We start from the raw sequence: 115343 nt of genomic DNA, 5'->3' as shown, positions 1-115343 counted from the left end.
TCTTTTGCATCTTGAGCAGACATGTAGTTATCACGGTCTGTGTCGCGTTCGATAACTTCGATCGGTTGTCCAGTTCTATCAGACAAGATTTTGTTTAAGCGTTCACGTGTTTTCAAAATGTGACGAGCAGCGATCTCGATTTCAGTTGCTTGCCCTTGTGCTCCACCTAATGGTTGGTGAATCATAATTTCTGCGTTTGGCAAAGCAAAACGTTTGCCTTTTGCTCCTGCAGCTAATAAGAAACTACCCATTGAAGCAGCCATTCCCATTGCGATTGTTTGAACATCAGCTTTAATAAAGTTCATGGTATCGTAAATAGCAAAACCTGCTGTTACGCTACCACCTGGAGAGTTGATGTAAATGTAGATATCTTTTTCTGGATCTTGAGCATCTAAAAAGAGCAACTGAGCAATAACTGAATTTGCTACGTTGTCATCTATCGGGCCGCTCAACATGATAATACGGTCTTTTAATAAACGTGAATAAATATCATAAGCACGTTCTCCTCTTGATGATTGTTCAATAACTGTAGGTACTAAGTTCATGAAGTATTCCTCCTCTAATGTGTTTCCATAAGATTGTATCACACTCATTCTCAAGAATCATTTGAATGAGTTTTCTATAGGTTTATTCTACTCCAATGGTCAATAAAGGTCAAACTTTTTTTATTATTCTTTTTCACCTAAAAGCAAAAAAGCCAGCCACAACGGACCAGCTTCTCTCATAAAACTTTTTTTGACCTTCTGTTTTTTGCAATGCCCCCTGAGGGAATCGAACCCCCATCTCAAGAACCGGAATCTTACGTGATATCCATTACACTAAGGGGACGTAGGATGACAACTATTTTAGTTTATCTAATAATACCTAAAAAAACAAGCTAAAGATTATCTTTTAAAGAATAAAACCAATCTGTATTCTACGATTGGATAAGGCAGCTTTCAAATAATCGTCACATTCCTTACGGGATTTTCTTAAAACTCGTTAATGCTCTTAGCAGAATGTGGTATGATATCGAAGGATATGAAACCGTTTCAAGGAGGATGGACATGAATTTTGAGCAACATTATACCCAACAACAGAAACAAGTTCAAAAGCTGGCTATGACTCAACAATTGCAGCAGTCTATCCAGATGCTGAATATGAACCAAGAAGACTTGGTCCTTTTCCTAAAACAAAAAGCTTTAGGCAACCCTTTGATTGAAATCAAAGTCAAACGACCTACTGCAGACAACTCTTTTAAAAACTCTTACTCGTCATCAAGTGCTTATGCGAGTTACAATCCCATCGATCATCTAGCTGGAGGCCAAATGTCTTTGTTTTCTTATGTAATTGAACAAATTCATTTAACCATGAGAGATACTTACTTGAGAGAATTAGTGCTGTGGCTGGCTAATCATTTAGACAAAAACGGGTACATGACGATTTCCCTAGAAGAAGCTAAACAACAAACAGAAGCTGAAGAAATTCAGTTGATTGATGCGTTAACACTCCTTCAACAACTTGAACCTGCTGGTGTGGGTGCAAGAAACCTGCAAGAATGTTTGATGCTTCAAACAGAACGAGATGATGAAGCACCAAACTTGGCCTATCTTATTTTAGAAGAATCATTTGATTTGTTCAGCTCTCGCAAATGGGAACCTTTAGCTAAAAAATATGGTATCCCGGTATCTGCAGTGCAAGAAGTAGCCGACTATGTACAAAGCTTGACGGCTCACCCTGGAGCTGTTTATTCAACTGAAGATGAACACTTCGTTCGTCCTGACCTGATCGTAACATTAGTAAATGATGAGCTTATGGTGAAATCAGCAAAAACTGGGTTGCCAGTAATCAAATTTCAAACTGATTATTACCAAGACATGCTTTCGGTTGAAGATAAAGATGTCAAAAAGTTTATTCAAGAAAAATATGCAGAATACGATTGGATTCAGCAGAGCTTGCAACAAAGAGAAGAAACAATTATCCGTGTCGGAACAGCTATAGTTGAGCAGCAAAAGGAATTCTTTTTACAAGATTCCCGCCCTTTGACTCCAATGACATTAAAGGAAATTGCACAGCTCTTAGACATACATGAATCTACTGTCAGCAGATCTGTAAATGATAAATTCATTCAAACCGATTTCGGCACATACGAATTGAAGTCCTTCTTTACGACAGGATTGAAACGTTTGTCCGACAATGATTCCATTCAAGCAAATTCTCAAGATGTTTCATCTGACGGAGTGAAACATCGAATAAAAGACCTTATTGCAGAAGAAAACAAATTAAAACCCTTATCTGATCAGAAAATAGCCACTTTGTTGGAAGATGAAGGGATACAGATTTCTAGAAGAACAGTCACCAAATACAGGGAAGCTTTGTCCATTCCTTCATCCACCAATCGAAAACGATATGCCTAAACAAAAAGATTCCTCAGCAGAAGACTGCTGGGAATCTTTTTGTTGTTTATCCACTTAATTGACTAGAACTTCACTTACTTGGCTACTGCCGGTGTTGCTGCGGTGGCTTTCTGCCATTTCATTCAACTTTCGCAATCGGTGATTAATGCCTGATTTGCTGATTTTTCCGCTTGGGACTAAGTCTCCTAGTTCTTTAAGAGTTACATCAGGATTCGCTACTCGTACAAGTGCAATTTCTTTTAACTTATCTGGAAGATTATCCAATCCGATCACTTCATCTAAGTAAAGAATATTTTCGATTTGTTTACTTGCAGCATCAATGGTTTTATTCATATTTGCATTCTCACAATTCACAAGTCGATTCACTGAATTTCGCATATCTCTTACAATTCGAATGTCTTCAAATTTCAACATCGCATTTGTAGCTCCAATAATCGCTAAAAAATCCGCAATTTTTTCAGCTTCTTTCAAATAAGTGATATAGCCATTTCTACGGCTGATTTTCCGAGCGTTTAGTCCAAATTCATTCATCATATCGCACACGTCATCATTGTGTTCTTCATAATTGGAATAAATCTCTAAATGGTATCGGCTCGTTTCCGGGTTATTGACTGAACCGCCTGCTAAGAAAGCCCCTCTTAGATAGGATTTGATTTTTTGATTGTTTTGGGTAATTTCTTTACTTACGTGACCTTGGTACAGCATTCCATCCATGATGGATAAATCTGCTAATACCTTTTTAGTTCCTTGTTTCAAACGAACAATGTACACATTGTTTTTCTTCAGCTTCATTTTTCGTCTGACCAACAATTCACTTTCCACTTCAAAGTGGTCTTTCAATAAAATATAGATTCGTCTTGCAATTGCAGCATTTTCTGATTGTACATTTAGAATAAATTTCTTTTCTACTAAACTAATGCTTCCATTCATTCTAATCAATGCTGCTAGTTCAGCTTTGGCATGTTCACGATGAACTTCCAGCTGAGTCAATTCTTTTTTCGCAGTTGAGGCAAAAGACAATGTTATCTCCTCCTTTCATTTTTTTATATAGTATCGATATTGGTTTCGAACTTTCTACCATAGTATTGAACGTCAAATGAAATTTTGAACAGTTCTTCTACTACCTTTTCTTTATCATGGAATACACCATTGTCTCTTAATTCTAAGAAATCGTTTGAAATGACCATTGGTGCTTCTTTTTTCAATCCATTGAAATCATGTTCAACTTGCACTAAATACTCATCGTATTTTTCAGTGTCAATATAGTTTTCCGGCACTTGTCCGATATTTACCAAAACGGTATCGACGAACTTTTGATTCATATGACGATGCAAAACTTCTAAATGATTGGCATCTGAAAAGTTTTCCGTCTCACCCAACTGAGTCATGATGTTGCAGATGTAAACCACATTGGCTTGTGTTTTTTTAATCGCATCGCTAATTTCTGGAATCATCAGGTTAGGTAAAATACTGGTATATAAACTTCCAGGTCCTAGTACCACCATGTCAGCATTCAAAATCGCAGATACGACTTTTCGAGCCGCTTTTACATCTTTTGATCCGTCAAGTTTTGTGACGAATACATGGTCGATCATTTTCCGATGTTTTGCGATAGAGGATTCCCCGCTCACTTGAGTTCCATCTTTAAACACTGCATGTAGTTCCAATGGTTCTTCAGCAGCTGGATACACATGACCATCGATCATCATCATTTTCCCTAATACTTGGATAGCTTCATAAATATTGCCTTTCATTTCAGCCATAGCTGAGATGATCAAATTCCCAATAGAATGTCCTGCTAAAGATTGATCTTCAACCGCAAAACGATATTGAAAAATCTCTTTCTGCATTTCTGGAATGTCTGATAAAGAGACCAATACATTACGAATGTCTCCAGGCGGTACAGCATTAACTTGTCTTCTCAAGTCGCCGCTGCTTCCTCCATCATCTGCTACTGTTACAATAGCTGTCACATCAGCATTTTTGGCTCTCAATCCCGCCAAAATTACCGGCAGCCCAGTTCCGCCGCCGATAACAACGATTTTCGGTTTTCTGTTTTTCTTTCTCGTTAATTTTTCATTCATCATGAGCGATTTACTGACTCCTTAAGCTTTCTGTAATCGCGATGGGTAATATGAACTGGATAACCATCGGATTGTATTTTTGCAGCAATACGTTCTGTTAATGCTACAGAACGGTGTTTCCCTCCTGTACAACCAATAGCGATCGTTACAGAGGTTTTTCCTTCTTTTTTATATCCTGGTAAAACATATTCAAGCAAATCTGTAAATTTGCGGTAAAAAACTTCTGTTTCAGGTTGCTTCATCACGTAATCATATACAGGTTTATCTTGCCCTGTTAATGGTCGAAGTTCATCAATGTAATGAGGGTTCGGCAAGAATCGGACATCCATAACTACATCTGAATCAATTGGTACGCCGTATTTAAACCCAAAAGATACTAATTCTACTCTAAAGGTAGTGGTTTCTTCTGTGTGGAATTCATCGATTATTTTCTTTCTTAATTGACGAGGTGTCAAATCAGCTGTATTGATGATCAGCTGGGCTCTTCCTTTTATAGCTTCAAGCTGCTTTCTTTCTTTTTCGATTCCGTCCATCACTCGTCCACCTTGAGCCAGCGGATGAGTTCTGCGTGTTTCTTTATAACGTGAGACTAATTCCGTATCATCAGCGTCTAAGAATAAGACTCTTGTAGTAACAAGAGAGGTATTATCTAAACTTTCCAATGCAGGCACAAGTTCATCGAAAAACGCACTAGAACGTAAATCAATCACAAGTGCAATCTTGTTCAACTTCCCTGATTCTTTTACTAGTTCAAAAAACTTTGGTAATAAACTTGGCGGCATATTGTCTACACAAAAATAACCCATATCTTCAAAACTTTGCATGGCTACTGTCTTACCCGCACCGCTCATCCCAGTAATAATGACAATATTCAGACTCTCAACCATATTCTTCGCCTCTTTCTATATACGATCCTTCACACACTTATCTCTAGAAGTATAACACCCCGGGCGTGTCATGTATAGCTCCCCTCATATAATTTTAAGAAACAAGAAGTTTTCTTTGTTTTTTGTTCATATTTAGAGTAAATTACTATTGGGAGTATAGTTGTGTGAAATATAAAACAATAAGGGAAGAGTGATTTTTTATGAGCAAAAAAGAAACAGTCATTATTGGATCAGGTCCTGGTGGTTATGTATCAGCAATACGTGCAGCTCAGTTGGGACAAAAGGTTACTATTATTGAAAAAACATACATCGGCGGTACTTGCTTGAATGTTGGTTGTATCCCTTCTAAAGCTATTATTACTGCTGCTCACGCATTCCACAATGCTAAAAATTCCGAAATTTTTGGTGTACAAACTGGCTCAGCTCAAATCGATCTTGAGAAAACTCAAGATTGGAAAGAAAACCAAGTTGTCAAACGCTTAACCGGCGGGGTTGAAAGCTTATTAAAGAAAAATAAAGTCGAAATCATTCGCGGAACAGCTAGTTTCAAAGACAACAAACACTTGATGGTTACAAAAGAAGATGGAAGCACAGAAGAACTGGAATTCCAACAAGCAGTTATCTCAACCGGAACTGCTCCTATTGAATTAGCTGAAGTTCCATTTGGTGAAAAAGTTATCGATACTACTGGAGGTCTAGGCTTAAGAAAAGCTCCCGAATCACTTGTTATTGTTGGTGGAGGATATGTTGGTTCTCAATTAGCTGGTGCATTCAGCAACTTAGGCGTTAAAGTAACGATTTTAGAAAAAGAATCTCACATTTTACATTTCTTCGATGAAGACATGTCTAAAATGGTAGAAAAAAATTATGCCAAAAAAGGTATCGAAGTGATCACTAGCGTAAACATCAAGAGTACTAAAGAAACTGCAGATGATGTTGCGATCACCTATGAAAAAGATGGTAAAGAAGAAACCATTACTTCAAGTGCTGTTCTTGTTTCTGCAGGAAGAAAACCTTACACAAAAGGATTAAACTTAGAAGAAATTGGCGTAGAAATGCTTGAAAATGGCCGCATTAAAGTCAGCGACTCTCTGCAAACATCTGTTGAAGGAATATACGCTATCGGAGACGTTGCTCCTGGTCCTGCATTTGCTCACAAAGCAAGCTATGAAGGCAAAATCGTAGCCGAAGTGATCGCTGGACAAAATCCTGCATTAGAAGAAGAAATTCTTCCGATCGCTGTCTATACTGAACCTGAATTAGCTACTGTAGGTATATCTGCAGCAGCAGCGAAAAAATCTGACCGTAATTTAAAAATCAGCAAATTCCCTCTTGCAGGAAATGGCCGTGCATTATCGTTGAACCAAACGGAAGGTTTTGTTCGTTTGATTACAGATCAAGATAATGACAACGCTCTTGTAGGTGCACAAATTGCTGGTGTCGGTGCTCCAGATATCATCAGTGAAGTTGGCTTCGCAATCAAGAACGGTATGAACGCAGAAGACATTTCATTAACCGTTCACGCTCACCCAACAGTCGCAGAATCTATCATGGACGCATCTGAACTAGCCCTAGGCATGCCAATCCACATGTAAAGAGCGTGGAGCATGACGGTTAGCTTACCGTACATCTCACCTTCCAGACAGTTTGGGCTTTTTCCAAACAGTCTGGAAGGTGAAATGGTAGTGTAAGCTGTCATGCGCAACGCGTCTAGTAAAGAGCGGGGAGCAAACCGGTTAGGCTTTCGTAGAGTTCACTTTATCCTTTGAGGTGGGTGCATTTCCCGACACAAAGGATAAATGAAATCATAGAAAGACTGGTTTGCGCAACGCGTCTAAAGAGCGGGGAGCAAACCGTTCAAGCTTTCTCAAACGTGAAGTGACACACTTGTTAAATATCGGTTTTTTATTAAAAAAAGTGAATAAAATACATTATGCCGGCATTTAAACTAAGCAAAACTCTGAACAAGATTCCTTTTACAATGTATTTTTATTTAACTATTTTTTGGCATCAAAAAGGTTCTCCAGTAATGAGCTCTACTGCTCGTTACTGGAGAACCTTTTTTAAAACCCGTACTCTTCTTCTTTTGCTTCACGCAATTTTTTATAGGTATCTGTTAAAACAACAGTGTCTTCTACTAATCGTTGGATACGAAAAATAATATCCTCATTCACAATTTCTTTTCGGTAAAAGTCCTTTTCCTCAATAAACACATACGTTTGCACAATTTGAGCTTTCATATAAGCCAAGATTGGTTTTAATTGTTGTTCTGCGATCAAATAATGTCTCGGTGAACCTGAAGTTACAATCATACTCACCACTTTATCTCTAAAGGCATTTTGAGGCAACAAATCAAAGATATTTTTTAAAGTAGCTGGTATAGACGCTTGAAAAATGGGTGTACCAATTATAATGGCATCAGCTTCCATCAACTGTTTGGTTACATAACCTGTATCACCATCATATTCCAAATAATTTCGTCCATCACTGAACTGAAGAGCATAATCTGCCAGATCAATAAGTTTAAAGTCGACTTCTGGACTACTTTCTGTTAGCTCTTTTTGTACATAATCCATAGCTGTTCTAGTCTTAGTTCCCACGTTAGAACCAGATATACCTACTATTTTCATTTTTTTACCTCCTTTCACTTCACTGCAGTATATTTCCTGATAGCCGGCAAAATTTCATTACCGATATATTCTATATTCTTAGCCAATTTGTCAAATGGCATTCCACCAAAATCCATTTGAGCAAGATAACGTTGATGCCCAAACATTTCGTGTTGATACAGAATTTTCTCAATCACTTCTTGAGGAGAACCAACATTGATTATGCTACGCTTATCTACTGCTTGAACAAAAGCTTGCTTTGGAAATCCTTGTCCATTCGTTAACTTCATACCTTCATTGATATATGGATATACTTCTTTTAATGCCTGTTGCGTTGTTTCAGCCACGTGGAAAAAACCTGTCGTTCCAACTGGAAGAGTGGCTGGATCGAAATGATTTCTTACAGCTGCTTCTCTGTACGCATCAATAGTATACTTAAAGTGAGTAACCGCTCCTCCTAAAGTGGCCAGCATCATTGGTACACCCGCGTAACCAGCTTTTATTGCACTAGCAGGTGTACCTCCCACTGCGCGCCAAATAGGCAGGGAGCCGTTTTTTGGACGAGGCAAGATACGAGCGTTTTTTAAAGATGCTCTAAATTCCCCCTCCCAATTAACAGTTTCTTCTTTATTGATTTGCAGTAATAAGTCGAATTTTTCTTCAAATAGAGCTTCGTAATCTTGAACGTCATACCCAAGCAAATCAAACAATCCAATTCTAGAAGCGCGACCCGCAATAATTTCTGTTCTACCATCTGAAATCAAATCTATAGTGGAAAAGTTTTCATATACACGAACAGGGTCTGAAGTACTTAGGATGGTAGACGAACTTCCGATCTTTATTTTTTTTTGTAGCTTGAGCAATGGCCCCTAGGACTACAGCATGTGCTTGAGTGGCAAAGTAATCTTGATGACTTTCTCCAACACTAAAAAAATCTAGCCCAGCCTGATCAGCTAGTTTAGCTAAATCTATGATTTCAGAAATTCTCTGTTGGGCAGAAATTCGTTTGTTTGTAAATGGATCTGGCAGATGATCTCCTAGAGTATAAAGCCCAAACTCAAGTCCTTTACTTTGATCAATACGGTATTCTTTCAATTATATCGTCCTTTCTTCTTTGACTGCCTTTCTACTAAAGCTTATGATACTATTATTACTGATATCTTTACTTTTTGTAAGTACGTACTTCAAAGTAACATAGTATACAAAAGGATACTAAGGAGACATCTTCGTATGGAATTAGAACCAGATTTATGTAATGTCGAAGAGGCATTAGACATTTTAGTTGGAAAGTGGAAACCCATCATATTATTGCATTTGTTAAAAGAAAGCCCTTTGCGGTTTAGTGAATTAACCAAGAAAATTCCTGGAATTACTCAAAAGATGTTGACTAAGCAATTACGCGAATTAGAAAAAGAAGACATTGTTCATAGGACTGTTTATCCAGTAGTTCCTCCTAAAGTAGAATATTCTATCACTCAGTATGGAGAAAGCTTATCTCCTATTTTGAATGCAATGCATGAATGGGGCACGCACCATACTTCTCGTCAAAACAATCAATCACTGTAATTATTTTCATTCAAAAAGGAGTTAGGGTTCCCCCCCTAACTCCTTTTTGAATAGTTCATTTAGCCTTCTACCAATGCATTGATCACTTTTTCAAAACCTGCTACTTTTGCAGCTGCTTCTTCATTGGTTTCAGCTTTGGCGCCAATGTAGAATTTGATTTTTGGTTCAGTACCCGATGGACGGATAGCAATCCAGCTGCCGTCTTCCATCGTATATTTCAATACATCTGCAGCAGGCATTTCAATAGCTTCAATTGTGCCATCTGCTGAAGTTTTCGTACTTGTTTTGAAGTCTTCTACTTCAGTAACTTTGATGTCGTTAAATTCAGTCGGTGCTTGGTCTCTGAAACGTTTCATCAACGCTTTGATCTTTTCAGAACCTTCAATACCGGCCATTTTCACGGAAATCGTTTTTTCATTGAAGTAGCCGTATGTTGCATACAACTCTTGCAAGCCATCATATAGAGTCAGTTCTTTTTCTTTGTAGTAAGCTGCAACTTCTGCGATCAATACCAATGCTTGAATCGCATCTTTATCTCTAACAAATGATTTAACCAAGTAGCCGTAGCTTTCTTCAAAACCGAATAAGAAAGTCTGGCTGTTGTCTGTTTCATACTGCTCGATTTTTTCTGCAATAAATTTGAATCCTGTCAAAACATCTACCATTTTTACGCCAAAACTTTCTGCGATAACGGTTGGCAACTCACTTGAAACAATAGATTTTAAGACTGCTCCGTTTTCAGGCAATGTTCCGTTATTTTTTTGAGCCGTTAGTAAATAGTGCAGCATCAAGCTGGCAATTTGGTTCCCAGTTAATACTTCATAATCTCCAGCGGCTGTTTTGACAGCAATCCCTAATCGGTCAGCGTCAGGGTCTGTCGCAACCAGTACATCTGCATCAATTTCTTTCCCTAATTTGATTGCATATTCAAAGGCACCTGGTTCTTCTGGGTTTGGAGATTTCACAGTTGGGAATTCAGGATCAGCGATTGATTGTTCAGGAACTAAAGTGATGCCTGTAAATCCGGCATTCGCTAAAGCACGCTCTCCCAGCATTTTCCCAGTACCGTGTAGTGGAGTGTAAACCAGTTTCATGTCGCTTCCGATTCTTTCAATCATTTCTGAATCAACCGTTACTTCTTTTACATGGTCTAAATACACTTTATCGACATCTTCGCCAATAATCGTCAACAGACCTTTTTCTTCCAATTCTTCTTTAGACAGTACTTCAATCGATAAGCTGTTTTCAATACTGCGCACAAATGAAGTCAACGCATCAGCATCTTTAGGCGGCATTTGACCTCCATCTTCACCATAAACTTTGTATCCATTGTATTCTGGAGGATTGTGGCTAGCTGTGATCATAATACCTGTAAAAGTGTTCAGATGACGGACCGCAAAAGACAACTCTGGTGTTGGACGCAAGCTTTCAAATACATAACTTGGGATACCATGAACACCTAGTGTTTTAGCGGCTTCTAAAGCGAATTCAGGCGATTGGTGTCTAGAATCATAAGCGATTGCTACCCCACGTTTCATTGCTTCTTCACCGTTTTGTTCCATAAATAAAGCTAACCCTTTTGTAGCTTGACGAATGGTATATTGATTCATTCGGTTGATTCCTACGCCGATAACCCCGCGCATTCCTGCAGTACCAAATTCCAAAGGCGCATAAAATGCATCTTCTAAAGTTGATTCATCTTCTTTTAAAGCCGTTAATTCTTCTTTTAACGTTGGGTCTAAATCTGAGAAATCATTCCATATTTTATAAGTTTCTTTCCAACTCATAATTATACCTTCTTTCATTTAGTCGATATGTAAACTCTCTTAAAATTATACCATTTATTAAATAAGAAAACGAGAAATGAGCGCGGTCAGATATGATTTTATATCCGTTTTTTTTAATAAACATAAATTAATCCACTAGTAAAAACAATTTAGTCTTTCAAGAACGAAAAAACACCGTTCAATGTGGATAATCCACATTGAACGGTGCTCTAAAAACAAAGTATTTATTTTTAACCGTTTATTTTTTCTGCTTCCAAAGAGTCTTTCAATTCTTCAACAAAATTAAATGCTCCTTGTCCAGCTAAACTACCGTCTCCAACTGCTGTAGCAACTTGACGAAGCGGAGTTTTGCGTACATCTCCAACTGCAAATATACCTGGAACGTTCGTTTCCATTTTTTCGTTCGTTAAGATCCATCCTTCTTCATCAGTGATGTCTAATGAACGGAATTTTTCTGAATTTGGAACTAACCCAACATAGATAAATGCTCCGTCAGCTGAAAATTCAGAGACTTCTCCAGTCTCTTTGTTTTTCAATGTTACGCTGGAAACTTTCATATCGTCACCATTGATTTCTTCAACAGTCGTATCCCAGATAAAATCGATTTTGTCATTTTTAAAGGCACGGTCTTGTAAAATCTTTTGAGCGCGCAATTCACTACGCCGGTGAATGATCGTTACTTTTTCAGCAAACTGAGTCAAGTAAGTTCCTTCTTCAACTGCTGAATCTCCTCCACCTACAACAACTAAGTTTTTGTTGCGGAAGAAAGCTCCATCACATACGGCACAATAAGAAACTCCACGCCCATTGTATTCTGTTTCGCCGTCTACACCTAACTTGCGGTGTTCAGCTCCTGTTGCAATGATGATCGAACGTGTTTTAAATTCTTTTTTCCCAGCAATGATTGTTTTGTATTCTTTTCCATCTATGACTTCTTTCACGTCACCATAAGCGTACTCAGCACCAAAATTCTTCGCATTATCAAACATTTTAGTAGATAGATCCGGACCAGTAATGCTTCCGAATCCTGGGTAGTTTTCTATTTCTGCTGTATTATTCATTTGTCCGCCAGGAAGCCCGCGTTCTAAAATCAATGTATCTAAATTGGAACGAGATGCATATAACGCTGCAGTCAAACCGCCTGGTCCTGCTCCTATAATGATCACATCATAAATTTTATTCATTTGTTCTAATTCCATATCGTATTCTCCTCATTCACTAAGTCTATTGTTCCACTCTAACTAAAATACAGTAAATATTCCAGAAAAACAACTTGCTTTAAGAAAGTAGAATAAATTACGTTGTACCATTTTTTGTGAAAATAACTAGCATAGAAATAAGCCATAGGCTTCATTATTTGTAAAATAGCGAAAAGTAGTCAGTTCATTCCATGGTTTGTGTAAAAAAAGCGTCTGTTTTTTAACTCTGCTTTTATTTTTGCGCACGCCAAATAAGCTATCCCTTCTAATTTTTTAAAAAATTAAGCTACCCAAGCAGTTAGATGAGCTAGATGGTTTTTACTGATCTTATCTTTCGCAAAGGCTAACATAATGAGAAAAGTCATTGTCACAAAAAGATTCAGTTTCTTTTTTCCTCGTATCGTATGATTCTCAAATAGGTAATCTCGATCGATTCGTCCATTTACTCGCTCAATAGAGGTTCGCTTTTTGTAGATTCGTTTGAACTTAAAACTATCCCTAGCGACTTTGTTAAATATACGTCTGTCTTCTTCACATTTTATTCTGAAAAGCCGGTTATCCTGATATTGAGGTTTAAATCCATAACGTAAAGAATCTGTTTTCTTATCATATCCCTTATACGCTAGCTTTATCTCATTTCCTTTTCCATCGACATAGGAAACCGCTCCGTTATACGTATAAATCAAATCTGTATCTCGATATTGTTTGGTTAGCGTATCTTTATCCCACTGGTTTTTAATATCAATAATAGGGATTATTTCTTTAGATTCAATGAGACTTAATAATGGAGCTCCATCATATCCTCTGTCAGCTAGAAGATAGTCACACTGTTTCGCTTGTGAGGTAGAAAAATGTTTGATCAGTCTTTTTGCGACCGTCGGTTCGCCTTCAGATGCTTTAGTCACTTCGTAGGCTACAGGCAATTCATAATTTGCATCAACGATTAAATGAAGTCGATAACCAAACCATGTTTTCTTCTTTGTTATCTTCTCGCCATTGGCTGTCGTAGTGGTATATTGTTTTAGTGTGAAATCTGCTTCAGTATCTCTTCTGCCATCATATTCTACTTTTTTATTTGGTTTTGTAGCATAAGAAGGGATAATTTTTCCATCTAAAGCTAAAGTTTGCCCAAATCCATCCAGTGTTTCATATAAATTAGTGACCAATTCAGTAAACATCTCATCTAATAGGTGTTGATGGAGCAGTAACTTTTTTAAAAATCGAGAAAAAGCAGCTTCTGTGGGAGCTAGTTGAACCCTATACTTTCCTTTTTGTGAGCGCGAAAAATGAGGTTGAAATCCGCATAGTTCTCTGAGTTGGCTATTCCGCTTCAACTCTCGAATCAAAGAAGCGACAGAGCGATGTTGAAAGACAAAGCTAGCTACGAAAGCACGCCACATGGTATGAACTGGATAATCATTTCTGCCCTTTCCGCGTTCTTCTTCTAATGCAGTTAACAGGTTTTCATCCGGTAATGCAGTTAATACATCATTCAACTTTTCTAAATCGCCTAATTCATGGTTTTCAAATAATGATAATTGTGTTATTCTATTCATGGAAAAAGTGACCTCCTTATATGAGTCTGATAACCATATTTTACTACTGTTTCAGTAGTTTGAGGCACTTTTTCTCTTATCTTTTTTAGTTAGTCGCAAAATATCAAAAATGATAAATCGCCAATAAGAAAATGCTGATACAGCAGTCTTTCTTATTGACGATTTTTATTTTAACCACATTTACAGCCCTAGAGCCCCATGGGCTCGCCAACAACGTGATTTATTCAAGTAAGTTGTTAGTTTGTCAAAAAATGTTCAATTCTTCTTCTAAGTCTTTTTGAAACTCTTCTGCTTCTTCTCTGTATTCACCATTGGGAACTAGATATAAATACATTTGAGTGCACTTCAATGCTTTTGTGTATTCTCCTAAAAACGCATAATTATTGGCTTGGAAATAATGAACTTCAGGATAATTTTCACTGCCTTTTTCTATCAGTTCATTGATCAAATCACATGATTTTTGAAAGTTTCCTAGATGTTGGTAAATCAAAGCAGTTTGACATTGCCCAAATTCCCTATCGCCATCATTATCTGAAAGAGAAGTAGCTCGTTTAAAGTATTTTAACGCTTGTTCCAGCTTATTTTTATCAAACGCCTCCCAGGCCCTGTTAAAATAAAAATCAGCATTGGGATTGATTCTAATGATATTTGATTGAACTGGTTTATTAGACATCATTCCACTCTCCTTCATCACTTTGAAAATCAGTTCCATAAGAATAAAAAAAAGCCCTTATCAAAGGTTTTCTATCCTTCATATTGACTCATATTATACCACATTCCCCCTTGCTTTAATAGGCTTGCTTCCTTATATTCCTTCCTATTATGGATAGTTGGTCCCCTTTGTGAACGAAACCCATCACACTAAAAATTGACAAAACTTACGTATTTCAAGATGCGTTTGAATCGGTGTTTAACTAATTTTCCAAGACTTTAAACGCGTGAATTTTTTTGCTAAAATTATAGCGATGACCTATTTTTCTACTCCCTTATGAAAGGAACTGCGATAATATGAAAAAACAATTGCATCTTACATATTTTTTAGTTATTTCCTTTATCCTTTTTGGCTGTTCAAACCCTTCTACTAAGGAAAAAGCAACTGCCCCCTCATCAGAATCCTCTTTGAATGCAACCATTATTTCTGAAAAAGAGGAGTCTAGCGAAGCAGTTGAAGTGGAGTCTGTTTCTTCCTCCCAGAGTACTGATGAAGTTGAAAGCAGTTCCCCATCTGAAACAAATACAACTCTCAATGACTATTCAAATGAAGAAATCGAGTATGCACGAATTTGGCTGCAGCTAGGAGCAAACCAAGAATTGGATCAATTGTATGCCAAAAAAATTCCAGCAGGGACACTATTGAACCCAGATGATGAATCAAGCGCTGTATACCCTGAAGAAGTCATCCAATTGACTGGAACAAGGCTAGTCGATGGTTCAATCACTTACAGCAGCAATGGCGACGGAACCATCAACTTATACACTGTACCTTTACGATGGGATGGTGTTTATCCAGCTGGAGAAGAATTTTATCGTGATCTATTAGACCAAACGAAACAAGTCTCTATTGAACCAAATGTTGAAGAAGACATTATTGAATTTATTCAATTACTGACTATTGAATAACAACCTGAACAGATAAAAAGTGCTCCGAAAATTAAATCGGAGCACTTTTTATTCAGCAATTTTTTTTACGATTTTTTATTTTTTTCTTCTTCTACTTTTTCTTTTAACACTTCTTCGATTTCTTCAATAGCTTTCTCATTGTCCTCAGCTTCTAAGTCTTTAGCTAGGTCTTTGATGTATTGGCGCAATTCATCTTTAACTTGAGTATGTTTCAGACCATATTGAATGCTGGTCTTCATAAATCCAAACTTGTCTCCTACATCATAGCGTTGCCCTTTGAACTCATGAGCAAAAACTCGTTGGATTTTATTCAAATTGTCGATAGCATCTGTCAACTGGACTTCGTTACCAGCACCTGGTTCTTGATTTTCCAATATCTCGAAAATTTCAGGAGTCAATAAGTAACGGCCAATAATCGCTAAATCACTAGGGGCATCTTTAGGATCAGGTTTTTCAACAAACTGTTTAACATTGAATAAACCATCGTCAATCTGGGCTTCTGGGTCAATGATCCCGTATTTTGATGTATCTTCATGAGGAACTCGCATAACAGCTATATTAGAAGCATGCGTTTTTTCATACCGATCCATCAATTGCTTAGTCAACGGAACTTCATCGTCCATGATATCGTCCCCTAACATGACCACAAAAGGTTCATTCCCAACAAACGCTTTGGCATGAAGAACAGCATCACCCAAACCTTTTGGATAAGACTGGCGCACAAAAAACAAATTCAATCCAATAGTCTCTTCGACAAGTTCCAATAACTCAAATTTTTCTTTTTCGCGTAAATTCTGTTCTAATTCAATATTGGAATCGAAATGATCTTCAATCGGCCGTTTGCTTTTACCCGTAATGATTAGGATATCTTCAATTCCTGAATTGATCGCTTCTTCAACGATAAACTGAATTGTCGGTTTGTCTACAATAGGCAACATTTCTTTCGCCATTGCCTTCGTTGCCGGTAAGAATCTTGTACCTAATCCTGCTGCTGGGATAATTGCTTTTCTGACTTTTGTCATCTTTCTTCCTCCTCTATTTCATTATTCTGTCTCATTTTTACCAACGCGATTCATCAACTCTGTAATGACTTCTTTCACGTCAGCATTATTATACAATACCTCATAGATAGCTGTCGTGATTGGAAGCTCTACATTTTTTTGAACAGCTAATTCATAAGCCGCTTTTGTTGTAGAAAGTCCTTCAATGATCATTCCCATATTTTCTACAATCTCATCTAAGCTCTTTCCTTCACCAAGCATTTTTCCTGCTCGCCAATTTCTCGAATGAATACTCGTACACGTTACAATCAAATCGCCCACTCCGCTTAATCCTAAAAACGTTAAAGGATCCGCGCCAAATGAAACTCCTAAACGAGTGATTTCTGCCAAACCTCTAGTCATCAAAGCCGCTTTCGCGTTGTCTCCATAACCCAGTCCTACTAATGCACCTGCACCTACTGCGATGATGTTTTTTAATGCTCCTCCGAGCTCCACTCCAACAATGTCTTGATTAGTATAGACTCTAAAATAGTCATTCATAAAAATACTTTGGACGTATTCTGCACTCTCAGTTTGGTGACAAGCTGAAGTAATCGTTGTTAAATCTTTCACCGCTACTTCTTCGGCATGGCTTGGTCCAGATAAAGCCACTACGCCATTTCTTTTTTCTTCCGGTATCTCTTCTATTAAAATCTCCGAGATGCGCTTATGTGTTCCTTGTTCCAGCCCTTTACTAGCATGGATGATCACTGGTTTCCCATGAATAAATGGAACGATATCAGCGGATACTTGTCTGATAGCTTTGGTGGGAATGACAAATAAAATGGCATCCGTATTTTCTAAAGCAGCTTTTAGGTCGCTAAAAGCTGTCAATTCTTTTGGCAGCTGTTTTCCAGGCAAATAGCGGCTGTTCACATGCAGATCGTTGATCTCATCTACTTGCGCTTGTTTATGGCTCCATATACGTACTTCATGGTCATTATCAGCCAATACCATTGACAATGCTGTCCCCCACGAGCCGGCTCCTAAGACTGTAATGATTTGTTTATTATCCATTCTTACCCTCTTCTTTCTTCAACAACTAAAGTCTCTTTGTCTAAAATAAAGTCTGTTAAGGCAGCCATAGTTGGTACCGTAACACCTGGTTCAAATGGAGCAATTTCTTCAGGAGTCTTTTCAGACCATCCAACAAATACGGAAAGTATCCCGGCATTTTTAGCTGCAAGGATATCGTGTCCATTGTCTCCTACCATTATAGTCGTGCTGTGTTGGCAATTTAATCGCGCCATGGCTGTGTAGATCGGTTCTGGATTTGGTTTAAAATGAGTGTAATCCTCTGCCCCTATCACGACTTCAAAGAGTCCCTCTAAGTTTAAATGACGAATCCCTTTTTCCAGAACGTCGTTGCGCTTGGTAGAAACAACCGCTAACCGGATGCCTTTTTCTTTTAATAAACGCAGGTTTTCTTCTACACCTTCAAAAAGACGAATCATTTGGTCATGATATACCGCATTATAGTCTCTATATTTCGCAATCATTTCTTCACTTTTTTCAGGATCCAACAATTGATAGGTCGTTTGAAGAGAAGGTCCATTAAACTTTCGCACGCTTTCCAAAGTATATTCTCCAGGGAAATATTCTTCCAACACACTCAAATGCGACTGGTTGATCAAAGCGTTAGAATCCGCTAATGTTCCATCAAAATCAAATAATACTGTTTCAATACTCATTTTATTCAGTCCAATTCTGTTATTTCTTTTTTTGTACCTTGATTCCATCGGTATAGTAAGGTTTCTTAGGGTAATCTCTTCGACGGTAAATCCAAATGATCAGTGCCCCAATGAAAATGATCGCACTCAATAATTGAGAAACTCGGATCGGTGTTCCAGGAATGTACAAGCTATCTGTACGCAAACCTTCTATGAAGAAACGTCCAAATGAATACCACATAGCATAACTTAAAGCTACTTCGCCTTGCAGCAGCAAGTGTTCGCGATGGCGTAATAGGATGATGACAACAAACCCTATCAGACTCCACAATGATTCATATAAAAATGTTGGGTGATAGTATAGCCCGTTGATTTCCATTTGATTAATAATAAATTCTGGCAACATCAAGTTTTCTAAGAATCCTCTAGTCACTTCGCTCCCGTGAGCTTCTTGATTGATAAAGTTCCCCCAGCGTCCAATCGCTTGCGCCAGCAATACATGCGGAGCTAGGATATCCAGCATCAGCCAAAGAGAGATGTTCCTTTTTTTGGTAAACCAATAAACGGTCAGACCTCCAGCTATCAACCCGCCATAAATAGCTATTCCACCATTCCAAATAGCAATGATCTGAGAAGGATTCTCTAAATAATACCCTAGTTCAAAGATTACATAGTATAATCTGGCCCCTACAAAAGCTATTGGAATCGTCCAAAGCGCCATATCGATAATGGTATCTTCATCGATTCCTCTTTTTTCAGCTTCTTTCATGCTGAGAAAGATAGCAACAAAGATTCCCAAGGCAATAATTACTCCATACCAGTGAATCTCTAAAGGTCCTAATTTAAGAGCTATAGGATCCAACGGCTTATACACATCGGTCATAATCAATTCTCCATTTCTATTCTAAATATGTAGACTCGCAAAAATCAGGCCATTATTCTCTGATAGCCTCTCAGAGAATAATGCCTGTGCGTCTTCATTTGTTATGCATTTTATTCGTCTTCATTCTCAGCAGTAGAATTCTTTTTGATCAATTGCTCAAGGTTCTTATTCAACGTTTCAATGGCGTCATAACCCATTTGTTTTGCTCTAAAGTTCTTAGCTGCTACTTCAATGATAATGGCTAAATTTCGCCCTGTACGGACAGGAATAGAAATTTTAGGGATATCGACATTAAAGTAGCGATTGCTTTCAGCAGCGCTTCCTAAACGATCGAATTGAACTTCTTTATCCCACATCTTAAGGTCTACTACTAGATTGACTGTTTTGCTTGTACGGATTGAACCGACACCAAATAAATTGATGACATCTATGATTCCGACTCCTCGAATTTCGATTAAGTGAGCCAAAACTTCAGGCGGTTCCCCAACGATACGATGTTCATCCAACATATACAAGTCTACACGATCATCAGCTACCAAACGGTGTCCTCTTTGAATCAGTTCTAAAGCTGTCTCGCTCTTTCCAATTCCACTGTCTCCTGTAATCAAAACTCCCATCCCGTAAATATCAACCAATACGCCGTGAACGGACAAACGAGTCGCCAAGCGTCCTTCTAAGTAGTTGGTCACATTACTGGTCAATCTGGTTGTTGGATTCTCAGATTTTAATATCGGTATACGCGCTTCAGCAGCTGCCTGAAGAAATTCTTTAGGCGGTTGCAGGCCTCTGGAAATCAATAAAGCTGGTGTTTCTTCGTGACAGATGCGTCGCATAACGATCATTCTTTCATCATCGGTCATTTTTTCCATGAAGGAGATTTCTGTTCGTCCAAATAATTGAATACGATCATATGGGTAATAACTAAAATACCCTGTCAATTCCAAAGCTGGACGTGATAAGTCGCTCGTTTTTATTTCTCTGTCTAAGTAGTCATGCCCTGAAAGCACTTCTAAAGGTACTGCTTTTATCATTTCACTAACTGTCACAGTTCTTGTCATTTTCTACAACACCAACTTTCAATTTTTCTATCATTTTATAAGACTATTTTTTTATTAAGATACTGCTATTCTAACATTTTCCAGTGCACCATGAAAGGTATTCACTAAAAAACCCTTACAATACTTAAAAAGAAATATTGATTTGTCCGTATTTTCTAGGAATAGTTCTTTTTCTTCTTAGAAAAGCCTTTAATTGTTTTTCAGCTAAAAAAATCCCGGACTTAGACTATTCCAGTCTAAGTCCGGGATAAAGTTCTGTTGTTTGAAAACTGTCATCAAACTAATCTCTATAAATCTTGACCGTTGTTCGGTTATTGAAAAAAGTATTTATCATAGACAGAATCAATGCGACTAGCATTGTCATCCAAAATGATGAAAAGTAAAATCCACTGCCGACAATAGCAGAAGTCAAACTCAACATCGCAGCATTTATCACAATACTAAAGAACCCCAAGCTTAAAATAGTAATCGGTAAGGACAGCAGGAACAAGATCGGCTTTACAGTCATATTCAATAAAGCTAATACCAAGCTGGCTCCTAATGCGATCCATACACTTTCTACATAAAAGCTGGTGCGAAAAAAGCCTGACAAAGCTAGAAAAGCTAACGCATTAACAATGATTCTTTGCCAAAACTTCACTAGAAGTCACTCCAGTCATCATCTTCGACTTTCTCAGCTTCTTTACGCGGTTTCTTTTTTGGTGCTTTCGGTTTGTAGTATCCGTTATAATCTGCATGTGTTCTTTCAGGACCGTTGTTCTTTGGTTCTGGAATCAACACAGACAAAATGATATATAAAAATACAGGTGATCCTATTCCGATAAATAATGCTACTACGTAGATCAATCGTAATAATGTAGAGTCAATACCGAAATATTCAGCAATACCACCAATAACTCCAGATACCATGCGATCGTCTTTTGATTTATACAACTTTTTCACATTTTTCACTCCTTTAAAACTGACTTATTTATTCTGATAACTCTTTATTGTTCTCCATCTTTGAGCATTACATTACCAGTAGTCGTTCCTACTTTCAAGTAAACAGGCGCTTGGGCGGTCACTCTTCTAAAACTCATCATACGATTGGTGTGATCTTTCTTTTCTCTCAAGATTTCCACATCGCTCATACGGTTTTGGATGGAACCAAAGTTTGTTTTTGCTTCGCCTTCAATGCTGCTTGTTTTTGGTAAAGATAATTTAACTGTGCCGTTGACTGAAGTAGCTTCCATACGGACGATATCGCTTCCTGTCAAAGTAGCTTTCACAGTTCCGTTAACGGTTGATAAATTGCTGCTCTTGTAGTTTCCGCGTACCACGATGTTTCCATTTACACTGCGGACTAACAAATCTCGTATTTGGCTGTCTAGAACATTAACAGATCCATTGACTCCTTCAGCCTCTAACATAGTTGCTGTTAGTTTTTCAAACGTTAATGACCCGTTTGTAGACTTAACATACACATCTTTACCTTCAAATGTTTCAAATTTCACGTTGCCGTTTAATAATTTAAGTGCTGTGTGATCGTAGGCTCTATTTGGAAGATAAACCACGATATCCGTACGAACACTCTTATTCGGTACATGGAACGTCAATGACTCATCCGTCAAATTGATCGTGCTGCGTTTGTTGAATGCTTCTAACGGCTCAACTTCCGCTTCTTGTTTTCCGTATAACTTGATGTCTGCTTCAATTTTGATGTCTTGGCTGTCCCAAGTTTTAAAGTGAACATCTCCATTAGCAATTTTTACATTTAAGATAGTTGCTGTCGTTTCAGGGTAGTAGAATTCATGTTTTAATTTTGTAGAAACTAATCCTGGAATGCGGACATTCACATCTTTCCACTCCATATTGTCTACAACTTGCGATAAACTTTCTTTGAGGAACTTCCCAAATTGACTTCCTACCTCAGTGACTTTTTCATTTACATCTACAAATGTTTTTTGAGCAGTGTCTTTCCATTCATCCGGAATTTCAAACTTTTCAGAAACTTGTTTTGTTTGAGTCTTCCATTGTTTTTTCTTCACATTTTTCATGCGCTCTTCTAAATCTGAACGTTCTTCTGTCAACTCATCCAGTTCAGCTTCCAATTCATCAATGTTGGCTTCAAGAGCATCCATTTCGGCTTCTTTTTCAGGAGCCAACTCTTCTAGATCTTCCATTGTTTGAAGAACCATCAGTTTTTCTTCCAGCACATCTTTACGGCGTTTGACCTCATTGATACTGCTGTTTAGTTGATCTAATTGTACAGAATAAGCAGAAGCTTTATTCGCTAATTCTTCCAAAATCGTTTCAAGTCGTTCACGATCTTTTTCTTTTTCTTCTTCTAATCTGTCCTCACCAGTTTTGTACGCTTCTTCTGTATCAACAGAATCAGGTTCAATAGCTGGCTCAGGCTCTGTAAAAGTCTCTGTTTCAGTTACTGTCTCAGTTGCGGAAGTCTCGTCTTTTTTAATAGCCGCTTTTTCTTCTTTTTTAGCCATGTTTTCCAAAAGCATCAGCGCTTCTTCAGTTGAGATAATGTCATTTTTAACGAGTTCAAGAATTCTTTCTCTTTCTTTCATGTTCATTTTCCTCCTTATGCTTTACCAGACTACCTGAATGTGTTGTTTCTATTTGTTAAATGATTCAAGTTCTTTGCTATACACTTATTATGCAATAGTAAGGGAAAAATGTCATAGGACTTAAGAACGATTTTAAAGACTTTCTATAGTCTTATCAAAGAATTTATCTTTCCTCATCATTTTACCATAAAGAGACGACAATCGAGTAGGAGATAAATAATTAATTTATTTATCGTCCTCTCACACCACCGTACGTACCGTTCGGTATACGGCGGTTCAATTTCATATAACATGCTTTTGTCTTAAATAGTAACTATCTGGAGATACTAGACCTTTGAAGGCTAGTATCTTATTGGTTACTGTGGTTGTCATAACCCAGGACAGGGCTATTCGGGCAGTTCCTTTGGAACTGTGGCTATTCATGTAGGCGTTGTAGTCGCTCATCCCTAGTTTAGTGAGGGCTCTTCTTCGATTTTTGGCTGTTTTCCATTGGTGCCAGATACACATCCTCAGTCGATAACGAAGATGACTCGCTATTTTCTTGAGTTTTGTGTGCATATTTCCTATTTTGAAATAGTTCACCCATCCTCTGATGACTTGATTCAATTTAACGATGCGGTAAGCCATATCAATGCCCCAGCTTTTCTTGCTTAGCTGATGAAGCTTATATTTAAACGTCTCGATTGATATGGCATGAGGCTTTGCTTGATAGCCTTTATCTGCTTTCGACCAATAGAATCCAAATCCCAAGAATTTAAAGGTTGGGTCATTAGGTTTAATGATTTTCGATTTACTCGTGTTCACAGTTAAACCCAGAGTTTCCTCAATATATCGTGTAACCGAACGCATTACGCGCCTTGCTGCGAATTCGCTCTTAACGAGGATAATGCAGTCATCTGCGTATCGCACGAAGTGTAGACCTCTTCTCTCTAGTTCTTGGTCGAGTTCATTTAAGAGGATATTACTCAATAATGGCGAGAGGTTTCCCCCTTGGGGAGTGCCAACTGGACTTTCCTCATATTCTCCGTTTACCATAATGCCACTCACGAGATATTTCCGAATCAATGATATCACATCACCATCGGTTATTTTCCGAGAAACTAGATTCATCAGTCGATCATGGTTAACAGTGTCAAAGAACTTCTCTAAATCAATGTCGACAATCCAGTGATAACCTTCGTTCATATCTCTTAGCCCTTGCGCTATAGCCATATGGGCGTTGCGGTTTGGACGGAATCCATAACTACTGTTGTGGAAGTGTTCGTCAAAAATGGGTGTGAGAACTTGTGCAATCGCTTGTTGAATAACTCGGTCAACCACTGTCGGTATACCCAGTAGTCTGACCCCACCCGATGGTTTAGGTATTTCTACTCTTCTGACAGGTTTAGGTTGATAGTGACGTTGACGAATAGTCTGAATAAGCTCTTCTTTGTGCTGACGAAGATATTCTTTAGCCTCTTCGATAGACATACCGTCAATGCCTGCGGCACCTTTATTCCGTTCCACTTGTCGAAAGGCTTCGTTTAAATTATTTCTGGATAGGATTCTATCCAGTGTCCTGTTTTCCTGCATGCTTGTTACTCCTTTTCTGCTCTCGTAAGGCAGCTATCTACTTTTACGCTGTCGTAGCCAATAGTCTTTGGCGGCCTCCAATAAAGATGTTTGTAACGATAAAATTGTTCGGTCCTTCGCTCTTTCTAGCTTTCACTAGCTGTCTTCACTACTACGACCTCTGCTGACTTCTCATGAGTCAAGCACTTATCACTAAGTGTATTTGGTATAACGTCATGAGACCTCCCCAGTTAAGGTGCGAACTCTTTCACTCCATCTATCTGCCACATTTATGCTTCGAGTTAGGACAGTTATCGGACTTTAGCTTCTTTCGCAGCCTTATCCACTCGACTCACCTCTTATGTGATTTCTGTTCGTCAGACCAGAGTTTTGCCTTAGGCTTCCTTCAGATTCCACCTCACGGTGGACACCCTTGCCGTCAGCTATATGCTTACCACTGTCAGGTCGCATTCGGGACTTGCACCCGTTAGAGTTCGCCCATGCTGGGCGAACGAAAAAACAAACAGGAATAAAAAGCCTCCTGTTTGTCTCTTAGATTATTTTGTGTTGCTTGCCTTTTGTAAAATCTTTTTCAAATATTTTCCAGTGTAGCTGCCTTTTACATCTGCAACTTCTTCCGGTGTTCCAGTGGCTACGATGGTACCGCCGCCTTCTCCACCTTCTGGACCTAAATCAATAACATAGTCGGCCGTCTTAATGACATCTAAGTTATGCTCGATAACTAAAACGGTATTCCCGGTTTCTACTAAACGATTCAAAACTTCTAATAATCGCGCGATATCATCTGTGTGCAATCCTGTAGTAGGTTCATCTAAAATATAGAAGTTATTGCCGTTAGAACGTTTATGCAGTTCACTAGCTAGTTTCATCCGTTGTGCTTCCCCACCAGATAAAGTAGTAGCTGATTGTCCTAATGTGACATATCCTAACCCGACGTCCACAATAGTTTGCAACTTGCGATGGATTTTAGGGATAGCATCAAAAAAGCCAACTGCCTCATCGATTGTCATATTCAATACATCGGAAATGCTTTTACCTTTGTATTTCACTTCCAAGGTTTCAGAGTTGTAACGAGCCCCATGACAAACTTCGCAAGGAACATATACATCCGGCAAGAAGTGCATCTCGATTTTCAAGATTCCATCACCTTTACAGGCCTCACAGCGTCCGCCTTTAACATTAAAGCTAAAGCGGCCTTTTTTGTACCCTCTTATTTTTGCTTCATTTGTCATGGCAAACAAGTCCCGGATATCATCAAATACACTTGTATAGGTTGCCGGGTTACTTCTTGGTGTACGACCAATAGGACTTTGGTCGATGCTGACGATTTTTTCAATCGATTCATGACCTGTCATTTTTTTGTACTTACCAGGTTTCTTTTTAGCTCGATTCACTTCTCGTTTCAATGCACGTTTCAAAATACCGTTCACCAGAGAACTTTTACCAGAACCGGAAACCCCTGTAACAGCTACAAAACGACCAAGCGGAAAGTCGACAGTGACATTTTTTAAGTTATTTTCTTCCGCGCCTGTAATTCGAATCGCTCCATTGTCTTCCAAACGTCTCTCAGCAGGTACCGGAATAAACTTTTTACCAGATAAATAAGCGCCTGTTAAGGAATTCGGATTCTTTTCTACCTCTTCAGGCGTCCCCGTAGCGATGATTTCTCCACCTCTGCTGCCGGCGCCTGGACCGATATCTACTAGATAGTCAGCCGCGCGCATTGTATCTTCATCGTGTTCTACTACAATCAGCGTATTTCCTAGATCTCGCATTTTTTTCAGCGACCCAATCAATCGATCATTGTCGCGTTGGTGCAGACCAATAGAAGGCTCATCTAAGATATACAGAACACCTGATAAATTAGAACCAATTTGAGTAGCTAAACGAATCCGCTGTGCTTCTCCACCAGAAAGAGTCCCTGCTGTACGAGCAAGAGTTAAATAATTCAGCCCTACATCTTTTAGGAACGTCAATCGATCATGCAGTTCTTTCAAGATTGGTTGTGCAATAGCTGTTTCTTGTTCTCCCAACTCCAATTGATCGAAAAACTCTACTGTATGATGAATTGGATACTCGCATACTTCACCAATATTTTTCCCTTGGATCTTCACAGACAACGCTTGTGCGTTCAATCGTTTTCCATCACACACTGGACATGGCAATTCTGTCATGTACTGGCGCATTTGCTCGCGTGTATAGTCGCTGCTTGTTTCGTTGTAACGACGTTTGATATTGGTCAATACCCCTTCAAACGGCATTTTTGTATCTCTGACACCGCCGAAATCGCTCTTGTATTTGAAACGGAACATTTCACCTTTAGAACCATTCAGTACTAAATCTTGTTCTTCAGCAGATAATTGTTCAAAAGGTGTGTCCATATCGATCTTAAAGTGCTTGCAAGCTTGTTTTAACAATTCAGGATAATAGTTGAAACTGATTGCTTTCCAAGGCAGCATCGCATCTTCATTAAGTGTTAAAGAAGGATCCGGAACAACCAAGTCAATATCCACTTCTAATTTAGCTCCTAAACCATCGCATTCTGCACATGCACCAAAAGGAGCATTAAACGAAAATAGACGCGGTTCAAGATCTCCTACGGTAAAACCGCAGTAAGGACATGCATAATGTTCGCTGAACAGAACCTCTTCTTGTCCGATAATATCAGCAATAGCATATCCATCTGCCAGTGTTAGTGCGGCTTCTAGTGATTCAAATAAACGTGAACGGTTGCTATCTTTAATCACGATTCTATCGATGATGACATCAATATCGTGTTTTTTGTTTTTTTCTAATTCAATGTCATCCGAAATATCGTACATTTCTTTATCGACTCTGACGCGAACATAACCTTCGCTTTTGATCTTGTCGAAAACTTTTTTGTGCTGCCCTCTTTTGCCATAAATAACCGGCGCTAGAATCTGCAATTTTGTTTTTTCTGGGTATTCCATAATTCGATCAACCATTTGTTCAATCGATTGACGTGTGATTTCTGTCCCGTCATTCGGACAAATCGGATGACCTACTCGAGCATAAAGCAAACGCAAATAGTCATTGATTTCAGTAACAGTTCCCACTGTAGATCGCGGGTTGTTGCTGGTTGTCTTTTGATCAATGGAAATAGCTGGACTCAACCCGTCTATACTGTCAACATCAGGCTTGTCCATCTGACCTAAGAATTGTCGTGCGTAAGAAGATAAACTTTCAACGTAACGTCTTTGACCTTCTGCATACAAGGTATCAAAAGCTAACGAACTTTTTCCAGAACCGGAAAGACCAGTCAGAACAATCAGTTTATCACGAGGAATAGTAAGATCAACATTTTTCAAGTTATGAGAACGTGCACCGCGGACAACAATTTTATCATTTGGCATTTAACTACATCCTTTATATTTAATGTTTACTATTGTATAGTTTTCATTTTATCGCGAAATAAAAGAATAGGACAATTTTATGTATCCTATTCTTGCTTATTTTACCACAAGTCTTTTTAATTATCGAACGTTTGTTCACTTTAACCGATTTTTTCTTCCATTTCATTGATGATTCGTTGAGAGATGACTTGTATTTGCGCTTGGTTCATATAATCACCGCTTAATAAATCTGGAAGTATCTCTTTGATTAAATATTGAACACAGGTTAAGTGTTTAAATTGTACGATCGTGCTGAGCGATTCTTCATAAATTTCATCAAATACAGGTTCTGGGTTCCCTTTTTGAATTTCTCCGAATGATTCATACAATAAATCAATTTTATCCGCGACAGATAAAATCTGTCCTTCTAAAGATTCGTCTTTGCCTTCTTTCATGCGGTTGACATAGGCTGCTTGAAATTCTTCAGGAATAACTGTCTCAATAAAGTTTTTCGCCATTTTCTCTTCTACTTTGGCTAATTTATCTCTCAAAGCTGGATCTGCATATTTCACCGGCGTTTTAATGTCTCCGATGAACAGTTCTGTATAATCATGATTCAACGCTTTTTCGTATAACGAACGCCAATCCACTTTATTCCCAGCCTGTTCTTCCACAGTTCCTAAAAATTGCGCAATTTGTGTCACTTTAAAAGAGTGAGCAGCAACCGAATGCTCTTCAAATTTAAACTTCCCTGATAAACGAATAATATTTTCTAAGTCACTTAAACTTTTAATGTATTGATGCATCCCCATCTATACCACCCTTTCAAGAAAACAGTAAATTTTTTCTATACTAGCATACTTCTTTGACCTTTGCAAAGAATACAAGAGATTCAAGATAAGAACAATTCGGCAATTTACTGTTTATTGAACCAATTCTTCCATGTCTGTCACTACTTCGATAGTAGAGTGCGTAACATTATATTCTTTCACCAGCAAACGGATCTGTTCGCGAATAGTGTCAATATCCTCTGTATTTGTTGTAGAAACATACACTGTTACAGCAAAGGCATTCTCTTGACCGTCGATTGACCAGATATGCAAATGAGATACTGCATGGACATAAGGCAATTTGCGGATTTCTTCATTCAGCCACTTGATGTCGACATCTTTTGGCACCGACTCTAGGAACACATTGGCAGATTCTAAGAAATTAGGCAGTGTGCGACTTAAAATGAAAGTTGCAATAGCAATAGAAAGCAACGGATCTAAAATATACCAATCTCGGTAATTCAATACGACCCCAACAATCAATACTCCCAACCATCCTAGAACATCTTCCAGCATATGCAAGCTCAACACTTTTTCATTTGCTGAAGAGCCCTTGCTCATCAACCAAGTAGCAAACCCATTGATTGCAATAGCAACAATAGCGAGCCAAAACATCCCTTTCGAATTGACTGGTTGCGGATCAAACAATAAAGGAACACTGTGAAGGATAACTAAAATAGATCCTATAATCAGTACGACCGATGTCGTTAAAGCTCCAAGCAAAGAAAAACGTCGATGCCCAAAACTGTATTTAGTATTGGCTTCTTTTGTAGAAATTTTCTGAAATACCCATGCTAAACCAATAGACAAAGAATCTCCCAAGTCATGAACAGCATCTGATAAAATGGCCGCACTATTAAACACTGCTCCAAAAATGAATTCTGCAATAGAAAACAGCAAATTCAAGCCAAAAACCAACTGCATATTCTTTGATGCTTCTTTTCCATCGTTCAATGCATGATGATGGTGATGGTGTCCGTGACTATGTTTTTCACTCTGGTGGTGGGCATTATGATGATCGGATTCTGAAAAAGAATCCAGCAAAACTTTATCAAATCCCACCACTTTTTTTACAGCTTTTATATCAACCGTTTCAGGTACATACAATACACTATCCCTAAAGCTTATATAGATTTTTTCTCCTTGGGGCAATGCTTGTAGTTTTGCTTCCATTTTTTTAGCACAATTTGCACAGTGCATTCCCTGAAGTTTGTATTTTTCCATTTCAATTCCCTCCTGCTCCGTTGTTCCTCTCTGTCATTCTTGAGCGTGTTCGATTACTTGTTGCAATACTTTATAAACATGCTCGTCCATCTGACTGTAATACATATTTTTGCCTTCTCTTCTGGCTTTTATTAAACGAGCTACTTTTAACAATCTTAATTGATGGGATACAGCAGATTGTTCCATTTGTAATTGATCTGCAATAGTTCCTACATTTAGTTCTTTCCCATCCAGCAAAGATAAAATAGCTATTCGAGTGGGATCGCTCAATACCTTAAATATTTCGCTGACTTTTTTTATCGTTTCAATGTTTAAAGTTGAAGTTGTGTTTTGCTCCATCATTATCCTCCTTGTTGAATCCGTTCATCATATGTATGTGTGTTCATATGATAATATTATCATATGAACAAGGTAGTGTAAACAAAATAGAACGAAACTGAGGTTATGATCTCAGTTCCGTTCTACTTTTCTGCTAATATTAAATATCTTTTAAATGATTTTGCGTATTTAATTCTACTACTTTTCCTGTTTCCAAGTAAACGATCCATTCGCTGATATTTGTTGAATAGTCTCCTATTCGTTCTAAATAAGTTGTTACCCGCAGATAGTCTGTCGCTCCAAGTACGATTTCAGGGTCATTTTTCATAAACTTAATACATTTTGCATATAGTTCTTTGCCCATCATGTCGACTTCTTTATCAAGAGCTGCCAATCTTCTGGCTTCATCAGCATCAAAGATTACGTAAGCATCTAAAACTTTTCGAACGATGTAAAGAACTTTTACAGACATTTCATAAATCGCTTTTTCAATATCGTATTCGCGTTTATTTCCTTTAACTCGAATCGTTGATTTTGAAATACTCACCGCGTGGTCTGCCATTCGTTCTAAATCAGATGTAGCTTTCATAACTGTAATAATTTTTCTTAGATCTGTAGTTACAGGTTGCTGCAATGCAATTAATTCAATACAGTCTTGCTCTAACGCAACTTCAAGTTGATTGATATGAATATCATTATCAATCACTTCTTGTGCAAGAGCTTTATCATGTTTTATAAAGGCTTCTATTGATTTCTCAATTGATTCATGTACAGCTTTTCCCATTTGAAAAAAATGGACATGCAGATCGTTTAATTCTTCTTCAAATACTTTTCTCATCTCAAATCACCTTCATTTATATAGTCTTTTTATCTGTTATAAGAGCATTTATATGTTACTTATTATTATGCACTGAATTGTTAAAAAAATCCAATGATTGTTCCTTTTTAGAACTAAAACAATCAATAACCTTTTGTATTGGTATAGTTAAGACTGTTTTCATCTCTACTAATGGATATTTTCCAATCTTTTTTTACGGCAATTCAGTTCAATGGCAAAAAAAGAGAGATAGACCGAATCTATCTCTCTAAAACATCTTAACCAAAACGACCTGAAATATAATCTTCTGTTTCTTGTTGTCTTGGAGTTGTAAAGATCTGTCTTGTTTTTCCGTGTTCAATCAAGTCACCTTGTAAAAAGAATGCTGTATTGTCTGAAATACGTGATGCTTGCTGCATATTGTGCGTTACCATGATCATAGTATAATCGTCTTTCAATTCCAGCAGCATATTCTCGATTTTACCGCTTGATACCGGGTCCAAAGCACTAGTAGGTTCATCTAGCAAAATAACTTCCGGTTCTACAGCTAACACACGTGCAATACAGACACGTTGTTGCTGCCCACCAGATAAAGCTAAAGCGCTGTTGTGCAGTTTGTCTTTAACATCATCCCATACTGCTGCTTTTTTCAGACTGTCTTCAACGATGTGTTGGATTTTTTCTTTGTCTTTCATACCGCCTATTCGCAGCCCGTAAGCCACGTTATCAAATACTGAGAAAGGAAATGGGTTAGGCTGTTGGAAAACCATTCCCACTTTTTTTCTTAATTCAACTTTGTCCATTTTTGGACTGTAAATATCATTACCTCGAAATTTCACTTGACCTGTGATTGTTACATTTTCAATCAAGTCATTCATACGATTCAGTGTTCTTAAATACGTTGACTTTCCACATCCACTTGGTCCGATAAGGGCTGTAATTTCATGCGGATTAAAATCAAGTGTAATGCCTTTTAATGCTTCATTTTTGCCATAGTACAAATGAACATCATTTGTTTCAATAATTTTTTCATTCACTGTCAATTACTACTCCCTTCTTAACCAAAGTTACCTGAAACATAATCTTCAGTTTTTTGAATTTTAGGACGTGTAAATACTTTTCTTGTATCATCATATTCCAACACATTTCCTAAATAGAAAAAGGCTGTGTAGTCACTGATACGTGATGCTTGCTGCATATTGTGAGTTACGATAATAATTGAATAGTTTTCTTTTAACTCCAACAACGTCTCTTCTACTTGAGCCGTGGAGATTGGGTCTAAAGCACTAGCAGGTTCATCTAACAATAAGATATCTGGTTTCAAGGCTATTGCGCGTGCAATACATAAACGCTGTTGCTGTCCGCCAGATAGAGCTAATGCACTCTTGTGCAAGTTGTCTTTCACTTGATCCCATAAAGCTGCTTGTTTTAAACTTGTTTCTACGATTTCATCTAATTCATTTTTATCTTTTAAACCATGTCTTTTCAAAGCAAACGCGATATTGTCATAAATGGATTTACTGAAAGGATTAGGGCGTTGAAATACCATACCGATGTTTTTTCTCATTTCGAATACATCGATATTTGATGCATTCACATCTACGCCTTTATACAAGATTTCACCAGTTACTTTAGCTATTTCAATTTCATCATTCATACGATTCAAAGATCTTAAATACGTTGATTTCCCACATCCACTTGGTCCAATCAAAGAAGTAATTTTGTTTTTCTCAAATTCCAATGAAACTCCCTTGATAGCTTCATTATCTCCATAATACACATGTAAATCATTTGTCTCTAAAGCTACTGTTGATTTATCTTTTAAAGTAATGATGTTCGTATTTTGAGTTGATTGACTTTTCATTATAAAAGTCCTCCTTTATTCCTAGTGGGTAAAATGAGTTTCCTTACATAAGGAACTCCATTCCAGCTGAAAGCTGATTAGCCACTTAGTTTGATCGAGCTGTATCAATGACTACATATGTTTCAAGGTTTAACCTTTCGCTTACGCTCATTCTTATATTGTTCGACTACACCAGCTGAAGCTGGAAGTCTCTCATCAAAGAACATCCTCTAAAAAGAGAATAGATTTTCCTGCCGAGTCAGAACAGCGGCTTCCACATGCTGTTATAGGTCAGTTGCGCTCCCCAGAAATCTCCGCCTAACGCTGTTTAATCCGCACAACCGCTGCGCTGGGTTGCTTGCGTTTGGACTTCGTTAGTGCTCAATTTCTCCCGGGTCGCTCCACATGCTGTTTGAGTAGAGTTGCGAGGCCTAGCAATTTTGCAAAAAAGATAAATTTTGCGTCATTGCTACCCAAGGCCTCTCAATATCCTTTTAGGTCAGTTGCAGCCGCTTGACTCTCGGTAAAATCATTCTCTTTTTTGAGGACAAAGAACATCCTCTAAAAAGAGAATAGATTTTTCTGCCGAGTCAGGACAGCGGCTTCCACATGCTGTTATTCTGATGTGGCTTTTTTCTGTAGTTTTCTTCCTAGGTAGCGTGATCCTAGGTTAAATAGCATTACGGCAAGAATCAATACAGCTGATGCTCCGGCAGATACTTGTTCTCCGTCCGGCATTACACCCTCGCTGTTAATTTTCCAAATATGAACCGCTAATGTTTCTGCTGGTCGGAAAATATTCAATGGACTTGTAATCGATTGAGGGTTCCAGTTTGTAAAATCTAGAGCCGGCGCACTTTGCCCTGCTGTATAGATAAGAGCTGCGGCTTCACCAAAAATACGCCCTGCTGCTAAAATCATACCCGTGATAATCCCTGGTAATGCAGCTGGAAGAATAACTCTTGTAACTGTTTCCCAACGAGATAATCCTAGTGCCAGTCCTGCTTCTCTTTGAGTTGCTGGGATGGCCTGTAAAGAATCTTCAATAGTTCTGGTTAATAAAGGCAAGTTGAAAATCGTTAAAGCCAAGGCACCAGAAAGGATAGAGAATCCAAAGTCCCATTGAATAACGAAAATCAAGAAACCGAATAATCCGACTACTACGGAAGGTAAAGAACTTAAAACTTCAATAGCTGTACGTACAAAATCTGTCAGCCAGTTTTGTTTAGCGTATTCTGATAAGTAAATAGCCGCACCTAAAGCTAAAGGTGTACTAATCAGCATGGTCAATATCAACAAATAAAATGAGTTGAAGAGTTGGATCCCAACTCCCCCACCAACTTGGAAAGATTTAGCAGGAGCTGTTAAGAATTCCCATGAAATCTGAGGTAGTCCGCGCCATAAAATAAAGAGCAATAAACTAGCTAGAATTAATACAATAACTGCTGACATAACGTAAATAACGCCTACTGCAATTTTGTCTGCTTTTTTTGAATTCATTATTTCATTGCTCCTTTCTTACCGATCCAACGTGTTAGGATATTAAAGAACAATGCCATCACTAAAAGAATCGTTGCTAGTGACCATAGTACATTATTTTCAAGGGTTCCCATAACTGTGTTCCCCATACTCATTGTTAAAATACTCGTTAATGTTGAAGCAGGAGTGATCAAATCAGTAGGAACCATTGCAGCATTCCCGATAACCATTTGAACCGCTAAAGCTTCTCCAAAAGCACGTGCCATCCCAAATACTACGGCTGTCAATAAACCGGGGGTAGCAGCACGCAAAACAACTTTATAAATCGTTTGCCAGCGTGTTCCTCCCATTGCCAATGACGCTTCACGATAATGACGCGGAACGGATTTTAAAGCATCTACAGCCATACTCGTAACAGTTGGCAATATCATAACAAATAAAACGATTGTAGCAGATAAGATACCGAATCCCGTACCGCCAAATATACTTCGAATAAACGGTACAACAACTGTAAGTCCAATAAACCCGTATACAACAGACGGAATACCAACTAACAATTCGATAACCGGTTGTAGAATTTTCTTCCCTGCTTTAGGAGAGATTTCCACCATATAAATTGCCGCTGCAATTGAAAATGGAGTAGCTAACAAAGCAGATAGCAAAGTAACAAAGAAAGACCCTAAAATCATTGGCAAAGCTCCGACCAACGGCTCACCGTTTTCTCCTACTTCACCTGGTCTCCAAATATCTCCGAATAAGAAATCAATAACTGATACCCCATCGGTTGTAAATGTTGAAACTCCCTTACTGATAACAAAATACAAAATAGATAATACGATCAATACAATAAAAGCAATACAAATGAAACTGATGGTTCTTCCAAACTGTTCAATTTTGCGCTTACTTGATTTTTGCATAAACTTGCTTTGTGTCTCTTCCAAAAGAAAACCTCCTTGTACTCATTGACCTCATGCACAATGAAAGACGCTGTCTAGATAGACAGTCGTCTCTTTCATTAACTTACAGCTTTATAAATCTTCTATTCTGGATCTTCTACAGGAGATGTATTACCTTCTGCATCTCTTTCGACTTCCATATCTTTGATAGGGATATATCCTAAAGCTCCTATTAAGTTGTCTTGGATTTCGTCAGATAACATGTAATCCATAAAATCTTTTGTCAATCCAGTAGGTTCTCCATTCGTATACATGTGTTCGTAAGACCAAATGATCCAATCGTTGCTGTTTACATTTTCATTAGTAGGCTCAATGCCATTGATAGACAATGCTTCTACATCCTCATTTACATATGAAAAAGCTACATAACTAATTGTTCCCGGCGTATTAGCAATGATTTGACGAACCGTACCGCTCGACTCTTGTTCTTGTGATACGATACTTTTCATTCCTTCTTCAAGGACCCATTTTTCAAAAGTTGCTCTTGTTCCACTTCCTGAAGAACGGTTCAACACTGTAATCGGCAGATCTTTACCGCCCAATTCTTTCCAATTGGTGATTTCACCAGTAAAGATACCTTGCAATTCTTCAAGCGTAACATTAGTCACTCCAGTACCAGGTGTAACGATTGGTGTGATTCCAACTACCGCAACGCGATGATCGACTAATTTAGACGCATCGATTCCATCACTTTCTTCGGCAAAGATATCAGAGTTTCCAATATCTACTGCTCCAGCAGCAATCTGGCTTAAACCAGTACCGCTTCCTCCACCTTGAACATTAATAAACTTACCTAAATTTTCTGCGCTGTATTGTTCTCCGGCTGCTTCTACTAAAGGTTGTAAAGCTGATGAACCAACTGCTGTTATAGACTCTTCATCCACTACTTCACCACAGGCTGTTAATACTAAACTAGCCATGACCACTAAAAGTGCTCGGAACTTTTTAAATTTCATCATGTACCTCCTATGAGATGACAGTTATTTACAAACTGACTATGTAAACATTATACATAAATTTAACCCAAAACCATAATACCGATACTTTGTAAATCTTATATAGCATTATTGTAAATTTTATGTAAAGACAATTAATAGTAAACCCTTTCATTATATAATTACTCAACAAAAAAACGTTGAAACTCTTATAGTTTCAACGTTCTTCGTTTTACCTTATAATGACTCATTTAAAAAGTGAAAGATTTGGTAATTTTAGCCATATTTAGATAACTACCACTACTTTTTCATAGAATTCTTAGATATCTTTATTCTTTGTATTCAACTCGACTACTTTTCCAGTTTCATGGTATACGATCCATTCGCAAATATTTGTTACATAATCTCCGATTCGTTCCAAATAAGATGCCACTAAGATATAGTCGGCAGCTCCAATGACCAATTCTGAATTGCGCTTCATATCCTCAATCGCTTTTTCTGTGATCGAATGTGCAGCTTCATCGATTTGATCGTCTTTTTGAGCGATTTCTCGAGCTTTTGTCACGTCATATTGCAAATAAGCTTCAAGTACTTCTTCCACTCTCTTTTTGACGATTTCTGAAAGGTCCGCGATTTCAGCTTCTATTTTCGGATCGCGTTTATTTCCTTTAACCCGAATCGTCGATTTAGAGATACTGACAGCATGGTCTCCCATACGCTCTAGGTCAGCACAAGCCTTCATAACTGTAATGATTTTTCTTAGATCGCTGGTTACTGGTTGTTGTAAAGCGATCAATTCAAAACATTTTTTTTCCAACTCTGCTTCCCGGTTATTGATCGCCACATCGTTTTCGATCACATTATGAGCTAATTCTTTGTCGTGATTGATAAAAGCTTTTACAGATTTATAAACTGCCTCACTAACCATCATTCCCATTTCTGAAAAATGCACATGTAAATCATTTAATTCCTCTTCAAAATTTTGTCTCATTGAAGAACCTCTTTCTGTTTCATATTTTCTCTTAATTCCTTAAACTCCATTTTACCATTATTGCTTACATTTTTAAATGAGACTTTATCTCGTAGACATTCTTTCATTTTCACCACTTATCCAAAGCGACCAGAAATGTAATCTTCAGTTTGTTTTTTTGTGGGATTGGTAAACATGTCTCTAGTGTCTCCAGATTCAATGATCCGCCCATTAAAAAAGAATGCTGTCTGGTCTGAAACACGAGAAGCTTGCTGCATATTATGGGTAACCATAACTATAGTATACTTCTCTTTCAGCTCTGTGACCAATTCTTCAATTTTAGCTGTCGATATCGGATCTAAAGCACTCGTAGGTTCATCCATCAAAAGGACTTCTGGTTGAACGGCTAATGCCCGTGCGATACAGATTCGTTGTTGCTGACCACCAGAAATAGACAATGCGTTTTTATTCAAGTCGTCTTTAACTTCTTCCCATATCGCTGCTCCACGTAAGCTCTTTTCTACAATCTCATCTAGTTGTTTTTTATCCGTAATCCCATGTGTCCTTGGACCATACGCAATATTATTGTAAATGCTCATTGGAAAAGGATTGGGTTGTTGAAACACCATGCCAACATTTTTACGCAATGAGTTTACATTCATAGTACTTTTGTAAATATCTTTTCCATCCAGCATAATATCGCCTTCTATACGACAACCTTCTACTAAATCGTTCATTCGATTTAAACTCTTGATCAATGTCGATTTTCCGCATCCTGATGGTCCAATAAATGCTGTGATTTGATTTTTTGGAATCTCCAGACTTACTCCGTGCAACGCTTGAAAATCTCCATACCATAGATCCATATCTTTTATACTGATTTTACTCATTATTTCGTCCCCTTTGCGAGCTTATTGCTAAGAAATGTCGATAGTCCGTTGACTACCAGCACAAATATGATCAACACTACACCTGTAGCAAAAGATTGATTGACATGTATTCCTTCATTAGATAAAACGTACATGTGTAAAGCTAATGTTCTTCCTGACGAGAACAACCCACTAGGCAAATTAGAAGAAGTTCCTAATGTGTACATCAAAGCAGCAGTCTCTCCAATGATTCTGCCGCTCGCCAAAATCACTCCTGAGAGTATCCCAGGCATAGCAACTGGCAAAACGACTTTAAATATCGTTCTTAATTTTCCTGCTCCTAAACCAAAACTAGCTTCACGCAACGAATCATTGACCGCCATCAATGCTTCTTCTGTCGAACGAATGATCAATGGCAAAACCATGATCACGGAAGTCAGAACCCCTGCTGCTACACTGTATTGGAACCCTAAAAAAGTAACAAAGAACAACATTCCGAATAATCCATAAACAATAGAAGGAATAGCAGCTAACGTATCTGTCGCCATTCTTATGATTCCCACGACTTTATTTCCTTTTTTAGCATATTCTACTAGATAAAAACCTGTAAACACGCCAATAGGAGTTGCAATCAATAACGTCAACCCTAATACAATAAATGTCGTAATCAGTGATGGAACCAATGATTGGTTATCCGTTGTAAAGTTCCACGAAAGAATATCCGAATTCAAGTGAGGAAGCCCATTTGCGAAAATGTACAGCAAGATGAACACTAATGAAGTAAATGTTAATGCTGCTGACAAATAAACAAGCCCTCTAATCAGTTTACTGCTCATGCTCTAGACTCCTTTCGTTTGATGAACATAAACACACCGTTTATGATCAAAATAAACACGAAAAGTACGACACCTGTAGCAATCAAAGCTTCTCTATGCTCACCTGCAGCATAGGCCATTTCTAAGACAATATTAGTTGTCAAAGTACGCACTCCACTAGTGATGCTTTGAGGAATGATCGGTTGGTTTCCAGCAATCAAAACGACCGCCATCGTCTCTCCTATTGCTCGTCCTACTCCTAATATAATAGAAGAAATAATCCCCGATTTTGCAGCCGGCATGATGACTTTCATAACAGTGCGCTCATGCGTCGCACCTAGTGCCATGCTTCCGGTGTAATACGATCTAGGTACTGAACGCAAGCTGGATTCCGAAAGTCCAATAACCGTTGGTAAAATCATGACGCCTAATAAAATCATAGCTGTCAGCATATTCATTCCCGTTCCTCCAGAAAAATTCCTCATAATGGGAACGATCAATTGTAAAGCGAAAAAGCCATAGACAATTGAAGGGATAGCTGCCATCAAATTCACTGCTGGTTTTAACCATCTGTGCAATTTTGGCGGGCAAAACTCCGCCATAAAAACTGCTGTCAATATCCCAATCGGAACTCCTATGACAATGGCTCCAAGAGTGACAAAGATAGATCCTAAGATCATCGGCAAAATACCAAATGATGCCGGTGTATTAGAAGGTGACCAGCGATCTCCAAACAAAAAGTCTGCTATTCCGTATTCCAACATAAAAGGGACGCCGCCCGCAAACATAAAAATGATAATAAGAATAATAGACAAGACCGACAGCAAGGCAGAAATTAAAAACACACCTTGCATAAATCCTTCTACTTTTTTTGCTTTCATAAGATTTTCTCCTTTGTGTAATAGAGTAAATCATTCATAAACATAGTTTCACCAACTATACTTATGGATAATTGTAAAATTATACCTGATTTATTTTACCCCATATAACTAATTACAAGCCCGCTTCACATTGCTAAGGCGGGCTTGTAGCATTGACTGTAAAATTATGTGCTGTTTGTTATGCGATGTTTCAATTATTCAGCGACATCTGCCCAAGTTGTCACTTCTCCTGTATAAATCTGTCTTACTTGCTCCATAGTCAAATCTTCAACTGTGTTGTCTGGATGAACGATTACTACGATTCCATCGATTGCAAGCGGCTCAGAGGTTAGTTCAGCTAATTCTTCTTCCTTCAATTCACGAGAAGCCATACCAATATCAGCTGATCCATCCATTGCAGCTGTCATACCAGCAGATGACCCATTTGAAGTGATGTCGATTGTTACATCTGGATTCAAGTTCGAGTATTCTTCAGCAAGTACTTCCATGACCGGTGTTACAGAAGTAGATCCTACCACACTGACATTTCCAGAAAGTCCTTCAGCTGCTTCGTATGCAGGCGCATCTGTTACAGCTTCCACATATCCTTCTCCAACAACCAATTCTTGTCCCTCAGCACTCATGACAAATGTCCAGAAGTCTTGAGCTACTTCACTCAATTCATCTTTATATGCAATATTGAATGGTCGCGCAATTTCATAGGATCCATCTTGAACAGTTTCAGTAGATGGTTCGATTCCACCAATATTCAATGCTTTTACAGTGTCATTAAGAGAACCCAATGAAATATACCCAATAGATGTAGGGTCGCCTGATACAGTGGTCATTACCCCGTTAGTACTGTTTTGAATAGTCGCTCCAGCATAAGTGTTGTCTGACTCAGTCTCTCCATCTTCTACTAAAACACCGGTGATTTCTGTAAATGCGCCTCTTGTACCTGAACCGTCTTCACGAGTGATGACGTTGATTGTTTGCGATGTATCAAAACTGCCTCCACTTGCTGTTTCTCCGTCTTGATTCTCAGCTCCTGATTCTCCGCCGCCACAAGCCGCTAATAATAATGCTGCTCCAGTTGTTAACATGTACTTAGATATTTTTTTGAAATCCATTTTTCCCCATCCTTTTGTTTGGTTTTTTTGGACCACATCCGCTCGTCCACAAACCCTATGTTAAACTCTGAATATTAATTTTTAATCGACTTTATGTAATCTTTCGTCTAAGCTATGTAAATTTTATTAATTTAAGGTAAATGCTTAGTATATGAACGTCCTAAAATATTAAACAAGACATTGCTATCGTCATTTCTTCCAGATGATGTCTGTATACTTTTATCCTCCAACTTGTCCTTTACAGTCAACTATTCGCTCATAAACAAAAAAACACCCTTTCACCTATAGGAATAACTACCTATAGGTAAAAAGATGTTGTTGATACATTTTTCATTCTTTAAATTAACTGTGAAGGCAATTTCACAGTAAAAGTTGTTCCCAACCCTAATTTGCTGGATACTGAAATCGTCCCGTGTAAATTTTCGACTAAATATTTTACAATAGACAATCCTAACCCTGTTCCACCTGAGTTGCGGCTTCTTGCTTTATCCACTCGGTAGAAACGCTCGAAGATCCGGTCTTGCTCGTCCTCAGGAATACCAATACCGTTATCTTTTACTTCAATAACTGCAAATTCGTGTTCTCTATAAATCTTGACTGTGACTTTTCCTTTTTCTTGCGTGTAGACGATCGCATTATTGATCAAATTAGCCAAAACTTGTTTCAACCGGTTAAGATCCGTTTGAATCGTCATCTCGTCTTCTTCTATAACGATGAGCTCCATATGTTTGCTTTCAGCTTTTTGCCTTACTAATTTGAATGTTGATTCTACTGCATCTTTCACTCTCACATCTTCTGATTTCAATGGAACTTGTTTTTGTTCCACTCGAGACAACTCCAAAATGTCATTTACAATAGAATCTAATCGAATGCTTTCTTTTAACATGATTTCTAAAAATTGTTCCAGTATTTCTTTATCTTCTTTGGCTCCATCCAATAACGTTTCTGCAAAACCTTTTAAAGCAGTTACAGGCGTTCTCAATTCATGAGAAGCATTTGCAACGAAATCCGTTCTGACTTTCTCTAATCTCCTGATTTCAGTAATATCGTAAAGTAAGACGATAACGTTTAATTCACCAGGTTTTTTTCCGTTAATCGGTACAATATTGGCATCTACAATCTTGTCTTCCGGATAGTAGAAGTAAATTTCATTGTTTTGAGCTTTTTTTCTTCTATAGGCTCGTTCAATGATATGACTTAGCCCATAACTCTTAATAGCTTCCACATAAGAACTTCCTAACAACTGAGAGGTATCTTCTCCTAAAATCCGACTCATTGCAGGGTTGACCATTTGGATATTGCGTTGATTATCCAACAACATTACTCCAATGACCAAGTGATTGATCAGCTCATACAATCGTTCATCATTTTGTTTGATTTGCAGCATTTGATTTTCTAAGCTTTCCGCTAACTCATTGACTGTTGAGCCTAATTTAGAAATCTCACCGAATCCTTGTCCGGAATAGCGAGCATTATAATGCTTTTCAGACAATTCTTTCGTGACATCCATTACTTCTTCTATCGGTCGCACAATACGTTTAGTCGTTAAATAGGTAATAAAGGAAGCTACCAAAACAGCGATCAAAATAAAAATGATCAGTGATTGATTGATTTCTTTATACAATTGCGTAATCGTATCGACGGGCTGAGATAAGCGTAGAACACCGCTCATTTCTCCAGACGGATCAAGTAATGGTATAGCTACATAATACTCTTCTACGCCCGTACTGCTGCTTACTCTCGATCCTATACCATACGCTTCCCCGTTTAGAACGGCTTTTACTTCTTCTCTGTAAGCATGGTTTTCAAGTTCTTCAGCATTGGTCTCAGAATCGAATGCAACCTCTCCATCCACTCCAATGATGGTTATCCGTTCGTCTAATTGAATGGATAAGTTATTTACCTGCTCCATGATTTCTGAAGTATTTGCATCAGCCTCCATGTTTTCTGACAAAAAGAAACTCATTAAACGCGCTTGTTCAATCAATGCATCCCTTTGCCTGTCTCTTGAGTGTTCACTTAATAAATTGTTCAAAAAGAACCCAAATACCAAGCTGAATAAAACAAAGATAATCACAAAGGTACTGAGAATTCTTAAATGGAGTTGCTTCATACTTTAGGCGCCTCAAATTTGTATCCAAAACCTCGTACGGTTCTGATGTATTCAGGATTCTTGGTATCTACTTCAATTTTTTCTCTCAAGTGACTAATATGGACGTCAACAATACGCGTTTCCCCCGCGTAATCAAAGTTCCATATCGCATTCAGCAACTGCTCTCTGCTCAATATACGATTTAGTCTTTTCGTCATATACAACAACAGCTCAAACTCTTTAGGAGTCAATTCAATCGAATCACCACGAACTAAAACTTCGTACTGATGAGGGTAAATGACGATTTCTCCTACTTGTACTTTTTCTTCTTCATCTGCTGCTTCATTTGCGTGATCACTTTCGGCAGTATCCGTTTGTTCGCCGATTCGACGCATAATAGCTTTCATTCTTGCCAATACTTCACGAGGACTGAAAGGCTTTGTCATATAATCATCAGCACCTAATTCAAGCCCAATAATTTTTTCCAACTCATCGTCTTTAGCTGTCAACATCAGGATAGGTGTATTTACTTTTTCTTGACGCAATTTTTTACAAATATCCATTCCATCCATAGAAGGAAGCATTAAGTCTAAAATAATAAAATCATATTGGTTCGTAGCCGCTAATTCATATCCTTCTAATCCATCCGAAGCGGTTTTAACTGAATATCCTTCTTTTTCCAAATTAAAAGCTAGCAAAGTGATAATTGAAGGTTCATCATCTACAATGAGTACTTTTTTCATCTTATGCCTCCGTTAATCTTTTTCTTTTTATTTATCAAGGTAAAAATACAATCCCTAAACCATGAGGATCGTCCGCATATAACGCTGTTTCTGTCAAACGAGGTTCGCCTTTAGTATCTTTCACTTTTAACCGACAGTAAACACTGTTTTTAGAAAGAGCCTCATGAAAGTCCTCTTCCGTTTCTATAGGGATTTCATTACACATCACGACAGTTTCCCCGATTTGCAATTCCATTTTTTCAGCAGGGGTATCAGGTCTTATGCCGATTACTTTTAAGCCTTCATTAGCGGGTGCATACAATTGACGCCCATTTTTTTCTCTTAAGGTATGACGAATGTATACTGCTATACCGCCTAAAAATACAATCGCTGTTCCAATATACGTTAACAGTGGTATCCAATAAGCTCCTGCAAGACAGAGTGCACTAAAGATTGCAACGACCAATAAATCTTTGGCTAACTTAACAGTAGCTTCTCTTGGCACCTGAGATCGCACAGTGTATTTGAACCCGCTTAGTATTGGTAAGATCAAGAAAGAATAGCTTGACTCGCCGATAGAAAAAACAGGCCACCATTCAAACAAATCCGTAAATGCCTCACCCGGAATAATCAACACTAACGGAATAACCCAAAATGGCGTCAACTGGTATGCTGCAATTTTTTTCCCTCTTTTAGTTTCTATCATTTTTGGCGAATAGTTTTTTTCTTTTTGTTTCATCAACTGAACAACTGTCAGAAATAGTAGGATCAATGTTATGATCAATAGATTTTGAATCAATGAACTATTTATCCACTCATTCTGGGCAAAACCTTCATACCAGTTTTTGGCAGGATTTGGCAACTGCTCCCATAATCCGATTTTATTAGCCCCCCATAGAATAAAAGCAGTCAAAGGTATGGTAAATATTGGATGTATAAAGTGCCCTCCAATAATGAAGGCGAGTAACACGAGTAGTTGATAGATGATCACTGCTTCAATCGTAATCGGGATCCCTGCTGCCACCACAAGAATAGATGAAATCAAACCAGGTAAGAGCCCTTTCAAAAAATAATCCTTTATTTCATTGCTGTCTTTATTGATAGCCACACGAAAAAGTTTTCGCTCTTGCTTCTTTCTGCGTACAGACAATAGTATTGCTACAATAATTCCCACTAAAAAAATTGGTTGAATAAAAAATAATAACAGTGCACTAAGTAAATTTGTGATCATATTTCTACTTCTCCCCCAGCTCTAATATCTATTCTATCAAACAAACATACGATAATCTTAACTTTTACAAAGACAATACAATTTACAAAAAATTTACAGTTGCTTTTACAGACTAAGTATATTCATGCGTCTCTTACTTCTACTATACCATAAGGCAGTGTAAATATATTTTACTATTTATAAAAAAAAAGACTTCACTCTTTCTTAAATAGAAAGAGTGAAGTCTTTTACTTATCATCGTTGACTAATTAGGGGGTGTTTCTTTTTAGGAACGATAATTAGTTTACACGTCCGAATCCTACTAGGTATTTGCCCCAGTATGATTGACTGATTTCAGCAACTGCTACTCCAGTTGAACTTTGTGAACCAATAAATTTATTGTTTCCTAAATAAATACCTACGTGATCAATTCCGCCAGATTGACTAAAGAATACTAAATCTCCAGGTTGTGCTTGAGATTGAGAAACTTTTGTAGAAGCTCCGTATTGTCCGCTCGCTGTACGAGGAAGAGTGATACCAGCTTTCTTGAATACATAAGTTGTAAAGCCTGAACAGTCAAAACCTGAAGTTGTGTTACCACCATACAAGTAAGGTGTTCCTGACACTGCATAAGCAGCGTTTTGTACAGTTGCCCATACTCCGCCTGCAGGAGCAGTCGTTACTGTTGTTGGTTGTTCAGCTTTTGGTTTAGCAGCAGTTTCTGAAGAATCTTTTTCAGTTGATGCAACAACTGTTTCTTCTCCAGCGTTTTCTACAGCAGAAGCAATTTCTGCATCAATAGAAGTTAATGTAGCTACTTCTGTTTCAGCAGCTTCTTTTAATGACAAATAGTATTCTTTTTGCTCTTGTACAACTGTTTTTTCAGCTGCAATTGTTGCTACAACTACTTCTTTTTCAAGCTTTTTAGCTTCAAGATCAGCTTTAGCAGACTCTAACTCTGCAGCCAATAGATTTTGTTCTTGAAGTTTTTCTTCAGTTGTTTTTTCTGCTTTCGCTATTGCTTCTTTATCTTGATTTTGAGCAGTAACTAAATCTTTGTTTGCTTTTACCAAGTTGCTTACAACATCCATACGCGCTAAGGCATCTGCTACGTTGTCAGCTTCTAGTAAGAACTCTACAAAGTTTCCAGTATTCCCTTTTCTCTGAACTGAACGAGCTTGCATAGCCAGCTTTTCTTCACGATCTTCAATTGCTTCAGTTAAATCAGCAATTTTAGTTTTCAGTTCTTCCAATTGGTTTTGCGTTGCTGTCATTTCAGCTACTAAAGATTCAGCTTTAACTTCATTGTCTTTAATAGTTTCAGCGATTTCCACTAAAGAAGCTTGAGCAGATTGCTCTTCTTTTTGCAATTCTGTTAATTTGTTCGTTGTGCTTTCAATATCTGAATCAACTGATGCATAAGCTGTAATTGGCGAGATTGCTGTTGAAACTCCTAACATAGCTAATAATGCAAAATGGACTAATTTCTTGTTCACGATGTTTTCCCCTAATGTCTACGATAAGTTTTTGACTAATGTTCAATACATTTGACTTGCTGTGATGCTTGTTTGTTTTTATACACGTAAGAATTTTCTGATGGATAAGATAGAACCGATTGATCCGATAACAAATCCGACTGCTAATAAGACAGCACCTAATTGGAATAAGAATGGATTTACAGGTAATAATGAGAAGTATGTTCCCACAAAGTAATTTGAAATCACTTCATAACCGTAAATATAAACTCCGCTGATGATAGCTGTTGGGATGATTGCTCCAACAAGGCCGATCAATGCTCCTTCGATGACAAATGGCCAACGAATGAACCAGTTGGTTGCTCCTACCAATTTCATGATTTCAATCTCAGTACGTCTAGAGAAAATCGTGATTCGAATCGTATTTGATATCAAGAATACAGCAGTTAATAATAATGCTATAATCACTATCCCACCGACGTTACGCACATTTTCCATTGTTTTAAACAATTTGTCTGCTTCTGCTCCACCATAGTTGGCTTGAGAAACAAATTCTAGTTCTTCTGCTTGCTTAGCAACAGCACTTGTCTGTTGAGGAGTAGTTGTGTTGACGATGTATACATCATGTAATGGGTTATCGTCGCCTTCGAATAAATCAAATTCTGCTCCATACGTTCCTACAACTTGTTGTAATTCATCTTCGCGGCTAGAATATTCGACCGTTTCAACGGCTTCTAGTTTTTCCAGCTCTTCACCTAATTGTGTTTGTTGTTCTTCATTTGCAGCTAAATCAATGTAAACACGAACACTTACATCGTTCTCTACGTCAGATGCTAATTTGTTCACGTTCATCAATAAAGCAACGAAGCTCCCTACTAAAAGCAATGTTACAGCTACAGCACTGACTGCTGCCACTGACATCCATCCGTTTCGGACTAAGCTTTTAAAAGCCTCTTTAAAGTGTCTTCCCATAGTTCTAAGCTTCATAACCATATTCTCCTTCCTGTTGATCCCGGACAATACGGCCATTGTCGATAGCAAGAACTCTGTGTCTTACTTGGTTAACGATTTGGCTGTTGTGTGTTGCCATAATAATAGTTGTTCCTCGATTAGAAATTTCTTCTAGAATATTCATGATTTCCCATGATGTTTCAGGGTCTAAGTTACCAGTCGGCTCATCACAGATCAACACACGCGGCATATTGGCAATAGCTCTTGCAATAGCGATACGTTGCTGCTCACCACCGGATAATTCATTTGGGAACATTTTGACTTTGTGTTTTAAATTGACTAAATCAAGAACTTCCAAGACACGTTTTTTGATTATTTTTGGATTTTTTTCAACGACTTCCATCGCGTAAGCAATATTTTCATATACAGTAAGCTTTGGCAACAATTTGAAATCTTGAAAAACTACTCCTACATGTCTTCTTAAATAAGGGATGTCTTTATTCTTCATTTTCACTAAATCGAAGTCTCCTACTTTGATAGTTCCTTTTGTAGGTAATTCTTCTCTATACATCATCTTAATAAAGGTTGATTTTCCAGCACCACTTGGCCCGACTACATAAACAAATTCGCCTTGCTCAATACGAATAGTTAAATCGTTCACGGCAGTAATCCCATTAGGATACTTTTTCGAAACGTTGAGCATCTCTATCATTGTTTTATCACCTATCTAAATTTAGATTTTTTTATCTGGTGTTAACAGAATAAAAAAGGCAAAGACTTCCCTTTGCACAAAATCCATTATATCACTCACGACATTAATGTCTGTTTTAATCTCTTTACAAAAACATTTCAATATATTTCATGATATTACGCTGCAGAAAGACCTTTACTATTATTGACACTTTTTAAATAAACGTTCTCTTTTGTTGTTATACTAACGATTAAACCCTTTTGCTCCAACTTTAGCGCCTAATTCTGTTTCATTATCTATTTACTTATCCCTTTGAATATTACAAAGATGACAAAAAAAGAACTTCTGTCATTGACTAAATATGACAGAAGTTCGACACTTTTATAAGCGCAAATTTTTAAATACACTATTCAGTTTTTAAACGAAGATTTAAGCCGCCTAAATCAAGGCTTTTGATTAGTTGCTTTTTAGACTATTGCTTAAATAAGCATGAATGAAAGGATCAAGATCTCCATCCATTACTCCATTTACGTTCCCCGTTTCATAGTTTGTACGATGATCTTTAACCATAGAATAAGGGTGGAAAACATAAGAACGGATTTGTGAGCCCCATCCAATTTCTTTTTGTTCGCCTCGAATAGCAGCCATTTCTTTTTCTTTTTCTTCTACTTGCATTTGGTACAGTTTTGCTTTCAACATACTCATGGCTTGCTCTCTGTTTTTTAACTGAGAACGTTGAGCCTGACTTGCTGTAACAACGCCTGTAGGAATATGAGTGATTCGAACAGCAGAGTCTGTTTTGTTGATGTGTTGTCCACCAGCACCGCTTGCGCGATAAGTATCTACTTTCAAGTCATCAGAATTGATTTCAATGTCAATATCTTCATTGATTTCCGGCACTACATCGACGGATGCAAACGAAGTATGTCTTCTGCCTGCAGAATCGAAAGGAGAAATACGGACTAATCGATGCACGCCTTTTTCAGCTTTCAAATAGCCGTAAGCATTATGCCCTTTGATTAAAAGAGTCACACTTTTGATTCCAGCTTCATCGCCATCTTGATAATCCACGATTTCTACTTTAAACCCTCTTTTTTCAGACCATCTTGTATACATACGATACAACATGCTTCCCCAGTCTTGTGATTCAGTTCCTCCTGCTCCAGGATGGATTTCTAAAAGGGCATTGTTTTTATCGTAAGGGTCACTTAACAACATTTGAAGTTCAAACTCATCGAGTTCTTTCTCATATTGGATAGCTGTATCGCTCAGTTCTTTTTCCAGCGCTTCATCGTGTTCCTCGCTCAGCATTTCCAACATGATTTCCAAATCTTCTTTTTTTGTCTCTAGTGCTTTGAACTGATTGTATTTTTCTTTGATCGTGTTCGCCTTATTGATTGTTTCTTGTGCTTTTTCAGTATTTTCCCAAAAGCCAGGTTCAGACATGATCTCATTGTATTCGGCAATGTCTCTCTCCATACCTTCTAAGTCAAAGAGACCCCCTAAAGTTGACTAGTTTCTTTTCGACTGCTTCTAAAAAATTTCTTACTTCACTTTGTTCCATTATTTCTCCTCCTAAAAAATGGACTGAGGGCTTAGCCAAATCTCTTTGTCTAACCCCTCAAGTCTAACTATTCAATATAGTCTATTGTCACTCAATGACTAATTTTCTTAATCTTCTTTTCCGTGACAGTTTTTGAATTTCTTTCCGCTTCCGCAAGGACATGGATCATTGCGTCCTACTTTACTTCCATCTGCACGAACAGCTTGTTTGATCTCTTGTTTTGATTGTTCAGCTGCTTTTTTAGCATTATCAGCATGAGCAGCAGCTCCAGCTGACACTTGTTCACGTTTCAAGTTTTGACGGATTTGAGATTTCATCAAGAAGCGAGTGACATCATAATCGATTGACGCAATCATTTCTTCAAATAAAGTGAAAGCTTCTGCTTGATACTCTACTAAAGGATTCGATTGACCATATGCACGCAACCCGATACCTTGACGCAACTGGTCCATTGTATCGATATGGTCTGTCCATTTCGTATCTACTACACGTAAAACAATTACTTTTTCAAATTCAAGAACTTGTTCTGTTCCATTCAATTGAGCTTCTTTTTCAGCATATACACTCTTAGCTAATTCCAACAAGTAATCTTCGATTTCATCAGCTGTTTTGCCTTCTAATTCAGCTACAGTAACAGTGTCTTGATGAACTAAAGCTGATCCGGCAAAGTCGATGATATTCTGCAAGTCCCACTCTTTTTGTTCGCCTTGTGTATTGGCTTGTACGATACGATTGATCGTACGTTTGATCATTGGAACAGTAACCTTTTTCAAAGATTCAGTTTCCATCATGACTTCCAAACGTTGTTTATAGATGACTTCACGTTGCTCACGCATAACATCATCATATTTCAAGACGTTTTTCCGTGTATCATAGTTGTTCCCTTCGACACGTTTTTGAGCTGATTCTACTTGGCGAGAAATCATTTTACTTTGGATAACGGTTGATTCTTCATCCAGCTTCAATTGTTGTAAAACGGCTTGGATTTTTTCGGACCCAAAACGTCTCATCAAATCATCTTCTAGAGATAGGTAAAATTGACTGACACCAGGGTCACCTTGACGACCTGCACGTCCACGCAATTGGTTATCGATACGACGAGATTCATGACGTTCCGTACCAATAACGCATAACCCGCCCAATTCACGAACACCATGGCCTAGCTTGATATCCGTTCCACGACCAGCCATGTTGGTTGCGATCGTAACTGCACCTTGTTGTCCAGCGTTTGTAATGATTTCAGCTTCTTTGAAGTGATTTTTCGCATTCAATACTTGGTGAGGTATTTTTTCTTGTTTCAATAATTTCGACAGCAATTCAGATGTTTCTACTGCTACTGTACCGACCAATATGGGTTGACCTTTTGAGTGACGTTCTTTGATTTCTTCTACAACACTCTTGAACTTGCTTTCTAATGAAGGGTAAAGCAAATCTGGGCGGTCATCACGGCCCAACGGTTTATTGGTTGGAATAGCCACTACGCTCATATTGTAAATTTCGCGGAATTCCTCTTCTTCAGTTTTAGCTGTACCTGTCATACCAGATAACTTTTTGTACATACGGAAGTAGTTTTGGAACGTAATGTTGGCCATTGTTTTAGATTCTTTTTGGATTTCAACGCCTTCTTTAGCTTCGATTGCTTGGTGAAGCCCATCAGAATAACGTCTGCCTTCCATAATACGTCCAGTAAATTGGTCAACGATCTTCACTTTTCCTTCTTGAACGACATAATCGATGTCATGGTGCATAATGTAATTCGCACGCAATGCTTGATCTAAATGATGCGTCAATTCTTGGTTTTCAACATCGTATAAGTTTTCTACTCGGAATGTTTTTTCTGCTTTTTCCATTCCTTCTTCTGTTAAGGCAATCGTTTTTGATGAAACATCAATCGTATAGTCTTCCTCTTCTTTCAAACCTTTCACAAAGAAGTCAGTACGAGTGTACAATGTGTTTGATTTTTGTGTTTGTCCTGAAATGATCAAAGGTGTTCTTGCCTCATCAATCAAAATAGAGTCGACCTCATCGACAACTGCAAAATTCAAAGGACGTTGTACCATTTGCTCTCTATAGACGACCATATTGTCACGTAAATAATCAAATCCAAGCTCATTATTCGTACTGTACATAATATCTGAATTGTAAGCTTCGCGTTTTTCAGCTGATGATTTGTCGTTGGTATTTAATCCAACAGTTAACCCTAACCATTCATACAATTCACCCATCTCAACAGCATCACGACTTGCCAAGTATTCGTTGACAGTAACAACGTGAACACCTTCGCCGCTCAATGCATTCAAATAAACAGGCATAGTAGCTGTCAATGTTTTACCTTCACCGGTTTTCATCTCAGCGATATTCCCGCGGTGTAATGTGATTCCTCCCATTAATTGAACATGGAATGGATATAATCCTAAGACACGTTTTGCTGCTTCACGGACGACCGCAAAAGCTTCTGGCAGTAAATCGTCTAATGTTTCGCCATTTTTATAACGTTCTTGAAACTCTGGAGTTTTAGCTTGTAACTGTTCGTCTGTTAAAGCTGACATTCGATCTCCATATTGTTCGATTTCTTGTGCAATTTTATTTAATTCTTTTAATTCTTTTTTATCTGTATCAAAGATCTTGCGTAATAAATTTGCCATTCAATATTTCTCCCCTATATGGTCATTCTATCCACTATTTATTTGCCTATATCATATGACATGTGTGTTTTTGTTACACTTCACCTATTGTTCAGTTTACATTCTTTCTAATTCTATCATATATAGAGAAAGAAATTAAACCTTTTTTCGCTAAAAGGCAAGACTGTGCTTTAAAGTATCCACAAAATATTCCTTTTTGAAGAAACAATAGAGAACCTGAACAAAGAATATCTCTTTGTTCAGGTTCTCTATTGTTTCTATCATATTAAAGAGTTGGATTACTCTGTTTCAATCAATCCGTATTGACCGTCATTTCTGCGGTAAACGATGCTTGTTCCATTAGTATCAGCATCCTCGAAAATAAAGAAGTCATGCCCTAACATGTTCATTTGTAATACAGCTTCTTCACTATTCATTGGTTTTAAAGATAAGCGTTTTGTACGTACAATGGACATTTCATCATCGGCTTCTTCATCAGCTGCTTGTTCAAAATCTGTTCCTGCAAGCGGATCGATCGGTTGATTTTGTTGCGCGCGTCCTTTGCGGTTTGTTTTCGTTTTGTACTTACGCATTTGTCTTTCTAGTTTATCCACAACTAGATCGATACTTCCATATAGATCTGGAGAAGTTTCTTCTGCGCGTAACACAATGTACGGTACTGGGATAGTCACTTCCACTTTTGCTGTTTTATCAGAATACGTTTTTAAATTTACGTGAGCTGTAGCCTCTGGTACATCATTAAAGTATTTTTCAATCTTGCTTACTTTTTTCTCTACATAACTGCGAATCGCAGCAGTCACCTCAATGTTTTCTCCACGGACATTATATCTAATCATAAAACAGTCTCCCCTTTCAATCTGATACCTTTTGGTAGTTAATAGGTTTTTAAAATAGCAGAACCTTTTTTGCGAACTCTTTCGTTCTTTAATAGGTAGTTCTGTTACTACTGTTTGATTAACACCTCTAATCATCAGATACCGCAACATCATATGGACCACTCACATGATGTATTGCTTAATGTCATTATAAAAGATAGCGTTTTAATAATCAAATTTTTCAACCATACTCTTTCTTCATTCTCGTTGACATAACCTTTTGCCAAAAGACAGTTCACCGAGCAATCGTCAACGTACGGACGCTGACCGCTCCTTTTGATAATAAGCATTCTGCAGCATGAAACAAGGTTCTTCCTGTAGTGTACACGTCATCTATCAAAAGAATTTTTTTATCCACAACTATATCCAACATTTCTTTACGTACTTCAAAAGGCTGTGGAGTGATCATTCGTTCTTTTCTATTTTTACTGGATTGTTTTTCACCCGTTCCAATATGCTTCAAAACCTCTAAATAGTTCACTTCTGCAAAAGACAATAGACCCGCGACTTGGTTAAACCCTCTATTCTCCATACTTTTCTTACTGACGGGAATTGGAACGGTCAGCCATGAATGATCAATTTTTTGAGTAATTTTTTTCTTTAACGGTTCAGCAACCACTTTTCCCAATCGATAATCCCCTTTGAACTTATACGCCTCTATCCAGTCTTTCATAAAAGAATTGTATTCATAAAGTGCTTCGTTTTGAAAATCGTATTGTGGATACTGTTCTTTCCATCGGATACAGTCAGGACAAAGTTCACTACCTTCCCACACTCTTCCACAACCGTTGCATGTAGATTGATCGTCTAGCAGGCTGACAAGAAATGAACACTTCCTGCAAAGCGGCTTTGAGGATATTTTAGACAAGCCTATTAAATCTGCTAAACGAATGACCGGCATTTCTTCAACACCGCACCATAAACAAGTATTCATTGATGAATCAATCCTCTCTCATAAGCTAGTCGATTCATTTTCATGATTTGTTTCCTTGCATGTTTCATTTCTCGCGACTGCCCATAGTGGAAAAAGATTACTTCTCCTGTAGGGTAATCTTTGTGTCTGCCTGCTCTGCCTGAAATTTGGACCAATGCAGCTTCTGTGAAGGTTTTATCTTCAGCTCCTAATACTAAAACATCGATGTCTCTAAAGGTTACGCCTCTTTCTAGAATAGTCGTAGTCAAAAGAAAATCTAATTCCTCTTGTCGCATCATCAAAACTTTCTCTTTTCTTTCGGGATCTTCCGCATACACACTGGTGAATACCGCTGAAGGATAGAGTAGGTTTAAGCAGGTAGCCAATTCATGCATCAAATCAATATTGGGGACAAAAATAAGAAATCTCCTATTGGCCTTCAACATTTCTCGGACTATTTTAAAAAAGCGACCTTGCATTTTTTGGTTTTGAATCTTTTTCTTCCAATCTCCTGTCCACATAAATGCAGGGACAGGCAGTGGATAACCATGATATCGTGCAGGCAAAATAGATGCTTGCAGTTGCTGCGTTTGAACCAGCTTTCGCATAGCTGCACTTGGAGTGGCAGATAAATAGATCAATGAACCGTTTTTCTTGCGCGCTTTTTGTGCTGCAAATTGCAAAGAGTCATCTAAATGATAAGGGAAAGCATCGATTTCATCAATGATCAGCACATCAAAAGCTTCTCGAAAACGCATGAGTTGATGTGTTGTCGCGATCACAAGCTGAGTATAGCGGTACGTTTCTTCCATACTGCCATGTAAAACAATCAACTCAGTTTGAGAGAAAGCGTGCTGGATTCGCGGGGCTAATTCCAAACAAACGTCTACTCTAGGCGAAGCTAAACAAACTCTCTTTTTGTCTCTTAATGCTTGTGCTATTCCTTGGAACAACATCTCGGTTTTCCCCGCTCCAGCTACTGCCCAAACTAATCGTTCTCCACCTTGATTTATCGTCGCAAGAATTTCTTTCGAAGCCTCTTGCTGCTGAGGAGACAAAGTCCCTTTCCACATCAATACCGGCTCGTTTATGTCTGCAAATAAGTTTTCTTCCTTGTGGTAATAAAGTGTACTGCACTTCTTTACTTTCCCCATTTGTAAACAACTAAGACAATAAAAACAACCTTCACCACAAAGACACGGTGCAAAAACCCTATCCTTCACTAAGGAAGAGCCGCAACGGGTGCAGCTGATTTTCTTCTCAGTTTGTGTGAATCCTGATCTTGTTTCAACAGACTCGTTCATCTCTGTAATGCCATTCAGTTCTTGCGACAACAACTCTCTTCCCATCATTTCCAGATTCATCATTTCACCTCAAAAGTACTATACGCAATGTGAAACAGAAATCTTTTGAATTAAAACTTTCATCTATACCAAAAAACGAGACAAGAAAAGTCCTGTCTCGTTTTTTGGGGATGATTTTTATTCTTCTATCTCTGATTCAAGAGACTGCAAGTCTAATTCTAAATGTGTTTTCAAAATTTGCTGCAATTCGGCCACAGTTTCTTCATAAGGTTCCCATACATAGACTTCTTGTCCGTAGCTGGGGAAATAAATGTAAGCTTCTTCCCCATTTAAAGTAAGGGATTCTATATTTTGTGCTGCAGAAGCATAATTAGTGCCCAAAATCCATATTTCTCGACCAGATAGATTGGTTTTTAAATTAGGTGCAATAGCATTAAAGATGCGATTAAAATTCGTTAGACTTGAAATCGAAATCGTTTCATCAACAATGGCTTGAATAACTTGCCGTTGCCGCTCTTGTCGTCCCCAATCTCCACGTGGATCTTGTTTACGCATCCGAGCATATCCTAGAGCTTCTTCTCCGTTCAAACGCTGCAATCCTTTATTAATATGGATCGCATTTTGAGTCTCATCACTATCTTGGACTGTAAAATCTAATGGAGAGTCGACTTCGATACCGCCTATCACATCAATCAGATCCACTAATCCTTGGAAATTGATCTGGGCATAATACTGGATTGGTATATCTAAATAGTTTTCCACTGTTTCAATCGTGTAGGAAATCCCACCATAAGCATAGGTGGCATTGATTTTGTCTGCCTCTCCTGATTTGGGCAATTCAATTAACGTATCTCGAGGGATGGACAACAATTTTACATCTTCAGTATTCGGATTTACAGTCGCCACGATGATTGTATCTGCTCTGCCGATATCTCCAGGTCGTTCGTCTACACCTAACAATAGGATAGAAAAAGGTTCTTTATTCTCAATAATAACCATCTCTTCCTCCTGCGAAGAAATCGGGTCCTCTTGAATGGCATTGAAGAAAGAGTTGGCCGATAAAAAAGCATAGACGAAGTAACTTGCAATAAGAATCACTCCTACAATCGTCATCAACAGTAAAATTCGCTTTCTTTTCTTGTGTTTATTTTTTCTCTCTATAGAACGCATATGGATTTCCCCTTAATAATACTGGATTGGGTAACGAAATTTATTTTTACATTTCTTAAATAACAACTTTTATCAAGTTTATCGGATTCATGGACTAAACACAATAAAGGATTTTTTAAACCACTCTTTCAAAAGACTGTTCAATATTGGTGTTTGTTTTTGCCGCATTAAATTTGTATAATGAGTACAGCAAAGCTTCACGTTTGCGAGAAGTTATTCTTCCACTCACGATTACTAACCAAATAGATAAACATCCTTGTCTATTTTCAGTTTGCTGGATAAATATTATTCCAGTAAATTTAATGAAAAAATTCCGATTATGAAATAAAGATAACAATAAGGAAGGATCCCGTTCACATGTATAATATGTTTCACGTTATTTTAGCTTGTATTGCAGCTGCATTGATCTCCGTACTGACAACACCTCTAGTAAAGAAAATGTCTCTTGCTATTGGCGCGGTTGATCATCCAAATGAACGTCGAGTAAATACGAGAGCTGTACCTACTATGGGCGGTATCGCTATTTTCATTTCTTTTTTCTTGACCATATTCTTTCTTGTCCCCATCCCGAATCAAGAAATTTGGCCGATTTTCCTGGGTTCTTGCGTCATTTTGATTACTGGGATCATAGATGATTTAAAAGGATTGAGTCCTAAATTGAAAATGTTGGGAATTTCAGTTGCCGCAAGCATTGTTTATTTTATGGGCAATATCCAATTAAATATGATGACTTTGCCTTTGTTTGGCGAACTGCATTTTGGATCACTTAGTTTCTTCGTGACCTTATTCTGGATATTAGCAATTACCAATGCTGTCAATTTAATTGATGGATTAGACGGATTGGCCAGTGGAGTTTCTATGATCGCATTAACAACAATGGGGATCATCGGTTATTTCTTTTTGACGGTGAGCAACATGGCTGTTCCGATTATGATATTTGTATTTGTGGCTAGTATAGCCGGATTCTTACCCTATAACTTTAATCCAGCACATATATTTTTAGGAGATACTGGAGCATTGTTTTTAGGCTTCATCATTTCGGTTATGTCTTTACAAGGTCTAAAAAATGCTACTCTGATTACTTTAATTATACCTATTGTAGTGTTGGGTATTCCAATTACAGATACGATTTATGCAATGATTCGAAGAGTACTGAATAAACAGTCTATTGCTACAGCAGATAAGCTGCACATTCATCATCGTCTCATGTCTTTAGGATTTACCCACAAACAAACCGTTTTTGCTATTTATTGTTTAGCAGCTATTTTTTCTTTGATTGCTTTACTTTACCCAGTATCAACTTTATGGGGATCTGTTTTCCTCACTATAGGATTAGGATTCGGTCTGGAACTGTTTGTTGAACTTATTGGTTTGACAGGGAAGTCCAATCAGCCTTTGTTAAAACAAATCAGAAAGTTTGCACGTTCATGGAATCGTAAAGATTAAACCAAACCTAAATGTATCTTTGTTAACTAAAAGAGCACGAATCAAAAGGTTTTCCCTTTTGATTCGTGCTCTTTTTTTATCCTGTTATCCACAAAACTTGTTAATAAGCATATTCTGGAATCCGATTTGAAGTGAATTCATATCCTTCTTGATCTCGTTCATCTTCTGCTTCCAAATCTAACGCTACGCGCAATTTGTGGCTGATGTAGTCAACACTGTCTGGATACAATTCCACCATGCTGGCTCCGTAAAGATTAAAATCAGTCCATTCAAAGATATGAGAATTGAAGGTGTAACTTCCTTCCAATCCAGACTGAGCAATATTCAACATTTCATTGAATCTCAAGTCTGTCCGCATATTGCTTCCAACAGCTTCGATAGCATCCGATAATTTCGGTATCGATCCAATACTCAAAGCTTTTTTAACGATGGCTTGAATGATCAATTGTTGACGTTCTCCACGCTTCACATCGTTGTCGATTTTTCTTGTACGGGCTAAAGCAAGAGCTTGTTCCCCGTTCAATGTTTGGTATCCCTCTTCTAAATAGATCTGACCCATTTTACCATCAGAGTTTTGTTCTGTGATAGTAACCGGCACATCCATTTCAATACCGCCTAAAGCGTCAATGATCTCCAGAAAAGAATCAAAGTTGAATGTCGCATAGTAGTGTACTGGAACATCCAGTAAATTCTCAACGGTTTCAATAACCGCTTTTTCCTGACCTACTTCATATGCCGAATTGATTTTATTCCTTTTTTGAACTTGACCATCATACATGATCTCAGTGTACGTATCACGAGGAATGCTGACCATGTTTATTTCATGTTCGTTTGGATCAATCGTTAAGTAGATCAGCGCGTCTGTTCTTGCGCTTCCTAGGTTACGGCTTTCAGTATCATCGACACCCATGATCAGTACAGATACAGTTTCCTCTATTGGATTCACGTTGACTTCACTTTCACGTTCAATAGAATGATATGAATCTTCAACTGCAGTTTGAGCTTCTGCAAATAATTTCGCTGCAAATACAGCTATAACCAACAATATAGCCATAAGAGGAATCAAAATCGTGAGAATGATTTTTTGACTCTTTGTTTTTTTCTTTTTTCCGTTCCTCCTATAATCAGAGCGCGTTGTAGAGGGTATCTGTTTTTTCGTCACTTAGGATCACCTTTTCAAATATATTCTTAAACCTTTTTTATTGGGGTAAATGATTTTTAATGTTATATTAAAGTCTTGGTCATTCTATCACAACTTCTAACATTCTAATACTATTGTTTTAATTTTGTAACGGTTTCTTAACAATTACAGACTTATTTTTGATTCATAATAACTCGTAGGTCCTTCTTGAAAGACGACTTGATCGCTGACCCATTCAATCATATCCGCGTAAAAGTTCTCTTTTTCTTCTTCATTGACTAAACAAATGACCGTTACTTTATCTGTATACAAAATCTCCTTTATTGTATAAGTTGACCCTCGCAACTGATTTTCTACTTTCCCTAACAAAGGGTATTCTATTGTAGCTTGGATCTCAATTTGAAGATTCCCTTCTACCAATCCGATTTCTTCTACTGTTTTACTGACCGCATTCCCATAAGCACGTATTAATCCTCCTGCGCCAAGCTTTACACCGCCAAAATAACGCGTCACAACGACCGCCACGTTTTTCAACTCTTTTTTCTTCAATACCTCCAACATAGGAACGCCTGCAGTCCCGCTAGGTTCCCCATCATCATGGGCTCGTTGAATCTCGTCATGGTCTCCGATCATGTAAGCAGAGCAATTATGGTTCGCTTTACCATGCTCTTTTTTGACTGCTGCAATAAATTCTAAAGCTTTATCTTCATTATCTACTCTCTTTACATGACAAATAAAACGAGATTTTTTAATGTCCAATTCATATTGGCCATCTTTTTCAATTGTCCGATATTTTTTCAGCATTGTTTTTTCCTCTCTACATGACATTCTGACTTCTTTTCTACATTCCAGTGTACAAGTCTTTTTTTATGGAAACAAGGCAAATCAAACAGATTTCAATCTAGTGGCTTGAATTAGTACATCCTGTTTAAGAAACTAGATTTGTTTAACACAATGTGAACATCTTAAAATAATCCGTTCAAATTATTTTTCTATGGTATAATTTTCTAATGTGTAGTGATATTTCCCTATATAAAAAGAGAAAATCAGCCCAGGAGGTAACCTAGTGAAAATAGCTGTCGTAACCGATAGTACTGCTTATTTAACAACAGAACAGTATAATGATAATCAGATCTATCGTCTTCCGCTTTCTGTTATTGTAAATGGAGAAGCCTTAAAAGAAGAAATAGATGTGACAAATGAAACTTATTTTGATCTTATGCGTCAAAGTGAAAAGTTGCCGACTAGTTCGCAACCTGCTTTAGGAGATATTGAAGAGTTGTTTACTGAATTATCAACTGATTATGATGCAATTATCAGCATTCATTTGTCCAGTAAAATCAGTGGAACTTACCAAAGTGTTGCAAGTTTAGGACAACGTATGGAAGACATCGCAGTCTACCCTTATGATTCAGGTCTAAGCTGTACTGCTCAAGGCTATTTCGTTTTAGAAGCTGCTCGTCTGGTTCAGCAAGGAGCAACTGTACAAGAGATATTTGAGCATTTTGATCGCATGCAGCAAAGTCTTAAAGCTTATTTTGTCGTAGACGACTTAAAGAATTTAGTGCGGGGCGGCCGTCTTTCTAATGGAGCTGCTTCAATCGGCACTTTATTGAAAATCAAACCTATCTTGCATTTTGATGAAAAACAAATCGTCGTGTTTGAAAAAATCCGTACCCATAAAAAAGCTTTGAAACGTATCGAAGATCTGTTGGGCGAAGACATCAAAAAAGGTTATCCGATTGTCTCAACCATCATACACGCAAACGCAGAAGAAAAAGCCCTTATTTGGAAAAAAAGCTTAGAATCTTTATACCCAGAAGTTACTTTTAATCTTAGTTATTTTGGTCCTGTTATCGGGACGCATTTAGGTGAAGGTGCTTTAGGCATGACATGGGTGGAAGATTTCACCAAATTATCTTAATACCCTATTTATTTTCAGCACTTATTTCCTACGTTTAGTCAAGCTAAAATAACTATAAAACAGAAAAGATTTTTTGGAAAGAAGAGGGGGCATATCATCTCTTCCAACAAGAGGGCACACCAAAGAAACCTCAGTTTCTTCTGTTTTTTTTCTGAGAGCTTCGTGCTATACTACAGTTAAATTAGTGGTCCTCGAGACCGTGTACGCATAGTCGTACCGAGTATGGTTCCTCACCATGGAATGCATACATTTTAGGAGCTTGTTCATGCAGGCGACTGTGGCAACCTTGTCTTTCTTGGAGACGGGTTGCTTTTTTAATTTGTAGTAATAATCCACGATATGATTAGGTGCAGATTTTTGTTGCCGGATCATATTTCGTACGCTGAAAAATAATATTTTTCTTCCTTTTGGATTGCCACGCTTATTGATATGGTCCAATCCTACATAATTGCCAGATTGGTACCTACGGATATCAATGCCTATAAAGGCATTCAATTGATTAGACGTTTTAAACCGCCGCACGTCTCCCAATTCTCCGATGAGTAGGGCTGACGTTAGTTCTCCGATGCCTGGAATCGTGAGGTATAACTCATGTTCAGGGAGTTCCTTTGCTATGCGTGTCATCTGATTTTGGAGCTCCTCCTTCTGGAGGAGTAAGTCTTGGAGCTTTTCTGCATAATAGATTGTCTTTTGACAATGGACACTATTTTCGTCCACAGCTGGATAAGAGTCTTGCGCTAAGAAGATTAATTGTTCTGCCTTCTTGCGGGCCCGGTTTTCCGATATATTCTTTCTTGTGGATTTTATTAGTAAATTTTTTATCTTGGTAGTCGTGGATTGTAAGACTATTTCAGGATGTGGAAACAGGCTGATTAGTGTCAAGGCGTAGAGATTGATCCGGCTTGAGAAGAACTGTTCCAACTCCGGAAATACCAGCTGGAGACAGTTATGCAGATGCATACGTGTCCGTTTTATTTCCTCTTCCACCTCTTGGTAGAAGCGAGACAAGTCTCTCATGTTTTGGTAGATCTCTTCCTGAGCCACCTTTGGTGTCCGTTTCTTAAACTCATGCGTCTGTGCTAACTTATGGGCATCTTGTTTATCAGTCTTCCAACTTCTCAGAGTATCTTCTTCTAGCTGTTTTTTGGCCTGAAGCGGGTTGAGTAGTGTGTAGAGTAGCTTGTTCTTTTGGCAGAAAGCTTCTATCGGTCGGGAATAAACACCTGTGGCCTCGAAAACAACTTCTGGAGTGCGTGGAAGGTTCTGTATTTTATCCAATAGGATGCCAAAATCCGTTTTCGTGTGTTCAATGGTGCCCTCCCATAAGCAAGTACTGCTTTCATAAATTACTGCATAACTTTTCTTCATGGATACGTCTAGTGCTACTACGAACATTAATTTTCCCTCGCTTTCTTGTCTGTTTTGAAAGACCCTCACTGATTCATTTCGATTCCAATTTCCTTTACACGGACTCACGGTCCCACATACTTAAAACTGATTCTGAAATGACAGTGAAGGAGCTCGGTTTATATTTCGGACTCGAAGTCCTTGAGAGCATGGTCGAGCTTCCTTTCACCACTACTATATCCTAAAAAAAGAAAATAGCAGGCAGAAACCCCCGTCGGGGTTTCTACCTACTAATCTTAGTATGTTTATATTCTCAAACAGCCTAGACATTTCTAGGCTGTTTTTGTTGTTGAAAAATTGTTTTTTTCCGTCATAATAATGATAAAGCGGATGCGATCAAATAAGGTTACTAGGAGAGATTTACATGTTGGAAGAGTATGAAGTATTGCAAGCAAAAATGAAGTCTTTAGTACATAAAGAAAAAACAGCTTTACAACGATTAGATGAAAACGAAAAACGATACGAAGCAGCACAAGCATGGTTTGAAAAAGAAAAAGCAGATGTCGAAAAACTGCAGCAAGAATCTTTATCGACATTCTTGAAACGACTGGTCGGAAATTACAATCAGCAACTTGATAAAGAGCAGCAAGAACAACTGACTGCAAAACGTGAGTTGGATCTATCTTTAGCTCTATTTCTGGAAGCAAGAGAACAATTGGATTCAATCCAGACCGCTATTCAAGAAACTACTGCACGTATCCGACAAATCAAAGAACAATTGTATCAGCAAAATACTGATTTCCGTGAGAAAAGTCAGACAGAAGAATTCAAGCGAGCTGAACTCAAACAAGAGTTAGTTGAAATTGATGAAGCTCTAGCAGCAGGCGAAAAAGTCTTGGCAGGAATTGATTTTGCATTAGATGATTTGGATTCTGCAGATTCTTATTCCACTTGGGACATGTTTACAAACAGCAGCCTTATTTTAGATATGATGAAATACGACAAAATTGATAAAGCTGAAGCCAAAATGAATCAATTAGAACAGCACTTAGAAAGTTATACAAAGGAATTAAAAGATTTATCCTTAGATCGTTTATTGAGTTACGAAAAATTCAGCGGCATGAGTAAAACGTTTGATATCTTCTTTGACAACTTATTTTCTGATTGGGATACAAAATCTAAAATTGGACGCAACATTGAGATGTTGGAACAGCTTGGTTTCAATGTAGAAGAACTTCAAACTAAATTAGAAACCAGAAAACAATCTATCCATCAGCAAATTAAAGAATCAGAAACACTTTATTAACACTAAGGCTTGTTTTAAAACTTTAAAAACCTCTGACGAGCCTAGGCTCATCAGAGGTTCTTTGTTTACAACAATATATAATGATTCTGTTTAAATCAACCTAATTCTCTAGATAAAATTCGAATCGATCGGCTACGTACTGAGTACGAACATATTCAAAAGGTCTGTTGTCTTTGCTGTACGTAATTTGCTTCAACCGCAGAATAGCTTCTCCACGTTTGATATTCAGGTGTTCCGCTGTTCTTTCCGATGCCAGCATAGCCGAGATGGTTTGCTCTGCTTTTCCCACATGGATATCTTTTTTCTCTTCTAATGTTCTATATAAAGAAGAAGTGATTTCTTTCTTCCCTAATGACTCAACTAAGTGATAAGGAATGGTTGCCACTTCAAAACAAATAGGCACATCATCTGCAAAGCGTACACGCTCCATACGCAAAACGACTGTTTCATTCTGTAAATTCAAATGTTCAGCTTCGCTCACACTGGCCGGCTTGACATGATAAGAAACAGTTTTACTAGTGGGCGTTTTCCCCTGAGATAAAATGGTTTCTGTAAAGCTTTGGATCCCGGTCATTTTTTCTTGAACTTTTTGACTAGATACATACGTTCCTGATCCAACTCGACGTTCTAAAATCCCTTCATCCACAAGTGTCTGCACAGCTTGTCTCAAAGTCATTCTGCTGACTTCAAAGGTTTTGGCCAAGTCGCGTTCTGAAGGAATTCGTTCCCCGACTTGCCATTTGCCTTCTTCGATCATTTTTCGAATCTTATTATGGATTTGAATATAAATCGGTTTTTCTTTGGCCATTACTTCACCCCTTAACGTTTCAATAACGACCCAGCTTCTTCATCAACAATAACCGTAACATTCGGGTGCCGTTGTAAAATACTGGCTGGTACGTCTTCAGTAATTGGTCCCTCGATCATATTTTTGATGGCTTCTGCTTTATGTTCGCCAAATGCCATCAATATAATTTTTTTAGATGCCATAATAGATTTGATTCCCATAGAATAAGCGTATCTTGGCACATCTTCTTCATGCTCGAAATAAACTTTATTTGATTCAATAGTCGACTCTACTAATGCAACTTTACGTGTTTCAGAATCGAATGATGCTCCTGGTTCATTGAATCCGATATGTCCATTCGTTCCGATTCCTAAAATTTGTAAATCGATCGGATTATCTGCAATGATTTTGTTGTAACGTGCACTTTCTTCTGTCTCTTCTGCTAATCCATTCGGTACATAAGTCTCTTTGAATGGTTTTTTAGAGAATAAGTGCTTTTCCATAAAATAATGGTAGCTTTGAGGATCTTCAGGTGATAAACCAACATATTCGTCCAAATTTACAGATGTGATACCTGAAAAATCCGTATCGCTTGCTGTCATAATTTCATACAAATCTTCTGGAGTACTTCCAGTTGCCAACCCAAAAACGTCAGCCCCATTTTCCATTTCTTGTTTCATCAATTCAAATGCTTTTTGGCTAGCTTCTCTTTTATTTTTCATTACAAAAACGTTCATATTATTAACTCCATTTTTATTTTTTGTATACTTCTTTTCCATAACTAAATGTTTTTTCCACATTAAAGTCAGGATCTAAAACTACTAAGTCAGCATCTTTTCCGCTAGTGATCATGCCTTTTTGAGTCAATCCAAACTCTCTAGCTTGATTAACAGAACTCATTTTTACTGCATCTTCTATGCTACAACCAGTAAATTCGATCACATTTCTAAAAGCATCTTGAAATTCCAATACGCTTCCAGCTAAACTACCTGATTCTAAACGAGCTTGTTTATCTTTCACGATAACTTTTTGTCCGCCCAACTCACTTTCACCGTCAGGCATTCCTTTTGCTCTCATAGCATCTGTAATGATTTCGATACGGTCCGGCCCTTTCATTTTATAAGCCATTTTGATCATTTCAGGATGAATGTGAAATCCATCTGCAATGACTTCTACATACGTATCTTCATCTAAAAATGCATGACCTGTAACACCTGGTTCACGGTGATGCAAACCTCTTTGAGCATTATATAGATGTGTGATGTGTTTTGCTTTTGATTGTTTCATTTGTTCACGTGTCGCATTTGTATGTCCAGCCGATAATACAATATCATGCTCTTGGCACGTTTTTTCGAATTCGCTGGCATCGCTGGTCTCAGGAGCATATGTCACTAAACGAACACGTCCTCCACTGATCTCGTCCCATTTTTTCATAGTCTCTGCATCTGGAATTTTGATGTGTTCTTCTGGTTGAGCCCCTTTGAATACTGCCGATATAAAAGGCCCTTCTACGTGAATCCCTTGAATAACCGGGTTCTTTTCCGCAGCTTCAGCAATGCCTTTTAAAGCTTTTTCAATATTTTCAAATGACTGAGTCATTGTTGTAGGAAAATAAGAAGTAATTCCTTCTTGATACATCTTAGAGATCATTTCATTGATGCTCTCTGGATCTGCGTCCATGTTATCAATGCCATAACCGCCATGACTGTGTACATCAATAAAACCAGGAACAACTATTTTCCCAGCGATATCGATTACTTCTTCTTGTGAGTCTTTTACGAACTCTTCCATCTTTCCAACTTCTAAAATCTGTTGATCAAAACGAACGTAACCGTTATCAATCCTGGTTTCGCCAGTATAAACAGTTGCGTTGACAAGTACTTGATTGGTCATTTTCTTGTCTCCCTTATTTGAAAATTTCTTCTTTATTATAAATGGTATAGACCGAAATTGCAACTGCTAGAAACTCTCTTTTTTACCAACTAATCGTAAAAAATAAGTTTCATAAAAGAATCGTATGATCCCTTATGAAACTTATTTTTCATTATTTTCTATTATTTCCAAAAATCATCAAATATATCTATCGGCATGTGGCGTTTATGACGCGTCTTCACAAACCAGCTTTCGATTGTTTTTGCGTCTTCTTCTTTAACTTCTTTACCTTCTAGGTAATCATCTATAGCTTCATAAGTAACGCCTAATGCCGCTTCATCAGGAAGAGACGGGCGGTCATTTTCTAAATCAGCTGTCGGGACTTTCGTGTATAAATGCTCAGGACAACCTAATTCTTTCAGCATCGCTCTACCTTGACGCTTATTCAATCCGAATAATGGATTGATATCTGTTCCGCCATCACCATATTTTGTATAGAAACCTGTCACCGACTCAGCAGATTGATCCGTTCCTACGACAACACCGCTGTAATTTCCAGCTATGGCATACTGAGCGATCATTCGTTGACGAGCTTTGACGTTGCCGATGTTAAAATCACTGATTTGAATGTCTTCATCTGTTAGTGCTTCTACTACTGCATCAGTAGCAGGCTGGATATTAAAACGAACGGTTTTGTCGGCTTCCATAAATTCAATGGCATCCAGCGCATCTTGTTCGTCGGCTTGTGTTCCATATGGCAAGCGTACTGCAATAAATTGATAGCTTGCATCGTTTGTCTCTTCTCTCATTTCAGTGATAGCTAGTTGACTGATTTTCCCAGCCAATGTAGAGTCTTGGCCTCCGCTGATTCCTAGTACGAACGTCTTGATAAAAGGATATTTTGTTAGATAAGACTTTAAAAATTCCACTCGTTTGCGAACTTCCTCTTTAGGATCAATAGAAGGTTGAACTTTCATTTCTGATATGATTTCGTCTCTTAATTCTGACATGACTTGCACCCTTTCTAAACGTGTTTGTTGGTAATCTGATAGGTCTGAAATAAATAAATAATTACTTATTCTCTAAAGCTTTCATTTTCTTTCTGGTCTCTTTAATAATCGCTAATTTGTTGTCGTAAGCTTTTTGAGACAAATCAACAGGATAAGCTTCTGGGTTTAAGATTCGCTTGTACTCATCCCATAACGCTGTCAAACTCTCTTTGGCATGTGCTTTGATTTTTTCCAAATGAGGCAACTCATACACCAATTCTCCGTCCGCAAAAATATCCTTTAACAGAGGCACTGCTGTGAAGTTTTCAACCGTTTTGTTGATGTACGTATGGATTGGATGGAACATGAACAATTCATCTTCCAAATCAGGTCGTTCATCCCATAACGCTACATAGTCGCCCTCAGATTTCCCTTTTTCATTGCTGGTGATACGCCACACCTGTTTTTTCCCTGGAGTGGACATTTTAGCAGCATTGCTCGTTAACTTGATAGTGTTTCTCATGTTTCCGTTTTTGTCTTCTATAGATACTAGCTTATAAACGGCTCCGAGAGCAGGCTGATCAAAGGCGGTGATTAGTCGAGTACCGACACCCCAAACATCAATTTTGGCCCCTTGCATTTTTAAGTTTAAAATCGTTTTTGAATCCAAGTTGTTTGAAGCATAGATTTTAGCATCCGGGTATCCTGCTTCATCCAATTGCGCTCGAACTTGTTTAGAAATATAGGCCATATCTCCACTATCTAATCGAACACCTAAAAAGTTGATTTTATCGCCCATTTCATCAGCAACACGAATCGCATTCGGTACGCCGGTTTTTAACGTATCAAATGTATCTACTAAAAAGACACAATCTTTATGTGTTTTGGCATAAGCCATGAAAGCTTCATACTCGCTATCATAGGCTTGAACCATTGCATGTGCATGTGTTCCACTAGCTGGAATACCAAAAATCTTAGAAGCACGCACATTACTTGTAGCATCTGCTCCGCCAATGAAAGCTGCTCGTGTTCCCCAAATGGCTGCATCCATTTCTTGAGCTCTGCGAGTCCCGAATTCCAACAATGGGTCATTCCCCACTACTGTTTTCATTTCGGAGGCTTTTGTTGCAATCAATGTTTGATAATTGACGACATTCAAAATCGTTGTCTCCAATAATTGACATTCAGCAAGCGATCCTTCTATCTGCATAATAGGTTCGTTAGCGAAGACTAAGTCTCCTTCTATAGCTGAACGAATCGTCCCAGTAAACTTAAAGTTTTTTAAGTACGTTAAAAACTCTTCCGGATAGTCTTGAGTCTGTCTTAAATAATCGAGATCAGATTCTGTAAAAGATAGATTTTTAACGTAGTTTACAACGCGTTCCAACCCAGCAAAAACTGCGTATCCAATTCCGAAAGGATGCTCACGGAAGTATACTTCAAACACAGCATTCTTATCTGCATCACCTAATTCCCAATATGATTTCATCATATTAAGTTGATACATGTCTGTATGCAATGCCAAACTATCATCTGGATATATATTATTCACTCTGTTTGCCCCCAAAAATTACTTTTTCTTTGTTTTTAATGATACCACAAAAGTAAAACTCAACCTATGTGTTTGACGTCATTTCAATGAGAATTTTCTTTCCTGCATTCAAATTCCTATCGTCAATATATTTAATCTAATTTGATTTTAGATTGCTAAACTCTTCTATCGTACAGCAATTTTTATTTTCTTTTAAACTTGCTCCCTTTAGGCCGCTTGCGAATGGATGTTAATAAATCTTCTGCTGTCTTTTTCTTCTCTTGTGTCAATGCTTGATCAATCGTCATATCACTTATGCGTCCTTCTGTGATTTGTATCGTCAACCAATCACCTACATTACTCCCGTGAGGCAAATGATTCTTGTCGATGATCCATTCTTTCTCTACATCTTGAATCAGTAAAACTGCTTTCCCCTCTTCTATACGATCCAAAATAGCTTTCATTTAATTTCCTCCTACATAAGCTTTGCCTTCAGTGATGATGTCTTCTAATCTAGAAGGTCCAATCCCATTAACTTTCTGTAGATCCTCTATTTTTTCTAATGGTCGCAATGAGATAATGTCTTCTGCACGTTCTGGTCCAATATGGGCAATTTCAAGCAGTTCTTCATAAGAAGCTGTATTGAGATCAATCTTCCCTGCCAATGAATTCTCAGTGTCTTTTTGTATTTTACTTTCATCCCTCACCGTCTCAATGTGGTAACTTTCCCCATCTGTTCTGACGATGATCGTACCATTTTGATCTGTTCCGTATAATGCGATTCCTTTTTCTTGAATCAGTGACACGACACTGGTTTGAGGATGTCCGTAAGAATTACCGGCTCCAGCACTGTAGATGGCTACTTCAGGACTGACTGCATCAATAAAGGCCGGTGCACTGGAGGTATCCGATCCATGATGGCCTAGAGCCAAAATTTCGGCATCTAAATTCATACCCGAATTCACCATTTCCATTTCTTGCTTTTTCCCTGCATCACCCGTAAATAAAAAGTCCACTTCCCCATAAGAAACGAACATCGATATAGAATCTGCATTTGTATCACTCGTCAATACACTAGGATGAAGGATTTCCATACTCAATGGTCCAATATCGAACTGCTCACCCGCTCTTGGTTCATAATAGCCTACTTCAAATTTTTGAATAGCTTCAAGTGAACGAATAAAAACATCTGAAGAAGTCGTATTTCCGGACATCCATACTTCCCCTACCTCAAACTGCTCCAATACTTTATCCAACTGCCCGATATGATCAGCATCTGGGTGACTCGCGATCACGAGGTCTAATTCTTGTATCTCTTTGTCTGTTAAGTAATCGACTACATCTGTACTTGTCCAATCCCCCGTATCATAAAGAATTGCATATTCTTCGTCATCACTTGCAAATTCAAACAACGTCGCATTTGCTTGCCCAACATCTATATAATGAACCGCTAATTCCTCAGACTCGGTCATTTTTTTATCCTCCGCTTGATTAAGGGAGGCTTCATAAGCAGCTGGACTTTCAATGGTTTCAGTAGAATGACTCTCTACACTGCATGCCCCTAAAAAACTTACCGCTGCTGTCAACTGTAAAAATAATTTCATTTTTGCCAAACTTTTCTTCAATCTTTTCACTTACCTTTCTTCTGTTTACTAGATTAACATATAATGTCTTTTTTTATGTATTTATCTTGCTTAAAAAACGATATAATGAACTAAATTCTAAGCTGCAAAAGAAAGAGGGATAAGCATTGAAGAAGAAAGTATCCATTGAAGAATTAGCCACTTACATTTCTCCAACAGGAAAGTTGTCAGAAATACAGGCTGTCCAGACACAGCACAGGCTTCATTTAGCGGAATTTTGGGGAATTCACGCTGGAGAAAACATATTGGAAATCGGCTGCGGTCAAGGAGATACAACGGCTATATTAGCTTACTTGACAGGAAATACTGGCAGTGTACACGCTGTTGATATCGCCAGTCCTGATTACGGCGCACCTGAGACATTAGGCGAAGCGATAGCTAAACTGCAACAATCACCAATCGGCAAGCAAATCACTGTTAGTTTCGATACGGATATTTTAGCTTCCGAAGTAGATTTTCCAGAAAATTCGTTTGACACGATCGTATTGTCACATTCTAGTTGGTATGTAAACTCTCAGGAAACTTTACTAGAGATGTTTACCAAGCTGAATAAATGGGGAAAACGCCTTGTATTTGCGGAGTGGGATACACGTGTGACTGAAAGTCATCAACTCCCGCACTTCTTAGCCGCTTTGCTGCAAGCCCAATATGAAAGTTTTCGTCAGACAACTGAAGCGAATATTCGTACATTGATCACTCCTGAAGACAGTCTGATGCTCGCTGAGAAAGCTGGTTGGAAAATAACAGAAGAAGCTGTTATTCCTTCCAAACACTTGCAAGACGGCGGATGGGAAGTAGATATGACCATTTCTGACGCACCTGAAATCATTGATTCTCTTCACTCTGTACCGGAAAAATTCAAAACATTGCTTGCTTCAGAATTGAACACCTTAAAAACCTATCATCAAAGGGGCTCTATCCAATCCATGGATACATTCGCTTTTATAGCCGTTAAATAAATAGTCAAACTAGACAAAAGGAAACAGGTACAAAATCTGTTTCCTTTTGTCTAATTTTATCCTTTATATCAATACACAATTTTTGAACAGTGTCATCGGCCGACTGTCCATCCTCCGTCTACTTTTATAGAAGTCCCTTGGATGTAATCCGATTCATCAGAAGCTAAAAACACAGCTACGGCTGCTACTTCTTCTGGTTTTCCTGCTCGTTGTGCCGGAATGTCTTTTAATCGTTCATCTTCTATCCCTTCCGTCATTGGGGTTTCGATGAATCCTGGTGCAATCAAGTTCGCTTTGATTCCTTTTTTCCCGAAATCATAAGCCAACTGTTTCGTGAATCCTTCGAGCGCATGTTTAGAAGTCACATAAGCTGATCCGCCAGGTCCTGCTGCAAAAGTAGCTTGAGAGCCCACATTGATGATGGTTCCTTTTCCTTTTTCCAACATCATCGGCAAAATTTCTTTGGTCATTAAAAAGGGACCTTTAACATTAATGTCCATTAACAAGTCGTAACTTTCTTCGTCTGTATCCAACACTGTATCGTAAGAATCATGGATCCCAGCTCCATTAAACAAGATGTCAATGGTTCCGAAAGAATCCTTTGTTTGTTGTACACTCTTGCTGATCGATTCTCTATCTGTAATATCTAGTCGAACAAAAATGGCTTCTCCTCCAGCTTGTCGAATTTCTTCTACGATGCGTTTGCCATCTTCTTCATCACGACCAGCTACAGCTACTTTTGCTCCATTAGTTGCAAATGCCTTAGCGGTAAATTCTCCTATCCCTGAAGTTCCGCCTGTTATAAATGCTGACTTTCCTGAAAGTTTTTCCACTAATAAAATCCCCTTTCTCTTTCTTTTTACTATTTTAAGAGTAGCGGGAAAAAAGAAAGTTAGCAAAAGAAAAGCTTGATCGAATTGTAAGCAATTTCTTTATTTAAATTAAGACCGTTATGTTATTATCCGTATATTAAAGATGATATATTTAATACAGAAAGAAGGGATGGCAATGAAAAATAAGGTTGCAATTTACACTGCTACAACTGAACAGACCATTTTTAATGAGCAGCCTTCTATTCTTTCTGCCCAATGCGACTACATATGTTTTGCAGAAGATCCTGCAATCCAGTCCTCCATTTGGCAAATGAGGTCGTTTCCTAACACCGGATTAGATGCTGACAGAAAAACAACTCACGTAAAGCTGTTACCTCATCTTTTGTTGCCAGAGTATGACTATACTATATGGATCGAAAATCCAACTGATTCAGTCTTAAACAGTTTGCATCAATGGATTGAAAAAGAGCTGTTTAAGGATACATTCAATCTTTATGCCTTGAAGCATACTGAAGCGTATTCTGCTTACGATATGGCTGTGTCTGCTATAAAACACCAAACAGACCGTATCGAAACTATCACCTTACAAATGCAGTCTTATCAAAATCAGTATTATCCTTCAAGTTGCGGCATATCAGATACATCTGTTTTATTTCGAAAAAACCATTCTCCAGAAGTTTCTCAATTAATGGAGAGATGGTGGGAGGAAATCACTACGTTCAGTTTTCTAGACAGCCTTAGTTTTAACTATGTCCTCTGGAAAAACAACTTTAACATAAGCTATTTAGTTACTGAGCAACAACTTGTCTCTACTATAGAAGATACTGATCAAGAAAACGTTGTTTCTTAAAGTCATTTATAAATCTTGAAGACATCATCAAAAGGCATACTGTTGAATCCAACAGTATGCCTTTTGATTTCGATTTCTATTCGTTAAAAATACGGTGTCAGTTTTTCCAACTCTTCTCTTGTTAATGATCGATAAGATCCGACAGGTAAATTTTCATCTATACTTAAAGGTCCCATGGTCAGCCGTTTTAAATAAGTAACTTTTTTCCCGCAGGCTAAAAACATTTTCTTTACTTGATGAAACTTTCCTTCTTTGATTTCAACAATGACTCTGCTTTCTAAATCATTTGCTTCCACTATCGTCAACTTTGTAGGTTTGCATGTGATTCCGCCATGAAATACGATTCCTTTTTCAAACGCTTTTTGATCTTCGATAGTGACTCTCTCATTCACCCGAACTTCATAGGTCTTTGTGACATGCTTATGCGGCAGAAGCAATTGGTATCCTAAATTCCCATTATTCGTTAACAGCAATAGACCTTCTGTATCTTTATCTAATCGCCCAACAGGATACAATCCAACTGCTTTATCAAAAGATTTAATCAGATCGATCACTGTTTTATTTTCCTTGTCTTCTACTGCACTGACTACTCCGGCCGGTTTATTCATCATATAGTAGGCATGCGGCTGGTAATACACTCTCTTTCCTGAAACTCTAACTTCTTGGATCTCAGGATCAACATTTATTCGATCCTCTAGTATAATTTCGCCATTGACTGATACTTGTTTGCTTTTGATCAGCCGCTTTACGGTTCTTCGTGAACCAAAACCCGTTTCAGCTAATAATTTGTCTATCCTCATTTTTTTCTTCCTTCTATATAAATTTCTCTTTAACAGTAAACTATCTTTCGATTGAATACAATAAGCTTAAAACGTCCTGAAGCACCTTTTTTAAAAGTGATGGTTTATGAAAATGAACACTTTGTGAAATCAAAAAAGCTGCTACACCAGTTATCTTTCCTATTAAATCAATGAAAACAGCATTCACTTTTTAGCCATCTTTTGTCAACAAATTTGTCAAAATAAAAAAGCGGAATATGGGTTGTATTTTCTGAAAATGAAACTATACTAGCAAAAGTGTTAAGAAAACCACGCACTTATATTGTAAAAAAATAGTTTCATTAAACGACAACGAAAATTTTAGGAGGCAATATTTTTTATGGGACAAGATATGACAAAAGGGAATCCGACAAAATTAATTTTATTCTTTACTTTGCCAATGTTATTAGGAAATATTTTTCAACAGTTTTATAGTATGGCAGATACGTTTATCGTCAGCAGAACGATTGGAGTAGATGCATTTGCAGCAGTTGGGTCTACAGGAAGCATCAGTTCATTAATCATTGGTTTGGCTACAGGTTTGACAGTAGGTCTTTCTGTTATCACTGCGCAACGTTTCGGCCGTCAAGATATCAAAGCCATTCGCAAAAACTTAGCTGCCAGCGTAATCATCAGTGCAGTCATTAGTATCGTATTAACGATTGCAGCGACGCTATTTACTAGACAAATATTAGAATTTATGAAAACTCCTGCTGCTTTAATAGACGATGCTCAAGCTTACTTGGTGATTATTTTCGCTGGAATCGGCGCAACCGTTCTATTCAATCTTTTATCGAATATTTTACGTGCTATCGGCGACAGTCGCTCTCCTTTATTATTTTTAGCCATCGCGTCTGTTTTAAATGTTGCATTAGATTATGTATTCATTTTAGGTTTGGGGACTGGCGTAGAAGGAGCCGGCTATGCAACGATTATTTCTCAAATTATTGCTAGTTTACTGTGCTTGGTTTACATTTGGAAAAAAGTTCCTATTTTACGTATTCGTAAAGAAGATTGGAAAGTAGACAAAAAAGAAATTATGGAACATTTAAACCTTGGTCTGCCAATGGGATTCCAAGTTTCGATTATTTCTATCGGTGCAATTGCTATCCAAATCACTTTGAACAGCCTAGGTGCTACGGCAGTGGCTGCTACTACAGCTGCGGAAAAAATCAACGGAATCGCAACTATGCCTTTAGTTTCATTCGGTGTTACTATGGCAACTTACACAGCTCAAAACTATGGTGCTGGTAAATTCGACCGTATTTGGGAAGGCGTTTCTAAAGTATTAAAAATTGTTCTTTCTTATAGTGTAGTGATGGCAATCGTCCTTGTTACTGTAGGACGCCCAATTGCTGAAATGTATATTGGAGAAACAGATCCTGCGATCATTGATTTAGTACAAACTTACTTCTATACTAATGCAACATTCTATTTCTTATTAGCTATGTTGTTCATTTACAGATATACTCTTCAAGGATTAGGAAAAAGTACTGCACCAACAGCAGCCGGTATAATGGAATTACTTGCTCGCGTCTTGGTTGCTTTACTATTAGTAGAATCTCTGGGTTACGTAGGCGTGACCATTGCAAATCCAATAGCTTGGTTAGGCGCATTGGTTCCTTTAATTTATTCTTACTACTCATTCAAGAGACAAACAACTCTTGGGGAAAGAAAACAGCTTGCTAAGAAATTACTGACTAGTCAAAACCAATAAAGTTTATTTGAAACACTATCTCAACTCCAGAGTTTGGATGAGATAGTGTTTTTTGTTTTTTCAGGATTTATTCTTTGTACTTTTCGGCTATTTTGTTTACTCTTTTTTTAGAGATACAATTTGTTCTATACGTATTTTGCTATTTTGTTCACTTTTTTAAAACCGCTATCACCTCAATACAACAAGTTTTCATATTACTTTCAGTTTATTTTTGTCTATGGGCTTAAATTTCTTGTTGCCGCCAAAAACTTGACGTGTTATTCTTTTAAAAAAAAGCAAGTACCTGCTTTACTTTTTGTGAATGTTGCAGATGAAATCCTGTTCTATTTAAAAAATCTTCTAAGAAAGTGTGTTGAGTTAAAATGAAGACCTTGATGTTCCATAGAACAAATGAAAAGCGCATCGTTACTGAACGAACAAAATATCTGTTTGCCTTGTTCTTTTCGCTTTCGCTATTTTTATTTGCATTTACGTTTAATACTCCTATGGAAATCTGGAACGGGAGTATTAAACTACTGATCTCTCCAGCAAATTTAGTGACCGATTACTTTATGCTGGCGAATGTTGGAGCTGCTCTAGTCAATGCTTCGCTGATGGTTTTAAAAAGCCTGTTTATTATTCGAACCAATCGAGTACCTCTCTCAGGTCCTTTGCTGGCAGCTATTTTTACTGTTGCAGGATTTTCACTATTCGGAAAAAACCTCTATAATTCTATTCCGATCATCCTTGGTGTTATGCTATACGCTAAAGTAACACACACACCTTTTAAAAATTATTTGCTTTCTGCTTTGTTTGGTACTGCTCTTGCTCCTCTAGTAAGTGAAATTTCTTTTAATATCGGACTCCCCTTTTTCATAGGAGTTTTGTTAGGTTTTCTTGCAGGTGTTTTTGTCGGATTTATTCTTCCTCCTTTGTCGCGGCACTTTGCTAGTTTCCACAAAGGCTTCAGCTTGTATAATATTGGTTTTACAGCTGGTATTATCGGTATGGCTTTTATTGCTGTTTTAAGAGCTTATGGTTTTAGTGTGGATGTAGTTAATTTGCTTTCTAGGGGCAATAACGTTCCTTTTTCTATCTTTTTATATAGTTTATTTTCGTTTATGTTTATCGTGGGATATTACTTTAATGGAATGAACTTTAAAGACTTCGGCACTTTCTTAGAGGAAGATGGGGTTGGCGGTCCTGATCTTTTAGAAAAATACGGTTTTGGATTATCTTTAATCAATATGGGTCTCTTAGGTCTCATCTCTACAAGCTTCTCACTAGCGGTAGGTGGAGAGTTAAATGGTCCCGTTATTGGCGGAATCTTCACAGTAGTCGGTTTTGGGGCTTTCGGAAAACACATCAAAAATGTTTTACCTATCTTTGCAGGTATTCTTTTCGTTGGTTTCTTTACTCCTATCGAACTGTACTCAACAACTTTCTTATTGACCGCATTATTCGGTACTACTTTAGCACCTGTAAGTGGACATTATGGAACCCTTGCTGGATTAATAGCCGGTGGCCTGCATATGGCTATGTCTGCAAATGTCACCTATTTGCACGCCGGAATGAATTTGTACAATAACGGATTCTCAGGAGGGTTTATCGCGGCTATTTTAGTTCCTTTATTAGAAGTGCTGCATTTTCATAAAAAAGAACGTCAAAATAAAAAAATCATCGAACCGCTTATTGATACTGAACATACGGAAGATTTAGATACTATTGATAAACCAACTATTGCAGACGACGATGAAAAAAAACGACCTCACATTTAAGAGAGGTCGTTCTCTTTCGTTACACGATTATTGGATTTCGATTTTTTTACCAGGTTCTTGCTTCATTTCTTTTTTAGGCAATTGAACTGTTAAAACTCCGTTATCGAATTTAGCAGTAATATTTGACTCATCTACATCCCTTAAAATGAATTGCCGTTTATAAGAGCGAACAGAACGCTCTCTTCGGATGTAGTTGCCTTCTTTATCCGTTTCGTCTTTGCCTTCTTCTCTATGAGATCCGATAGACAGTACGTTATCTTGATAGTCTAATTGAATATCTTCTTTAGTCAAACCAGGCATATCAGCTTCTAAAGTATACTCTGTATCCGTTTCTTTGATATCTACGTCAAATGAAGAAGCCGCTGAAAACAAATTGTCAAAAGAATCACCAAAAAAGTTCCGGTTGAGGTTCATAAAATCACGTCTAGATGGAAATAAACTATTCATAATAAACTCCCTCTTTCTTTTGATTTGATTCTTGTAGTACTCTTTCTTTACTACACTTACATTATAAAAAAATTTAGCATTCTAGTCAACAGAGTGCTAAAATTTTTTATAGGAAAACAACAATAATTTTATTGTTTTAAGAACGTTTTCATTTTTGCTATACTCTATTTATTAAAATAGGAGAGGTGAAAAATATGTCAAACAATGATTCAACACAAAATGAAAAAGCTCGGTCCGTATTAAAAGATATTTTAGAAGACACAGATGTCGTTATGCTGACCACGATTTCAGAAGATGGCAATATTGTCTCTCGTCCCATGCAAACTCAAGAGGTAGAATTTGATGAAGACTTATGGTTAGTTACTCGTAAAGATACGACTAAATACAAAGAGATTTCTGCCAATCCTAATGTCAATGTAACAGTCGTTGGAGATTCTTACGCTTCAATCAGTGGTAAAGCCGTATTTGTAGATGATATAGAACGTAAAAAAGAATTCTGGAACAAAATTTATGAAAAATGTTCGATGTCAGTTATGATGACCCAATGTTGATTTTAATCAAAGTCGAAGCAGATAAAGCTGAATATTGGGAAACGGGAAATACAACTAAATCTGTTGCCAACTTCTTTAAAAAAGCTGTTGGAAATAAAGATTCTGTCAAACCAGGAGAAAATTCGAACGAAACCGTTGACTTATAATCAACTAAAAAGACAAAAAGAAATGAATCGGGACAATGCTTCCGATTCATTTCTTTTTGCACTTTTTGTTCTATTGAACAGTCAATTCATATACGGAAATTTCTCTTTGTTCGTTCTTATCCGCAAGAGAGAAAGAAAGCTGATCGTCTTTATCTTCTGCAAAGTAGCGTAAGGTAAACACTTCTTCACCATCATTCACAAACAACTCGATTAAAGAGCTTTCCAAGAATAAGCGCATGTTTTTTAGTTCCTTTTTCAACTGAACGGCTCTTTTCTCACGCTCATTCGTCAACCAATTGATCCGACTGACTGTTACGGTTCTTGTTTCTTGGTCATAACTGATCTCCACATTATCTCGAATACCCATTGAGAATGCTTTTGGATCCTCTTTCCAATTGATTATGACTTCTTGTTGCAGCGAAGTAAGCTCTACAATCGAATCTTCAGCCTCTACTTTTTGCGGAGTACCTGTTCTCATTGCTGCCAATTCTTCCACAGGTTGTTGTTTCAATACTCCATTTTGGTAAGTTAGTTCTCTTGGGATAGTTAATGCATGTACCCATCCATCTTTTATTGTTGGAACAGCAGCTTCTACTTCCGGCTCCATTACTCCTACCCAACCAAAAGAAATGACACGATTTTTTTGATCGGTAAAACTTTGCGGCGCATAAAATTCAAACCCTCTATCTAATTCAACAAACTCTTCATTCTCAGAAACAAATTGACCAGTTGGTGTTAATTGACCAGTCAGATAACCCGTTTGGTAAATGTTTTGAAACTTGTTTCCTTCTGGCTCCAACCCTTGTGGAGAAAAGACAAACAAATCTTTTTCTTTAAATTGTAAGACGTCAGGACACTCCCACATATACCCTAATGGAAGTTTCTTTTCCAGCAATGAACCTTTAAACGTCCAGTCTAAAAGATCTTCAGAGGTATAAAGTATAGTATCTCCAGTCAGGTCTTCCCTTTGAGCTCCTAAAATCATGTACCACAGACCGTTCTCGCCTTGCCAGACTTTGGGGTCTCGAACATGTCTGGTGTACCCTTTAGGATGTTCAAATAGCGGACCTTCCTTTTCAAAATGGAATCCATCTTTTGAAACAGCCAGACATTGGTAGCTTTCTCGACTATCATTTACTCCTCGAACATTACCTGTATAAAATAGATACAAAGTATCATCTTTCGTTACCGCACTTCCGGAATAAACGCCGTCTTTATCGTACCAATCATTGGGTTCTAAAGCTGCTTTATGATACTCCCAGTGGACCAAATCTGTAGATGTCACATGGCCCCAACTTTTTGATTGGTGTACCGTGCCATGCTGATTCCACTGAAAGAATACATGGTAGACGCCTTTATACTGAATGAGTCCATTCGGGTCATTCAATAATCCCTTTGGTGGTACTATATGATAAGATAATTGATGTTTTTTGGCTTCTGACTGACTCGACAAGTGATTTCTTCCTTTCATTCGTTAATCCTTTGCAATATCTTTATCTGAGAATCCAAACATATATGTTAAAACAAACGCTACTGCAATTGCAACGGCATTAACAACGATATACCAAATGATCTGTTCGTTTAAATACAGCAATGTTCCTGGAATAACTGTTACAGACATACCTGATCCTTCTAAGTTCAATAGGTCTGCTAACATTCCTCCTACACCACCACCTACTAAACCGAATAAAAATGGTTTAACATAGCGCAAGTTTACCCCGAAAATAGCCGGTTCTGTAATTCCTAAGAAAGCAGACAGTGTAGATGGGAAAGCCAAAGCTTTTAATTTTTTCGATTTTGTTTTCATACCAACTGCTAATGTAGCTCCACCTTGTGCAGCAACACTAGATGTGATAATGGCATTGTAAGGATTCACTCCTGTATTCGCCAACAATTGCACTTCTAAGAAGTTGAAAATATGATGTACTCCTGTGACAACGATCAACTGGTTCAATCCGCCGATCACTAATCCTGCGATACCAAATGGCAATTGCAATAACCAGATTGTAGCATCTAAAACAACTGTCTCTAATGAATGGAAAACAGGTCCAATAACAAATAATGACAAGATACTCATTACTAACAGTGTTGCAAATGGTGTGATCAATAAATCTAAATACTCTGGAACACGTTTACGAATGATACGTTCAAATTTAGCCCCAATAAATCCTGCAATAAATGCTGGCAATACGGTTCCTTGATATCCAACGACCGGAATAAATCCAAACATAGTGATAGGGTCAACTGTACCTGCAGCAACTTCATATGCATTTGGAAGTGCCGGGTTGACTAACATCAATCCTAAAACAATCCCAATAACTGGTGAGCCTCCAAAAACTTTAAATGAAGACCATGCTACTAAAGCAGGCAAGAAAGCAAACGCTGTATCCGTTAACACTTGAGTGTACAATAAGAAATTAGCGCTGATATCTTCTGGAACTAAACCAAATACAGCTAAAACTTGTTCTTGTGTCAACAAACCGCGTAGTCCCATAAACAACCCTGTTGCTACTAAAACTGGAATGATAGGAACAAATACATCTCCAAAAGTCCGAATAGCTCTTTGGAACCCATTCTTTCCTTCATTTTTTTGTTCTTTTGTTTCTTGTGACGACTGTTCAGCAATTCCTAAGTTGGTGACTTCTTCATAAATTTTATTCACTGTACCTGTACCGAAAATAATTTGATATTGTCCAGAGTTGAAAAATGCACCTTTTGCTTTTTCAATCCCTTCCACTGCTTCTTCATTGATTTTGTCTTTGTCGTGTACAATAACTCTCAATCTTGTTGCACAGTGAGTGACCGACTGAATATTCTCTTTACCACCTAATGCTTTGATGACATCTGAAGCTATTTCTTTATTCGTTGCCATGTTTTTCCCTCCTAATTTTTTGAAATTGGAACCGGTTCTATTTGAATAGAATGATATCGGTTTCAAAAGGAAATGTCAAGTAAATTACTCAACTTTTTTCACATTTGAAACCGTAGACTCTCTCTTTAACAAATAATTTGGTATTAAGGTGTTTTCTTCTATCGATTCTCCTTTGATTAATTGGAACAATTTTTCTACTGCTGTTTCACCTAACTCTTTGTACCCATATTTGACGGTAGTTATAGAAGGGGAAACGATAGACGTTACTTCATATCCGCCGAATCCTGATAATGAAAAATCATCTGGAATTCTTAACTGCAATGTATGGGCTGCTTTCAAAACAGCCATCGCAATATTGTCTGTTGCACATAAGATATATGTTGCATTTGTTTTAGGTAAGATTTCCAAAGCTAGTTCGTAAGCTTTTGTAAACGAAAAGCTCGTCTCGAAGATGTCGACATTGACATCTGTTTCTTCGTTTAAAGCCGTTAATACGCCATTTGCTCTGTGTTGTCCTACAGCGATATCTTCTTTAAAAACTGAAAAATACAAAAAGTTTTTATGACCTAAACTACCCGCATGTCTTCCCATTGCGTATCCCGCTTCAAATTCTTGATGTCCTATCGAATGCAGCCCTTCAGCTTGCTGTCCCAACAATAATACTGGTACGTCAATTTCTGAGATTACTTTCTTATGCTCTTCTGTGACCACTGTGGCCATTAAGATAATACCAGCTACTTTTTGTTTAGCCAGTGTATAAATATTTTCAATCTCTCTTTCGCTGCTTTGATCTGTGTTAGTGATCAATAGTTGATATTCTTTCTCTCTCAAAGTTCTGTCTACACTGCTCAACACTTCATTGGCAGAATAAGAATCCAGCCTAGGAACAATAATTCCGATCATTTTAGTATTTTTAGCTTTCAAACTTTGTGCAAATGTATTTGGCGAATAGCCGGTTTCGTTCACTATTTTATCTATCTTATCTCTTGTCTTTTGACTTACGGATCCCCCGTTTAAGTATCTAGACACTGTACTCTTTGCAACTCCTGCTTTTTGAGCAATATCATTAATGGTTACCATTTTTCCACACCTTACCTTAGTTCTCTTGTTAGAAGGGTATTTTCATCGCCAATATTACCATATATTTTACGGAATAGGTATTTTGATTTTTTGAAATAAGGCTTAAAACTTGAAATTCATGTATAATGTAATGTAAAAGTTGGTATAAAGGAGAATGAGAAATAATGGATGGAAAAAAACGCAGCAACATACAAATTGGTGCTGAAGTAGATATTGTATTAAAGAAAGACCAACGTACAGGCAAATTAACTCGCGGGCATGTCAAACGCATATTGACCAATAGTCAGAATCATCCTCATGGCATCAAAGTCATGCTTCAAGAAGGAGATCAAGTTGGTCGTGTACAACACGTAATTGAATCCAATTAACTTTGTATCAGTAAGACAAGATTTGAGGTGCAGAAAATGAATAACTTTAATAAACACGCTTCGATTAGTGAAAAAGCTACCTTTAGTATGGGGTGTTTTTGGGGACCGGATACTTTGTTCGGAAGTCTTCCAGGAGTGATTCAAACAGAAGTGGGGTATGCGGGCGGAACCACCGAGCAGCCTACATATCGCGCCATCGGTGATCATTCTGAAACAATAGACATCCTATTTGATCCAGACTTGATCTCTTATGAAGAGTTAGTTCGATTGTTCTGGGAAAATCATGACGCCACGAAAGACCGTTTTTATAAAGAAAGACAATACATTTCCATTCTATTTTACCGTAACGAAAAACAACTTTCCGTTGCTCAAAATGTCAAAGCTGAAGTAGAAAAAAGAGATGGAAAAGAACTTCAAACGGAATTACAAGAATACGATGTGTTTTATCCGGCTGAAGATCATCATCAAAAATATTTTTTACGGCGATTCAAAAAAGCTCGCGGAGCTGTTCGAGAATTGTTTCCAGATGAAAAATCGTTCCTCCACTCTACTATCGCTGCTCGCTTGAATGGTTTTGTCAGAGAGCGCGCCAGTTTATCGGATATCAAGCAAGAAATAACCGACTGGGGTTTAGAACCTGCTCAACTGGAGTTATTGTTATACACCCTCAATAATCTCCGTTGGTAATGAAGAATGAATGTGCAAAAGGAGACTCATATGGACCACTCATATCTATCAAAATTTTACACTAAAAGCCGCGTCGAGAGAATCGACGCCTTAGAAAAAGCCGGTATCTTATCTGCAAACGATAAGGAGATGCTGATTACTGGTTTGCATTTGACCGATGACATGGCGGATAATATGATCGAAAACCAATTATCTGCTTACGAACTGCCTTATGGAGCAGCATTGAATTTCTTGATTGATGAAAAAGATTATGCTGTTCCTATGGCAATAGAAGAACCTTCTGTGATTGCTGCTGCAAGTTCAGCTGCAAAAATCGTCAAACAAGCAGGCGGATTTCAAACTGCTGTCACTGACCGAGTCATGATTGGTCAAATAGCTATCAAAAATCCTCCTAACGCTGCTTCAATGATGGAAAAGTTGCATCAATATGAACACGCTATTTTACAAAAAGCTAATGAAGCACATCCTTCTATTGTCAAACGCGGAGGCGGTGCTATTCGACTAGATGTTCGTCACATTGAAGCTGATCCAGTTGAAAAAATGCCGGAATTTTTGATTCTTCATGTGCATGTTCATACGTTGGAAGCTATGGGCGCCAACATTTTGAACACTATGATGGAAGGTATTTTGCCGTATGTGGAAGAATTGATCCAAGCTCCTGCCTTAATGGGGATTTTATCTAATTACGCCACAGAATGTTTGGCTACTGCGACTTGTCGTATACCCGCTAAACTATTGCGTAAAGGAGATTTCAGCGGTGAAGAAATTCGTGATCGCATTATCGATGCCTATCAATTCGCTTATGTAGATCCTTATCGAGCAGTGACTCACAACAAAGGCATCATGAATGGAATCGACAGCGTCGTTATGGCTTCTGGAAACGACTGGCGTGCTGTCTCAGCTGGGATTCATGCTTATGCGTCTAAAAGTGGTCAATATCGCTCGTTGTCTACTTGGGAGAAAGCAGACAACGGCGATTTGCTTGGCAGTTTAACCATACCATTACCCGTTGGCGCAGTTGGAGGCTCTATCTCATTCCATCCTGCAGCAAAAATGACCAAAACTATTTTACATTATGAGAATGCAGCTGAACTGGAATCCATCATTGTATCCGTTGGTTTGGCTCAGAACCTCGCAGCCATTAAAGCTCTTGTGACAGAAGGTATTCAAAAAGGCCACATGGGCTTGCAGTCTCGTTCTTTAGCTATCAGCGCAGGTGCAGTTGGTGAAGAAATCGATTGGTTGTCCGATCAACTGAAGCAAGCTGACAACATGAATTTAGCAACTGCTGAAAAACTTCTGGAAGAGTACAGACAATAGATAAAACAGGAGGCTTCATACATGGATGATCATAGAGTCGAAATAGATATTGCGTATAATGATTATTTTATGGAAGTATATACTATTGATTGTCGAGAATTGCAAGACCTTATCCCAATCTTGAAAGATGATGAAAGAGATAGTTTTACTATTGGGGATAAAGTCCTTTTTAAAAAAGATTTAAATGCAGTATCTATCGTTAACCACGGTCTCGGGTTCATTTACATGGACGTTATGTAAGACAAATACAAAAAAGGCTATCTCACTTTTGTAGTGAGATAGCCTTTTTTCTGTTGATTATCTATTTTTATTTACATATATTCTCTTATGTTCTTCAATCCCAGCCACGCAAATCATTGCTGGGTCATTTTCGATAGTTAATTGAAGATTTGAACCATCAACTGGTAAGACTTCGCTGAATATTTCTTCGTATTCTTCGATAGAGACTTCTTCTCTTTCTGCGAATAATTTCGCGTGCTCAGCCTCAGCTAATGCTTCTTTGTACTCTGGCTGAAGTATTCCAGTGAAAAACTCCCCAACTGCTCCAGAACCGTAGCTGAACAATCCTATTCTATCGCCTGGTTTTAACGTTTCATCCTGTTCCAACAACGATATTAAGCTTAAATATAACGACCCAGTGTAAATGTTCCCCACTGTTTTATTATACAACGTACTGTTTTTATAATGTCTGGTTAAACGCTCTTCATCTTCTGAAGTTCCTTCCACAAAGATTTCACGCATAGCTTTCATTCCCATTTTTGTATATGGCAAATGGAAGCACATAGCTTCAAAATCTTTTATAGTCAAATCGGTTTGCGACTTGAATTGTTTCCATGTATTCAGGAAAAAAGAGATGTATTGTTCATTAGAAAACTTTCCGTCTACATAAGCCGTATCCGAATAAGTCGGTCTCCAAAAATCCATAACATCATTGGTTAAATAAGCACTTTGATCTCCTAAACTTAAAATACGCGGATCAGCACTAATGACCATTGCCACAGCACCAGCTCCTTGAGTCACTTCTCCAGGAGTGTTCAGTCCATATCTGGAAATATCTGATCCCAAGACCAATACTCGGCTCTCTGGATGCAACGCAATATGTCCTTTAGCTAACTGAATCCCGGCAGTCGCTCCGTAGCAGGCTTGTTTGATTTCAATAGAACGCGCGCGCGATTGTATGCCCAATAAGTCATGAACATAAACTGCAGCTGCTTTAGAGCTGTCTATTCCTGATTCTGTTCCAAAAACGACTAAATCGATTTTTTCCAAATCTTCTTCATCTAATATTCTCAGTGCTGCATTAGCTGCCAACGTCACTGCATCTTGAGTTACAGGAGAGACAGCCATCTTTTCTTGTCCAATACCAATTGTGTATTTTGCTGGATCCACTCCTCTAGCTTCAGCTAGCTTAACCATATCAATAAATGTATGAGGTGTGTAAAAACCAATTTTATCTATCCCTATATTCAAGTTGATTTCTCCTTTATTCGTCATGTCATATCAATTTCCGTACTTTAAATCCATTTCAACCATAAATCATCTTAAATAAAAACACAACTGACAGCCTATAAACTTAATAATAACTTTAATTTTTAGCAAGAAAACATTTTTAACAAAAACTTATACAGTATCTTATCGAATTTATCGTAGAATAGAATTAATCATAACTTATTTTCAAGTATTAAGGAAAGATAAATACGTAGATATGGAGGAAATCAATCATGGAAGAAGTTGTTATCGTGAGTACAGTACGCACTCCCATTGGTTCTTTAGGAGGCGTTTATAAAAATACATCTGCAGTAGAATTAGGCACTATAGCTGCTACTGAGGTATTGAATCGTTCACTTATCCAACCCGAAGAAGTCGATACAGTTATCTTTGGGAATGTCCTTCAAGCCGGCTTAGGACAAAATCCAGCTCGTCAAATTTCCATCCATACAGGAATTCCCAATACTGTTCCTGCTATGACGATCAATGAGGTCTGCGGCTCGGGTCTAAAATCGGTTATCCTTGCCAGCCAAGCTATTCAAGTTGGGGATGCAAAAGTGGTTTTAGCCGGTGGAACAGAAAACATGTCTCAAGCTCCTTATTTATTAAAAGATCAACGATTCGGCAGTAAAATGGGCGATATCCAAGCTATAGACAGCTTAGTTCATGATGGTTTAACAGATGCTTTTAATCATCATCACATGGGAGTAACCGCTGAAAATGTGGCCGAAAGATATCATGTGAGTCGAGAAGAACAAGATGAATTTGCTTTTCACTCTCAAATGAAAGCAGCAACAGCTCAAGAAAACGGCTTATTTGATGAAGAGATCGTCCCTGTCACTATTCAGGTTAAACGTCAATCTCAAGTAGTAACTCAAGACGAATACATTCGAAAAGAAACTACCATCGAAAAATTACAAAAACTGCGCCCAGCTTTTAAACCTAACGGCTCTGTAACTGCTGGGAATGCTTCCGGAATCAACGATGGAGCTGCAGCAGTCCTATTAATGTCTAAAAGCGAAGCTGAAAAACGTCAAATTCCTTATTTAGCAACTATCAAAGGTTACGCAGAAGTAGGCAGCGATCCTGAAATCATGGGTTATGCTCCGTACGGTGCAGTACAAAAAGTATTTGAAAAAACGAACTTCACCAAAGATGACATTGATCTTTTTGAATTCAACGAAGCTTTTGCATCCCAAAGTATTGCCTTAGTTCGAGACTTAGAATTACCTGTTGAAAAAGTAAATATCAACGGCGGTGCGATTGCTCTAGGTCACCCAATAGGAGCATCAGGCTCCCGCATCCTGGTCACTCTACTGCACGCAATGAAGAAAAATCAAAAAAAACGAGGCCTAGCCACCCTATGCGTAGGCGGAGGAATAGGCATCGCAATGATTATTGAGAGAGCGGAACAAACCGTTTAGGCTTTCGTGAGGTTCAATGCCGCTCTTTAATCGGGCGTTTTTCCCGATAAAAGAGAGGTATGAAACTGCAGAAAGACTGGTTTGTGCAGCTCGTCTAGAGAGCGTGTAGTGAGGCGTCTAGCTCGGCGTACGCTTCACAAAAAAGAAACTAAGGGCGTTTTCCCCCTCAGTTTCTTTTTTTGAAAGCGATAGACGAGCTGCCGAACGCAACGCGTTTAAAAAGAGAGAGCGTGGAGTAAAGCGTTTAGCCTTCCGTAGGTTTCATCGCCTTCTTTTTAGTTGGGTGATTTTCCCAACAAAAAAGAAGGTGTGAAAACATAGGGAGGCTGCTTTACGCAACGCGTTTTAAAGAGCCACATGACATATAGTTCGACAAATCTAATTTACTTTTTTTCTTATCCTCAGCAGACTTATTATTAGACATTCTTCCAAATCCTTGTTATTTTTAGGGTGATTCAACTATGTTAAATCATAAGGAGGGATACAGGATGAAAGCTCTAGACAGTGTTGCATTAGCGCTTCTGATTGTTGGTGGTTTGAACTGGCTCTTGGTTGGTCTCTTTGAATTTGATTTAGTTGCCACTCTTTTTGGCGGACAAGATGCACTTTTATCTAAGATCGTTTATATCATCGTTGGTCTGTGTGCAATCTATTGCCTTAAATTCTTTGGACTGCTTTCAAGAAACGACAACAGACATTAGTCCCTAGAATAGTCAAACAAAAAAGCATGAGACATTTTTGTCTCATGCTTTTTTCGTTCTTTAATGAAATTACATCATGCCCATGCTTGGGTCCATTCCTGGGCCAGCTGGAGCAGCTGGTTCTGGATGAGTTGCTACTACTGCTTCTGTAGTTAATAACAAAGCAGCAACACTTGCAGCATTTTGAAGAGCTGAACGAGTAACTTTAGTAGGGTCTGTGATTCCAGCCTCAATCATGTTTACCCATTCATCTGTTGCAGCGTTGTATCCAACGCCTGGTTCAGCGGTTTTCATTTTTTCAACAATTACTGATCCTTCAAGACCAGCGTTTGCAGCGATTTGACGAATTGGTTCTTCTAAAGCACGCACCACGATTTTCACACCTGTAGCAACGTCTCCAGTAGCTTCGATTTCTGCTACTTTGCTTTGAACGTTGATGTATGCAGTACCACCACCTGCAATAATCCCTTCTTCAACAGCTGCACGAGCAGCATTCAAAGCATCTTCAATACGCAATTTACGCTCTTTCAACTCAGTTTCTGTAGCAGCACCCACACGGATTACTGCAACTCCACCAGCTAATTTAGCAATACGTTCTTGTAATTTTTCTTTGTCAAACTCTGAAGTTGTTTCTTCAGCTTGTGCTCTCAATAAAGCAACACGTTGACTGATTGTTTCAGTTGATCCAGCACCTTCAACAATAGTTGTCGTGTCTTTAGTGATAGCTACTTTGCTTGCGTGACCTAATTGGTCAACTGTAGTATCTTTTAGTTCAAATCCTAAATCTTCTGTAATCACTGTACCGCCAGTTAAGATAGCAATATCTTCTAACATAGCTTTACGACGATCTCCGAATCCAGGAGCTTTTACTGCAGCTACATTAAATGTACCGCGTAATTTGTTCAATACTAGAGTTGGCAATGCTTCGCCGTCTACATCTTCAGCAATAATCAACAATGGACGACCTTGTTGCAAGATTTGTTCCAATAATGGAAGAATATCTTGAATATTAGAGATTTTTTTGTCTGTGATCAAGATGTATGGATTTTCTAAGTTAGCTTCCATTTTATCATTGTCAGTTACCATGTATTGTGACAAGTAACCACGGTCAAATTGCATACCTTCAACGACATCTAATTCCGTTTCAATACCTTTAGATTCTTCAATAGTGATAACACCGTCGTTACCTACTTTTTCCATAGCATCTGCCAATAATTTTCCGATTTCTGCATCCCCAGAAGAAATGGCAGCAATTTGCGAAATCGATTCTTTTGTTTCTACTTTACGAGAATTCGCCAATAATTCTTTAACGGCTACTTTAGTTGCCAATTCAATACCCGTACGAATTCCTACTGGGTTAGCTCCAGCTGTAACGTTTTTTAATCCTTCACGAACGATTGCTTGTGTTAAAACAGTCGCTGTAGTAGTACCGTCACCTGCTGTATCGTTTGTTTTTGAAGCAACTTCAGAAACTAATTGCGCTCCCATGTTTTCGAAACGGTCTTCTAATTCGATTTCTTTAGCGATGGTTACTCCATCGTTTGTGATTAATGGTGAACCGTAAGATTTGTCTAAAACAACATTTCTTCCTTTAGGTCCAAGTGTTACTTTAACAGTATCTGCTAACTTATCTACCCCACGCAACAATGCTGCGCGTGCGTCTTCAGAAAATTTAATATCTTTAGCCATTATTCCTTCACCTCATCAGATTGATTTTTTTGTCGTGTAAATGTCTTTATGATTAGTCTACGATTGCGATAATATCGCTCTCTTTGATCACTAAATACTCTGTACCATCATATTTTACTTCTGAGCCAGCGTATTTTTCGAAAAACACTGTATCTCCAACAGCTACAGAAAGCTCAGCTTTTGTTCCGTTATCCAGTACTCGGCCAGCTCCAACAGCTACAACTGTTCCTGTTTGTGGTTTTTCTTTTGCTGTTCCAGCTAAAACGATTCCACTAGCTGTTGTTTCTTCCTCTTGTTTTACTTCAATGATGACACGATCTCCTAAAGGTCTTAACACGTAAATCCCTCCAATTGTAGTTTCGATTGTTTAGCACTCTATCTCAAAGAGTGCTAACTCACTTCTTCATCATATCAAACTCTTTAAATTTTGCAAGTATTTTTTCTTTTGAAATTGTATTTCTGCCAGAAAACACACTATTCCTTCAAAAGGAGTCAAAAAGTCCTTTAGAGTCATTATTCTTATGTTATACTATTTATTGATCAACTTTTATTCGTTAAAAGAAAACAGCACACTTATGCAGCAGAAATAAGAGATAATATATTTTATAATACCTTACATCTCCACTCTTCTGTAAATAACTCGGTTAAAGAAGGTTTTTATATTATGAATAATTTAGTGAAATCACCTTATGTCAAAATCATTCTTATTTACGTTTTAGCACAGTTTTTCCCAGTATTTTTACTATTCTTCGTTCCAGAGAACGCCATTTTTGATGCTGCTATCTACAGCCAAATCATCGCCTTTGTCGTTGGATCGATATGGATGTTTATTGTCAATCATCGATCAACATTCAATAACAGCTTAGAGAATACTCCCCCTGTTCCCAAAAAGAACATTATTTTATGGGGAATTGCAGGAATGTTTTTAGCTTATATTGGGCAATACTTAGCAATTTTCATTGAGACTTTCCTGCTGAACATTCCTATTGGTTCTCAAAATACTGCTGGATTAGTCGATATCGTTAATAATTATCCTTTATTCTTGCTTTTAATAGCGATTTTCGGTCCTATTATGGAAGAATTCGTTTTTCGTAAAGTGATCTTCGGTTACTTATTTGATATAACTGGAGGAATTGGAGCAGCCGTTATTAGTTCGCTGATTTTTGCTTTCATTCACTTTGACGGTCATTACTTGCTTTATTCTGTAATGGGATTTGTTTTTTGTTATCTATACTGGAAAACAAAGTCGATTGCTGCGCCAATCATTGCACATGCTTTAATGAACGCTACCGTTACAGTAGCCAACTTGTTACTCTATTAGGGTATTTTTAGAAAGGAATTTTTGATTTTAATGAAAAAAAGTGATTTTATGTTCCAGATACTATTCAACTACATCCTCGCTGTTGTCTTCACTTGGTTCGCAGTTGATTATGTTGGGGAATTCGGATGGGGATTCTTCTCCATAATATTTGTTTTGTTTGCTACACGAGATTTTGTACGTGCAACTCGCATCTTGCAAATTTATTTGAAATTAAAAAAAGGCAACAAACCTTAATTGAACTGCTCCCTGTCAAGTAGACAGGTAAATAAACAAAATATTTGTGCCATGTATGATACTTTTCATCCATGGCTTTTTTTATGCCGGAATGCTTAAGCCCATTTTTAACGTCACCCGTTGGGTGTTATAAAACCCAATATATTGTTTAATATCATTCTCTAATTCTTCAAAGCTCACATAAGTGTTCAGCCGATACATTTCTTCTTTAATAATTCCCCAAAAGTTCTCCATTGGACCGTTATCAATGCATTTCCCCACACGAGACATACTGTGGGTGAGTTGATGTTTCTTCACAAAATTATTAAAGTCGTATGACGTGTATTGATATCCCCGATCGCTATGAATAAGCGTTTGGGTTGGTATAATCTTGTCTTCAATTTGGCGAACTGTATCACGAACTAAGGCATTATCATTACGCTTCGATAGTTTAAAGGCTACGATCTTATTTTCGCCATAATCCAATATGGCACTAAGATAAGCTTTGGCGTTCTCTCCATACTTAAATTCAGTCACATCGGTTAATAAGACTTCCATCGATTGATAGTCCTTTCGGAATTCTCTATTGAGGACATTATCGGCGATATGTGCAGGATTGTGGGGCTTGTAACGATATCGTTTCCGACGGATAACAGCTTTCAAGTTCAGTAATTTCATCAAACGATAGACACACTTATGGTTTACTTTAGCGTTCATGAAGTGGTTCAGATAGATAGTTATTCGACGATAGCCATAAATACCTTTATGCTTTTCATAGACTTGAAGGATTAATTCAACAAGCTTTCGAAGCCGTTTTTCCGACGCAGTCGGCTTGCGTTTCAACCACTTATAATAACCCGCTCTGCTCACACCCAAAGCATCACAGAGATGGATTACTTTGTATCCTTCTTTTTGTAGTTTCTTGATCGTTTGGTATTCCGCTTCATACCTCGTTTGCGTGACATCAACTCTCTTTCCACTTCTTCTAACTTTTTTAACGCTACGTTCTCCGTTTCTAGATACTCATTTCGTGCTCTTAAAGCTGCATTTTCAGCCCGGATTCTTTCTTCTTCCGTTTGAACAGAGTTTGGTTTGCCGCGACCTCGTCCATCTACTAGTCCGTCAGGACCATGCTTCTTATATTTTTGAACCCATGAATACACGCTATTGTAGGATACCTGATACTTCTCAGCAGTTTTTTTATAAGATAAACTATTAGCTAGGCAGTCTTGGACTATTTTGATTTTTTCTTCTTGTGTTGATTTTTTATCTGTCATCGTATACACCTCGGATTTTGGAGAATAGCTCCTCATTTCTTCCCCTTTAGTATACTTGTTTATCCAGCTCCTGACAGTATCAACTTTTGGGATATTATATTTAACAGCTAGCTGACCTATAGGTAATCTATCTTCTAAATATTCTTTCACGACTAAGTCCTTAAATTCTTTGCTATATTTATTGTACTTAGATTTAACTTGAATCCCACTAATTCCATGCTCTTGGTATCTTAAGACTTTATCCCAAAAGGACGTCCAATTAATTAATAAACCATAGGCTTCTTTTAATTCTTTGAAACTGATTCCTTCATTCAGATACATCAAAATATATCTTTCGATTTCTTCAGTTGTATGTTTACTGTTTGAACGCATAAAAATCCCCCTAAAGTAATTTTACTTTTTTAAGTGTCTACTTTAGGGGGAGCATATCAAATCAGGTTTGTTGCCTTTTTATTTAGTCTAAAGGCAGTAAGCTGTCTTTATCATCTGTTTTGTAATGATCTATGAAGTAAATCAATGTTTGTAATTCATTAGCTAAATCTACATTCTGCACTCGTACGTGATCAGGCACGGAGATACGAATAGGCGTGAAGTTCAATATTCCTTTAACTTCAGCTTTCACCAAGTTGTTTGCTGCTTCTTGAGCTGCAGAAGTTGGAACGGTCAGCATCACTACATCAATTTGCTGCATTTTCAATTGTTGTACCATGTCTTCCATAGGATACACTGGAACTCCAGATTGGATTGTTCCAACAATTTCTTTGTTGATATCAAAAGCCGCACTGATACGCATATTGTTGTTTTGGTGGAAATTGTAGTTTAATAAGGCATGGCCTAAATTCCCTACCCCAATCAATGCTACGTTGGTCAAACGGTCTTGTTTCAATGTCTTGCTGAAGAAATGCATCAAGTCTTCAACATCATATCCATATCCTCTTTTTCCTAGAGCACCAAAATAAGAAAAATCACGGCGAATAGTTGCACTATCCACTTTAACAGCTTCACTTAATTCAGTTGAAGAAACACGGTCTTTTCCGTCTTCGTGTAAATATCTCAAGTATCTATAATAAATAGGTAACCTTTTTGCCGTAGCTTTAGGTATTTTGTTCGTTGAATTCATATTCAGTCCACTCACTTTCTAAGATTCAAAAATTCACAATATCCAGAAACAAATTATCTATTTCACAAATTTCGGAGTTTCACATAATAAGATTATAACATTTTTTTGTTAAATTACTAGCCTTTTTAGACATCTTAAATGACTAGTTTTGTTGATCATTTTTTTAGTCTCGGCAAAATTCACAAGCATCCTTGTGAATTCAACATCTGCAAAACATAACGTCTTTAATTTATTTGCTAAAATAATATTCTTTTACATTCTATTTAAAACTTGCTTAGGTGTGTTTGTTCCTCTCCCTCTTATAGGAGGAATATGCTAAACTAAGGACAGAGATAAGAAATGAGGACTACAAAATGATTCTATTACAAGCTCAGCATGTAGCTCGTTATTTTGGAGCAGACGTGCTATTTGAAAACATTTATTTAGAAATACAAGATCACTCACGCGTTGCACTTGTTGGTCGAAACGGAGCCGGTAAGTCTACTTTATTGAAAATGATTGCTGATATTGAGCAGCCAGATGCTGGAAAAATCTCAAAAGGCAAACAAGTCACTATTGGCTATCTAGCTCAAAATACCGGATTAGACTCTACTCAGTCTATTTGGGACGAAATGCTGGATGTGTTCCACAGCGTGATCCAATTAGAGAAAAAAATGCGCCATATAGAGCAACTTTTAGGTGACGCCGATTTATTGGCAGATGAAGACCGTTATCAAGAGACGTTAAAACAATACGATCAAATGCAACATGACTTTAAAGAACAAAACGGGTATGGATATGAAGCTGAGATTCGCTCTGTCTTACACGGGTTCAATTTTTTTGAAGCTGATTATACTAAGTCCATCAATCAACTTTCAGGGGGCCAAAAAACGCGTTTAGCCTTGGCCAAACTATTGCTGCAGAAGAAAGATCTGTTGATTTTAGATGAGCCAACCAACCATTTAGATATCGAAACGTTGAACTGGTTGGAAAATTATTTACAGACTTATACTGGAGCTTTGCTGATTGTATCTCATGACCGTTACTTCTTAGATAAAGTTGTCAACGAAGTATATGATCTAAGTCGTCAAAAAATCACTCATTATAAAGGAAACTATAGTAAGTTCCTTGATTTGAAAGCTGCTCAATTAGAAAAAGAATGGAAAGAGTTTGAGAAACAACAAAAAGAAATCGCTAAATTGGAAGACTTCGTCAATCGTAATTTAGTAAGAGCTTCTACGACCAAACGAGCTCAAAGTCGCCGTAAGCAATTAGAAAAAATTGACCGTCTAGATAAGCCTCAAGGAGACGAAAAGTCAGCTACTTTTAGATTCCAACCTTCTATTGAGAGTGGAAATGTCGTCATGACAGTCGAAAATGGGGCAATTGGATATGAAGACACTATCTTATCCGAACCGATCAATATGGATGTTCGCAAATATGATTCTATTGCTTTAGTTGGACCTAATGGAGTAGGAAAATCGACTCTTTTAAAATCACTGTTAAATGAACTTCCATTGATCAAAGGCGAAACTAAATTTGGCACGAATGTAGAAGTGGGTTATTACGACCAGGAGCAAGCTGAATTGCATTCTACCAAATCTGTTCTAGCTGAACTGTGGGATGATCATCCAACGACTCCTGAAAAAGATATTCGTTCTATTTTGGGAAGCTTTTTGTTCTCTGGAGAAGATGTCGAAAAATCCGTTTCTTCTTTAAGCGGAGGAGAAAAAGCTCGATTGGCTTTAGCTAAGTTGTCTATGGAAAAAGATAATTTTTTGATTCTTGATGAGCCTACAAACCACTTAGACATCGATAGTAAAGAAGTGTTAGAAAATGCGCTGATTGATTTTGACGGAACTCTCTTGTTTGTTTCCCATGACCGCTACTTTATCAACCGGATAGCTACTAAGGTTATCGAACTTTCTCCAGAAGGCAGTACTGTTTATTTAGGCGACTACGATTATTATTTGGAGAAAAAAGCGGAACAAGAAGAATTGAAACGCCTGGCTCAAGAAGATGCTCAAATGAAACAACCGTTACAAAGTGAAGAAACCAATCCAAATAAACCGGCAGAAAACCGCGTGATCAATAAAGAAAATCAAAAATTGATCCGTCAATTGACTCGCAGGATAGAAGCTATTGAAAATGAAACAGCTGAATTGGAACAGGCTATTGAAGAATTGGAATCTGAACTTACCAAATCGGATGTTTATGAAGATCACATAAAAGTTCAAGAAATAAACGATCAATTGCAACTCCTAACTAATCAATATGAAGAACTGATGGAAGAATGGGAATCCAGCACTCTTGAATTGGAAAATCTATAAGCTGATATACTTTCTTTATCTGATCTAAAATCAAAAAACAGCAGCTCTCTTATCTATATAATTAATAGATAAGAGAGCTGCTGTTTTTGATTAGGGTGCTGTTACTTCATCTGGATTGATCGGAATATCGATTTCTCCATTAATGATTTGTTTTTTGTACTCTTCCATTGCTGTCCAAGTCTCTTCACTCAATTGGCCTCTGGTCATATAGATGGCTTCCTCTTTCAATCCCAACTTGGTTATTTCTCCTCCTGGAAAATCTCCTTGCATGGTCTGGTTAGCAACAGACTTGATGGCTTGACCCAATCCCTTAATGCTTGAAGTTAACGTTAAATTCCCCTCGTTGTATTCTCCTTCTTCGGTTTGGTCGCTATCGCTTCCGATGACCCATATCTTTTCATCTGGGTCTGCGTTCATCCGGTCTCGAGCTTCAGAGAAAACGCCATTTCCTGCATCTCCTGCTCCTTGATAAACAATGTCGACTCCATTAGAGTACATTCCCGCAGCGATTTGTCTCGCCTTTGAAGTGTCTGAAAAAGATTCAACATATTCTACAATCACTTCAACATCTGGATTTGCCGTGTAAGCTCCCATTAAGAACCCAGCTTCAAATCGATCTAACACTTCGCTTTGCTGTCCAGCTACAAATCCGATTTTGCCTGTTTCAGTTGACAACGCTGCTGCAACGCCGGCTAGAAAAGCATTCTCCTGGTCTTTAAAAAGAACAGAAGCTACATTGTCGTTCCCTTCAATACTATCATCTATAATCACAAATTGTTGATCTGGATTGTCATCAGCAATTTCCATCATTGATTGTTTCAATTTGAAACCAACGCCAAAAACAATGTCAAAATCATTCATGATAGCTTGATTTAAGTTAGGTATGTATTCAGAATCTCCGTCAGATGCAATATAAGTGTAGTCTTCTCCTTCAATTCCGTCGTGTTCTTTTCCCCACTCTACCATCCCTTCCCAAGCAGCTTGGTTGAATGATCCATCATCAACGCCTCCATTGTCAGTGACCATTACTATAGAGTAATCGTTCGTCTTTTCAGAATCAGTTGACGCATTATCTGTAGCTTCTGTTGTATCTCCACAAGCTGACAATACCAACCCAGTCACTAAACTTAATATGGCTAATCCCTTAGTTCTAACTTTTTCCACTGTTTTATTCCTCCATGTCGAATAATGTATTGGTTTCTTTATTAATCTCATCATACTTCAACATAAGCCGAATAAAACTAAAAAACTTACAGTTTTAATCAAAAATTAATCTATCGTTCGTGTTTACCCTGTTTTTGTCCAGTTGTTGTTATGCAGTCCCGCTAAAAACAGTAAAAAAAGCGAAAGATAACTGGGATTCTCCGTTAGTATCTTTCGCTTTTCAATTCCTTATTTTATTAGCCTAACAACAGACCCGGTTTGGCATTCAAATCATATCCGGCAAACTGTTGTTTATTAAACTCCACAAATCCTGCTGCCCCTATCATAGCTGCATTATCTCCACATAAAGACAATGGTGGAATAACCAATTCAACTTCTGGAGCTTCTTTAGCCATTACATCAGAAAGAGCTTCTCTCAATCCTTTATTGGCAGCAACGCCGCCAGCTAACAGCAATTGGTTTACGTCATATTCTTTCACAGCTCTAAGTGTTTTTGTGACCAACACTTCTATAACACTAGCTTGGAAACTGGCTGCTAAATCATTTGCATTCAATTCTTCACCTTTTTGTTCCGCATTGTGCACTTTATTGATAAACGAACTTTTTAATCCACTAAAACTAAAATCATAGTTGTCTTCTTTTAGCATAGCACGCGGAAAATTGTATACATCTTTTCCCTTATGAGCCATTTCATCAATGATTTTACCTCCAGGATACGGCAGTCCCAAAACGCGCCCTATTTTATCGTAAGCTTCCCCAGCAGCATCATCTCGTGTCTCTCCAATGATTTCGTAAGAACCATCTTCCGCCATGTAAACCAGTTCCGTATGCCCTCCACTAACTACTAAAGCTAGTAAAGGAAACTTCATTGAATGAACAAATTTATTCGAATAAATATGTCCGGCCATGTGGTTTACGGCAATCAACGGTAAGTTATGAGCAAATGCAACAGCTTTAGCTGCGTTTACTCCAATCAGTAATGCACCAACTAAACCTGGGCCTTCTGTGACTGCTACGGCAGATAAATCATCATAAGTGACGTTAGCCTCTTCCATTGCTTCTTCAATAATCAATGTAATCTGTTCTACATGATGCCGACTTGCGATTTCGGGCACTACACCTCCAAAACGCATATGACTTTTTATTTGAGAGGCTACAATATTAGATAAAATGACCTCTCCATTTTCGATTACCGCTGCACTTGTTTCATCACAGCTTGATTCAATAGCTAAAATCCAATTTTTTTCCATTTTGATTCCATTCACTCTTTTCTATTCAAACATCTAGGTTACAAAGTCAATTGCATGATTATGGCGTTCTCTTCTGGTTCATGGTAATAATTTTTTCGTATACCCAATCGAACAAACCCGTTATTTTCATATAACCGAATAGCTGGTTGATTACTCTCTCTGACTTCCAGAAAAATTTTTTTACATTCTTTTTTCTTTAACTCATTCAATCCAGCCTGAAGCAATCGAGTAGCTATACCTTGTTGTTGAAAGTTTTTTTTAATTACGAAATTAGTGATCTCTGCCTCGTCAAATAAGAGATGATACCCCATATAACCGATGCAGCCTGTATCATTCATAGCCAATCCGTAATAAGCATGTTCTGATTTCATATCTTCAGCAAATCCACCGATACTCCATGGAGAACTTGTAAGATAACTTTCATCTGCTAAGCGAAACAGTTCAGCCGGTCCCACTCCTTCTTCCGATTCAAAAGAAAACCGTACCTTACCTAGCTGCTGATTATCACTAGACTGATTCAAATCTAGCTCCCTCATTTCTCACTAGCTTTTTACTCATTTCAAGAGCGTCTTCATGATCGCTGGAATAGTAAAATTTTTTTATTTTTCCGTCCTTAAAGCCTAACTCTCGATATAACCGTTGCGCTTTTACATTTGACATCCGGACTTCTAAACTTAAAATATCCATTCCTTCATGAACGGAGATTCTTTCCAATTCTCGAATCATCCATGAAGCAACTCCTTTTTTCTGAAAAGAAGGGATCACTGCCACATTAGTAATATGCGCCTCTTTTTCAACTAGCCATGCTCCTATAAATCCAACGGGTTCTGAAAATCGTCTGATCACAATGTACAGCGCATTTGTATTACGCTTGAGTTCGTGGTGCAAGGCTGCTGCGTTCCAAGGCGTTTCTCCATTGTAGCAAGCCTTTTGAACGGCTAGCAACGCTTCTACATCTTTGTCACTTCCCACTATCGGTTCCAAAACATTTCCATCGTCCAGTACAAAATGAGACTGGCTCAGTTTGGTACGTTGTGAAAGCTTTAATTGTTGTCCATTTTCTAAAACAGGTATGGTAGTTGATCCACTAGTTAACCAATCTCTAAATTTTTTCAACATAACTTTCCCCCACTAAATCAGGATGCTCCTTACGCCAATTTTCTTCTGCTTCAGCTAATTTTAAATAATCCGGTGTAAATGTATGAACCTCTTCAACTTCACTAGATAGACCTAATATCCCCAGTACACTGGCTCTTGGAAGATGCTGATAAGGCAACGCCGAGCTGACACGATGATTTAATTGTGATTTGAATGTTTCTATATGTTTCTGTTGATCTTCACCAATGAGTAAAAACTCACCATCTTTTTTACTCAAATATTCAGCCCATTTTTCTGCTGAAATGTGAGTGTCGGATTCGACCGCGGTCAATTTGCCATCAATGAACCGGTACATTCCAGTATAAATATTCCCTCTTCGCGCGTCCATGACTGGAATGATGTACCGATCAGGTGAGGTTGCATTTGCTGCCAATACTTTTAAACTGGATACTCCCACTAACTCTTTTTGCAATGTCCAAGCTAATGTTTTTGCAGTGGTCACTCCGATTCTCAGCCCCGTATACGATCCTGGGCCTTTAGCAGCCACTACACGGTCAATTTCTTGAATCTCTATCTTCAAGTCGTTCATTAATCCGTCTATAGCCGGCATTAGACTTTCACTATGATTCCTCTTTATATTAGTCGTTAACTCACCCAGTATTTTTTCGTTTTCTAAAACAGCAATGCTCATTGCTTGATTAGAGGTATCAATGGCCAATATTTTCATGAATTTATTTTCCTCATTTCCGTCATCTCTATGAAATTATTTTAGCACAAATACACTGGAATATTAAGCAACTGTCCATTTTCTATCTTAAAGATGACATAAGGCTTTTTAGTTGCGTTTAATCTCTTCAAAAGCTATGCTTTTAGTGTATAAGAGATATTCATTTTTAGTTTTTCACACTAGCTTCAACTAGTTTTTACTATTAACTAAGAGGAGGAAATAGCATGGTAGACAAAAAAGATGGATGGAAAGATAAAGCAGAAGGTTTAAAAGATAAAGCTGTAGGTGGAGCGAAAGATACTTACGGAGATATGACAGACGACAAGTCAAAACAAGCAGAAGGAAAAGCTCAAAAAGCTAAAGGTGAAGTTAAGAAAAAAGTCGGAGAGTTCAAAGACGACTTGGATCGTAAAGACGACAGACGTTAAAGTTTTTTTCTGACAAAACCTTCAAAAAAGGCAAGGCTAAAAGCAACTTTTTAGTCTGCCTTTTTTGAATGGAAGAACAAATCAATGAATAATAGGAGGTATAGAGTATGTCAAAAATTCTGATTACTGGAGCTACAGGAAATATCGGTGAAAATTTAGTTAAGCATTTAAAACCCAATCACGATTTGATTTTAGTCAATCGTACATTTGATGATTCAGATCCATCTTTGTTAGAAGGAACAGATATCAGAGAATTAGATTTAGTTGAGCAGGATAGTTGGGAGGGTTTATTGGACGGCGTAGACTACATTATTCAGCTAGCTGGCCAAGCTGATGCAACAGCCGGATTCTATGAAAGCCTGTTGGATTTAAACTATAAACTTCCTTATAACTTATTTGAAGCTGCTTCTAAAAGCGATACATTAAAACGCGTCATTTATGCCAGCTCTATTCATGCGTCTGACGGTTATCCTAAAAATGTACAGGTAAAAGTTTCAGAAGTTCCAAGACCTGCTGATTTATATGGAGTATCAAAAGTATACGCAGAAGCTTTAGCCTCTTATTTCGCTTTTGAAAAAGGAGTAGAATCTATTGGATTGCGTATTGGAGATTACAAAGGCGATGACAGTGAATTCGATCCAGATACAGACTGGAATGGCTTAGCTATGTATTTATCAAATGACGATATGTGCCACTTAATCGACTGCTGTTTAAATGCAGAACTAAAAGAACCCGCTCTAGTAGTGAACGGAATCTCCAACAACTCCTTCCCACGATTAGACATCGATCAAGCCAGAGTAGCAATAGGCTACCAACCAAAAGACGACGCCTTCAAAAAAGCAGGCCTCATCAAATAAGAGAGCGTAGCAAACCGTTTAGTCTTTCGTGAGGTTCATCTCCTCTCTTTAATCGGGCGCTTTTCCCGATAAAAGAGAGGAATGAAACTACAGAAAGACTGGTTTGCGCAGCTCGTCTAGAGAGCGTGGAGTGAGGCGGTTAGATCGACGTACGCTTCACAAAAAAGAAACTAAGGGTGCTTTTTCCCTAAGTTTCTTTTTTTGAAAGCGATAGGCGAGCTGCCGAACGCAACGCGTTTAAGAGCAGAGCGTGGAGTAAAGCGCTTAGGCTTCCGTAGGTTTCACTGTCTGATTTTTAGTTGAGCGGTTTTCTCAACAAAAAATCAGACATGAAAACATAGGAAGACTGCTTTACGCAACGCGTTTTAAAACAGAGAGCGTAGCAAACCGTTTAGTCTTTCGTGAGGTTCATCTCCTCTCTTTAATCGGGCGCTTTTCCCGATAAAAGAGAGGAATGAAACTATAGAAAGACTGGTTTGCGCAGCTCGTCTAGAGAGCGTGGAGTGAGGTGGTTAGCTCAACGTACGCTTCACAAAAGTAAACTCCGACCACTCAATCATGTGGTCGGAGTTTTAGCTGTTTATTGCCTAATAGTGCTTTCTCGAATAATCAGATCTGTGGAAAGAGTCACTTTCTTAGCTACCGTTCGCTCAGTCGCCATTCGATCCATCAATAATTCAAAAGCGGTCTCTCCCATCAATTCTGTCTCAACTCTGACAGTACTCAATGCAGGAAACACATATTTCGCTACACTCGCATCATTAAATCCCATAATACATACATCATTAGGAACAGAAATCCCGTTGCCTTGTAAGGTTCTTAGACTGCCTATCGCTAATGCGTCATTGGCTACAAAAAAAGCTGTCGGAAGGTTTTCTTTCAACTGATCAATAGCTTCTTGCATGATTTTCTCACCAGAACTAACATGATAAGAATCTGCCAGAAAAATATACTCCTCATGATACAAGCCTTTTTCTTTCAGCAACTGCTCAAAAATGATCTGTCGTTTATCCGTAATCTTTGCAGAATGGTCAGCATAACTTTCTTGCCCACCAATAAAACCTATTTTTTCATGTTGTTGCTGAATAAAATAATTGATCACTTCTGTTACAGCCTGCTCAAAATTAACTTCTACTGAATCCAGCTTATGAGCCAATTGATTGGAATCCACAAAACAGATATTCTTTGTCCATTCGCTCAGCTTAGCGACTTCTCGTTCACTAAACTTTCCGATAGCGATAATCCCTTCTATCTCTGCCGTCAATTTTGCTTTTGAATCTTGAAACAAACGAACGATTTCATACCCTTCTTCTTCGGCTTTTTTTTCTACCCCTAACCGAATGGATAAGTAATACAAATCATTCAGCTCTTCTTTTTCGGTATACCATTGAACAATAGCAATTTTTCCTTGCTTAGCTTTTTTATTTTTTTGAAATTTAGAATAATTCAGTTTTTCTGCTGTTTCAAAAATGCGCTTTTTAGTTTCCTCGCTGACCGATAACGTTTCATCATAATTCAATACACGTGAGACTGTCGCACTGGATACGCCTGCTTTTTCAGCGATTTCCTTAATCGTCGCCATTTTATCACCACTTTTCTTTCTTTATTCTAAACAACCTTTCACTTGTTCAAACTGATAAATAGTTTCAGAATGAAATGTTTCTCCCGGATACAAAATAATATTCCCGAAGTTATCTTGATTGATCGCATCCGGCATAGTTTGAGTTTCTAACGCTACTCCTGCATAAGGTTCGACTCTATTGCCATTAATCTCATATTCTCCGCTCACACCATTATGGGTATACACAACTAATGCATCACAATCCGTTGTCACAATCACTTTTCTTCCAGATTCCGAGTCACACAAAACAGCATCCGGTTCAGAACCTCTATGGGCTAAGAAATAAGGATGATCAAACCCTTTTTTATCGGCTAACTGAGGATGTTGACTAGTAATTCCTTTACTTAATTTGACCGGTTCTCTCAAATCAAAGTCTGTATCATTCACAGGAAGGAATTTCCCGGTTGGAATACCATCTTCCTTCAATTCTCCAACGAGATCACTATTGACTAGCAGAGTGTGCTCTTTGATCGTTTTTGTGTGATCTCCGCTTAAATTAAAATACACATGATTCGTAGGATTGAATAAAGTAGGCTCATCCGTTTCAGCGTGATAAGAGATTTTCCATTCATTGGCTTCAGAAAGAGTATACGTGATGGTCACCACTAAATTACCTGGATAGCCGTTTTCTCCAGCTGGACTAAAATACTTGAATATCAAATGGGTTGAAGCTTCTCCTTCTTCTATAGAAACGTCCCAAATATGAGACTCAAAAGCAGGGTTGCCTCCGTGATGGTGATTTTCCCCTTCATTTACTTGCAGTTGGTACTCCTTACCTTCCAAATTAAATCGACCCTCAGCTATTCTGCCCGCAACTCTTCCAACTAAAGCTCCATAAAAAGGCCGATAAGTCAGGTAATCTTCCACATTGTCAAATCCTAAAGTGATGTTGGAAAATTGTCCAGCTTTATCTGGAGTTTTGATAGAGGTCACTACTCCCCCCAGGTTTAATGCAGATAAAGATACTCCTTGACTATTTGTCAGGGTGTATTCATAGATTGTTTCCCCAGATAAATCACCGAATATTTTCTTTTCAAATTCCATACTCATTCCCCCTATAATTCTGACTTACAACGTTTCAATAAATCGTTTAAACCCTGATTGTCCTTCTGGTGTTGCTTTATATACTCCCGCATCTTCCAGTACTCGTAAAAAGACAGAACCCACACCTTCTTGAATCACTGCTTCTACATTTTCAGGAGTAATCTTAGTGGTTGTTTTCAACTGATCTGCCCATTTTTTGTGGTAACTCGCTATTGAATGAGGTTCATCCAGTAAATAATGTTGGACTTCTTTTAATTCTGGTTTCAATCTTGGAGGAAGAATCGCCAATCCCATCACTTCAATCAATCCAATATTTTCTTTTTTGATGTGCTGCACATCTGGATGAGGGTGGAATATCCCATCTGGAAATTCTTTTGATGTTCGATTGTTTCTCAGCACCAAATCCAATTCATAGATACCGTCTTTTTGTCTGGCAATGGGTGTAATAGCGTTATGCGGTGTTTCACCTGTATGAGACAAAATATCTACTGACTCATCACTATATTGTTCCCACTTATCCAAAATATAAGAACCTGCTTCGACCAACTTTTCAGTCTCTTTACTCCGTAAACGAATCACGGACATAGGCCACTTTACGATTCCTGCTTCTACTTCAGGATACCCTTCCATCGTAAAAGGTGCAATAACTTCTGCTTTTTCCATAGGAAATGTATGTCGTCCACCTTGGTAATGGTCATGAGTCAGAATCGATCCCCCTACGATTGGCAACCCTGCATTAGATCCAACAAAGTAATGAGGCAAAATTTCTACAATATTCAGTAGTTTTCGATACGCTTCTTCCTTAACAAACATCGGTCGATGTTCTTGAGACAAGAAAATGGCATGCTCGTTGTAATACGAATAAGGAGAGTATTGGAATCCCCATGTTTCATGACGAATAGACATTCGAATTAGACGATGATTTGTTCTGCCCGGATGCAGTAGATGTCCCTCATATCCTTCATTCTCGATACACAATAAGCAGGATGGGTAGCTGGAACTGATTGTATTTTTAGCTTGAGCTATTTCTTTCACATCTTTTTCAGGCTTAGACAAATTAATCGTGATCTCTAAGTCTCCGTATGCTGTCTTTTTTAGAAAATGACTATTTTTGGCAATACTTCTCGTTTTAATATAATCATTAGATTGGCTTAATCTGTAAAAATAATCCGTTGCTTCTTTTGGATTCTCTTGATACAATTCCCAAAAAACTTCATTTACCTTAGAAGGCAGCGGGGTCACTAAATCCATGATTTTTGCTTCCATAATATCTCTTTGTGAAGGCAGATCCTCAATAACTTTCCCTCCAACAGCATAGTCCACCAACTTATCCAGTACATCCAATACGTTTGGTAATGGTGTACTATGTAAAATGGTCGGATCAAATTCACTTTTGTGCAATATAGCTAACAATTGATTGATTTTATAATTTCGGTCCAAAGGGTCTATCGTTTGCTTACGAATGCCGATCTCAATAAAATCCGTTATGGCCTGATCAATCACTTGAGCACTCCTTTCTTATCTGTCGTTTATTTTTCCAGTCTTTTTGCCCCATCGCTGATCTCAGCAATATAAAATTCAGCGTTATACCCAACTTTGTCTGCATACGCGGCTTCAACTTGTTGAATAAATGTTTCTGTTTGATCTTTTTCCACGATAGCTATTGCGCAACCGCCGAATCCAGCACCTGTCATTCTGGCTCCTATTACTCCTGGTTGCTCCCATGCAGTATGCACTAATGTATCTAATTCCATCCCTGTAACTTCATAATCGTCCTGAGTAGACAAGTGAGACTCATTCATCAATTGACCAAACGTCTCTAAGTCACCTTCTTTTAAAGCTTTTGTCGCTTTTAATGTCCGTTGGTTTTCGTATACGGCATGCTTAGCACGTTTTACTAACACTTCATTAGAGATCAGATGAGTATGCGCATCAAATGTCGCTTCATCAAGGTCACCTAACGATTTTATTTCGAGTTCCTTTTGCAACTCGCTTAATGCTTTCTCACACTCGCTGCGTCGTTCATTGTATTTTGAATCTGCTAGTTCACGTCGTTTATTTGAATTCATGATGACAATAACATGGTTGGTCAGTTTAATAGGAACCAGCTCGTAATCTAATGTGTTGGTGTCTAGTAAAATCGCTTTATCTTTTTGACCCATTCCCACAGCAAATTGATCCATGATTCCTGAATTGACTCCAATAAATTCGTTTTCTACTTTTTTACCGATTTGAATCAAGTCTAAGCGTTCTACCGTTAAGCCAAACAATTCTTCTAAGGCTACCCCCATCAATAACTCGATTGATGCAGATGAAGATAGTCCTGCTCCATTCGGAATATTTCCATAGATCACCATATCAAATCCGCTGTCAATTGTGTGTCCTGCTTCAGTTAAGTATTTGATAACACCTTTAGGGTAATTTGCCCAGTTGTCCTCTTTTTTATACTGCAGTTCTTTTATATCAAATGAGATCACACCAATATTCGGAAAATTTTCAGAATACAAGTTAACTGTAGTGTCTTCTCTTTTACCAATCAGCCCATATGTACCTAAAGTAATCGCACAAGGAAATACATTACCTCCATTGTAATCTGTGTGCTCCCCAATCAAGTTGATTCTCCCTGGAGCAAAGTACGTTTGTACCTCTTTTTTACCATACAATTTTTCAAAAGTTTCTTTTAAAGTCGTTAATTCCATTATTCATTCTCCTCCTTTTTAAAACGTTTTCATTTTATGGTTATAGTTTATTCTATCTAGTAAACAAAAATAAGTAAAGTTTACTAAATATTTAAAATTTGTTTTCTGATTAAAAATCTATAGAGATTTTTGTTTATTTGTTATACTGAATTCAATCAAATATTCCGTATAAGGAGGAAGTCATGGCACAATTGCAAGTAGAATTAGAACGTTTTAGGGTCAAAAAAGGAAAAGAAGCAGTAGCTCAAGAATGGATGAATTTTTTGAACGATCATTTAGAAGAAGTGCTCCAAACATTACCTGGAGAAAAAATGTATGTAGAATCGATTTTTGAAGAAGTCGTCGATGAAACGATGTATTTGTATTGGGTTTCTTATCAAGGAATGGCAGCTAGCGATGTCGTATTTTCAGATTCCCATGTTGATCAAAAACACTTAGCTTATTGGAGCGAGTGTATTGATCCCAGTTATGGAGAACATCTTCTAAAAACAAAAGTTGTGATGATTCAAGATAAAGTAAAAAACGAGATGCAAGACTAACTTTAAAAAACAGGTTTAAAAAGGAGCCGTTGTATGAAAGAAATTTTTGCTTTTGAAGATTTAGACCAAGCTGCACCTCATAAAGATTTTGCTCATGCTCTCTTTCAAAAATTGGTGCATTACCAATTGATCCTGCGAGAAGACTTTGAATTGAACGAAAGTCCAAAAGCAGTCATCTGGACACCTGAAGAATTGGCAACCTCTATCTTTTCTACTACGCCGATTCCTGCTTTCACTAGAAAAGACTTGATTTACATGTCTCCTATTGTTGATGAATGGAAAGAAATCTTTCTTAAACAGTTGGATGGTCAAGATTTGCCGATTATAAGAAATTATTATGAACGGAATACAGAGTCTCAGATGATGGAGATTTTAGCGCATGAATTAACCCACCATATCGACTTATTTATGGAGGATTTCGATACTGGAAATTGGGAAAATGAAATTTGGTTTGAAGAAGGAATGTGCTTTTACCTGCCGAGAAAGTTATTGTTGGATGAACTGGCATTTGATGAAATCAGCACTATTGAACGGGCTTTAGTCACAACGTTTGCTGATAAATATGGCAAACACTCCTTGAGCGAATTCGGCAGCAAATCATATAAGGGCAATTTAACGAGTATCATGTATGATTACTGGAGAAGCTATTTAGCCGTCAAAGAGTTGGTAGATAGAGAAAATGGAGATATTTCAGCTGTATTTCAGCACTATCACAAATGGTACAACGAAGGCAAGAAGGGTTCGTTGCTTCATTACTTCAACCTAGAAGACTACTTCAAAGAGGACAGGGAAAACTAGTTTCCTGCCCTCTTTACATTTTTGTTGTATCGAGTTAACTGCCTTAAATTCAAGCATTTAATCGAAATTATCATCGTAATACAGGTAAGTTGGATTTGCCAGAAAATCATTTATTCAATCGTTTACTAGTTAAAAAGATGAGTTTATATTGTTGAGGTTCTCGATCACAACGAGCAAAACACATGATTTCGTACAAAATAAACGAAACCATGTGTTTTTTCAATGGTGAGTCTTTTCAATTACTTATTAGTGTAGAATTATAACTTTCATCTATACTGTTATTTCTCTTCTTCAGCTTCGTCTTCTTTTAAGCACCAGATTGCTATCACGATCGCTAAGGCTACAACGGAATTTTCTTCTTCCCCTACTTCAAGAACAAATGACTCTCCAACTGAAAACCATTTTTTCTTGAGTTCAGCAATTGTACGTAAATTTTCTTTTATTTTAAATTCGTTGTCTTCTACGTCGCCTGTTATCCGCCAATTGATTTTATTGATCTCAAAATCGGATCCCATCATTTTTTCATCTTTTTTCACTTCTGCTACTTTGGTATCCAATTGGTAAATGCCGTATTGCGGTTTAAATCCTAACTTTTTCTCTTCAATAGAAGCTGCTTCTTCATTATTTTGGTCATAAATATGTACCTTGCGACCAAACGACAACCATTCGCTTTTGATCTCATAAATTGGATCATCTTTTTCGTCTCGTATGATAAGTGTTTCTCTCATAGAAAAACGTTTTGCTCGTATATACAATTTCATGTTATCCCTGCTTTCTTTGTTTAAGAACTTATCTAAATTATACTCATCTCTCTTTTGTTTGGCTATGAATATGGTTATACCGGTTATGTCATTAGTAGGATTTTGGTTCCTTCTACATTATTTTCCGGGAAATAAAAAAAAGACAAAAAGAGCTTTCACGCTCTTTTTGTCTTTTAAATGTTTGCTAATGAATGACGATACTTTTCCATTTACCCGCTTTAAAGCGAGCACCAACTAAAATCCAACGCAGGAACTGGTCTAAAACGATTCCCATCCAAGCTCCGACTAATCCTAAATTTAGTACAAAAACGAAAAAGTAAGCAGAAATCACTCGAACGATTAATACGCCAACAAAAGTAGAAATCAACGGGAACATAGTATCCCCAGCACCTCGTAACGATCCAGCTACGATCAATTGATGCGTTTGGAAAGGTTGAACAACTGCGATGATTTTTAAAGCAGTAGAAGCATTATGAATGATTTGCGGGTCATTAGAATAGAGGCTGACAAAAAACTCTGACCCAATAAATAATACCGTTCCTACAAGGATTCCTGTTATAGCTCCCATCATACTTGTTTTCTTAGCATATTCAGAAGCTAACTGAGTGTCTTTCTTCCCAAGCGAACGCCCTACTAATGAAGAAGAGGAAATACCAAAGGCTTGACCAGTGGTAAAGGATAAACTCAATAAGTTCATACCGATTTGATGGGCCGCAAAAATAACCGTTCCCAGACTAGATACGATTTGAATGAATAAAATGACTCCTGCTCTTAAGATCAATTGCTCGATTGCAGAAGGCATACCGATACGAACTAGATTTTTTAATGTACCCGTATCAAATTTGAATTTGCGTTTGAAAGAAAACGGCAATTCGCTGTTACCTTTCATCAAGAAGCGGACTAATAATACACTAGCGATTAAGTTGGCCGTTGCCGTTGATGTTGCTGCACCTACAACGCCCAGTGCAGGAGCGCCCAGCAGTCCATAAATCAAGACTGCGTTTCCTAAAACGTTTAAAAAGTTCACTAAAACATTGATGCGCATCGGAATCTGTGTCTGCCCGATACCTCTTAAAGCTCCAGTAATACTAATATTAAAAGACTGGAATAAGTAACTAATACAAATAACTCTAAAATAGCTAGCACCTATTTCAATAGCATGTGCTTCTCCACCCATAAAGGACATAATATTTTCTGCATTCAATAACCCAAAAGCAGAAATAGGAATAGAAAAAAAGAGTCCAAACAACATGACATGTTTTAAAACATTTTCCATTCGTTTCTTCTCTCCAGCACCATAATACCGAGCAATCATAGCCGTTCCACCAACATTCAATGCTTGTACTACGGAAAGTGCTAAGAATAATGGCTGGTTCGTCAACCCTACAGACGATACTGCAGCTGCAGCGTAAGTATTGTTAGGAATATTCCCTAACATCATCATATCAATCATACCAAAAACTGAACTCAATACTAACTCCATCAATACGGGCCAAGCAATTGTAAGAATGTCTAACTTAATGGGATCTTTCACCAATTTTTTGACTGCAACACCGAATTTTCCCTTTGATTCCCGGATCAAACGATTCCGGATTTCTGTTTTCTTCACACAACTTCGCTCCTTATATTTATATCCGCTATCTTTTCCTGCTCGTTTCTTCTCCCTTCTCGTTCATTTTAATTCAACGAATAACGTCTTTTCTATAACCTTACACCTATAGTGCCTTGATTTCAAGGTGAGTATCCCAGAACATTCTGAATATTCAGATAAAATAAAAAAGCAGATTTCTCTGCTTTTTTATATAATCACTAGTTTTAATTCACTCGGTTTTAATAGTTGATGAACTTTTTCAGGTTCCTGTTCTTTATTTAAATACTCTGATTCATCTTCTGGTCTAAGAATCACCGGCATCCGATGATGGATTTGTTTCATTTGATCATTTGCCTCGGTCGTAATCAAAGAGTATTTCAACTGTTCTCTTCCTTCTTCGTCTAAGAAATAGTCGCATATTCCTGCTATGGAGAAAATCATTTGATTGGTCACTGTTATTCTGCGTTTGATTTTCTTTTCTTCTCCCTTTTCCCATTCATAAAATGCTGTTGCAGGAATTAAACAACGCATCGTTCTAAAAGCTTTACCAAAAGTCGGCTTTTCTAAGATCGTTTCTGCTCGAGCATTGATAAGCGGGCGTTTAGCAAACTGAGGAGTGAACCCCCACTCCAAAAAAGCAAGACCTGTATCCGGTAAAATGATAGGTGCAACAGCAACAGTCGCAGGAAAAATGTCTTCTCTCTCCTGATAATCAAAGGTTATTTTTTCCAGATTGTATCGTTCAGTTAAACCTTCTTTACTAACTTCTAAAGAGTATCTTCCACACACTATTATCTACTCCTTTTATTTGATACTGACAAATACAAACAACTCACCGGAATATCCTTGATCATTGTTATCATTCAATTGCATGACTAAGGTGTCTACTATTGCAGTATTGTTTTCATTTTCAATAAAAGCTTGTTCAAATGTTAAGTCTGCTTGATTAAAATCTGAAGAAGGTTCGATCTCTTCCAGTGCCTTCGTTACATTGGTTTGGATGATTTCTCCATTTTCTTGATTTTTTAATACTAAGATAAGATTGCCCTCTGCTTCTTGCGTCTCTAGTTGATAGGTGTTACCTTCTATTTCAATGGTTTGAACCGTCTCATTGGACGAGGTATTTAACGTATCGAATTGCACCTTTATCAATTGCTGGTAATTTGAAACATTTACCGTCGTTTCTTTTGTCCATTCAAAATAATAATAACTGTACTCCTCTATAATTGTTCCATCGTTGTATGGATCAAATCCAAAAGCAGATTCAAAATCTGTTGAAGTTTGATAATCGTCAGGCAAGAAGGATACCTCTTTTATATTTCCATTTTGTTCCAGATCATTCACCGTCTCCTCTATTTTCCGCTGTTCGTTTTCAGGCAAATCGCTTCGCGGTTGAAGTTCATTCCCCGTCAACATATCGTTATTTCTCAATGTAGCCTCCAAAAATGCTATTTGCCCGTTTTTGCTGACCGTAAAAGCATCTACAGGAGGTGTGATAGAAACAAGAGAAAAAACAATTAATACTACAGCTACTAATCCATTTTTTTGTTTCGGCCAAATACTAAAAATGATACTAGCTATAATAGCAAATACCCCAAATAAAATGACGTAATAGCGTCCTATCGTCAATCCTTTTTCGCTGATTTGGATCACTGAAGCAACCGTTTGAAGAAGGACGATCAAAAATAATATCTTTGGAAAAATCAACCTGAAATAGACCACCATTTTATTGTCTAGTCGGCCAATAAATAACATAACCAGAATCACTACAATTGCATAACTTACCAACATTGGCTCCAATAGATTGTTGATCCAGAAGTCTCTTCCTATATTCATTAAAATATATAAAGCCAAGATAATCGTGAAAACCACCGTTAAAGGAATGACAATATACGTCAACAAAACTTCTAACGTTTTTGGAACACTGATGGCTTCGACAACTTCAGCAGATTGGTTTATTTGTTCTGTACTTGATTCGTGTTTCGGTAAGTAGACAGGGATATACGATAAAAATAAAAGAGGGGCAAATAAAGACGCTACTATATTCGATGCATGCAAGAATAACCGATAGTCCACATTGATCAATAACACATTGACTGCGGACAAGATAGACAATACCCCTGCTCCTAGCACAATTGAAAACATAATCGTTGTAAATAAGGATTTAAAACCAGCTGTAAAAGAATCACTGAAAGATAAGCGGCTCTTTATACTTGGAATCCAAATAAAAGTCATTAATAAGGCAAATGCTAATGCGACTGTCCGGACCACAACTTTTAGCGAAAACATATCCGATTCTATATCGATCATAAAATAATACAAGAGTGCAAAAAGAAGAGCAGAAACGAACAGAACATACCGCATTTTCTCTTTTTCTCTAAAAAAATGTTCATAACTCACTTGTGCAACTGCCGCTGCTAAAGCTCCCATAAAACACGCTAACATCCATTCAACATATTCCCCATTTTCTGTTTGGATATTGAGGGTGTTGATAATTGCGGCCACCACTAAAAATAATACCGTTAAAGGAAACCTGCTGATTGCTGTAGTTAAACTTTGCATGCGTCCTTTAAAAAACTGCTTCCATTTCATAACGTCCCATCCTCTCTGTGACTAAACGCAGCTCTTGCTAAACCGCTCTTATGAACCCGCCTTTTCCGCCTTTTCCTCCTTTTCATATTCTTCATTATGATCATCCCCATAATATTCTTGACTATACTCTTGGTCTTCTTGATGGCTTTCCTGGTCTCCTCCTTCATTTTCTTTCTGTTCTTTTTGTTCTTGCTCTTTTTCTTTTCGCTCTTCTTCTCTTCTTTCTTCCGCATCTTTGTAAATGTAAATATTATGAATAATCTTGATCAGTGGTCGTAAAATCAAAAATACTCCACCAGCTAAATAAAAATAGGTGCCATAAATGCTAGGCAATCCTATAAGAGAACTGATACTTCCTAATATATAAACAAGCCCAACCAGTAAATCATTTAACAAAGAAATCAACGTGTACCTGTTTTGGAAATAAATTCTAAAACGTCCTGATTTTAATTCGATATCTTCTTCTGTGTCATTTTCTACTTTATGTGTTTTACGTTCTATTTTAGGCAAAAGTGACCCTCCTATAACAAACTTAATCTCTAACTTTAGTATACTTTTTTTAGTTTTATAAACCAATTATCCGGCACTCGAAGCCTTATTGATTGTAATTTTTAAAACCGGTTGCTACTCTATTCTTGAAAATAACTTTACTAAGGATGGTGTATTTTAATGGCAGATGAAAAAAATCTCGACACTCAAGCTCCTAAAGAAAATTATCTTCAAGAAGACAAGAACAAAAAAATGTCTCCCGAACCGTTAATCGAAAGTCCTAATTATAAAGCAGCTGGGAAATTAGAAGGAAAAGTTGCTATCATTACAGGTGCAGATAGCGGTATTGGTGCAGCTGTAGCTATTGCTTACGCTAAAGAAGGCGCTAAGTTAGCTTTGGTTGATGTTGAACAACATGAAGATGCTGCTGCAGTTAGAAGTCGTATCGAAGAACTTAGCAGACCCGTACTCTGGTTCACTGGCGATGTCGGAGATTCTGATTTCGCAAATGAAGTAGTAGAAAAAACGGTAGCAGAATTTGGAAATATTGATATCTTGGTAAATAATGCTGCCCAACAATTGGCACAAGAATCCATATTAGATATCACTGATGAACAGCTTCACCGTACTTTTAGAACCAACATCTTCTCTATGTTTTACTTTGCAAAAGCAGCTCTTCCGTATTTAAACGACAATGGAGTCGTCATCAATTCAACCTCTGTGACTGCTTACCAAGGTAATCCTACCTTGTTAGACTACTCGTCAACTAAAGGGGCTATTGTGACATTTACGAGATCGTTGGCACAAAACCAAGAATTTTTAGATAAAAATATTCGAGTCAACGGTGTAGCTCCTGGTCCAATTTGGACTCCATTGATTCCAGCAACTACCGGATCTACAGATAAAGAAGAATTCGGAGCTTCTGTCCCAATGGAAAGAGCCGGAGAAGCTTATGAGTTGGCTCCAGCTTATGTTTACTTGGCAAGCTCTGATTCCAGCTATGTTACTGGACAAGTAATCCACGTAAATGGCGGTACAGTTGTAAACGGATAGTTCACCCAATAGTTTTGCTTTTGTTTTAGTAGTGGTATACTCTACACGTATACCACTACTAATTTTTGGAGGCGTTGACATGATTGTAACAACAACTGGAAGTGTAGAAGGCAGAACAATTGCTTCTTATGAAGGAATCGTATTTGGCGAAGTGATTTCAGGAATCAATTTCTTGAAAGATCTTGGAGCAGGAATGA

Annotated in this window: 105 protein-coding genes, 1 tRNA gene and 5 pseudogenes (2 of these 111 cut by a window edge); 27 read left to right on the top strand and 84 right to left on the bottom strand. The window is 37.8% G+C overall.

From position 1 onward, the window contains the following. Positions 1 to 545, bottom strand: partial view of an ATP-dependent Clp endopeptidase proteolytic subunit ClpP gene (gene clpP / locus LMF32_RS08390; protein WP_092480589.1) — the 5' portion only. It extends 55 nt beyond the left edge of the window; 545 of the gene's 600 nt are visible here — the first part of the coding sequence; it begins with the start codon at positions 543 to 545; its stop codon lies beyond the left edge, outside the window. 211 nt (positions 546 to 756) lie between these two features. Beyond that, positions 757 to 828 (bottom strand) — tRNA-Arg (locus LMF32_RS08385). Between the two features lie 218 nt (positions 829 to 1046). Here LMF32_RS08385 and rpoN point away from each other — a divergent pair. Next, the gene (gene rpoN / locus LMF32_RS08380) at positions 1047 to 2396 is read left to right on the top strand and encodes an RNA polymerase factor sigma-54 (protein WP_230524474.1); all 1350 of its coding nucleotides are present in this window, start codon (positions 1047 to 1049) and stop codon (positions 2394 to 2396) included. Positions 2397 to 2450: 54 nt separating this feature from the next. Here the strand turns inward: rpoN and whiA are convergent, their stop codons facing one another. The 3 genes from whiA to rapZ are packed head-to-tail and all read right to left on the bottom strand — an operon-like array spanning position 2451 to position 5367. Next, entirely contained in the window at positions 2451 to 3416 is a 966-nt protein-coding gene (whiA, locus tag LMF32_RS08375; protein WP_092480587.1) for a DNA-binding protein WhiA, read from the bottom strand. A gap of 23 nt (positions 3417 to 3439) precedes the next feature. Continuing rightward, positions 3440 to 4483: a YvcK family protein gene (locus tag LMF32_RS08370; RefSeq protein WP_188205123.1), complete on the bottom strand. Its 1044-nt coding sequence runs from the start codon at positions 4481 to 4483 to the stop codon at positions 3440 to 3442. Beyond that, positions 4480 to 5367: an RNase adapter RapZ gene (gene rapZ / locus LMF32_RS08365; RefSeq protein WP_230524473.1), complete on the bottom strand. Its 888-nt coding sequence runs from the start codon at positions 5365 to 5367 to the stop codon at positions 4480 to 4482. Before rapZ ends, LMF32_RS08370 begins: the two co-directional genes overlap by 4 nt. 200 nt (positions 5368 to 5567) lie before the next feature. On the opposite strand from rapZ, the gene lpdA reads away from it, so the two are divergent. Next, entirely contained in the window at positions 5568 to 6962 is a 1395-nt protein-coding gene (gene lpdA, locus LMF32_RS08360) for a dihydrolipoyl dehydrogenase (RefSeq protein ID WP_092480584.1), read from the top strand. Between the two features lie 468 nt (positions 6963 to 7430). Here lpdA and LMF32_RS08355 read toward each other — a convergent pair whose 3' ends face one another. Genes LMF32_RS08355 through LMF32_RS13695 form a run of 3 tightly spaced genes read right to left on the bottom strand, consistent with a single transcriptional unit; the run spans position 7431 to position 9071 of the window. Further along, a complete protein-coding gene (locus LMF32_RS08355) occupies positions 7431 to 7997 on the bottom strand; it encodes an NADPH-dependent FMN reductase (RefSeq protein ID WP_230524472.1) in 567 nt (188 codons plus the stop codon). A gap of 14 nt (positions 7998 to 8011) precedes the next feature. Next, positions 8012 to 8839 carry an LLM class flavin-dependent oxidoreductase gene (locus tag LMF32_RS08350; protein WP_347401912.1) on the bottom strand — a complete coding sequence of 276 codons (828 nt, stop codon included), beginning with the start codon at positions 8837 to 8839 and terminating at the stop codon, positions 8012 to 8014. Continuing rightward, positions 8760 to 9071: an LLM class flavin-dependent oxidoreductase gene (locus LMF32_RS13695; protein WP_347401911.1), complete on the bottom strand. Its 312-nt coding sequence runs from the start codon at positions 9069 to 9071 to the stop codon at positions 8760 to 8762. Before LMF32_RS13695 ends, LMF32_RS08350 begins: the two co-directional genes overlap by 80 nt. Positions 9072 to 9206: 135 nt before the next feature. Between LMF32_RS13695 and LMF32_RS08345 the strand changes: the two genes are divergently transcribed. Continuing rightward, positions 9207 to 9542 (top strand): helix-turn-helix domain-containing protein, encoded by a 336-nt coding sequence (locus LMF32_RS08345; RefSeq protein ID WP_230524471.1) that lies wholly within the window; start codon positions 9207 to 9209, stop codon positions 9540 to 9542. Positions 9543 to 9601: 59 nt separating this feature from the next. Here LMF32_RS08345 and LMF32_RS08340 read toward each other — a convergent pair whose 3' ends face one another. The 4 genes from LMF32_RS08340 to LMF32_RS08325 form a co-directional block, all read right to left on the bottom strand. Continuing rightward, positions 9602 to 11329, bottom strand: coding sequence for a phospho-sugar mutase (locus LMF32_RS08340; protein ID WP_230524470.1), 1728 nt, complete (start codon positions 11327 to 11329; stop codon positions 9602 to 9604). Positions 11330 to 11559: 230 nt separating this feature from the next. Next, positions 11560 to 12528: a thioredoxin-disulfide reductase gene (trxB, locus tag LMF32_RS08335; RefSeq protein WP_230524469.1), complete on the bottom strand. Its 969-nt coding sequence runs from the start codon at positions 12526 to 12528 to the stop codon at positions 11560 to 11562. A gap of 281 nt (positions 12529 to 12809) precedes the next feature. Further along, complete coding sequence (locus LMF32_RS08330; protein WP_230523769.1) at positions 12810 to 14084, bottom strand: transposase; 1275 nt, start codon at positions 14082 to 14084, stop codon at positions 12810 to 12812. A 244-nt stretch (positions 14085 to 14328) separates the two neighbouring features. Further along, on the bottom strand, positions 14329 to 14757 hold the full coding sequence (locus LMF32_RS08325; RefSeq protein WP_230524468.1) for a tetratricopeptide repeat protein: 429 nt from the start codon (positions 14755 to 14757) through the stop codon (positions 14329 to 14331). A 335-nt stretch (positions 14758 to 15092) separates the two neighbouring features. On the opposite strand from LMF32_RS08325, the gene LMF32_RS08320 reads away from it, so the two are divergent. Then, on the top strand, positions 15093 to 15704 hold the full coding sequence (locus LMF32_RS08320) for a hypothetical protein (RefSeq protein ID WP_230524467.1): 612 nt from the start codon (positions 15093 to 15095) through the stop codon (positions 15702 to 15704). Positions 15705 to 15769: 65 nt separating this feature from the next. On the opposite strand, the gene galU is transcribed toward LMF32_RS08320, so the two are convergent. The 36 genes from galU to LMF32_RS08140 form a co-directional block, all read right to left on the bottom strand. Next, the gene (galU, locus tag LMF32_RS08315; RefSeq protein ID WP_092480576.1) at positions 15770 to 16726 is read right to left on the bottom strand and encodes a UTP--glucose-1-phosphate uridylyltransferase GalU; all 957 of its coding nucleotides are present in this window, start codon (positions 16724 to 16726) and stop codon (positions 15770 to 15772) included. 21 nt (positions 16727 to 16747) lie between these two features. Continuing rightward, the gene (locus LMF32_RS08310; protein ID WP_230524466.1) at positions 16748 to 17761 is read right to left on the bottom strand and encodes an NAD(P)H-dependent glycerol-3-phosphate dehydrogenase; all 1014 of its coding nucleotides are present in this window, start codon (positions 17759 to 17761) and stop codon (positions 16748 to 16750) included. A 2-nt stretch (positions 17762 to 17763) separates the two neighbouring features. Continuing rightward, positions 17764 to 18435: a pyrophosphatase PpaX gene (gene ppaX / locus LMF32_RS08305; protein ID WP_092480690.1), complete on the bottom strand. Its 672-nt coding sequence runs from the start codon at positions 18433 to 18435 to the stop codon at positions 17764 to 17766. Positions 18436 to 18454: 19 nt separating this feature from the next. Next, positions 18455 to 19297, bottom strand: a complete 843-nt coding sequence (lgt, locus tag LMF32_RS08300; RefSeq protein ID WP_230524465.1) for a prolipoprotein diacylglyceryl transferase — start codon at positions 19295 to 19297, stop codon at positions 18455 to 18457. A 110-nt stretch (positions 19298 to 19407) separates the two neighbouring features. Beyond that, positions 19408 to 20355, bottom strand: coding sequence for an HPr(Ser) kinase/phosphatase (gene hprK / locus LMF32_RS08295; protein WP_188205113.1), 948 nt, complete (start codon positions 20353 to 20355; stop codon positions 19408 to 19410). Positions 20356 to 20635: 280 nt separating this feature from the next. After that, complete coding sequence (locus tag LMF32_RS08290) at positions 20636 to 20995, bottom strand: phage holin family protein (protein WP_092480572.1); 360 nt, start codon at positions 20993 to 20995, stop codon at positions 20636 to 20638. Continuing rightward, positions 20995 to 21297: a PspC domain-containing protein gene (locus LMF32_RS08285; protein WP_188205112.1), complete on the bottom strand. Its 303-nt coding sequence runs from the start codon at positions 21295 to 21297 to the stop codon at positions 20995 to 20997. Before LMF32_RS08285 ends, LMF32_RS08290 begins: the two co-directional genes overlap by 1 nt. Before the next feature lie 44 nt (positions 21298 to 21341). Beyond that, the gene (gene liaX, locus LMF32_RS08280; protein WP_230524464.1) at positions 21342 to 22919 is read right to left on the bottom strand and encodes a daptomycin-sensing surface protein LiaX; all 1578 of its coding nucleotides are present in this window, start codon (positions 22917 to 22919) and stop codon (positions 21342 to 21344) included. Between the two features lie 282 nt (positions 22920 to 23201). Beyond that, entirely contained in the window at positions 23202 to 24491 is a 1290-nt protein-coding gene (ltrA, locus tag LMF32_RS08275) for a group II intron reverse transcriptase/maturase (RefSeq protein WP_230524382.1), read from the bottom strand. Between the two features lie 536 nt (positions 24492 to 25027). Beyond that, positions 25028 to 27865, bottom strand: coding sequence for an excinuclease ABC subunit UvrA (gene uvrA, locus LMF32_RS08270; RefSeq protein WP_230524463.1), 2838 nt, complete (start codon positions 27863 to 27865; stop codon positions 25028 to 25030). A gap of 140 nt (positions 27866 to 28005) precedes the next feature. After that, entirely contained in the window at positions 28006 to 28656 is a 651-nt protein-coding gene (locus LMF32_RS08265; RefSeq protein WP_188205106.1) for an HD domain-containing protein, read from the bottom strand. Positions 28657 to 28767: 111 nt separating this feature from the next. Continuing rightward, on the bottom strand, positions 28768 to 29898 hold the full coding sequence (locus tag LMF32_RS08260; RefSeq protein ID WP_230524462.1) for a cation diffusion facilitator family transporter: 1131 nt from the start codon (positions 29896 to 29898) through the stop codon (positions 28768 to 28770). A gap of 33 nt (positions 29899 to 29931) precedes the next feature. Continuing rightward, positions 29932 to 30237 carry a metalloregulator ArsR/SmtB family transcription factor gene (locus tag LMF32_RS08255; protein ID WP_278046281.1) on the bottom strand — a complete coding sequence of 102 codons (306 nt, stop codon included), beginning with the start codon at positions 30235 to 30237 and terminating at the stop codon, positions 29932 to 29934. Between the two features lie 139 nt (positions 30238 to 30376). Continuing rightward, positions 30377 to 31054 carry a phosphate signaling complex protein PhoU gene (gene phoU / locus LMF32_RS08250; RefSeq protein ID WP_188205104.1) on the bottom strand — a complete coding sequence of 226 codons (678 nt, stop codon included), beginning with the start codon at positions 31052 to 31054 and terminating at the stop codon, positions 30377 to 30379. Between the two features lie 257 nt (positions 31055 to 31311). Beyond that, positions 31312 to 32070: a phosphate ABC transporter ATP-binding protein PstB gene (pstB, locus tag LMF32_RS08245; RefSeq protein WP_188205031.1), complete on the bottom strand. Its 759-nt coding sequence runs from the start codon at positions 32068 to 32070 to the stop codon at positions 31312 to 31314. 20 nt (positions 32071 to 32090) lie between these two features. Next, positions 32091 to 32897 (bottom strand): phosphate ABC transporter ATP-binding protein PstB, encoded by an 807-nt coding sequence (gene pstB, locus LMF32_RS08240; RefSeq protein WP_092480565.1) that lies wholly within the window; start codon positions 32895 to 32897, stop codon positions 32091 to 32093. Between the two features lie 594 nt (positions 32898 to 33491). After that, positions 33492 to 34376 carry a phosphate ABC transporter permease PstA gene (gene pstA / locus LMF32_RS08235; RefSeq protein WP_092480564.1) on the bottom strand — a complete coding sequence of 295 codons (885 nt, stop codon included), beginning with the start codon at positions 34374 to 34376 and terminating at the stop codon, positions 33492 to 33494. Then, a complete protein-coding gene (pstC, locus tag LMF32_RS08230; RefSeq protein ID WP_092480563.1) occupies positions 34376 to 35296 on the bottom strand; it encodes a phosphate ABC transporter permease subunit PstC in 921 nt (306 codons plus the stop codon). Before pstC (LMF32_RS08230) ends, pstA (LMF32_RS08235) begins: the two co-directional genes overlap by 1 nt. 98 nt (positions 35297 to 35394) lie before the next feature. Next, positions 35395 to 36270, bottom strand: coding sequence for a phosphate ABC transporter substrate-binding protein PstS family protein (locus tag LMF32_RS08225; protein ID WP_230524461.1), 876 nt, complete (start codon positions 36268 to 36270; stop codon positions 35395 to 35397). 295 nt (positions 36271 to 36565) lie between these two features. Continuing rightward, the gene (gene phoU / locus LMF32_RS08220) at positions 36566 to 37237 is read right to left on the bottom strand and encodes a phosphate signaling complex protein PhoU (RefSeq protein ID WP_230524460.1); all 672 of its coding nucleotides are present in this window, start codon (positions 37235 to 37237) and stop codon (positions 36566 to 36568) included. A gap of 116 nt (positions 37238 to 37353) precedes the next feature. Beyond that, positions 37354 to 38106: a phosphate ABC transporter ATP-binding protein PstB gene (gene pstB / locus LMF32_RS08215; RefSeq protein WP_092480560.1), complete on the bottom strand. Its 753-nt coding sequence runs from the start codon at positions 38104 to 38106 to the stop codon at positions 37354 to 37356. Further along, entirely contained in the window at positions 38106 to 38921 is an 816-nt protein-coding gene (gene pstA / locus LMF32_RS08210) for a phosphate ABC transporter permease PstA (RefSeq protein ID WP_188205034.1), read from the bottom strand. Before pstA (LMF32_RS08210) ends, pstB (LMF32_RS08215) begins: the two co-directional genes overlap by 1 nt. Beyond that, positions 38918 to 39781, bottom strand: coding sequence for a phosphate ABC transporter permease subunit PstC (pstC, locus tag LMF32_RS08205; protein ID WP_092480558.1), 864 nt, complete (start codon positions 39779 to 39781; stop codon positions 38918 to 38920). The genes pstA (LMF32_RS08210) and pstC (LMF32_RS08205) overlap by 4 nt, the downstream gene beginning before the upstream one ends. Before the next feature lie 194 nt (positions 39782 to 39975). Further along, entirely contained in the window at positions 39976 to 40890 is a 915-nt protein-coding gene (locus LMF32_RS08200; RefSeq protein WP_092480687.1) for a substrate-binding domain-containing protein, read from the bottom strand. A gap of 337 nt (positions 40891 to 41227) precedes the next feature. Next, positions 41228 to 42844, bottom strand: coding sequence for an ATP-binding protein (locus LMF32_RS08195; protein ID WP_230524459.1), 1617 nt, complete (start codon positions 42842 to 42844; stop codon positions 41228 to 41230). 155 nt (positions 42845 to 42999) lie between these two features. Next, entirely contained in the window at positions 43000 to 43725 is a 726-nt protein-coding gene (locus LMF32_RS08190; RefSeq protein ID WP_230524458.1) for a response regulator transcription factor, read from the bottom strand. Between the two features lie 34 nt (positions 43726 to 43759). After that, entirely contained in the window at positions 43760 to 44935 is a 1176-nt protein-coding gene (locus LMF32_RS08185; protein ID WP_230524457.1) for a PDZ domain-containing protein, read from the bottom strand. Positions 44936 to 45213: 278 nt separating this feature from the next. Then, positions 45214 to 46410 (bottom strand): C40 family peptidase, encoded by a 1197-nt coding sequence (locus tag LMF32_RS08180; RefSeq protein ID WP_230524456.1) that lies wholly within the window; start codon positions 46408 to 46410, stop codon positions 45214 to 45216. A gap of 78 nt (positions 46411 to 46488) precedes the next feature. Then, on the bottom strand, positions 46489 to 47376 hold the full coding sequence (gene ftsX, locus LMF32_RS08175; RefSeq protein WP_092480553.1) for a permease-like cell division protein FtsX: 888 nt from the start codon (positions 47374 to 47376) through the stop codon (positions 46489 to 46491). Next, positions 47366 to 48052, bottom strand: coding sequence for a cell division ATP-binding protein FtsE (gene ftsE / locus LMF32_RS08170; protein WP_092480552.1), 687 nt, complete (start codon positions 48050 to 48052; stop codon positions 47366 to 47368). Before ftsE ends, ftsX begins: the two co-directional genes overlap by 11 nt. 435 nt (positions 48053 to 48487) lie before the next feature. Next, a protein-coding gene (prfB, locus tag LMF32_RS08165) for a peptide chain release factor 2 (protein ID WP_230524455.1) occupies positions 48488 to 49595 on the bottom strand; the annotation gives its coding sequence in 2 pieces (ribosomal slippage) (positions 48488 to 49522 and positions 49524 to 49595; 1107 coding nt in all). A gap of 107 nt (positions 49596 to 49702) precedes the next feature. After that, positions 49703 to 52240, bottom strand: coding sequence for a preprotein translocase subunit SecA (secA, locus tag LMF32_RS08160; RefSeq protein ID WP_230524454.1), 2538 nt, complete (start codon positions 52238 to 52240; stop codon positions 49703 to 49705). 278 nt (positions 52241 to 52518) lie between these two features. Then, positions 52519 to 53076, bottom strand: coding sequence for a ribosome-associated translation inhibitor RaiA (raiA, locus tag LMF32_RS08155; RefSeq protein WP_092480549.1), 558 nt, complete (start codon positions 53074 to 53076; stop codon positions 52519 to 52521). 274 nt (positions 53077 to 53350) lie between these two features. Continuing rightward, complete coding sequence (locus LMF32_RS08150) at positions 53351 to 54049, bottom strand: ComF family protein (RefSeq protein WP_188205042.1); 699 nt, start codon at positions 54047 to 54049, stop codon at positions 53351 to 53353. Then, a complete protein-coding gene (locus tag LMF32_RS08145) occupies positions 54046 to 55392 on the bottom strand; it encodes a DEAD/DEAH box helicase (RefSeq protein ID WP_230524453.1) in 1347 nt (448 codons plus the stop codon). Before LMF32_RS08145 ends, LMF32_RS08150 begins: the two co-directional genes overlap by 4 nt. Before the next feature lie 117 nt (positions 55393 to 55509). Next, on the bottom strand, positions 55510 to 56502 hold the full coding sequence (locus LMF32_RS08140; RefSeq protein WP_230524452.1) for an LCP family protein: 993 nt from the start codon (positions 56500 to 56502) through the stop codon (positions 55510 to 55512). A 366-nt stretch (positions 56503 to 56868) separates the two neighbouring features. Between LMF32_RS08140 and LMF32_RS08135 the strand changes: the two genes are divergently transcribed. Beyond that, positions 56869 to 57948 (top strand): MraY family glycosyltransferase, encoded by a 1080-nt coding sequence (locus LMF32_RS08135; protein ID WP_278046316.1) that lies wholly within the window; start codon positions 56869 to 56871, stop codon positions 57946 to 57948. Positions 57949 to 58048: 100 nt separating this feature from the next. Here the strand turns inward: LMF32_RS08135 and LMF32_RS08130 are convergent, their stop codons facing one another. Both LMF32_RS08130 and LMF32_RS08125 read right to left on the bottom strand, forming a co-directional pair. Then, positions 58049 to 59110, bottom strand: coding sequence for an LCP family protein (locus LMF32_RS08130; protein WP_092480544.1), 1062 nt, complete (start codon positions 59108 to 59110; stop codon positions 58049 to 58051). 144 nt (positions 59111 to 59254) lie between these two features. Beyond that, entirely contained in the window at positions 59255 to 59917 is a 663-nt protein-coding gene (locus LMF32_RS08125; RefSeq protein ID WP_230524451.1) for a YigZ family protein, read from the bottom strand. Positions 59918 to 60155: 238 nt separating this feature from the next. On the opposite strand from LMF32_RS08125, the gene LMF32_RS08120 reads away from it, so the two are divergent. Continuing rightward, entirely contained in the window at positions 60156 to 61013 is an 858-nt protein-coding gene (locus LMF32_RS08120) for a DegV family protein (protein ID WP_230524450.1), read from the top strand. A gap of 165 nt (positions 61014 to 61178) precedes the next feature. Here LMF32_RS08120 and LMF32_RS08115 read toward each other — a convergent pair whose 3' ends face one another. Continuing rightward, positions 61179 to 62408 (bottom strand): IS110 family transposase, encoded by a 1230-nt coding sequence (locus LMF32_RS08115; RefSeq protein WP_230524087.1) that lies wholly within the window; start codon positions 62406 to 62408, stop codon positions 61179 to 61181. A gap of 376 nt (positions 62409 to 62784) precedes the next feature. Between LMF32_RS08115 and LMF32_RS08110 the strand changes: the two genes are divergently transcribed. After that, complete coding sequence (locus LMF32_RS08110) at positions 62785 to 63666, top strand: hypothetical protein (protein WP_230524449.1); 882 nt, start codon at positions 62785 to 62787, stop codon at positions 63664 to 63666. Positions 63667 to 63766: 100 nt separating this feature from the next. Here LMF32_RS08110 and LMF32_RS08105 read toward each other — a convergent pair whose 3' ends face one another. The 7 genes from LMF32_RS08105 to LMF32_RS08075 form a co-directional block, all read right to left on the bottom strand. After that, a complete protein-coding gene (locus tag LMF32_RS08105; protein ID WP_230524448.1) occupies positions 63767 to 64474 on the bottom strand; it encodes a GntR family transcriptional regulator in 708 nt (235 codons plus the stop codon). Between the two features lie 11 nt (positions 64475 to 64485). Further along, positions 64486 to 65190, bottom strand: coding sequence for a glucosamine-6-phosphate deaminase (locus LMF32_RS08100; protein WP_092480686.1), 705 nt, complete (start codon positions 65188 to 65190; stop codon positions 64486 to 64488). A 16-nt stretch (positions 65191 to 65206) separates the two neighbouring features. Then, on the bottom strand, positions 65207 to 66346 hold the full coding sequence (nagA, locus tag LMF32_RS08095; RefSeq protein ID WP_230524447.1) for an N-acetylglucosamine-6-phosphate deacetylase: 1140 nt from the start codon (positions 66344 to 66346) through the stop codon (positions 65207 to 65209). Positions 66347 to 66507: 161 nt separating this feature from the next. After that, positions 66508 to 67335: an ammonia-dependent NAD(+) synthetase gene (nadE, locus tag LMF32_RS08090; RefSeq protein ID WP_092480538.1), complete on the bottom strand. Its 828-nt coding sequence runs from the start codon at positions 67333 to 67335 to the stop codon at positions 66508 to 66510. A 61-nt stretch (positions 67336 to 67396) separates the two neighbouring features. Beyond that, positions 67397 to 68866: a nicotinate phosphoribosyltransferase gene (locus tag LMF32_RS08085; RefSeq protein WP_230524446.1), complete on the bottom strand. Its 1470-nt coding sequence runs from the start codon at positions 68864 to 68866 to the stop codon at positions 67397 to 67399. A 182-nt stretch (positions 68867 to 69048) separates the two neighbouring features. After that, the gene (locus tag LMF32_RS08080; protein WP_230524445.1) at positions 69049 to 69309 is read right to left on the bottom strand and encodes a DUF3006 domain-containing protein; all 261 of its coding nucleotides are present in this window, start codon (positions 69307 to 69309) and stop codon (positions 69049 to 69051) included. After that, the gene (locus LMF32_RS08075; protein ID WP_230524444.1) at positions 69310 to 70479 is read right to left on the bottom strand and encodes an MBL fold metallo-hydrolase; all 1170 of its coding nucleotides are present in this window, start codon (positions 70477 to 70479) and stop codon (positions 69310 to 69312) included. It abuts the gene before it with no gap. A gap of 116 nt (positions 70480 to 70595) precedes the next feature. Between LMF32_RS08075 and LMF32_RS08070 the strand changes: the two genes are divergently transcribed. Beyond that, positions 70596 to 71447 (top strand): class I SAM-dependent methyltransferase, encoded by an 852-nt coding sequence (locus LMF32_RS08070; RefSeq protein WP_230524443.1) that lies wholly within the window; start codon positions 70596 to 70598, stop codon positions 71445 to 71447. A gap of 92 nt (positions 71448 to 71539) precedes the next feature. Here LMF32_RS08070 and LMF32_RS08065 read toward each other — a convergent pair whose 3' ends face one another. Next, positions 71540 to 72280 carry an SDR family oxidoreductase gene (locus LMF32_RS08065; RefSeq protein WP_230524442.1) on the bottom strand — a complete coding sequence of 247 codons (741 nt, stop codon included), beginning with the start codon at positions 72278 to 72280 and terminating at the stop codon, positions 71540 to 71542. A gap of 175 nt (positions 72281 to 72455) precedes the next feature. Here LMF32_RS08065 and LMF32_RS08060 point away from each other — a divergent pair, with 175 nt between their 5' ends. Then, complete coding sequence (locus LMF32_RS08060) at positions 72456 to 73130, top strand: glycosyltransferase domain-containing protein (RefSeq protein WP_230524441.1); 675 nt, start codon at positions 72456 to 72458, stop codon at positions 73128 to 73130. A gap of 83 nt (positions 73131 to 73213) precedes the next feature. Here LMF32_RS08060 and LMF32_RS08055 read toward each other — a convergent pair whose 3' ends face one another. Beyond that, positions 73214 to 73930 carry a pseudouridine synthase gene (locus LMF32_RS08055; RefSeq protein ID WP_230524440.1) on the bottom strand — a complete coding sequence of 239 codons (717 nt, stop codon included), beginning with the start codon at positions 73928 to 73930 and terminating at the stop codon, positions 73214 to 73216. A gap of 358 nt (positions 73931 to 74288) precedes the next feature. Here LMF32_RS08055 and LMF32_RS08050 point away from each other — a divergent pair, with 358 nt between their 5' ends. Next, on the top strand, positions 74289 to 75665 hold the full coding sequence (locus tag LMF32_RS08050; protein ID WP_230524439.1) for an MATE family efflux transporter: 1377 nt from the start codon (positions 74289 to 74291) through the stop codon (positions 75663 to 75665). A 374-nt stretch (positions 75666 to 76039) separates the two neighbouring features. Then, positions 76040 to 77422 (top strand): DUF1576 domain-containing protein, encoded by a 1383-nt coding sequence (locus LMF32_RS08045; protein WP_230524438.1) that lies wholly within the window; start codon positions 76040 to 76042, stop codon positions 77420 to 77422. 27 nt (positions 77423 to 77449) lie between these two features. On the opposite strand, the gene LMF32_RS08040 is transcribed toward LMF32_RS08045, so the two are convergent. Further along, positions 77450 to 77869 (bottom strand): Hsp20/alpha crystallin family protein, encoded by a 420-nt coding sequence (locus tag LMF32_RS08040; protein ID WP_188205056.1) that lies wholly within the window; start codon positions 77867 to 77869, stop codon positions 77450 to 77452. A gap of 194 nt (positions 77870 to 78063) precedes the next feature. Here LMF32_RS08040 and LMF32_RS13615 point away from each other — a divergent pair. After that, positions 78064 to 78566: pseudogene (locus LMF32_RS13615) on the top strand (pyridoxamine 5'-phosphate oxidase family protein). 70 nt (positions 78567 to 78636) lie between these two features. Here LMF32_RS13615 and LMF32_RS08030 read toward each other — a convergent pair. From LMF32_RS08030 to LMF32_RS08020, 3 genes and pseudogenes are all read right to left on the bottom strand, one after another. After that, a complete protein-coding gene (locus LMF32_RS08030; RefSeq protein WP_230524437.1) occupies positions 78637 to 80019 on the bottom strand; it encodes a glycoside hydrolase family 32 protein in 1383 nt (460 codons plus the stop codon). Positions 80020 to 80055: 36 nt separating this feature from the next. Next, positions 80056 to 81438 (bottom strand): annotated as a pseudogene (locus LMF32_RS08025) (sucrose-specific PTS transporter subunit IIBC); the annotation flags it as partial. 84 nt (positions 81439 to 81522) lie between these two features. Then, positions 81523 to 82521: pseudogene (locus LMF32_RS08020) on the bottom strand (LacI family DNA-binding transcriptional regulator); the annotation flags it as partial. Between the two features lie 161 nt (positions 82522 to 82682). On the opposite strand from LMF32_RS08020, the gene LMF32_RS08015 reads away from it, so the two are divergent. From LMF32_RS08015 to LMF32_RS08000, 4 genes are read left to right on the top strand one after another with little or no spacing between them, the layout of a single operon-like run. Further along, positions 82683 to 82886, top strand: coding sequence for a YwbE family protein (locus LMF32_RS08015; protein WP_092480525.1), 204 nt, complete (start codon positions 82683 to 82685; stop codon positions 82884 to 82886). 36 nt (positions 82887 to 82922) lie between these two features. Continuing rightward, entirely contained in the window at positions 82923 to 83573 is a 651-nt protein-coding gene (gene msrA / locus LMF32_RS08010) for a peptide-methionine (S)-S-oxide reductase MsrA (RefSeq protein WP_230524434.1), read from the top strand. A gap of 30 nt (positions 83574 to 83603) precedes the next feature. Beyond that, positions 83604 to 84893, top strand: a complete 1290-nt coding sequence (locus tag LMF32_RS08005) for a hydroxymethylglutaryl-CoA reductase, degradative (protein ID WP_230524433.1) — start codon at positions 83604 to 83606, stop codon at positions 84891 to 84893. A 21-nt stretch (positions 84894 to 84914) separates the two neighbouring features. Beyond that, positions 84915 to 85133 (top strand): hypothetical protein, encoded by a 219-nt coding sequence (locus LMF32_RS08000; protein ID WP_188205062.1) that lies wholly within the window; start codon positions 84915 to 84917, stop codon positions 85131 to 85133. A 57-nt stretch (positions 85134 to 85190) separates the two neighbouring features. Here LMF32_RS08000 and LMF32_RS07995 read toward each other — a convergent pair whose 3' ends face one another. Continuing rightward, the gene (locus LMF32_RS07995) at positions 85191 to 86363 is read right to left on the bottom strand and encodes a hydroxymethylglutaryl-CoA synthase (RefSeq protein ID WP_188205063.1); all 1173 of its coding nucleotides are present in this window, start codon (positions 86361 to 86363) and stop codon (positions 85191 to 85193) included. A gap of 251 nt (positions 86364 to 86614) precedes the next feature. Here LMF32_RS07995 and LMF32_RS07990 point away from each other — a divergent pair, with 251 nt between their 5' ends. Together LMF32_RS07990 and LMF32_RS07985 are read left to right on the top strand one after the other, a co-directional pair. Then, the gene (locus LMF32_RS07990; RefSeq protein ID WP_230524432.1) at positions 86615 to 87805 is read left to right on the top strand and encodes an acetyl-CoA C-acetyltransferase; all 1191 of its coding nucleotides are present in this window, start codon (positions 86615 to 86617) and stop codon (positions 87803 to 87805) included. Positions 87806 to 88293: 488 nt separating this feature from the next. Beyond that, the gene (locus LMF32_RS07985; RefSeq protein ID WP_092480519.1) at positions 88294 to 88506 is read left to right on the top strand and encodes a DUF378 domain-containing protein; all 213 of its coding nucleotides are present in this window, start codon (positions 88294 to 88296) and stop codon (positions 88504 to 88506) included. Between the two features lie 69 nt (positions 88507 to 88575). On the opposite strand, the gene groL is transcribed toward LMF32_RS07985, so the two are convergent. After that, on the bottom strand, positions 88576 to 90195 hold the full coding sequence (groL, locus tag LMF32_RS07980; protein ID WP_092480518.1) for a chaperonin GroEL: 1620 nt from the start codon (positions 90193 to 90195) through the stop codon (positions 88576 to 88578). Between the two features lie 52 nt (positions 90196 to 90247). Continuing rightward, entirely contained in the window at positions 90248 to 90532 is a 285-nt protein-coding gene (gene groES / locus LMF32_RS07975; protein ID WP_092480517.1) for a co-chaperone GroES, read from the bottom strand. A 327-nt stretch (positions 90533 to 90859) separates the two neighbouring features. Between groES and LMF32_RS07970 the strand changes: the two genes are divergently transcribed. Further along, a complete protein-coding gene (locus LMF32_RS07970) occupies positions 90860 to 91516 on the top strand; it encodes a type II CAAX endopeptidase family protein (RefSeq protein ID WP_092480516.1) in 657 nt (218 codons plus the stop codon). Positions 91517 to 91546: 30 nt separating this feature from the next. Continuing rightward, positions 91547 to 91750, top strand: coding sequence for a YdiK family protein (locus LMF32_RS07965; protein ID WP_092480515.1), 204 nt, complete (start codon positions 91547 to 91549; stop codon positions 91748 to 91750). Between the two features lie 81 nt (positions 91751 to 91831). Here LMF32_RS07965 and LMF32_RS07960 read toward each other — a convergent pair. The 3 genes and pseudogenes from LMF32_RS07960 to LMF32_RS07950 form a co-directional block, all read right to left on the bottom strand. Further along, positions 91832 to 92665 (bottom strand): annotated as a pseudogene (locus LMF32_RS07960) (IS3 family transposase); the annotation flags it as partial. Beyond that, complete coding sequence (locus tag LMF32_RS07955; protein WP_230525064.1) at positions 92623 to 93006, bottom strand: helix-turn-helix domain-containing protein; 384 nt, start codon at positions 93004 to 93006, stop codon at positions 92623 to 92625. The pseudogene LMF32_RS07960 and the gene LMF32_RS07955, both read right to left, overlap by 43 nt. A gap of 454 nt (positions 93007 to 93460) precedes the next feature. Next, positions 93461 to 94126 (bottom strand): redox-sensing transcriptional repressor Rex, encoded by a 666-nt coding sequence (locus LMF32_RS07950; RefSeq protein WP_092480514.1) that lies wholly within the window; start codon positions 94124 to 94126, stop codon positions 93461 to 93463. Between the two features lie 353 nt (positions 94127 to 94479). On the opposite strand from LMF32_RS07950, the gene LMF32_RS07945 reads away from it, so the two are divergent. After that, entirely contained in the window at positions 94480 to 96435 is a 1956-nt protein-coding gene (locus tag LMF32_RS07945) for an ABC-F family ATP-binding cassette domain-containing protein (protein WP_230524431.1), read from the top strand. 90 nt (positions 96436 to 96525) lie between these two features. On the opposite strand, the gene LMF32_RS07940 is transcribed toward LMF32_RS07945, so the two are convergent. From LMF32_RS07940 to tsaB, 5 genes are all read right to left on the bottom strand, one after another. Next, a complete protein-coding gene (locus LMF32_RS07940) occupies positions 96526 to 97599 on the bottom strand; it encodes a BMP family protein (RefSeq protein ID WP_230524430.1) in 1074 nt (357 codons plus the stop codon). Positions 97600 to 97835: 236 nt separating this feature from the next. Then, entirely contained in the window at positions 97836 to 98849 is a 1014-nt protein-coding gene (tsaD, locus tag LMF32_RS07935; RefSeq protein WP_230524429.1) for a tRNA (adenosine(37)-N6)-threonylcarbamoyltransferase complex transferase subunit TsaD, read from the bottom strand. A gap of 38 nt (positions 98850 to 98887) precedes the next feature. Beyond that, positions 98888 to 99370, bottom strand: a complete 483-nt coding sequence (gene rimI, locus LMF32_RS07930; protein WP_230524428.1) for a ribosomal protein S18-alanine N-acetyltransferase — start codon at positions 99368 to 99370, stop codon at positions 98888 to 98890. Continuing rightward, positions 99357 to 99968 carry a ribosomal protein S18-alanine N-acetyltransferase gene (gene rimI, locus LMF32_RS07925; RefSeq protein WP_092480510.1) on the bottom strand — a complete coding sequence of 204 codons (612 nt, stop codon included), beginning with the start codon at positions 99966 to 99968 and terminating at the stop codon, positions 99357 to 99359. The genes rimI (LMF32_RS07930) and rimI (LMF32_RS07925) overlap by 14 nt, the downstream gene beginning before the upstream one ends. Beyond that, complete coding sequence (gene tsaB, locus LMF32_RS07920; RefSeq protein ID WP_230524427.1) at positions 99952 to 100674, bottom strand: tRNA (adenosine(37)-N6)-threonylcarbamoyltransferase complex dimerization subunit type 1 TsaB; 723 nt, start codon at positions 100672 to 100674, stop codon at positions 99952 to 99954. Before tsaB ends, rimI (LMF32_RS07925) begins: the two co-directional genes overlap by 17 nt. 224 nt (positions 100675 to 100898) lie before the next feature. On the opposite strand from tsaB, the gene LMF32_RS07915 reads away from it, so the two are divergent. Continuing rightward, positions 100899 to 101102 (top strand): CsbD family protein, encoded by a 204-nt coding sequence (locus LMF32_RS07915; protein WP_230524426.1) that lies wholly within the window; start codon positions 100899 to 100901, stop codon positions 101100 to 101102. 107 nt (positions 101103 to 101209) lie between these two features. Next, on the top strand, positions 101210 to 101959 hold the full coding sequence (locus LMF32_RS07910) for an NAD(P)-dependent oxidoreductase (protein WP_230524425.1): 750 nt from the start codon (positions 101210 to 101212) through the stop codon (positions 101957 to 101959). 580 nt (positions 101960 to 102539) lie between these two features. On the opposite strand, the gene LMF32_RS07905 is transcribed toward LMF32_RS07910, so the two are convergent. Genes LMF32_RS07905 through LMF32_RS07890 form a run of 4 tightly spaced genes read right to left on the bottom strand, consistent with a single transcriptional unit; the run spans position 102540 to position 107323 of the window. After that, complete coding sequence (locus tag LMF32_RS07905; RefSeq protein ID WP_230524424.1) at positions 102540 to 103541, bottom strand: LacI family DNA-binding transcriptional regulator; 1002 nt, start codon at positions 103539 to 103541, stop codon at positions 102540 to 102542. Between the two features lie 21 nt (positions 103542 to 103562). After that, positions 103563 to 104624, bottom strand: a complete 1062-nt coding sequence (locus tag LMF32_RS07900) for an aldose epimerase family protein (protein WP_092480505.1) — start codon at positions 104622 to 104624, stop codon at positions 103563 to 103565. Positions 104625 to 104648: 24 nt separating this feature from the next. Next, positions 104649 to 106127, bottom strand: coding sequence for a UDP-glucose--hexose-1-phosphate uridylyltransferase (galT, locus tag LMF32_RS07895; protein ID WP_230524423.1), 1479 nt, complete (start codon positions 106125 to 106127; stop codon positions 104649 to 104651). A gap of 26 nt (positions 106128 to 106153) precedes the next feature. Further along, on the bottom strand, positions 106154 to 107323 hold the full coding sequence (locus tag LMF32_RS07890; protein WP_230524422.1) for a galactokinase: 1170 nt from the start codon (positions 107321 to 107323) through the stop codon (positions 106154 to 106156). A 182-nt stretch (positions 107324 to 107505) separates the two neighbouring features. On the opposite strand from LMF32_RS07890, the gene LMF32_RS07885 reads away from it, so the two are divergent. Further along, a complete protein-coding gene (locus LMF32_RS07885; protein ID WP_218147498.1) occupies positions 107506 to 107862 on the top strand; it encodes a DUF6176 family protein in 357 nt (118 codons plus the stop codon). Between the two features lie 33 nt (positions 107863 to 107895). Further along, a complete protein-coding gene (locus LMF32_RS07880) occupies positions 107896 to 108660 on the top strand; it encodes a hypothetical protein (RefSeq protein ID WP_230524421.1) in 765 nt (254 codons plus the stop codon). A gap of 278 nt (positions 108661 to 108938) precedes the next feature. Here the strand turns inward: LMF32_RS07880 and LMF32_RS07875 are convergent, their stop codons facing one another. The 5 genes and pseudogenes from LMF32_RS07875 to LMF32_RS07855 form a co-directional block, all read right to left on the bottom strand. Next, positions 108939 to 109421 (bottom strand): LURP-one-related family protein, encoded by a 483-nt coding sequence (locus tag LMF32_RS07875; protein ID WP_230524420.1) that lies wholly within the window; start codon positions 109419 to 109421, stop codon positions 108939 to 108941. A gap of 184 nt (positions 109422 to 109605) precedes the next feature. After that, the gene (locus LMF32_RS07870) at positions 109606 to 111030 is read right to left on the bottom strand and encodes an MATE family efflux transporter (protein ID WP_230524419.1); all 1425 of its coding nucleotides are present in this window, start codon (positions 111028 to 111030) and stop codon (positions 109606 to 109608) included. A 189-nt stretch (positions 111031 to 111219) separates the two neighbouring features. Beyond that, entirely contained in the window at positions 111220 to 111801 is a 582-nt protein-coding gene (locus LMF32_RS07865) for an SOS response-associated peptidase (RefSeq protein WP_230524418.1), read from the bottom strand. Between the two features lie 15 nt (positions 111802 to 111816). After that, entirely contained in the window at positions 111817 to 113604 is a 1788-nt protein-coding gene (locus tag LMF32_RS07860; protein ID WP_230524417.1) for a DUF4153 domain-containing protein, read from the bottom strand. 186 nt (positions 113605 to 113790) lie between these two features. Continuing rightward, positions 113791 to 114114, bottom strand: a pseudogene (locus LMF32_RS07855) (YrhK family protein); the annotation flags it as partial. A 159-nt stretch (positions 114115 to 114273) separates the two neighbouring features. On the opposite strand from LMF32_RS07855, the gene LMF32_RS07850 reads away from it, so the two are divergent. Together LMF32_RS07850 and LMF32_RS07845 are read left to right on the top strand one after the other, a co-directional pair. Beyond that, positions 114274 to 115146, top strand: a complete 873-nt coding sequence (locus LMF32_RS07850) for a glucose 1-dehydrogenase (RefSeq protein WP_092480495.1) — start codon at positions 114274 to 114276, stop codon at positions 115144 to 115146. Positions 115147 to 115225: 79 nt separating this feature from the next. Then, positions 115226 to 115343, top strand: partial view of a putative heavy metal-binding protein gene (locus tag LMF32_RS07845; RefSeq protein WP_092480494.1) — the beginning only. 203 nt of this gene lie beyond the right edge of the window; the window shows 118 of its 321 coding nt (coding positions 1-118); its start codon is at positions 115226 to 115228; its stop codon lies off the right edge, out of view.

This window comes from Desemzia sp. C1 (assembly GCF_020882875.1).
Classification (GTDB): domain Bacteria; phylum Bacillota; class Bacilli; order Lactobacillales; family Carnobacteriaceae; genus Desemzia; species Desemzia incerta.
This window is presented reverse-complemented; position numbering and strand designations above follow the sequence as displayed.

What these genes read in the sequence shown, in the direction of transcription:
- pstA (WP_188205034.1), bottom strand. Translation starts at nt 38,921, where the DNA reads ATGAGCAGTAAACTGATTAGAGGGCTTGTTTATTTGTCAGCAGCATTA.
- pstB (WP_092480565.1), bottom strand. Translation starts at nt 32,897, where the DNA reads ATGAAAAGTCAATCAACTCAAAATACGAACATCATTACTTTAAAAGAT.
- tsaD (WP_230524429.1), bottom strand. Translation starts at nt 98,849, where the DNA reads ATGGAAAAAAATTGGATTTTAGCTATTGAATCAAGCTGTGATGAAACA.
- LMF32_RS08200 (WP_092480687.1), bottom strand. Translation starts at nt 40,890, where the DNA reads ATGGATTTCAAAAAAATATCTAAGTACATGTTAACAACTGGAGCAGCA.
- lgt (WP_230524465.1), bottom strand. Translation starts at nt 19,297, where the DNA reads ATGACCGATGTGTATAAGCCGTTGGATCCTATAGCTCTTAAATTAGGA.
- LMF32_RS08115 (WP_230524087.1), bottom strand. Translation starts at nt 62,408, where the DNA reads ATGTTCGTAGTAGCACTAGACGTATCCATGAAGAAAAGTTATGCAGTA.
- LMF32_RS08040 (WP_188205056.1), bottom strand. Translation starts at nt 77,869, where the DNA reads ATGAATAGTTTATTTCCATCTAGACGTGATTTTATGAACCTCAACCGG.
- LMF32_RS08100 (WP_092480686.1), bottom strand. Translation starts at nt 65,190, where the DNA reads ATGAACGTTTTTGTAATGAAAAATAAAAGAGAAGCTAGCCAAAAAGCA.
- LMF32_RS08225 (WP_230524461.1), bottom strand. Translation starts at nt 36,270, where the DNA reads ATGATGAAATTTAAAAAGTTCCGAGCACTTTTAGTGGTCATGGCTAGT.
- lpdA (WP_092480584.1), top strand. Translation starts at nt 5,568, where the DNA reads ATGAGCAAAAAAGAAACAGTCATTATTGGATCAGGTCCTGGTGGTTAT.
- groL (WP_092480518.1), bottom strand. Translation starts at nt 90,195, where the DNA reads ATGGCTAAAGATATTAAATTTTCTGAAGACGCACGCGCAGCATTGTTG.
- LMF32_RS08325 (WP_230524468.1), bottom strand. Translation starts at nt 14,757, where the DNA reads ATGTCTAATAAACCAGTTCAATCAAATATCATTAGAATCAATCCCAAT.
- LMF32_RS08260 (WP_230524462.1), bottom strand. Translation starts at nt 29,898, where the DNA reads ATGGAAAAATACAAACTTCAGGGAATGCACTGTGCAAATTGTGCTAAA.
- secA (WP_230524454.1), bottom strand. Translation starts at nt 52,240, where the DNA reads ATGGCAAATTTATTACGCAAGATCTTTGATACAGATAAAAAAGAATTA.
- LMF32_RS08190 (WP_230524458.1), bottom strand. Translation starts at nt 43,725, where the DNA reads ATGAAAAAAGTACTCATTGTAGATGATGAACCTTCAATTATCACTTTG.
- ftsE (WP_092480552.1), bottom strand. Translation starts at nt 48,052, where the DNA reads ATGATAGAGATGCTCAACGTTTCGAAAAAGTATCCTAATGGGATTACT.
- galU (WP_092480576.1), bottom strand. Translation starts at nt 16,726, where the DNA reads ATGACAAAAGTCAGAAAAGCAATTATCCCAGCAGCAGGATTAGGTACA.
- LMF32_RS07985 (WP_092480519.1), top strand. Translation starts at nt 88,294, where the DNA reads ATGAAAGCTCTAGACAGTGTTGCATTAGCGCTTCTGATTGTTGGTGGT.
- msrA (WP_230524434.1), top strand. Translation starts at nt 82,923, where the DNA reads ATGAATAACTTTAATAAACACGCTTCGATTAGTGAAAAAGCTACCTTT.
- LMF32_RS08185 (WP_230524457.1), bottom strand. Translation starts at nt 44,935, where the DNA reads ATGATCACAAATTTACTTAGTGCACTGTTATTATTTTTTATTCAACCA.
- LMF32_RS07970 (WP_092480516.1), top strand. Translation starts at nt 90,860, where the DNA reads ATGAATAATTTAGTGAAATCACCTTATGTCAAAATCATTCTTATTTAC.
- uvrA (WP_230524463.1), bottom strand. Translation starts at nt 27,865, where the DNA reads ATGCCAAATGATAAAATTGTTGTCCGCGGTGCACGTTCTCATAACTTG.
- LMF32_RS08125 (WP_230524451.1), bottom strand. Translation starts at nt 59,917, where the DNA reads ATGTCATGTAGAGAGGAAAAAACAATGCTGAAAAAATATCGGACAATT.
- LMF32_RS07915 (WP_230524426.1), top strand. Translation starts at nt 100,899, where the DNA reads ATGGTAGACAAAAAAGATGGATGGAAAGATAAAGCAGAAGGTTTAAAA.
- LMF32_RS07890 (WP_230524422.1), bottom strand. Translation starts at nt 107,323, where the DNA reads ATGGAATTAACGACTTTAAAAGAAACTTTTGAAAAATTGTATGGTAAA.
- pstA (WP_092480564.1), bottom strand. Translation starts at nt 34,376, where the DNA reads ATGAATTCAAAAAAAGCAGACAAAATTGCAGTAGGCGTTATTTACGTT.
- LMF32_RS07950 (WP_092480514.1), bottom strand. Translation starts at nt 94,126, where the DNA reads ATGAATTCAACGAACAAAATACCTAAAGCTACGGCAAAAAGGTTACCT.
- LMF32_RS08060 (WP_230524441.1), top strand. Translation starts at nt 72,456, where the DNA reads ATGAAAAATAAGGTTGCAATTTACACTGCTACAACTGAACAGACCATT.
- LMF32_RS08265 (WP_188205106.1), bottom strand. Translation starts at nt 28,656, where the DNA reads ATGGGGATGCATCAATACATTAAAAGTTTAAGTGACTTAGAAAATATT.
- LMF32_RS08045 (WP_230524438.1), top strand. Translation starts at nt 76,040, where the DNA reads ATGTTCCATAGAACAAATGAAAAGCGCATCGTTACTGAACGAACAAAA.
- LMF32_RS07900 (WP_092480505.1), bottom strand. Translation starts at nt 104,624, where the DNA reads ATGGAATTTGAAAAGAAAATATTCGGTGATTTATCTGGGGAAACAATC.
- pstB (WP_092480560.1), bottom strand. Translation starts at nt 38,106, where the DNA reads ATGAGTAAAATCAGTATAAAAGATATGGATCTATGGTATGGAGATTTT.
- LMF32_RS08370 (WP_188205123.1), bottom strand. Translation starts at nt 4,483, where the DNA reads ATGATGAATGAAAAATTAACGAGAAAGAAAAACAGAAAACCGAAAATC.
- LMF32_RS07875 (WP_230524420.1), bottom strand. Translation starts at nt 109,421, where the DNA reads ATGAAATTGTATATACGAGCAAAACGTTTTTCTATGAGAGAAACACTT.
- ftsX (WP_092480553.1), bottom strand. Translation starts at nt 47,376, where the DNA reads ATGAAGCTTAGAACTATGGGAAGACACTTTAAAGAGGCTTTTAAAAGC.
- LMF32_RS08005 (WP_230524433.1), top strand. Translation starts at nt 83,604, where the DNA reads ATGGACCACTCATATCTATCAAAATTTTACACTAAAAGCCGCGTCGAG.
- tsaB (WP_230524427.1), bottom strand. Translation starts at nt 100,674, where the DNA reads ATGAAAATATTGGCCATTGATACCTCTAATCAAGCAATGAGCATTGCT.
- LMF32_RS08055 (WP_230524440.1), bottom strand. Translation starts at nt 73,930, where the DNA reads ATGAGGATAGACAAATTATTAGCTGAAACGGGTTTTGGTTCACGAAGA.
- LMF32_RS08320 (WP_230524467.1), top strand. Translation starts at nt 15,093, where the DNA reads ATGAAAAAACAATTGCATCTTACATATTTTTTAGTTATTTCCTTTATC.
- LMF32_RS08050 (WP_230524439.1), top strand. Translation starts at nt 74,289, where the DNA reads ATGGGACAAGATATGACAAAAGGGAATCCGACAAAATTAATTTTATTC.
- phoU (WP_188205104.1), bottom strand. Translation starts at nt 31,054, where the DNA reads ATGAGAAAAGTATTTGAAGAAGAATTAAACGATCTGCATGTCCATTTT.
- LMF32_RS08330 (WP_230523769.1), bottom strand. Translation starts at nt 14,084, where the DNA reads ATGAATAGAATAACACAATTATCATTATTTGAAAACCATGAATTAGGC.
- LMF32_RS08150 (WP_188205042.1), bottom strand. Translation starts at nt 54,049, where the DNA reads ATGAATACTTGTTTATGGTGCGGTGTTGAAGAAATGCCGGTCATTCGT.
- LMF32_RS08255 (WP_278046281.1), bottom strand. Translation starts at nt 30,237, where the DNA reads ATGGAGCAAAACACAACTTCAACTTTAAACATTGAAACGATAAAAAAA.
- LMF32_RS08345 (WP_230524471.1), top strand. Translation starts at nt 9,207, where the DNA reads ATGGAATTAGAACCAGATTTATGTAATGTCGAAGAGGCATTAGACATT.
- LMF32_RS08110 (WP_230524449.1), top strand. Translation starts at nt 62,785, where the DNA reads ATGTTGGAAGAGTATGAAGTATTGCAAGCAAAAATGAAGTCTTTAGTA.
- ltrA (WP_230524382.1), bottom strand. Translation starts at nt 24,491, where the DNA reads ATGCAGGAAAACAGGACACTGGATAGAATCCTATCCAGAAATAATTTA.
- LMF32_RS08015 (WP_092480525.1), top strand. Translation starts at nt 82,683, where the DNA reads ATGGATGGAAAAAAACGCAGCAACATACAAATTGGTGCTGAAGTAGAT.
- LMF32_RS07885 (WP_218147498.1), top strand. Translation starts at nt 107,506, where the DNA reads ATGGCACAATTGCAAGTAGAATTAGAACGTTTTAGGGTCAAAAAAGGA.
- LMF32_RS08310 (WP_230524466.1), bottom strand. Translation starts at nt 17,761, where the DNA reads ATGGATAATAAACAAATCATTACAGTCTTAGGAGCCGGCTCGTGGGGG.
- LMF32_RS07860 (WP_230524417.1), bottom strand. Translation starts at nt 113,604, where the DNA reads ATGAAATGGAAGCAGTTTTTTAAAGGACGCATGCAAAGTTTAACTACA.
- LMF32_RS07910 (WP_230524425.1), top strand. Translation starts at nt 101,210, where the DNA reads ATGTCAAAAATTCTGATTACTGGAGCTACAGGAAATATCGGTGAAAAT.
- LMF32_RS08145 (WP_230524453.1), bottom strand. Translation starts at nt 55,392, where the DNA reads ATGAATCTGGAAATGATGGGAAGAGAGTTGTTGTCGCAAGAACTGAAT.
- LMF32_RS08135 (WP_278046316.1), top strand. Translation starts at nt 56,869, where the DNA reads ATGTTTCACGTTATTTTAGCTTGTATTGCAGCTGCATTGATCTCCGTA.
- LMF32_RS08140 (WP_230524452.1), bottom strand. Translation starts at nt 56,502, where the DNA reads ATGCGTTCTATAGAGAGAAAAAATAAACACAAGAAAAGAAAGCGAATT.
- ppaX (WP_092480690.1), bottom strand. Translation starts at nt 18,435, where the DNA reads ATGAGTATTGAAACAGTATTATTTGATTTTGATGGAACATTAGCGGAT.
- LMF32_RS07880 (WP_230524421.1), top strand. Translation starts at nt 107,896, where the DNA reads ATGAAAGAAATTTTTGCTTTTGAAGATTTAGACCAAGCTGCACCTCAT.
- phoU (WP_230524460.1), bottom strand. Translation starts at nt 37,237, where the DNA reads ATGAGACAAAATTTTGAAGAGGAATTAAATGATTTACATGTGCATTTT.
- LMF32_RS07955 (WP_230525064.1), bottom strand. Translation starts at nt 93,006, where the DNA reads ATGACAGATAAAAAATCAACACAAGAAGAAAAAATCAAAATAGTCCAA.
- LMF32_RS07945 (WP_230524431.1), top strand. Translation starts at nt 94,480, where the DNA reads ATGATTCTATTACAAGCTCAGCATGTAGCTCGTTATTTTGGAGCAGAC.
- LMF32_RS07850 (WP_092480495.1), top strand. Translation starts at nt 114,274, where the DNA reads ATGGCAGATGAAAAAAATCTCGACACTCAAGCTCCTAAAGAAAATTAT.
- LMF32_RS08000 (WP_188205062.1), top strand. Translation starts at nt 84,915, where the DNA reads ATGGATGATCATAGAGTCGAAATAGATATTGCGTATAATGATTATTTT.
- LMF32_RS08355 (WP_230524472.1), bottom strand. Translation starts at nt 7,997, where the DNA reads ATGAAAATAGTAGGTATATCTGGTTCTAACGTGGGAACTAAGACTAGA.
- pstC (WP_092480558.1), bottom strand. Translation starts at nt 39,781, where the DNA reads ATGAAAGCAAAAAAAGTAGAAGGATTTATGCAAGGTGTGTTTTTAATT.
- nagA (WP_230524447.1), bottom strand. Translation starts at nt 66,346, where the DNA reads ATGACCAATCAAGTACTTGTCAACGCAACTGTTTATACTGGCGAAACC.
- hprK (WP_188205113.1), bottom strand. Translation starts at nt 20,355, where the DNA reads ATGACAAGAACTGTGACAGTTAGTGAAATGATAAAAGCAGTACCTTTA.
- LMF32_RS07905 (WP_230524424.1), bottom strand. Translation starts at nt 103,541, where the DNA reads ATGGCGACGATTAAGGAAATCGCTGAAAAAGCAGGCGTATCCAGTGCG.
- raiA (WP_092480549.1), bottom strand. Translation starts at nt 53,076, where the DNA reads ATGATTAGATATAATGTCCGTGGAGAAAACATTGAGGTGACTGCTGCG.
- LMF32_RS08340 (WP_230524470.1), bottom strand. Translation starts at nt 11,329, where the DNA reads ATGAGTTGGAAAGAAACTTATAAAATATGGAATGATTTCTCAGATTTA.
- liaX (WP_230524464.1), bottom strand. Translation starts at nt 22,919, where the DNA reads ATGAAAGAAAGAGAAAGAATTCTTGAACTCGTTAAAAATGACATTATC.
- rapZ (WP_230524473.1), bottom strand. Translation starts at nt 5,367, where the DNA reads ATGGTTGAGAGTCTGAATATTGTCATTATTACTGGGATGAGCGGTGCG.
- LMF32_RS07965 (WP_092480515.1), top strand. Translation starts at nt 91,547, where the DNA reads ATGAAAAAAAGTGATTTTATGTTCCAGATACTATTCAACTACATCCTC.
- LMF32_RS07990 (WP_230524432.1), top strand. Translation starts at nt 86,615, where the DNA reads ATGGAAGAAGTTGTTATCGTGAGTACAGTACGCACTCCCATTGGTTCT.
- nadE (WP_092480538.1), bottom strand. Translation starts at nt 67,335, where the DNA reads ATGTCAGAATTAAGAGACGAAATCATATCAGAAATGAAAGTTCAACCT.
- trxB (WP_230524469.1), bottom strand. Translation starts at nt 12,528, where the DNA reads ATGGAATTAGAACAAATGAATAAAATTTATGATGTGATCATTATAGGA.
- LMF32_RS08080 (WP_230524445.1), bottom strand. Translation starts at nt 69,309, where the DNA reads ATGAAAGCTATTTTGGATCGTATAGAAGAGGGGAAAGCAGTTTTACTG.
- rimI (WP_092480510.1), bottom strand. Translation starts at nt 99,968, where the DNA reads ATGTTGAAAAAATTTAGAGATTGGTTAACTAGTGGATCAACTACCATA.
- rpoN (WP_230524474.1), top strand. Translation starts at nt 1,047, where the DNA reads ATGAATTTTGAGCAACATTATACCCAACAACAGAAACAAGTTCAAAAG.
- LMF32_RS08105 (WP_230524448.1), bottom strand. Translation starts at nt 64,474, where the DNA reads ATGGCCAAAGAAAAACCGATTTATATTCAAATCCATAATAAGATTCGA.